At 39.3% G+C, this 95,474-nt stretch carries 107 protein-coding genes and 1 tRNA gene; 96 read left to right on the top strand and 12 right to left on the bottom strand.

The annotated features are described in order from the left end of the window. The 39 genes from SGI74_05850 to SGI74_05660 form a co-directional block, all read left to right on the top strand. Positions 1-99: hypothetical protein (locus SGI74_05850; protein MDZ4677017.1), on the top strand; the 99-nt coding region annotated here is incomplete at its 5' end. 10 nt (positions 100-109) lie between these two features. Continuing rightward, positions 110-427, top strand: a complete 318-nt coding sequence (gene rpsJ / locus SGI74_05845) for a 30S ribosomal protein S10 (protein ID MDZ4677016.1) — start codon at positions 110-112, stop codon at positions 425-427. A gap of 52 nt (positions 428-479) precedes the next feature. Continuing rightward, positions 480-1,172 (top strand): 50S ribosomal protein L3, encoded by a 693-nt coding sequence (rplC, locus tag SGI74_05840; GenBank protein MDZ4677015.1) that lies wholly within the window; start codon positions 480-482, stop codon positions 1,170-1,172. A 14-nt stretch (positions 1,173-1,186) separates the two neighbouring features. After that, positions 1,187-1,819, top strand: coding sequence for a 50S ribosomal protein L4 (gene rplD / locus SGI74_05835; protein ID MDZ4677014.1), 633 nt, complete (start codon positions 1,187-1,189; stop codon positions 1,817-1,819). Next, on the top strand, positions 1,809-2,099 hold the full coding sequence (gene rplW, locus SGI74_05830) for a 50S ribosomal protein L23 (GenBank protein MDZ4677013.1): 291 nt from the start codon (positions 1,809-1,811) through the stop codon (positions 2,097-2,099). Before rplD ends, rplW begins: the two co-directional genes overlap by 11 nt. Before the next feature lie 2 nt (positions 2,100-2,101). Further along, positions 2,102-2,920 (top strand): 50S ribosomal protein L2, encoded by an 819-nt coding sequence (gene rplB / locus SGI74_05825; GenBank protein ID MDZ4677012.1) that lies wholly within the window; start codon positions 2,102-2,104, stop codon positions 2,918-2,920. Positions 2,921-2,932: 12 nt separating this feature from the next. Next, positions 2,933-3,229, top strand: a complete 297-nt coding sequence (rpsS, locus tag SGI74_05820; protein MDZ4677011.1) for a 30S ribosomal protein S19 — start codon at positions 2,933-2,935, stop codon at positions 3,227-3,229. A gap of 2 nt (positions 3,230-3,231) precedes the next feature. Then, on the top strand, positions 3,232-3,564 hold the full coding sequence (gene rplV, locus SGI74_05815) for a 50S ribosomal protein L22 (protein ID MDZ4677010.1): 333 nt from the start codon (positions 3,232-3,234) through the stop codon (positions 3,562-3,564). Between the two features lie 14 nt (positions 3,565-3,578). Next, on the top strand, positions 3,579-4,241 hold the full coding sequence (gene rpsC, locus SGI74_05810) for a 30S ribosomal protein S3 (protein ID MDZ4677009.1): 663 nt from the start codon (positions 3,579-3,581) through the stop codon (positions 4,239-4,241). Continuing rightward, positions 4,228-4,638, top strand: a complete 411-nt coding sequence (gene rplP / locus SGI74_05805) for a 50S ribosomal protein L16 (GenBank protein ID MDZ4677008.1) — start codon at positions 4,228-4,230, stop codon at positions 4,636-4,638. The genes rpsC and rplP overlap by 14 nt, the downstream gene beginning before the upstream one ends. Positions 4,639-4,646: 8 nt before the next feature. Then, positions 4,647-4,838 carry a 50S ribosomal protein L29 gene (rpmC, locus tag SGI74_05800; protein MDZ4677007.1) on the top strand — a complete coding sequence of 64 codons (192 nt, stop codon included), beginning with the start codon at positions 4,647-4,649 and terminating at the stop codon, positions 4,836-4,838. A 6-nt stretch (positions 4,839-4,844) separates the two neighbouring features. Next, positions 4,845-5,123, top strand: coding sequence for a 30S ribosomal protein S17 (gene rpsQ, locus SGI74_05795; protein ID MDZ4677006.1), 279 nt, complete (start codon positions 4,845-4,847; stop codon positions 5,121-5,123). 3 nt (positions 5,124-5,126) lie between these two features. Beyond that, positions 5,127-5,495 (top strand): 50S ribosomal protein L14, encoded by a 369-nt coding sequence (gene rplN / locus SGI74_05790; GenBank protein ID MDZ4677005.1) that lies wholly within the window; start codon positions 5,127-5,129, stop codon positions 5,493-5,495. Positions 5,496-5,502: 7 nt separating this feature from the next. Then, the gene (gene rplX / locus SGI74_05785; protein ID MDZ4677004.1) at positions 5,503-5,841 is read left to right on the top strand and encodes a 50S ribosomal protein L24; all 339 of its coding nucleotides are present in this window, start codon (positions 5,503-5,505) and stop codon (positions 5,839-5,841) included. Then, entirely contained in the window at positions 5,838-6,374 is a 537-nt protein-coding gene (gene rplE, locus SGI74_05780; GenBank protein ID MDZ4677003.1) for a 50S ribosomal protein L5, read from the top strand. The genes rplX and rplE overlap by 4 nt, the downstream gene beginning before the upstream one ends. 12 nt (positions 6,375-6,386) lie before the next feature. Then, entirely contained in the window at positions 6,387-6,572 is a 186-nt protein-coding gene (locus SGI74_05775) for a type Z 30S ribosomal protein S14 (GenBank protein MDZ4677002.1), read from the top strand. 33 nt (positions 6,573-6,605) lie between these two features. Next, positions 6,606-6,995 (top strand): 30S ribosomal protein S8, encoded by a 390-nt coding sequence (gene rpsH, locus SGI74_05770; GenBank protein MDZ4677001.1) that lies wholly within the window; start codon positions 6,606-6,608, stop codon positions 6,993-6,995. Between the two features lie 10 nt (positions 6,996-7,005). Next, the gene (gene rplF, locus SGI74_05765) at positions 7,006-7,548 is read left to right on the top strand and encodes a 50S ribosomal protein L6 (GenBank protein MDZ4677000.1); all 543 of its coding nucleotides are present in this window, start codon (positions 7,006-7,008) and stop codon (positions 7,546-7,548) included. A 14-nt stretch (positions 7,549-7,562) separates the two neighbouring features. Beyond that, on the top strand, positions 7,563-7,928 hold the full coding sequence (gene rplR, locus SGI74_05760; GenBank protein ID MDZ4676999.1) for a 50S ribosomal protein L18: 366 nt from the start codon (positions 7,563-7,565) through the stop codon (positions 7,926-7,928). An 18-nt stretch (positions 7,929-7,946) separates the two neighbouring features. After that, entirely contained in the window at positions 7,947-8,423 is a 477-nt protein-coding gene (gene rpsE / locus SGI74_05755) for a 30S ribosomal protein S5 (GenBank protein ID MDZ4676998.1), read from the top strand. An 11-nt stretch (positions 8,424-8,434) separates the two neighbouring features. Next, positions 8,435-8,620, top strand: coding sequence for a 50S ribosomal protein L30 (gene rpmD, locus SGI74_05750; GenBank protein MDZ4676997.1), 186 nt, complete (start codon positions 8,435-8,437; stop codon positions 8,618-8,620). A gap of 11 nt (positions 8,621-8,631) precedes the next feature. Beyond that, positions 8,632-9,063 (top strand): 50S ribosomal protein L15, encoded by a 432-nt coding sequence (rplO, locus tag SGI74_05745; protein ID MDZ4676996.1) that lies wholly within the window; start codon positions 8,632-8,634, stop codon positions 9,061-9,063. A gap of 2 nt (positions 9,064-9,065) precedes the next feature. Continuing rightward, a complete protein-coding gene (gene secY / locus SGI74_05740) occupies positions 9,066-10,385 on the top strand; it encodes a preprotein translocase subunit SecY (protein ID MDZ4676995.1) in 1,320 nt (439 codons plus the stop codon). Continuing rightward, positions 10,382-11,023 carry an adenylate kinase gene (locus tag SGI74_05735; protein ID MDZ4676994.1) on the top strand — a complete coding sequence of 214 codons (642 nt, stop codon included), beginning with the start codon at positions 10,382-10,384 and terminating at the stop codon, positions 11,021-11,023. The genes secY and SGI74_05735 overlap by 4 nt, the downstream gene beginning before the upstream one ends. Before the next feature lies 1 nt (position 11,024). Beyond that, positions 11,025-11,780 (top strand): type I methionyl aminopeptidase, encoded by a 756-nt coding sequence (gene map, locus SGI74_05730; GenBank protein MDZ4676993.1) that lies wholly within the window; start codon positions 11,025-11,027, stop codon positions 11,778-11,780. Positions 11,781-11,794: 14 nt separating this feature from the next. Then, positions 11,795-12,013 carry a translation initiation factor IF-1 gene (infA, locus tag SGI74_05725; protein MDZ4676992.1) on the top strand — a complete coding sequence of 73 codons (219 nt, stop codon included), beginning with the start codon at positions 11,795-11,797 and terminating at the stop codon, positions 12,011-12,013. Positions 12,014-12,032: 19 nt separating this feature from the next. Further along, entirely contained in the window at positions 12,033-12,146 is a 114-nt protein-coding gene (gene rpmJ, locus SGI74_05720; GenBank protein ID MDZ4676991.1) for a 50S ribosomal protein L36, read from the top strand. A gap of 7 nt (positions 12,147-12,153) precedes the next feature. Continuing rightward, positions 12,154-12,537 carry a 30S ribosomal protein S13 gene (gene rpsM / locus SGI74_05715; protein MDZ4676990.1) on the top strand — a complete coding sequence of 128 codons (384 nt, stop codon included), beginning with the start codon at positions 12,154-12,156 and terminating at the stop codon, positions 12,535-12,537. A 65-nt stretch (positions 12,538-12,602) separates the two neighbouring features. Beyond that, positions 12,603-13,010 (top strand): 30S ribosomal protein S11, encoded by a 408-nt coding sequence (gene rpsK / locus SGI74_05710; protein MDZ4676989.1) that lies wholly within the window; start codon positions 12,603-12,605, stop codon positions 13,008-13,010. Positions 13,011-13,030: 20 nt separating this feature from the next. Beyond that, on the top strand, positions 13,031-13,657 hold the full coding sequence (rpsD, locus tag SGI74_05705; GenBank protein ID MDZ4676988.1) for a 30S ribosomal protein S4: 627 nt from the start codon (positions 13,031-13,033) through the stop codon (positions 13,655-13,657). A 20-nt stretch (positions 13,658-13,677) separates the two neighbouring features. Next, complete coding sequence (locus tag SGI74_05700) at positions 13,678-14,697, top strand: DNA-directed RNA polymerase subunit alpha (protein ID MDZ4676987.1); 1,020 nt, start codon at positions 13,678-13,680, stop codon at positions 14,695-14,697. Positions 14,698-14,699: 2 nt separating this feature from the next. Continuing rightward, entirely contained in the window at positions 14,700-15,260 is a 561-nt protein-coding gene (gene rplQ / locus SGI74_05695) for a 50S ribosomal protein L17 (protein ID MDZ4676986.1), read from the top strand. A 142-nt stretch (positions 15,261-15,402) separates the two neighbouring features. Beyond that, the gene (locus tag SGI74_05690) at positions 15,403-16,026 is read left to right on the top strand and encodes a TlpA disulfide reductase family protein (protein ID MDZ4676985.1); all 624 of its coding nucleotides are present in this window, start codon (positions 15,403-15,405) and stop codon (positions 16,024-16,026) included. Further along, positions 16,023-17,162 (top strand): 5-(carboxyamino)imidazole ribonucleotide synthase, encoded by a 1,140-nt coding sequence (locus tag SGI74_05685; protein MDZ4676984.1) that lies wholly within the window; start codon positions 16,023-16,025, stop codon positions 17,160-17,162. The genes SGI74_05690 and SGI74_05685 overlap by 4 nt, the downstream gene beginning before the upstream one ends. A 133-nt stretch (positions 17,163-17,295) precedes the next feature. Continuing rightward, entirely contained in the window at positions 17,296-17,832 is a 537-nt protein-coding gene (gene purE, locus SGI74_05680; protein MDZ4676983.1) for a 5-(carboxyamino)imidazole ribonucleotide mutase, read from the top strand. Next, on the top strand, positions 17,829-18,836 hold the full coding sequence (locus SGI74_05675; protein ID MDZ4676982.1) for an L-threonylcarbamoyladenylate synthase: 1,008 nt from the start codon (positions 17,829-17,831) through the stop codon (positions 18,834-18,836). The genes purE and SGI74_05675 overlap by 4 nt, the downstream gene beginning before the upstream one ends. Then, positions 18,823-19,677 (top strand): DUF5700 domain-containing putative Zn-dependent protease, encoded by an 855-nt coding sequence (locus SGI74_05670; GenBank protein ID MDZ4676981.1) that lies wholly within the window; start codon positions 18,823-18,825, stop codon positions 19,675-19,677. Before SGI74_05675 ends, SGI74_05670 begins: the two co-directional genes overlap by 14 nt. A 52-nt stretch (positions 19,678-19,729) precedes the next feature. Beyond that, positions 19,730-20,428: a phosphatase PAP2 family protein gene (locus SGI74_05665; GenBank protein ID MDZ4676980.1), complete on the top strand. Its 699-nt coding sequence runs from the start codon at positions 19,730-19,732 to the stop codon at positions 20,426-20,428. A gap of 15 nt (positions 20,429-20,443) precedes the next feature. Further along, positions 20,444-21,079 carry a glutathione S-transferase family protein gene (locus SGI74_05660; protein MDZ4676979.1) on the top strand — a complete coding sequence of 212 codons (636 nt, stop codon included), beginning with the start codon at positions 20,444-20,446 and terminating at the stop codon, positions 21,077-21,079. On the opposite strand, the gene SGI74_05655 is transcribed toward SGI74_05660, so the two are convergent. Then, on the bottom strand, positions 21,080-23,014 hold the full coding sequence (locus tag SGI74_05655) for a hypothetical protein (protein ID MDZ4676978.1): 1,935 nt from the start codon (positions 23,012-23,014) through the stop codon (positions 21,080-21,082). It lies immediately after the preceding gene. A 252-nt stretch (positions 23,015-23,266) separates the two neighbouring features. On the opposite strand from SGI74_05655, the gene SGI74_05650 reads away from it, so the two are divergent. From SGI74_05650 to SGI74_05635, 4 genes are all read left to right on the top strand, one after another. Continuing rightward, on the top strand, positions 23,267-26,461 hold the full coding sequence (locus SGI74_05650; GenBank protein ID MDZ4676977.1) for a hypothetical protein: 3,195 nt from the start codon (positions 23,267-23,269) through the stop codon (positions 26,459-26,461). Between the two features lie 89 nt (positions 26,462-26,550). Continuing rightward, positions 26,551-26,626, top strand: a tRNA-Gly gene (locus SGI74_05645). Between the two features lie 106 nt (positions 26,627-26,732). Beyond that, the gene (locus SGI74_05640) at positions 26,733-27,359 is read left to right on the top strand and encodes a hypothetical protein (protein MDZ4676976.1); all 627 of its coding nucleotides are present in this window, start codon (positions 26,733-26,735) and stop codon (positions 27,357-27,359) included. Between the two features lie 267 nt (positions 27,360-27,626). Next, a complete protein-coding gene (locus tag SGI74_05635; protein MDZ4676975.1) occupies positions 27,627-29,231 on the top strand; it encodes a hypothetical protein in 1,605 nt (534 codons plus the stop codon). Positions 29,232-29,264: 33 nt separating this feature from the next. On the opposite strand, the gene SGI74_05630 is transcribed toward SGI74_05635, so the two are convergent. Continuing rightward, positions 29,265-30,527: a Glu/Leu/Phe/Val dehydrogenase gene (locus SGI74_05630; GenBank protein ID MDZ4676974.1), complete on the bottom strand. Its 1,263-nt coding sequence runs from the start codon at positions 30,525-30,527 to the stop codon at positions 29,265-29,267. Positions 30,528-30,636: 109 nt separating this feature from the next. Here SGI74_05630 and SGI74_05625 point away from each other — a divergent pair, with 109 nt between their 5' ends. The 12 genes from SGI74_05625 to SGI74_05570 all read left to right on the top strand — a co-directional run bounded on the left by SGI74_05625 (position 30,637) and on the right by SGI74_05570 (position 43,762). Continuing rightward, complete coding sequence (locus SGI74_05625) at positions 30,637-31,503, top strand: hypothetical protein (GenBank protein MDZ4676973.1); 867 nt, start codon at positions 30,637-30,639, stop codon at positions 31,501-31,503. A gap of 1 nt (position 31,504) precedes the next feature. Continuing rightward, entirely contained in the window at positions 31,505-32,539 is a 1,035-nt protein-coding gene (locus tag SGI74_05620; GenBank protein ID MDZ4676972.1) for a glycosyltransferase family 9 protein, read from the top strand. Then, complete coding sequence (rfaE1, locus tag SGI74_05615) at positions 32,536-33,549, top strand: D-glycero-beta-D-manno-heptose-7-phosphate kinase (protein MDZ4676971.1); 1,014 nt, start codon at positions 32,536-32,538, stop codon at positions 33,547-33,549. The genes SGI74_05620 and rfaE1 overlap by 4 nt, the downstream gene beginning before the upstream one ends. A gap of 351 nt (positions 33,550-33,900) precedes the next feature. Continuing rightward, positions 33,901-34,950: a 23S rRNA (adenine(2503)-C(2))-methyltransferase RlmN gene (gene rlmN / locus SGI74_05610; protein MDZ4676970.1), complete on the top strand. Its 1,050-nt coding sequence runs from the start codon at positions 33,901-33,903 to the stop codon at positions 34,948-34,950. 17 nt (positions 34,951-34,967) lie between these two features. Continuing rightward, positions 34,968-35,879, top strand: a complete 912-nt coding sequence (locus SGI74_05605; protein MDZ4676969.1) for a PfkB family carbohydrate kinase — start codon at positions 34,968-34,970, stop codon at positions 35,877-35,879. Positions 35,880-35,965: 86 nt separating this feature from the next. Continuing rightward, a complete protein-coding gene (locus tag SGI74_05600) occupies positions 35,966-36,874 on the top strand; it encodes a hypothetical protein (GenBank protein ID MDZ4676968.1) in 909 nt (302 codons plus the stop codon). Beyond that, on the top strand, positions 36,871-38,277 hold the full coding sequence (locus SGI74_05595) for a GGDEF domain-containing protein (protein MDZ4676967.1): 1,407 nt from the start codon (positions 36,871-36,873) through the stop codon (positions 38,275-38,277). Before SGI74_05600 ends, SGI74_05595 begins: the two co-directional genes overlap by 4 nt. Before the next feature lie 2 nt (positions 38,278-38,279). Next, complete coding sequence (locus tag SGI74_05590; protein MDZ4676966.1) at positions 38,280-39,356, top strand: metallophosphoesterase; 1,077 nt, start codon at positions 38,280-38,282, stop codon at positions 39,354-39,356. A gap of 14 nt (positions 39,357-39,370) precedes the next feature. Continuing rightward, the gene (locus SGI74_05585; protein ID MDZ4676965.1) at positions 39,371-40,522 is read left to right on the top strand and encodes an acyl-CoA dehydrogenase family protein; all 1,152 of its coding nucleotides are present in this window, start codon (positions 39,371-39,373) and stop codon (positions 40,520-40,522) included. 6 nt (positions 40,523-40,528) lie between these two features. Next, positions 40,529-41,794, top strand: coding sequence for a hypothetical protein (locus SGI74_05580; protein MDZ4676964.1), 1,266 nt, complete (start codon positions 40,529-40,531; stop codon positions 41,792-41,794). Positions 41,795-41,814: 20 nt separating this feature from the next. After that, entirely contained in the window at positions 41,815-42,732 is a 918-nt protein-coding gene (locus tag SGI74_05575; protein ID MDZ4676963.1) for a diguanylate cyclase, read from the top strand. Continuing rightward, entirely contained in the window at positions 42,716-43,762 is a 1,047-nt protein-coding gene (locus tag SGI74_05570) for a small ribosomal subunit Rsm22 family protein (protein ID MDZ4676962.1), read from the top strand. The genes SGI74_05575 and SGI74_05570 overlap by 17 nt, the downstream gene beginning before the upstream one ends. Position 43,763: 1 nt before the next feature. On the opposite strand, the gene SGI74_05565 is transcribed toward SGI74_05570, so the two are convergent. Together SGI74_05565 and SGI74_05560 are read right to left on the bottom strand one after the other, a co-directional pair. Next, positions 43,764-44,486 carry a class I SAM-dependent methyltransferase gene (locus SGI74_05565; protein MDZ4676961.1) on the bottom strand — a complete coding sequence of 241 codons (723 nt, stop codon included), beginning with the start codon at positions 44,484-44,486 and terminating at the stop codon, positions 43,764-43,766. Next, positions 44,486-44,878 (bottom strand): hypothetical protein, encoded by a 393-nt coding sequence (locus tag SGI74_05560; protein MDZ4676960.1) that lies wholly within the window; start codon positions 44,876-44,878, stop codon positions 44,486-44,488. The genes SGI74_05565 and SGI74_05560 overlap by 1 nt, the downstream gene beginning before the upstream one ends. A 251-nt stretch (positions 44,879-45,129) precedes the next feature. On the opposite strand from SGI74_05560, the gene SGI74_05555 reads away from it, so the two are divergent. From SGI74_05555 to SGI74_05540, 4 genes are all read left to right on the top strand, one after another. Next, positions 45,130-45,735: a sigma-70 family RNA polymerase sigma factor gene (locus tag SGI74_05555; GenBank protein MDZ4676959.1), complete on the top strand. Its 606-nt coding sequence runs from the start codon at positions 45,130-45,132 to the stop codon at positions 45,733-45,735. Between the two features lie 3 nt (positions 45,736-45,738). Then, complete coding sequence (locus tag SGI74_05550; GenBank protein MDZ4676958.1) at positions 45,739-46,314, top strand: anti-sigma factor; 576 nt, start codon at positions 45,739-45,741, stop codon at positions 46,312-46,314. Between the two features lie 8 nt (positions 46,315-46,322). Then, positions 46,323-46,841 (top strand): hypothetical protein, encoded by a 519-nt coding sequence (locus SGI74_05545; protein ID MDZ4676957.1) that lies wholly within the window; start codon positions 46,323-46,325, stop codon positions 46,839-46,841. Between the two features lie 87 nt (positions 46,842-46,928). After that, positions 46,929-47,162 carry a hypothetical protein gene (locus SGI74_05540; GenBank protein ID MDZ4676956.1) on the top strand — a complete coding sequence of 78 codons (234 nt, stop codon included), beginning with the start codon at positions 46,929-46,931 and terminating at the stop codon, positions 47,160-47,162. 63 nt (positions 47,163-47,225) lie between these two features. On the opposite strand, the gene SGI74_05535 is transcribed toward SGI74_05540, so the two are convergent. The 3 genes from SGI74_05535 to SGI74_05525 all read right to left on the bottom strand — a co-directional run bounded on the left by SGI74_05535 (position 47,226) and on the right by SGI74_05525 (position 49,772). Further along, on the bottom strand, positions 47,226-48,290 hold the full coding sequence (locus tag SGI74_05535) for an aminopeptidase (GenBank protein ID MDZ4676955.1): 1,065 nt from the start codon (positions 48,288-48,290) through the stop codon (positions 47,226-47,228). Then, entirely contained in the window at positions 48,291-48,875 is a 585-nt protein-coding gene (locus SGI74_05530) for a hypothetical protein (GenBank protein MDZ4676954.1), read from the bottom strand. A 72-nt stretch (positions 48,876-48,947) separates the two neighbouring features. Next, the gene (locus SGI74_05525; protein MDZ4676953.1) at positions 48,948-49,772 is read right to left on the bottom strand and encodes a TonB family protein; all 825 of its coding nucleotides are present in this window, start codon (positions 49,770-49,772) and stop codon (positions 48,948-48,950) included. Between the two features lie 447 nt (positions 49,773-50,219). Between SGI74_05525 and SGI74_05520 the strand changes: the two genes are divergently transcribed. Next, positions 50,220-51,434, top strand: a complete 1,215-nt coding sequence (locus SGI74_05520; protein ID MDZ4676952.1) for a fibronectin type III domain-containing protein — start codon at positions 50,220-50,222, stop codon at positions 51,432-51,434. A gap of 4 nt (positions 51,435-51,438) precedes the next feature. Here SGI74_05520 and SGI74_05515 read toward each other — a convergent pair whose 3' ends face one another. Then, positions 51,439-52,299 (bottom strand): hypothetical protein, encoded by an 861-nt coding sequence (locus tag SGI74_05515; GenBank protein MDZ4676951.1) that lies wholly within the window; start codon positions 52,297-52,299, stop codon positions 51,439-51,441. A 259-nt stretch (positions 52,300-52,558) separates the two neighbouring features. Next, a complete protein-coding gene (locus SGI74_05510) occupies positions 52,559-53,146 on the bottom strand; it encodes a YceI family protein (GenBank protein MDZ4676950.1) in 588 nt (195 codons plus the stop codon). Between the two features lie 279 nt (positions 53,147-53,425). Here SGI74_05510 and SGI74_05505 point away from each other — a divergent pair, with 279 nt between their 5' ends. The 19 genes from SGI74_05505 (at position 53,426) to polA (ending at position 73,181) form a co-directional block, all read left to right on the top strand. Continuing rightward, positions 53,426-53,959 carry a PilZ domain-containing protein gene (locus SGI74_05505; protein ID MDZ4676949.1) on the top strand — a complete coding sequence of 178 codons (534 nt, stop codon included), beginning with the start codon at positions 53,426-53,428 and terminating at the stop codon, positions 53,957-53,959. Positions 53,960-54,062: 103 nt separating this feature from the next. Continuing rightward, positions 54,063-55,397, top strand: a complete 1,335-nt coding sequence (locus SGI74_05500) for a PhoH family protein (protein ID MDZ4676948.1) — start codon at positions 54,063-54,065, stop codon at positions 55,395-55,397. A 97-nt stretch (positions 55,398-55,494) separates the two neighbouring features. After that, complete coding sequence (locus SGI74_05495) at positions 55,495-56,820, top strand: hypothetical protein (protein ID MDZ4676947.1); 1,326 nt, start codon at positions 55,495-55,497, stop codon at positions 56,818-56,820. A 122-nt stretch (positions 56,821-56,942) separates the two neighbouring features. Further along, on the top strand, positions 56,943-57,794 hold the full coding sequence (locus tag SGI74_05490; GenBank protein MDZ4676946.1) for a hypothetical protein: 852 nt from the start codon (positions 56,943-56,945) through the stop codon (positions 57,792-57,794). 97 nt (positions 57,795-57,891) lie between these two features. Further along, positions 57,892-58,173: a hypothetical protein gene (locus tag SGI74_05485; GenBank protein ID MDZ4676945.1), complete on the top strand. Its 282-nt coding sequence runs from the start codon at positions 57,892-57,894 to the stop codon at positions 58,171-58,173. Positions 58,174-58,184: 11 nt separating this feature from the next. After that, the gene (locus tag SGI74_05480; protein ID MDZ4676944.1) at positions 58,185-58,760 is read left to right on the top strand and encodes a hypothetical protein; all 576 of its coding nucleotides are present in this window, start codon (positions 58,185-58,187) and stop codon (positions 58,758-58,760) included. A gap of 6 nt (positions 58,761-58,766) precedes the next feature. After that, positions 58,767-59,885, top strand: a complete 1,119-nt coding sequence (locus SGI74_05475; protein ID MDZ4676943.1) for a CpaF family protein — start codon at positions 58,767-58,769, stop codon at positions 59,883-59,885. A 103-nt stretch (positions 59,886-59,988) separates the two neighbouring features. Next, entirely contained in the window at positions 59,989-61,470 is a 1,482-nt protein-coding gene (locus SGI74_05470) for an ATP-binding protein (protein ID MDZ4676942.1), read from the top strand. After that, complete coding sequence (gene eno / locus SGI74_05465) at positions 61,463-62,740, top strand: phosphopyruvate hydratase (GenBank protein MDZ4676941.1); 1,278 nt, start codon at positions 61,463-61,465, stop codon at positions 62,738-62,740. The genes SGI74_05470 and eno overlap by 8 nt, the downstream gene beginning before the upstream one ends. A 360-nt stretch (positions 62,741-63,100) precedes the next feature. Continuing rightward, positions 63,101-64,300, top strand: a complete 1,200-nt coding sequence (locus SGI74_05460; GenBank protein MDZ4676940.1) for a hypothetical protein — start codon at positions 63,101-63,103, stop codon at positions 64,298-64,300. 162 nt (positions 64,301-64,462) lie between these two features. Continuing rightward, on the top strand, positions 64,463-65,242 hold the full coding sequence (locus tag SGI74_05455) for a serine protease (protein MDZ4676939.1): 780 nt from the start codon (positions 64,463-64,465) through the stop codon (positions 65,240-65,242). A 141-nt stretch (positions 65,243-65,383) separates the two neighbouring features. Then, positions 65,384-65,716: a septum formation initiator family protein gene (locus SGI74_05450; GenBank protein ID MDZ4676938.1), complete on the top strand. Its 333-nt coding sequence runs from the start codon at positions 65,384-65,386 to the stop codon at positions 65,714-65,716. A gap of 92 nt (positions 65,717-65,808) precedes the next feature. After that, entirely contained in the window at positions 65,809-66,024 is a 216-nt protein-coding gene (locus SGI74_05445) for a cold shock domain-containing protein (protein MDZ4676937.1), read from the top strand. 248 nt (positions 66,025-66,272) lie between these two features. After that, positions 66,273-66,449 (top strand): type II toxin-antitoxin system HicA family toxin, encoded by a 177-nt coding sequence (locus tag SGI74_05440; GenBank protein ID MDZ4676936.1) that lies wholly within the window; start codon positions 66,273-66,275, stop codon positions 66,447-66,449. A 9-nt stretch (positions 66,450-66,458) separates the two neighbouring features. Continuing rightward, positions 66,459-66,890 (top strand): type II toxin-antitoxin system HicB family antitoxin, encoded by a 432-nt coding sequence (locus SGI74_05435; protein ID MDZ4676935.1) that lies wholly within the window; start codon positions 66,459-66,461, stop codon positions 66,888-66,890. A gap of 268 nt (positions 66,891-67,158) precedes the next feature. Beyond that, positions 67,159-68,178, top strand: a complete 1,020-nt coding sequence (locus SGI74_05430) for a hypothetical protein (GenBank protein MDZ4676934.1) — start codon at positions 67,159-67,161, stop codon at positions 68,176-68,178. Continuing rightward, a complete protein-coding gene (locus tag SGI74_05425; GenBank protein MDZ4676933.1) occupies positions 68,175-70,202 on the top strand; it encodes a hypothetical protein in 2,028 nt (675 codons plus the stop codon). The genes SGI74_05430 and SGI74_05425 overlap by 4 nt, the downstream gene beginning before the upstream one ends. A gap of 45 nt (positions 70,203-70,247) precedes the next feature. Then, positions 70,248-70,535: a helix-turn-helix transcriptional regulator gene (locus tag SGI74_05420; GenBank protein ID MDZ4676932.1), complete on the top strand. Its 288-nt coding sequence runs from the start codon at positions 70,248-70,250 to the stop codon at positions 70,533-70,535. A gap of 30 nt (positions 70,536-70,565) precedes the next feature. Further along, complete coding sequence (gene polA / locus SGI74_05415; GenBank protein MDZ4676931.1) at positions 70,566-73,181, top strand: DNA polymerase I; 2,616 nt, start codon at positions 70,566-70,568, stop codon at positions 73,179-73,181. An 8-nt stretch (positions 73,182-73,189) separates the two neighbouring features. Here the strand turns inward: polA and SGI74_05410 are convergent, their stop codons facing one another. Beyond that, the gene (locus SGI74_05410) at positions 73,190-73,819 is read right to left on the bottom strand and encodes a hypothetical protein (protein ID MDZ4676930.1); all 630 of its coding nucleotides are present in this window, start codon (positions 73,817-73,819) and stop codon (positions 73,190-73,192) included. A gap of 118 nt (positions 73,820-73,937) precedes the next feature. Between SGI74_05410 and SGI74_05405 the strand changes: the two genes are divergently transcribed. Then, on the top strand, positions 73,938-75,191 hold the full coding sequence (locus tag SGI74_05405) for a flagellar basal body-associated FliL family protein (protein ID MDZ4676929.1): 1,254 nt from the start codon (positions 73,938-73,940) through the stop codon (positions 75,189-75,191). Here the strand turns inward: SGI74_05405 and SGI74_05400 are convergent. Beyond that, entirely contained in the window at positions 75,111-76,469 is a 1,359-nt protein-coding gene (locus SGI74_05400; protein MDZ4676928.1) for a sigma 54-interacting transcriptional regulator, read from the bottom strand. The two genes, SGI74_05405 and SGI74_05400, sit on opposite strands and share 81 nt — an antisense overlap. A gap of 159 nt (positions 76,470-76,628) precedes the next feature. On the opposite strand from SGI74_05400, the gene yihA reads away from it, so the two are divergent. From yihA to SGI74_05320, 16 genes are all read left to right on the top strand, one after another. Then, on the top strand, positions 76,629-77,210 hold the full coding sequence (gene yihA, locus SGI74_05395; protein MDZ4676927.1) for a ribosome biogenesis GTP-binding protein YihA/YsxC: 582 nt from the start codon (positions 76,629-76,631) through the stop codon (positions 77,208-77,210). Continuing rightward, positions 77,207-77,953, top strand: a complete 747-nt coding sequence (kdsB, locus tag SGI74_05390; protein MDZ4676926.1) for a 3-deoxy-manno-octulosonate cytidylyltransferase — start codon at positions 77,207-77,209, stop codon at positions 77,951-77,953. The genes yihA and kdsB overlap by 4 nt, the downstream gene beginning before the upstream one ends. 59 nt (positions 77,954-78,012) lie before the next feature. Further along, on the top strand, positions 78,013-79,749 hold the full coding sequence (locus SGI74_05385; GenBank protein ID MDZ4676925.1) for a CTP synthase: 1,737 nt from the start codon (positions 78,013-78,015) through the stop codon (positions 79,747-79,749). A gap of 1 nt (position 79,750) precedes the next feature. Then, positions 79,751-80,728: a KpsF/GutQ family sugar-phosphate isomerase gene (locus SGI74_05380; protein MDZ4676924.1), complete on the top strand. Its 978-nt coding sequence runs from the start codon at positions 79,751-79,753 to the stop codon at positions 80,726-80,728. A gap of 43 nt (positions 80,729-80,771) precedes the next feature. Next, positions 80,772-82,397: a hypothetical protein gene (locus SGI74_05375; GenBank protein MDZ4676923.1), complete on the top strand. Its 1,626-nt coding sequence runs from the start codon at positions 80,772-80,774 to the stop codon at positions 82,395-82,397. An 82-nt stretch (positions 82,398-82,479) separates the two neighbouring features. Then, the gene (locus SGI74_05370; GenBank protein MDZ4676922.1) at positions 82,480-83,025 is read left to right on the top strand and encodes an HAD hydrolase family protein; all 546 of its coding nucleotides are present in this window, start codon (positions 82,480-82,482) and stop codon (positions 83,023-83,025) included. Further along, positions 83,022-83,726, top strand: a complete 705-nt coding sequence (locus SGI74_05365) for an outer membrane beta-barrel domain-containing protein (GenBank protein MDZ4676921.1) — start codon at positions 83,022-83,024, stop codon at positions 83,724-83,726. The genes SGI74_05370 and SGI74_05365 overlap by 4 nt, the downstream gene beginning before the upstream one ends. A gap of 106 nt (positions 83,727-83,832) precedes the next feature. After that, positions 83,833-84,633 (top strand): outer membrane beta-barrel domain-containing protein, encoded by an 801-nt coding sequence (locus SGI74_05360; GenBank protein MDZ4676920.1) that lies wholly within the window; start codon positions 83,833-83,835, stop codon positions 84,631-84,633. Continuing rightward, positions 84,630-86,300 (top strand): hypothetical protein, encoded by a 1,671-nt coding sequence (locus SGI74_05355; protein ID MDZ4676919.1) that lies wholly within the window; start codon positions 84,630-84,632, stop codon positions 86,298-86,300. Before SGI74_05360 ends, SGI74_05355 begins: the two co-directional genes overlap by 4 nt. A 3-nt stretch (positions 86,301-86,303) precedes the next feature. Further along, positions 86,304-89,525: a tetratricopeptide repeat protein gene (locus SGI74_05350; protein ID MDZ4676918.1), complete on the top strand. Its 3,222-nt coding sequence runs from the start codon at positions 86,304-86,306 to the stop codon at positions 89,523-89,525. Continuing rightward, on the top strand, positions 89,522-90,418 hold the full coding sequence (locus SGI74_05345; protein ID MDZ4676917.1) for a tetratricopeptide repeat protein: 897 nt from the start codon (positions 89,522-89,524) through the stop codon (positions 90,416-90,418). Before SGI74_05350 ends, SGI74_05345 begins: the two co-directional genes overlap by 4 nt. Further along, on the top strand, positions 90,415-90,705 hold the full coding sequence (locus tag SGI74_05340) for a hypothetical protein (GenBank protein ID MDZ4676916.1): 291 nt from the start codon (positions 90,415-90,417) through the stop codon (positions 90,703-90,705). Before SGI74_05345 ends, SGI74_05340 begins: the two co-directional genes overlap by 4 nt. Beyond that, entirely contained in the window at positions 90,702-92,663 is a 1,962-nt protein-coding gene (locus SGI74_05335; GenBank protein MDZ4676915.1) for an AgmX/PglI C-terminal domain-containing protein, read from the top strand. The genes SGI74_05340 and SGI74_05335 overlap by 4 nt, the downstream gene beginning before the upstream one ends. Before the next feature lie 30 nt (positions 92,664-92,693). Beyond that, positions 92,694-93,359, top strand: a complete 666-nt coding sequence (locus SGI74_05330; GenBank protein MDZ4676914.1) for a MotA/TolQ/ExbB proton channel family protein — start codon at positions 92,694-92,696, stop codon at positions 93,357-93,359. Between the two features lie 11 nt (positions 93,360-93,370). Next, complete coding sequence (locus SGI74_05325) at positions 93,371-93,844, top strand: biopolymer transporter ExbD (protein MDZ4676913.1); 474 nt, start codon at positions 93,371-93,373, stop codon at positions 93,842-93,844. A gap of 12 nt (positions 93,845-93,856) precedes the next feature. Further along, positions 93,857-94,456 (top strand): biopolymer transporter ExbD, encoded by a 600-nt coding sequence (locus tag SGI74_05320; GenBank protein MDZ4676912.1) that lies wholly within the window; start codon positions 93,857-93,859, stop codon positions 94,454-94,456. A gap of 147 nt (positions 94,457-94,603) precedes the next feature. Here SGI74_05320 and SGI74_05315 read toward each other — a convergent pair whose 3' ends face one another. Further along, on the bottom strand, positions 94,604-95,215 hold the full coding sequence (locus SGI74_05315; GenBank protein MDZ4676911.1) for a hypothetical protein: 612 nt from the start codon (positions 95,213-95,215) through the stop codon (positions 94,604-94,606). Positions 95,216-95,474: the final 259 nt, after the last annotated feature.

Genomic DNA, 95,474 nt, shown 5'->3' with positions numbered 1-95,474 from the left:
CTGATAACACCAATAGCGATGGAAAAAGAGTTACGATTTGCGATCCGTGAGGGTGGTAAGACCGTAGGTGCTGGTGTTGTTGCTGAAATAATTGAGTAAGGAAAAAAAAATGCAAAGCCAAAAAATCCGAATTCGCCTCAAAGCTTTTGATCACAAGTTGTTAGATCAATCGACACGTGAAATTGTTGATACAGCAAAGCGCACTGGAGCCCGCGTAGCAGGTCCGATTCCGCTTCCTACAACAATTAATCGTTACACGGTTTTGCGCTCACCTCACGTAGATAAAAAATCTCGTGAACAATTTGAGATCAGAACACACAAAAGATTATTGGATATTTTGGAGCCCACTCAACAAACAGTTGATCATTTGATGAAACTGGATTTATCAGCGGGCGTTGACGTAGAAATTAAATTATCAGTTGTTTGATTTGTGCGCGCTTAATTTTAAGCGCAACATACTTTAAGAAGAGAGTTTGAAAATGTCAGAAGAAGCACAAGAGACAAAAACAGAGACGACATCAGAGCCTACAGTAAAAGGTTCCGTAATTTTACCAGATCTGATTGCCTTCAAAGTAGGGATGACTCAGGTTGTAGACGATAAAGGTGAGATGGTTCCCTGTACGGTTCTTCAGTATGAACCATGGGTCGTGTCACAGGTAAAAACAAAAGCATCCGATGGTTACGAAGCTGTGCAAATTGCTTGTCGACCACGTCGTGAGGTGCGATCTCCTAAATCACAATCTGCTCATTTGAAAAAAGCTAATTTCAAGTCAGGTGCTTATTTTGTTCGCGAAGTAAGAACTTCGTTGCCTGAAGGTGTAGCACCCGGTTCACAGGTTGCTTTGGATAGTTTTAAAAAAGGTGATTGGATTAATGCGACTGCAGTTTCTAAGGGAAAAGGTTTTCAAGGTGCGATGAAACGTTGGAACGCACATGGCGGTCCAGCAGCTCACGGATCATGCTTTCATAGACAGCCTGGTTCTGCGGGTAATAGAACTTGGCCCGGACGTATTATGAAGGGTAAACATTTTCCTGGGCACCTTGGTGATGAAACTGTAACGGTTCGTAATCTACAAGTAGTCGATATTTACCAAGACGATAATATTATTCTCATTTCAGGCTGTGTTCCTGGAGGCCGTAACGCGATTGTGCGTTTGGCCAAACATGCTTAACGAGTGGTGATGAAATGCTAAGTGTACCCGTTTTAGATTTAAATAAGAAAAAAGTTGGAGAATTAGAGGTTCCGGAGAATTTGCTGAAAGCAGAAATTCGCCCTGACCTACTTCAAACAGTTGTGCGTTGGCAACTTGCTTGTCGTCGTGCTGGTACAGTTGCTACAAAGACAAAAGGTCTTGTAAGGGGTGGTGGTAAAAAACCCTTTAAACAAAAAGGTACTGGTAATGCACGACAAGGTTCGAGTCGCTCACCTCTCATGCCTGGAGGCGGTACAGCATTTGGTCCACAACCACGTGATTACTCTTACACTTTGCCTCGTAAAGTGAAGAGCGCTGGTCTTCGCATAGCTTTAAGCTATTTGAATTCTGAAGGTCGTTTGTGGGTTGTTGATGAATTGGGTAGTGATGGTAAATCAAAAAATCTTATTTCTACATTAAAGAAATTTGGAACAGTTAAAAGTTTGATAGTTGATGATGCTGCAAATTTAAAATTGAAACGTGCAGCTCGTAATTTGACATCTTATAAGTTTGTAGCGTCGCAAGGTCTTAATGTTTTTGACCTATTGAAATATGATGGTTGTGTGATTTCAAAAGCAGCCCTCTCCCAATTAGCTGAAAGATTAGGTGAGAAAAATGCCGACTAATACATTGGCTATAATTAAAAAGCCGTTGATAACAGAAAAAAATACGATGCATTTACAGCGTAATGTTTATGCATTTGAAGTAGCTCACACTGCAGATAAGAATGACATTGCTAGAGCTGTTGAGGTTGCTTTCAAAGTAAAAGTAGTTGAAGTTCGCACAATGAATAGTCGTGGACGTCAACATCGTATGGGACGTTTTGTAAGCAAAGTGGATCATTATAAGAAGGCCTTAGTTCGTCTCGCTGACGGCCAAAAAATTAAAATTTTTGAGGGAGCCTAAAAATGGGTATCCGTACATATAGACCTACATCGCCAAGCCGTCGATTTGTTACAACCTCTGACTTTGCTGAGATCACAAAAGATTATCCAGAAAAAGCATTGATTGCTCCTTTGCGTAGAACTGGAGCTCGTAATAACTTCGGACAAATTACAACTCGTCACATCGGTGGCGGTCATAAGCGTCGTTATCGACTTGTAGATTTCAAGCGAGCGAAGCGTGATATTCCAGCTAAAGTTATAGCTATTGAATACGATCCTAATCGCACATCACGTATTGCATTGATCCAATACACAGATGGTGAAAAAGCATACATATTATGCCCGGTAGGCTTAGAAGTTGGCCAAATTATTATGGCAAGTCCCAAAGCTGATATTAAACCTGGTAATGCACTTCCTTTGTCTGCAATTCCTGTTGGAACAACAATTCACAATATTGAATTGCGTCCAGGAAAAGGTGGCCAAATTGCAAAAGGTGCGGGGGCAATGGCTCAGCTAGTTTCAAAAGAAGGCGAATACAGTCAAGTTCGTTTGCCTAGCGGTGAAACTCGATTTGTTCTTATCAATTGCTATGCAACGATCGGACAAGTTGGAAATATTGATCATGAAAACATCACAATCGGAAAAGCAGGTCGTCAGCGTTGGTTGGGAATTAGACCCACAGTGCGCGCTACTGCGATGAATCCAGTTGACCATCCAATGGGTGGTGGTGAGGGACGTGGAAAAGGTAATCATCCAATGACCCCTTGGGCTGTACCTTGTAAGGGGTATAAGACCAGACATAATAAACGCACAGAACGTTTCATCGTGAAACGACGTAAGTAAGGTGGAGGCAAAGTGGCACGTTCAGTAAAAAAAGGTCCATTTGTTGATGAGCACTTGTTAAAGAAAGTGCAAAAAGCAAAAGAGACAAACGACAAAAAAGTTATTAAGACTTGGTCGCGTAGATCAACAGTGATTCCTGAAGCCGTCGGATTAACATTCGCGGTACATAACGGCCGAAAATTTGTTCCTGTCTATGTAACAGAGAATATGATTGGTCATAAATATGGTGAGTTTGCCCCAACGCGCACTTTCCATGGCCACTCTACCGCTGAAAAGAAGGCTAAAGAAGCCACGAAAACGGAAGGTTAATCATGGAAGTAAAGGCAAGTCTCAATTTTGCAAGAATAGCCCCACGTAAAGTACGTCTTGTGGCTGATCTCGTTCGCGGTAAAGACGTTAACGAAGCTATTCAGATTTTATCATTTGTGAATAAAAAATCTGGCCCTATCTTGAAAAAACTTTTGCAATCAGCTGTTGCGAATGCTGATCAAAAGAAAACTATTGATGTGGATACCTTATTTGTAAAACACATTTCTGTTGATCAAGGCCCTACCCTCAAAAGGTACATGCCTCGCGCAATGGGACGTGCAAGTGAGATTAAGAAAAAAACAAGTCATGTTAATTTAATTCTTGAAGAAAGATGAGTGAGGATTCTTAAGTGGGACAAAAAGTTAATCCAATAGGATTTAGAGTAGGAATCAATAGAACCTGGGACTCTCGTTGGTATGCAAAAAAGGACTATGCGATTCTTTTGCACGAAGACTTCAAGCTTCGTAAATATTTGAAAAAGAAATTAAATCATGCAGGTGTTAGCAAAATTGAAATTGAGCGTGCAGCCAGCAAAATTAAAATTAATATTTTAACTGCACGTCCAGGTGTTGTAATCGGTAAAAAAGGAACAGGCATTGATGCACTTAAAGCCGAAGTACAAAAGCTGACAAAAAATGAAGTATTTCTAAATATTCAAGAAATACGTAAAGCTGAAATTGACGCTACATTGATAGCAGAGAACATCGCTTTGCAACTTGAAAAACGTATTTCGTTTCGCCGTGCTATGAAAAAAGCTCTGCAAAGTGCCATTCGTTTAGGCGTGAGAGGAGCAAAAGTAGCTGTCTCTGGTCGTCTTGATGGTGCTGATATTGCTCGTCGTGAATGGTATTGTGAGAAGAGTGTTCCTCTTCACACTTTGCGTGCTGAAATTGATTACGGTACTGCAGAAGCCCTTACCACATACGGCATCATCGGCGTTAAAGCCTGGGTATATAAGGGCGATATTTTGAATACTAAGGAAGCAACGGAGGCACAGCGTGCTAAGTCCTAAGAAAGTAAAATATAGAAAGCGTCATAAAGGGCGAATGAAGGGTTTCGCTACACGCGGGAACGATCTCGCATTTGGTGATTTCGCACTTCAAGCTATGGAACCTGGATTTATCACTTCACGTCAAATTGAAGCAGCACGTATTGCAGTTTCAAGATTTATTAAACGTGGTGGTAAAATTTGGATTCGGATGTTTCCTGATAAATCTATTACCAAAAAAGCTGCCGAGACTCGTATGGGTAGTGGTAAAGGAAACGTTGAAGAGTGGGTATTTGTTGCCAAGCCCGGTCGTGTTCTTTATGAAATGGGTGGCGTTACAAAAGATGTTGCAGATGAAGCCTTGAGACTTGCCTCTCATAAGCTTCCTGTTAAGACACGTATTATTTCACGGTTAATGTAGAGGTTATAATGAAAGCAAAAGAACTGAGAGGCTTTACTCTCGACGATTTAAAGAAGCGTTCCAAAGAATTGGCTGAAGAGTTATTTAATACTCGTTTGCTAAACATTTCTGGATCTTTGGAAAATACAGCCAAGATTAAAGATGTTCGACGTACCTTGGCGCGAGTAAAAACAATAATTACTGAAAAAGTTAGCAGGTAAGGAATTATGGAAGAAAAAAGTAAACGCCCGGTTAGAAAAGAAAAAGTAGGTATTGTCGTAAGTGATAAAATGACAAAAACCATCACAGTTGAAGTGGGTCGACGCGTGATGCATACGAAATATAAAAAGTTCTTAAACAGAACAAGCCGGTTTTATGCCCATGATGATAAAGAAGAGGCTGGAATTGGAGATAAGGTTTTGATTTATGAAACCCTTCCCATGAGTAAATCAAAGCGTTGGAAGTTAGCGCAAATATTGGAAAAAGCTGTTTTAACAGCGGAGTAAAAAATGATATTTCAACAAACAAGATTATCGGTTGCAGATAACTCTGGTGCAAAATTAGTAATGTGCATCAAAGTATTGGGTGGCAGTATGCGCCGATCTGCAAATATTGGAGATACAATTGTCGTTTCTGTTAAAACCGCTTTGCCAAATGCAAAAGTTAAAAAAGGTGAAGTGCATAAAGCAGTTATCGTACGAACAATCTCAAAAACACGCCGTGCAGACGGTAGTTATATCGCTTTTGATGATAACTCAGCTGTTTTGATTAATGCGCAGCAAGAGCCCATTGGAACTCGTATTTTTGGTCCTGTTGCTCGTGAATTGCGAGCTCGACAGTTTGTGAAAATTATTTCTTTAGCCCCAGAAGTTATTTGAGGAATTTATGAAAGAACAAGAAGTAGACGGATATCCTGCATATAAAAAGAATGATGTAGTTCAAGTTATATCAGGTAAATATAAAGGTAAAAGCGGCAAAATTCTGCGAATGATTAAAGATAAAGGCAGAATTGTTGTTGAGAAAATCAATCTCGTAAAACGCCATACAAAACCATCACAAGCAAATCCACAAGGTGGAATTATTGAAAAGGAAGCTCCTCTTCATGTGAGTAAGGTTTTGCCCGTGTCATCCAAAACAGGAAAGCCTATGCGCATTTCTAAATGGTTGAAGGAGAATTCTCGCGTAACCACCAAAGGTAAAAGCAAAGAGCGAGGTGCTAAGTGAGTTTAAAAGAACAATATAAAACTAAAGTCATCCCTACATTGATGACCCAATTTAAATACAAAAGTTCAATGCAAGTTCCACGCTTAGAAAAAATTGTATTAAACCTATCTATTGCTGAGGCAACTCAAAATGGAAAAGTATTGGATATAGCTGCTCAGGAATTAATGCAAATCGCTGGACAAAAACCTGTTATCAGACGAGCTAAAAAATCTATTTCAAACTTTAAGCTTCGTCAGGGAATGCCAATTGGTGCTTCCGTAACTTTACGTCACAGTAAAATGTATGATTTTTTGGAAAGATTTATTCACATTGGTCTACCTCGTGTTCGTGACTTTAAAGGCTTGAGTGGTAACAGCTTTGATGGACGCGGAAATTACTCATGTGGTGTTAAAGAACAGATTATTTTTCCTGAAGTGAATTATGAAAAAATCGAAAAAGTTCGTGGATTAAGCGTCACCATTTGTACTTCAGCTAAATCAGATGAAGAAAGTAAAGCTTTGCTCACGGCATTCGGAATGCCTTTTAAGAAATAGGAGTAGGAAAAAGTGGCAAGAAAAACATTGATGGCGAAAGCCAAGCGTAAACCAAAATTTTCAGCAAGGAAGTACAATCGTTGTCCTCTTTGTGGAAGGTCTAGAGCCTTTTTGAGAAAATTTGCTATGTGTCGATTGTGCTTTAGAAAAGCGGCATCAAATGGTTTGTTGCCTGGTGTAGTTAAAGCTTCCTGGTAATTAAAGCTAAGAGTTATACGGAGATAAAAATAAATGGATCCAATTGCTGATTTGTTAACAAGAATTAGAAATGCAAGTAGTGCCAAGCACGATAAGGTAGATGTACCTTATAGCGCTGTTAAAGAAGGCATTGTAAATGTTCTTAAGAGTCGTGGGCTTGTTAAGAACTTTCGTGTTGTGAAAGATAATAGACAGGGCATGATGCGTATTTATTTGAAATACGACAATGAAGGTACCCCTGTTCTGACACACTTGAAGCGTGAAAGCCGACCTGGCTTACGCAAATACATTGGTGTTGATGAAATTCCATCTGTTCGCACTGGTTTTGGTGTGGCGGTTCTTTCTACAAGCCATGGCATTATGTCTGGCGACGAAGCTAAAGAAAAACGATTCGGCGGCGAATACATCTGCTCGGTCTGGTGAGAGGTAAAATATGTCACGTATTGGAAAAATGCCGGTTAATTTCGGCAAAGAAGTTCAAATTAATATTGGCGCTGGAAACACAGTTACCGTTAAGGGTGCTAAAACTTCATTGAGCTACAAGTTAAACCCGGCAATCACCGCAAAAGTTGAAGGTGGTTTGTTGACCTTGGCGCGTGCCAATGAATCAAAAAAAGTTCGCGCATTGCATGGTTTGTATCGTGCATTGTTGAATAACGCTGTGACAGGTGTCACACAGGGATTCACAAAAATTTTAGATATTAACGGTGTAGGTTATAAGGCCAATGTTGCTGGTAAAAAACTCCAGCTTAATCTTGGATTCACACACGACATTGATTTTGATATTCCAACAGGAATCGAAATTAAGGTTGAAAAAAATACGCGTGTTATTGTTAGCGGCGCAGACCGCAATTTAGTGGGCTTGGTAGCCGCTAAAATACGTGGCTTCAAAGAACCTGAGCCATATCAAGGAAAAGGTATTAAATACGATACCGAGACGATCCGACGTAAAGCCGGTAAATCAGTAAGTAAGTGAGGTAGCTTGTGGCTATTAAATATCGTAATAAGACAGAGAAAAAAAGAGTTGGACGCTTCAAAAAGAAAATGCGAATTCGTAAGGCGATTTCAGGGACAACTGATCGTCCACGCATGACTATTTTTAAAAGCCTTAGCCATCTCTACGTTCAATTGATTGATGATACAGCTGGGCGAACTTTGGTAGCATGCTCAACTCTTGAAAAAGATTTTGGTGGAAAAAAAGATAAAGAAGCAGCCAAAAAAATGGGTGGTGTTGTTGCTAAACGTGCAAAAGAAAAAAATATTATTGCCGTCGTGTTCGATAGAAATGGTTATAGATACCACGGAAAAGTAAAAGAAGTTGCAGATTCGGCTCGCGAAGCTGGATTGAAATTTTAAGAAGAAACTGGAGAAAGTATGGCGGAGCAAAATTCCGAATTTGAAGAGCGAGTAATCTGTATCAATCGTGTTGCTAAAGTTGTTAAGGGCGGACGCAGATTCTCATTCTCAGCATTAGTAGTTATCGGGAACGGAAAAGGCACCATTGGTGTCGGATTAGGTAAAGCTAACGAAGTTCCAGAAGCTATCGGAAAAGCAAGCCGACAAGCTCGTAAAAATATGGTTCATCTTGCCATCCACGATGGTGGTATTCCTCACCAAGTTCTCGGGAGATTTGGTGCAAGCCAAGTTCTTTTGAAACCAGCAAGTGATGGTACCGGGGTTATTGCCGGTGGAGCTGTTCGGGCGGTATTAGAATCTGCAGGAGTTAAAAATATTCTGACAAAATGTATTGGTACAAGTAATCCCCATAATGTGGTGCGCGCAACGCTTTCTGGTTTGAAGCAGCTTCAAACGCGAGAAACAGTTGATAAACTTAGACAAGTAACAGTGTAAAAGAGACTTTTATGGCAAAAACATTCAAAGTAAAATTAATTAGAAGCATTATTGGTAGCACGCCTTCACAGCGCGCAACTGTCAAAGGTCTCGGACTTCGTAAGAGAAACTCCGAATCTGTAGTGAAAGATAATCCCGCTACTCGCGGAATGATTTTTCATGTGCAGCACCTTCTTGAAGTACAGAAAGGAAGCTGATCATGGCTAACATGTTATCTCAATTGGAGGTTCTGAGAGGAGCCACCAAAAAAAATAAGCGTATTGGCCGTGGACCAGGTTCAGGTCATGGTAAGACAGCGACTCGTGGACACAAGGGTAAAAAAGCTCGTTCACATGGTGTTGTACAAAGAGGATTTGAGGGCGGACAAATGCCTTTGCATCGTCGTTTACCAAAATTTGGTTTCACAAATATTTTTCGTACAGAATATAGCACTGTTAATTTAGATCAGTTGGCTCGTTTTGACGGAACTGTTACTCCTGAAATTTTAGTTAAGGCTGGAATTGCAAAGACGGGTCTTCCAATTAAAGTTTTGGGCAGAGGTCAATTAACAAAAAAATTGATCGTTAAAGCCCATAAATTTAGTGATCGAGCAGGGCAAGGTATTAAATCAGCAGGTGGAACCATCGAGGAGATTAAGTAAAAGTGGCAATCGAAGGACTAGCAAAGATTCCTGAACTCAGACGACGACTTCTATTTGTCCTGGCGATGATTGCCGTATTTCGTTTCGGCTCCCATGTACCCACACCTGGAATTAACGGTGCGGCATTAGATTCTTTTTTCCAAGCTCAGAATAATGGAATTCTTGGTATCTTTAATCTTTTTAGTGGTGGAGCTCTTCAGCGGCTTTCTATTTTTGCTTTAGGGATCATGCCTTACATTTCAAGTTCAATTATTTTTCAATTGCTCACAGCTGTTTTTCCATATCTTGAAGCCCTTAATAAAGAAGGCGAGCAAGGGCGAAAGAAAATTCAGCAATACACACGTTACGGTACGGTTGTGCTCTGTATTATTCAGGGTTTAGGAATTGCAACATATCTTGAAAACTCAACTGCACCTTCAGGGCAGCCTTTAATTTTAGGTACTTTTGTAGGAGGTATTCCCTTTAAAGTAATGACTGTAATTACACTTACTGCAGGATCTTGCTTTATCATGTGGCTCGGTGAGCAGATGACAGAAAAAGGGATTGGCAACGGAACAAGTCTGTTGATTGCGGCTGGCATCATTGCGGGATTACCTGGTGGATTTCTTAATTCTATTGAATTGATGAAATCAGGTGAAATGAGTCCAATCATTGGTCTTGGAATCTTAGCTCTAATGATTGCTGTTGTTGCGATTATAATTTTCTTAGAAGTCGGGCAACGGCGTATACCTGTTCAGTATTCCCAAAGAATATCTGGTAGAAAAGTTATGGGCGGACAAAGTACACATTTGCCTCTTAAGATAAATTTTGCGGGTGTTATTCCTCCTATTTTTGCTTCAAGTCTTCTAATGTTTCCGGCAACGTTAGCTCAATTTATTAAAGCTCCGTGGATGAATAGTATTCAAGATGCCATTCAGCCTACGGGCGTGTTGTACAATGTGCTTTATGTCGCTTTGATTGTATTTTTCTGTTTTTTCTATACCGCAATTGTATTTAAGCCCGATGACATGGCTGAAAATTTAAAAAAATACGGCGGATTTATTCCTGGAATTCGTGCTGGTAAAAGTACTGCTGACTATGTTGAGGGAGTATTAAGTCGAATTACCGTTGGTGGCGCCATCTATCTTAGTGCTGTGTGCGTCTTGCCAGGGTTACTTATTGCTCAAGCGAAAGTTCCATTTTATTTTGGTGGAACGAGTCTGTTGATTCTTGTTGGTGTGGCTCTAGATACCGTTCAGCAAATTCAATCACATCTCATTACACATCAATATGAAGGTTTCATGCGAGGAGCTAAAATCCGTGGGCGGAGGGCCTCTAATTGAACTTAGTTTTGTTTGGTCCTCCTGGTGCCGGCAAAGGGACTCAATCTCAACTAATTGCTGAAAAATTTCATCTCACACATGTTAGTACCGGCGATCTTCTTCGTGCTGCCATCAAAGCTCAAACACCACTTGGTCTTGAAGCTAAAAAATATTTAGATTCTGGAGTTCTTGTTTCCGATTCAATTGTTGTGGGGCTTATTCAAGAAGTAATGAAAGTTCAAAAGAAAGCAGGAATGCTTTTGGATGGATTTCCTCGCACTACTGCTCAAGCTGAATCATTAGATTTACTTTTAAAAAATGAAAATGCGCAGGTAAATCGTGCAATTTTTCTTGAAGTGCCTCGGGAATTACTCAAATCAAGATTAACGGGAAGACGTATTTGTTCATCATGTGGAGCAACGTTTCATACAATATTGAAACCTTCAAAAAATGCTGGCATATGTGATTTATGCCAAGGAAAACTTGAACAACGCCCCGACGATAAAGAAGAAGTAATTGATACACGTTTAGAGGTTTATGAAAAGAGTACCGCCCCTTTGAAAAGCTATTTTCAAAAAGCTCAGAAATTTGTAAATGTTGATGGGGTTGGTGAACCGAATTCTGTGTTTGACCGTATTTGCTCTGCAGTGAAATCTTAATATGTACACAGTGAAGTCAGAGCGTGAAATTTCGAAAATTAAAAAAGCTTCTCAGATCGTTGCTGAAATTCTTCAAATCCTCATTGATGAAACTACCGAAGGCATGTCACCCAATGACCTTGATAAAAGGGCGTATGATTTAACCATAAAGAAGGGTGCTCAGCCTGCATTTAAGGGTTATCACGGTTTTCCTAAAACACTTTGCATAAGTGTTAATGAAGAAGTTGTTCATGGGATTCCAGACGATCGCATTCTAAAAAGTGGTGATATTGTTGGTATTGATTTTGGCGTTGTATTCGATGGATGGTATGGAGATTCGGCAGTAACAATACCTATTGGTAAAATTAGCCCTGAAGCTCAAAAACTCATAAAAGTAACACGTGAATGCCTTTATAAGGGCATTGAGGCTGCTTATCCCGGTAACCGATTAGGAGATTTGGGATATGCCGTACAAGAACATGCAGAAAAACATGGATACGGCGTAGTACGTGAGTTTGTTGGACATGGTATCGGCAGATCACTTCATGAGGAGCCACAGGTTCCAAATTTTGGAAAAAAAGGTGTCGGAATCAAGCTTGAGCCAGGAATGGTAATCGCAATTGAACCAATGATAACTGTTGGAAGTTACAAGGTGAAAGTGCTTAAAAACAACTGGACAGCTGTAACTGTGGATGGTAGTCTCGCAGCTCATTTTGAACACACTGTGGCAATAACAGAACAAGGCCCGGTAATACTGAGTGACCGGGATATTTTATAATGTCGTCGGGAGTTATGGCAAAAGAAGAAAGCATAGAAGTTGAGGGTACGGTTTTAGAACCTCTTCCCAATGCGATGTTTCGTGTACAACTTGCCAACGGACACAAAGTTTTGGCTCATATTTCAGGAAAAATGCGCATGCACTATATTCGTATTTTACCTGGTGACAAAGTAACTGTAGAACTTTCTCCATATGATTTAACTCGAGGAAGAATTATTTTCCGCGCTCAATAAGCGCTTAGTGAGAGAAAAAATGAAAGTACGTGCGTCAGTAAAAAAGATTTGTGTGAAATGTAAATTAATTAAACGTCGTGGCGTTGTTCGCGTAATTTGTGACAACCCAAAACATAAACAACGTCAGGGGTAATTTGTAAATGGCTCGTTTAGCTGGTGTCGATCTTCCCAGAAATAAAAGAATTGTAATCGGCCTTACCTACATTTTCGGTATTGGTGTTAGTTCATCTCGCAAGATTTTGAAAGAAGCTGGCGTTGATGAAGCTAAACGTACCGATACACTTTCAGATGTTGATATTGCAAAGATCAGAGAAGTTATTGATCGCGATTTTAAACTTGAAGGTGATTTGCGTCGTGAGGTTGCATTAAATATTAAACGTTTGATGGATCTTGGTTGTTACCGTGGAATTCGTCATCGTCGTAGTTTACCAACTCGTGGTCAGCGTACTCGTACCAATGCACGCGTTCGTAAAGGCCCACGCAAAACAATTGCTGGAAAAAAACAAGCACCAACATCTAAATAATTTCAGTGCCGCTTGATGTACTGACACGTAAACAAATTTTATAGGGTTAAAGAGGTAATAAAAAAATGGCTACACAGCCCGAAGTTGTAAAAAAAGGCGTTGTTAAAAAGAAAAAAGTAAAAAGAAACGTCCAATCTGGACTCGCACATATTCAAGCATCATTTGGTAATACAATCGTCACGATCAGTGATGTGAGTGGAGCTGTAGTTGCTTGGTCGAGTTCTGGACATAAAGGTTTCAAAGGTTCTCGTAAGGGAACCCCTTTTGCTGCGCAAGTTGCAGCTGAAGACGCTGCTCGTAAAGCCGTAGAATGCGGAATGCGTACAGTGGGTGTTTTTGTAAAAGGTCCCGGAGCTGGCAGGGAGCCGGCTTTGCGTGCGTTGGCTGCTGCTGGTCTGCGCATTACCTCCATCAAAGACGTTACCCCAATCCCACATAATGGGTGTCGTCCGCCTAAGCGTAGAAGAATCTAAGACTACAGGAGGTTAGAACTTTGAGTCGTGCTATTAAACATGTATGTAGACTATGTCGCAGAGAGAACATGAAATTGTTTTTGAAGGGTGACCGCTGTTACACTGACAAGTGTAGTTTTGAGCGTCGTCCTTACCCCCCGGGACAGCATGGTCAAGCAAGAATGAAATTTTCTGAATTTGCTCTTCAACTTCGCGAGAAGCAGAAGGTAAAAAGAATTTACGGAATATTTGAAAGCCAATTTCGCCGTTACTTCAGAGATTCTGAGCAAGAAAAAGGCGTTACTGGTGAAACATTACTGCTCAAGCTTGAGCGTCGCTTAGATAATACCGTCTATCTTTTGGGTTTTGCTAGCAGCCGAAATGAGGCGAAGCATTTAGTGAAGCACAGTCATTTCATGGTGAATGGCAAAATGGTTAACATGCCAAGCTATGAACTTAAAAAAGGCGATATTATTGAAGTTCGTGAAAAGAGCCGCCAGATGGATAAAGTCATGGCTGCGATTGAAGGAGCTAAGCGAAGGGAAATTCCCAAGTGGTTGGATCCTGCACATGGTGACTTTAAAGGTACCATCAAGGATACACCTACTCGTGAGGATGTAACTTTCCCAATCGAAGAACACATGGTTGTAGAATATTATTCAAGATAAGGAGCAAGGGCGACATGGGTATGCAGGAACATTATTATAAATTTTGGAGAGATTTAATCCGCCCAAAAAGTTTTGAGATCGAAAAAGAATCTCTTACGGACACCTATGGTAAATTCACCGTGAAACCTCTTGAAAGAGGTTATGGCGTTACTATTGGTAACTCCTTACGTCGAGTACTTTTGGGTTCAATGATGGGATCTGCTGTATCTGCAGTTCGCTTTGAAAGCGTATTACATGAGTTCAGCACAATTCCCGATGTAGTTGAAGACGTTACAGATATTATTTTAAATCTGAAACTTCTTCGATTCAAACAATACACAGCAAGTCCAAAGACTCTGCGTATTGAAAAAACATCTGAAGGTCCAATTACAGGTGCCGATATTCAAACAGATGATCAAGTTGAAATCTTAAATCCTGAACAGCACATTGCTACTTTAGGTAAAGGTGGAAAATTTTCTGCTGAGATTTTGATTAAGTTGGGCCGTGGTTATGTGCCATCAGATGAACAGCAACAAGAATTGCCTGTTGGGTATATTGCCGTTGACTCTATTTTCAGTCCTATTCGTCGCGTAAACTACAACGTTACATACGCACGTGTAGGTCAACGTACTGACTATGACAAACTCACATTTGAAGTTTGGACAGACGGAAGTATTCAGCCAGAAGAAGCTGTTAGTCTTGGTAGCAAAATCATGAAAGAACAACTCCAAGTTTTTATCAATTTTGATGAGAGCATGGAGCCAGAAGCAGATGAACTTGAGAAGTCTTCACCGACTCTCAACGAACACCTCTTTCGTTCTGTTGATGACCTTGAGTTGTCAGTTCGTTCAGCAAACTGCTTAAAGAACGCCAACATTCGTTACATTGGTGAACTTGTTCAAAAAACAGAAGCGGAAATGCTTAAGACTAAAAACTTTGGTCGTAAATCTTTGAATGAAATCAAAGATATTTTAAATGAAATGGGATTGTCATTGGGAATGAAACTCGATGGGTGGCCTCCACAAAATTGGAACCCTAACGAGCCTAAGAAGGATAACTAAGTATGAGACACGCGTCTAGAACACAAAGTTTCAGCCGGCCTTACAATCAGCGTGTGTGGCTTTTAAGAAATCTCGTGATTAGTCTTGTTGAACATGAGCGTATTTCAACTACACTTGCGAAAGCAAAAGAGCTTCGCCGTTGGGCTGAGAAAGCTGTGACCTTAGGCAAACGTGGTTCATTAGCAGATAGAAGGCTTTTGTTATCTCGAATTCCTAATAAAGAGACAGTTGCAAAAGTGTTTGCGGAACTTGCGCCACGTTTTAAAGACCGTGCTGGTGGTTACACCCGTATTTACCGATTAGGTCGTCGTCCTGGTGATAATGCTGAGATGGCACTTATTGAATTTCTTGATGCACAACTTAAGAAAGTCGATAAAGAGACCACAAAGAAAGCCAAAAAAGCTGAGAAAGACTTAGCAGCGGGCGGTAAAGAGGCAAAAGCTAAAGCGCGCGATGATAAAAAAGTTGCTCGCGAAGCAAAAGCATCTACAACAGCAGCGGCTAAAGCTACAAAAGCTGCAAAAAAAGAAACCAAGGCTCCTGCTAAAAAGAAAAGCAAGTAAGGCTAGGGTCTTTTAAAATAGTAATTCAGAGCAGGCAACTTCCATAAGAAGTTGCCTGTTTTTTTTGTTTGAATGTTTGTCTTCAAATGTCACTATAAAAGTCAGTTTTAAGGATATTGAATAACACAGTTGAGTAAGACACATGACCAGAATTAATAAAATGAATTCAAGATTGAAATTGATGGTTTTAGTTCTGGTTTTTATGGGTATTGGCTCATATGGAATTAAATTATTTGTTACATCTCCTTTAGAAGTTAGTTATGCCAGTCAAATAGAACAGTTTCAAAAAACCGGAGTGCCGGATTTTAGTATACCCCGATTTGATCAAGCTTTAGTGAAAGCAGGAAAAATTGATCCGGCTAGTGTTAATTATATAAAACTTTTGGATTATCAAAATACGGTCATCATCCTTAATTTTTGGGCGAGTTGGTGTGAGCCATGTCATGTGGAGTATCCAAGCTTTGTAGAATTATCTAAGCGATATGCTGATGATCAGCGGCTTAAAATAATTGCAGTATCTATGGATGATAATTTCGAAGCAATGAATACATTTTTAACGGCTGGGCCACAACCTTCGGCTAAAAACTTTATTGCGGGCATTGATGTTTCTGGTAAACTTGCGGAAACTTATGGCACAAAGAAAATTCCTGAAACTTATATTATTGGAAAAGATAAAAAACTTGTTAGAAAAGTATTGGATCAACAGAATTGGATTTCGCCTGAGTTTATTGAATTTTTAGAAACACTAATGAAAGTGAATAAATGAGCAATGCAAAATTATTGCCTGTAAAAGTAGGAATACTTGGGGGCGGACAACTCGCTCGGATGTTGGCATTGTCGGCTTATAACCTTGGCCTAAGGCCTTATGTGTTTGTTCGCTCTATGGATGAATGTGCTGTTGAGGTAGCCGCTGAAGCTTTTATCGATGATCAATCAGTTGAAAGCTTGGCAAAGTTTTATGACAAAGTTGATGTATTGGTCATCGAAAACGAATTTGTGGATCTTGCTCTACTACAAGCTGTTCTAGGGGCAAAACCATTGTACCCTAGTCTTGATTGTCTTCAATTAGTGCAAAATAAATTAGATCAAAAAAATAATTTGAAAAAATATAAGATTCCAACGCTTGATTTTATTCCGGTGCGATCACTTGAGGATATTCATAAAGTAGAAGAAAAATTTGGGCCTTCATTTGTTCTTAAAAAAGCACAATTTGGTTATGATGGCCGCGGTACTTTTATTATTCAGGGCAAAGACAAATTTGATTATGAAACATTTAAAAAAGATTACTCCAGTTTTAATGGATATGCAGAGCCGTTGGCGAAATTTAAAAAAGAGATTGCTGTTATTGTAGCTCGTTCTATCACGGGTGAAACGAATTGTTATCCTATTATTGAAACTCATCAAGAAAATGGAATGTGTCAATGGACTATGATCCCGGCAGGTATACCTAAAAATATTGTCAAAAAAGCTCAGGATATTGCTCAGAAAGTTATCAAAAAGTTTGAGGGTATCGGCGTTTTTGGAGTCGAAATGTTTTGGCTTAATAATGGCGATGTTGTGGTCAATGAGATTGCTCCGCGTGTGCATAATTCAGGACATATAACTATGAATGCATGCACTGTAAGTCAATTTGAACAACATTGGAGAGCTGTTCTTGGATATTCTCTTGGTGATACGAACTTGGCTGTTAAAGCTGGGGCAATGATGAATATCATTGGTGCAATTCAAAAAGATCAGTCAAGAATTACATTTGATAAGGCTCATGCGCAAAGTTGGATACATTGGTATGGTAAAGCTGGCGCCACACTTGGTAGAAAATTGGGACATGTAAATGTTGTTGGGAAAAATAGTGTGCATGCCTTAGCGCTAGCAAAAAAAGTTCGCAAAGTAATTGACGTATAATAAAAATAAGTAAAGTTGTTGTTAAAAAATGAGAGAGTGAATGTGTAAAGTTGTAGTTAAGTAATGATAGCGAGATGACGATTGTAGTAAAATACAAGAATGAAAAGTGTTTGATGTGTACTGAGGAGTGTTGGTGAATAAAAGTATAAAAGTTGTTATTGTTATGGGTAGTAAGTCTGATTTGCCAGTTATGAAAACTGCTGGTGTGATTCTTGATCAGATGAAAATTAAGTATGAGACTCATATTGTTTCTGCTCATCGTACTCCTAAATTATTGCAAAAATGCATTGCTGAGTGGGAAGTGCTCGGCGTGAAAATTATTATTGCTGGAGCCGGCGGAGCAGCTCATCTTCCTGGGATGTTGGCATCATTTTCTATATTACCCGTTATTGGAGTACCCATTAAAAGCAGTGCGATGAATGGCTTAGATGCACTTTTGTCTATTGCTCAAATGCCAAGAGGTGTTCCCGTAGCAACAGTAGCTGTTGATAATTCCACAAATGCCGCATTGTTGGCTGCCCAAATTCTTGGTACAAATGATGATCCTCAGGGTCTGAGTATTCGAAAGAAAGTATCGCAGTATAAAAAAACAATGTCAGTTAAAGTTTTGAGAGATAAAAATGCCTTGAGTAGTCTTGGTGTCAATCAGTTTTTAAGAAAACAAAAATGATTATTGATGGTAAGCAGAAAAAAAATATTGATCGAGCTGTCGAATTAATTCTCAGTGGGGATGTTGTTGGATTTCCTACGGAAACGGTCTATGGTTTAGGTGCAGACGCACATAATATTTCAGCTGTTAAAAAAATATTTGAAATTAAACAACGTCCTGATTGGGATCCGCTTATTGTACATGTCGCTGGGCGCGAGCAATTAGAAACGGTTGTTGAAGAATTGCCTCCTATTGCGGTTAAACTTATTGAAAAATTTTGGCCAGGGCCACTTACCATTGTATTAAAAAAGAAAACATCATTGCCCTCAGAGGTAACGTCTGGGCTTGAGGCTGTAGCTGTGAGAATGCCTAGACATCTAATAGCCCTTGCTTTGATTAAAAATTCAAACAAAGCGATTGCTGCGCCCAGTGCAAATCAATTTCAGGGTCTAAGCCCCACCACTGCTCGAGCAGTAGAAAAAAGTTTAGGAAAAAAAGTTTCCGTTATTCTTGATGGCGGGCCTTGTCTAGTGGGTGTGGAATCTACGGTTATTTCATTACTAGATGAGCCTATTATATTGCGCCCTGGCGGTATTAGTTTAGAGGATTTAGAAATAGTCTTGGGCCATAAAATTAAAATCAACGTAAAAAGTAGTATTGTTCGGCCAGTATCACCGGGCATGCTTGATTTTCACTATGCACCACAAAAGCCATTGAGGTATTTTGATGCGAAGGGGTTGACTGAGTTTGTTAAAAAAAGAGGAATCAAAAAAAACCTCTCGACTGCGGCACTTGTTTGCTTTTCTAACAAGGAAGTAAAGAAATTTGAAAACGCAGGGTTTAAGAATATTTTCCCACTTTCGATAGTTGGAAATTATGATGAAGCTTCACGAAATTTATTTTCGACTCTTCGAGAAATAGATGAGTCTGAATTTAATATGATCTATGCATTGGCGTTTCCAGAAGAGCGTCTAGGTGTTGCAATTAATGACAGGCTTAAAAAGGCGCAACATGAAGGTCGTTAATTACTATACACCGTGTATTGAATCATTTGATAAAACCGGAAGTCTAAAAACGGCACTATCTACAAATGAGCAACTTACTGTTCTTAAAAAAATGGCAGAAGAATGGGGGATTGATCTTGAGAATGCCGAACGTTGGATGAAGGGTGATGAATATAAATCACAACGAAAATTAGCTGTTTCATTCACTACACTGGCAACAGAAGTAGTAGATAAGGTTGAGAGTATTTTTGGTAAGAAATTAGAAGGCGAAGTTAGGCTGAGTCCTAGTTTGATGCGTTTTGATGGATTTGCTCGCTATGATTCTGGTTCACATGCGGTTTGGTTTGGTATTGATCATCCTGATGCTGATGAGGGGTACCTTAAAGCCTTGATGGCTCATGAACTCTCTCATGTCTATCGTGATCATCAGCCTAAGGTTTGGAGTTTTCTTGGAAAGCCATTAACTGATGTATCTCGAAAAGAATATTTAGATGCGATGACTGCTCATGAGCATATTACCAGTGAGGGTTTAGCCACACTTTTTTCTCAGCTTGTTTATCCAGAGGTGCCATTACATTTACATCATTATTACTTTCCTGAAGAAATGCAGTGGTGCCTTGCGAATTATTCTAAAATTGATAAAGCTATTATTGATTGTTTGAAAACAGACCAAGAAATTTGGAAGTTTTATGAAGACGATATAATAGAAGAGGGCAGTCCCTCACGTACGCAATATTATTGGTCTGCCCGCAAGATTAATGAATGGCTCACCACGAACCATGTTAAATCACCATCGGATTACAAAACAGCTTTGATTCAGGCTCATGGCTGGCATGCTGGTGAATTTTTGTGTTTTCAATAATTAGGGGCAATTGAGCGTTGCATTTGTTCTATTTCAATAATAGCCTTAATTTATGACAATTCGATTCTCACTTTTAATTATTCTATTATTGATTAACGTAAGTACGCTCAATGCAGCGCCACTACATAAACATGCATCCCGTACATTTTCAGATGCATTTGACAAGACGGGGCTAATCATACTTTCTGTTGGAGCTCTAGGTACAATTATCGCTGCTGGTCAAGATCAAGCCATGCATGACACTTGGGTGAATAATCGTCCTGGTGAGCACCAAAGGATGTCCACGACTCTTACGAATTTTGGAAATTTTTGGGGAATGGGTATTTCAGAAGCTGGAATCGCTGCTGGGCAACTTATTTTTGACAGAGAAAATGGAATTGCTTCTACAGAGGGACTACTTTCAGCAACAGTTGTCGCATATACATTGAAATACTCAGTCAGGAGGGCGCGGCCTGATAGTAACACTCTAACTTCATTCCCCTCGGGGCATTCACAAGTATCATTTGCTTCAGCAACTACAATTGCAATGAGCTATGGTTGGAAATATTCAGTACCTAGTTATATTTTAGCCACAGTTACAGCGATGAGTAGGTTGGCAGACAATGCCCATTGGTTTAGTGATGTCGTCGCCGGTGCTACAATTGGTATTCTTTTTGGCAGAGCTGGGTTTGAACATCATTTTGGAGTTACTCCATTGACATACAATGACGGAAGCCGTGGTTACGGGTTGGCTTTTAATTGGGCATATTGATCTTAAGGTGATGTTATGATCGACTTTAAAAATTCGACATTGTTTATTTCAGCAAGATCTCCTTTTGCGCGACGTGTGCGTTTGGCTTTTTTGGAGCACGGTATTAAATTTGAAGAAAAATTATTAGATGTATTTAAGCCTAACCCTGAATTAACAAAAATGAATCCGCTTTCTCGAGTACCTACTTTGCAACTTAAAAGTGGTAATGTACTTATTGATTCAAATTTAATTTTGGAAGTTTTTTATCAAAAAATGAGTGATAGCCCTTTACGTGCAAAATCAGAGAAAGATCTCATTATCGCCTCAAGGTGGTCAGCAATTGCACTTGGAATTTGTGATAAGAGTATTGAATATTTTTTAGAAGCTCAACGATCTAAAGAACTTCAAGATAGCTCTGTTTTTGAGGAGTGTATCTCTGTGGTAAAAGCATCACTAGATGGTTTTGAAATCTTTATTAAGGAGCGGCCTACGATTTTAAGCGGTTCATTAAGCCAATCCGATTTAGATATGGGTTCAGCCTTAGAGTATGTCGGTTTAAGGCTACCTGCAGAATTACTAGAAAGCAATCCAGAGTCAAAACGATATTTAGCAGCACTCCAAGCGCGCCCATCGTTTCAGATGACTCAGCCCCCCCCCAGCTTGATAGTCTAATTAATTCGCAACTTGGCAAAGTAGTGCGGATTTTGAGTCAAAAATTAATAATTCTGAATTAAGACAGTTTGATTTTTTATGAGCTCGTATGAAATGTGAACATTGGGTGGGGGCTCTGATATAACCGTGAGCACCAGTAGGATTATCAATCGTATAGGTTTCAATATCAAAATCAGCAATACCTACAGGATTTAATTCCCGTTCAATACAGATATTTATTCGTGTGGTTGAATTTTTTTGGATTTCAAAAATATTTTCTATTAAATTAGGTTCTGGGAGTGCCAGGTAATTTAATACAATATTGCCGCTTTCAGAGGATACTGCTTTTTTATGTATTGCCTGCCAAATGATTCCAGCAACTCCTGTAACAACTGGGAGTCTGGGGGCGTGTGGGGCTAATGATCCATCTCTAACATTTTTAACTAAAGGATCTTGTAATAAAAGCAGTGCTGCAAACACGAAGGCAACAACAGTTTTATTTTTAAATTTATTATTATCGAAATGATCAAGCCAATAAGAAATAATCATCGCCATAGTAATGCTAATGACTAAGGGGGTGGTAATCATCATAGAATTTTTCATTAAATTCCACCAAAGATCATTGGGATTAGGCCAGCCAAAATGAGGTGTACCGTCGATGAATCTAAATAGTGAATACATGAGTAGTTGTACTCCCAGTATGGCAAATAAGATTTTAGAACTATCGTGAGTTTTAAATTTATACATAAAAAATAATAAGAAAATAAGTAAAATGCCCTCTCGACCTATAGACCATTGGTAAAGATTAAACTGTGCGCTTTCACTCATGCTTACTGGTGTGAATAAAATATTGGTAAGGATTGCTGTGAATAACATGATAGCGAAAAAAAACAATTCAGTATTCTTAAATGAATTTTGATAGCGGCAGTAGCAGTCTATGAATATTTTAACAATGAAAAATAATAAACCAAGGAGCAGCGTGGTTAGTGCAAGTATGAATACATTCCCATTTGAAAAAATATAAGTTTTTCTCAAAATATCAGGGCTAACAATTGCTAAGGCCCATAAAAGTGCTGGATTGAATATGCTTGTACTATGATGTTTTGAGATGAGTAAGACTACTAAGAGTGGCAGGGTGATAAGAGCTCCATAGTCGCCAAAAATAAATGTTGAGGCTAATAGAACGCCTGTAATAGCTTTGTTGTTTTTTGCAGCAGGGTGTGTGATCCAGAAACAAAATAAAATAGCGAATAATCCACCGATGGGTGAGGCTTTCACGTGAATAATTTTTCGATAATAAACAGTACTCATCATGAGAGTAAGTAAGAATGTTTTGTTTTTTGCTGAAATCTTAAATGGCCAATGATGTCTTGCTAACTCCCAAGCCAGATATGCGGATCTCCATATGAGTAGAGCGAAGTAGGGGGCTTGTACTGCTAGATTTTGAGTTAATGGGATTTTCTTAAACCATGAACCTAGTAGCATTGGTAATGCCATATGGGTGTCGAAGTCTTTACCCCAATCTAAAGGCCATTGATCATGGAAAAAAGAAAATTGTAATGCTCCTAAAGGGGAATCAATGGAAACGGGAGACAATAAAGCAGAAAAAAATATCGGAAGTATGAAAATAAAATCATAGATAGTAATTTTTAATATTTTAAATTGTTTTTCTTTTGTGAAATTAACACTTGTTAACGCAGATAGAAGTAGCATTAATACGGGCAAAGCGAAGTTATGTAGTGCAACAAGAAAACTTAAGAAGTAAGAAATAATAATAAACCCAAGTATAAAATTTAAACTCTCTTGTGATTTATCTGAAAGTTCAAAGGTATTTTTTTTTGCACGAAACAATTTTAAAAAAATGCTTCCAATAGATGGAGCAAAAACTATCCATATGAGTCCAGAAATGAAAAATTGTGGCAGCCACCAGTGCCACCAATTTATGTATGTCAGCATTGCAGTTCTAGAGTTTCAAGAAACCCCATTGTCGTCAACATCTGCGCTGTCATATACTTAGACATGTGTCGCGCTATTTACGGCTTTGCCAAAATTAGTCGTAAAAACTTCCGCTTTTGAAGCCCTCTGACGTTAAGCGTGTTTATCTAAGTATTCGTTATTGTTGAATTTTTCTTTGCTGCCTGAACTTGTGACATCTATGTAATTTTGGCATCGGCGTTGCTCTACTCAAGTGTATTGAAGGAGAACTGTATGCATCAATTTATACGTTTTATTGGAGTAGGTTTTTTTATTTTAATAGGTGTACTCGATTTTTCAGGTGAATCTTTTGCTCAGGCAAACACTGAAATGAAAAGTACTTTACCTGCGGGGCCTATTCAATTAGATGTAAAAATTTATTCAAGAACTATGGTTGATCCTGCGCTGGCCAAGTTACTCTTCAATACAATGTTAAATGTTGGTACAAAAGAAAGCCAAGAAGCTTTTTTGACTCAATTTGCGCAAGACACTAAAACACAGTTTATTAAATCTGTTTCAATTACACCACGGCCAGAGGTGCTTACAGCGCTGAATAAACTCTTAGTACAAGAAGGCGAGCGTTTTACTGATGAGCAAAGAATCGAAATTCGTTCAGGGTTACAATTACAAGTGCGAAATGCTACAGCCTTGTCATTTTCTGAAGGATTGACTGAAATATTGGCTGAATATGGTTTAACGCCTAATGATGTTCAAGGTGTGCTAAGGCATATTTCGCCCCAGCTTTTAGAAGCAGTTAATTCACCGCAAGTCAGTAATGAACAACTTTGGTGGAACAAAAATGTTATTTCAAAAATTAAAAAAGATTTAGAAGATACTGATCAAGAAATTAAAAAAATTGACTCAGCGATTAAACAAGCTCAGGACATCGGATTTTTGGAGCTTTATCGCTGGAGTCGAATTCAGGAGAAATTAAATAGTTGGGAAAAGTTGCGTAAACAAAGACGTGCTCTTAAGCAAAAAAAATCTAACCAAGAATATGAATTAGAACAAAGCAGTAGTTATTTAAGTAGATATATCGCGATTAAAACTGCTGAAATGAATAAACTGTTGCGCTTTAAACAACGCGTAGCTGGTGGTAATGAAGCCGCAAAATCAGAAGTCGAGAGGATAGCACTAGATATCAAGCGTGCAAAAGCTGTTTTACAAGATCAATTTAATGCAACTCAAGAAGCGTATGGGTTTTTGGCAGATGTTTCGATGAGTACAGCTGAAGTAGCTAGAACATTTTCTCAAATTAGTGAAGAAATGCAAATTGAAGGTACAAGAAAAGAATTATCCAAAGCATCAAGCCTTAAATTTCTGGCAGCACTTCAAGTAATTTCTAGAAAAACTTCAGATAGAGTGATTGCAAAAAATGTGAGCAGATACTTTGTTACAGGTAATTTAAATCCGCACACTCGTGTAGAGGATTTAGTAGTAGTTCAGCGCCCGGAAATTGGAGAGCCTGTATTGCTGGAACCTGGGCGATTAAATAAGCCCATTGCAAGTCTTGATGAAATTACAAAAATTATCTTGGGTTCTAATTATTCTGATATTGTTTTTCGTTCAATACTTCAGGCGGGTCGACAAATTGGTGGGAGTCATCAACAGGCCATTGCAATGTACAAGTACATCTTGAGTCTCAACGAATTTCATAAAAAAGAAAGTGTAGAAATTGAAGCATTAAAACGGCAGGGTAAAAAAGCCGAACAAATTGATATGAAAAAGATCGAATTATTAGATAAGCTTATTGCGAAGCATTCAAAAGAATATAAAGAATTTTATAAAAATACTCCTGGCTATGAAGATTTTGTTGAATTGGCAATTTCAAATATTATTTCTGGAATGACACATGGATTTAGAAGTCTTAGTAAAGAATCATATGAAAAATTATGGAGAGTTTTGGGAAAAGAGCCACAGTATGGTGAGAATCAAAGAACTCAATTGATAGAAGCAATCGTTCAAGTATTGGGTGGAAAGCTTGAAACAAAAGCAAAAACAGCACATGTACAGGCTCAGGCATTACCAATAGATGTTTTGCCAATACCAAGAGATGTAGTTAGAGAATCATTACAAATGACTTTTGATGTTCTAGTAACGCCGTCTAAAGAAATGAAAGATGCAATAGCTAAGTTTTCTTATGAAGCTAGAGGAAGTCAAACTCAACTTAATCAATTTCGTATCGACCTTAAAGGTCAGGAAGTATTGAAGTTGGTCGCAAATTTAGAACCAGGTCTTATCGATCGTTTTGTAAGTGGTGATAAGATAAAAAGTATCAATACTGCCATGGCAGATGATTTTCAAAAAATTGTAGATGAGTATTGGTTGGAGAAAGAAGCGACTAAAAAATCTGAAGTGTCTGTTGATATACGACGTGCAAGGGCTAGCTCTGCAAGACAAAGTGGTGATCAATCTTTTACGGGCGAAAGACGCACGACGCTTAAAACATTCATAGCTGAGTGGACAAGATATATTTTATTAAAGAAGCAAGAAATGTTTGATAAGGAAGCATACAACGCGATGATTAGACAGTCCGTTAAAGAGGGAAAACGGGTTGAATCTAATGTTGAAATTGCTGATATCAAAGATTCAGTTAGTTATGAAAATGCAACCGATATATCTAAAAAAACATTTTTACAAAATGCAAACCGTCGAGAGAATGGATATCTTGATGACGTTAGTGTGAAGCATAAAGAAGAATTTCATAGGCTTCTTGATGAAAAAATGAAAGAAATTTTTGATACATCAAAAATCAGTGCAGACCTAAAGGCTGAGCTTGGAGCAGTACTTCAATCGCGAGAGAGTGTAATGGCCCTGGCTGGTATTTCTATAGGTATTAGTGAAGCACTCATCGGGAAGAGAATGGGTCATTTGATCGGTGTTGAAAAGCCACAAATTAGACTTACTGCTCAGAATGAGCAGTTTGGTGGCGGTTTAATGCATGTGACGTTTCAAGATATTCGAGATAATAAAAAAGGTGTGAAGTATTCTGTTGTTGATGAAAATGGTGACGTAAAGACTGTGAAAGAACCAAGTCTTGCAGATCTAGAAAAAAGTAGACTTGAAAGTGAAAGAAAACGAAATCGATTGTTGCATGAGCAAAACAGAAAATCGATTGTGAATAAAGAAGCCCAAATTATAGCAAATCAATTGAAGATTGATGAATTGCAATTACAAATTAAATCACAAACAACCCCATCAATTTCGCTTGTTACTCAGTTTAATACTTTGGGAGTTCAACAAAGAAAATTGCAAGCTGAAGTAAACGCATACAAAGGAATTCAACAATTGATGAGTCCTCAACCAGAATCGCAATTTAAAAAATGTGTTGTTGGGCTGCTTGAAGTTCTTGATAAGAATATTTCTCGTATGAAAAAACGGTCAGAAGCGAAAAACATGTCGTACAAAGGAATGAGTCAGGGATATTGAAATAAGATTGTTAGTTAAATCAGTGTGGAACTGTTTGCACAAGACTCTAATTGTGGTACATGTACGCAAGTGCAAGTGCAAGTGCAAGTGCGGCAGTAGCTCAGTTGGTAGAGCATCAGCTTCCCAAGCTGAGGGTCGCGAGTTCGAGCCTCGTCTGCCGCTCCAAAGTTTATTGTCTAATACTGGCCTATCGGCTAGTTAGAAAAATTTCTTAAGCACGTTTATTAAACTTTAGTTTCGGCTTAATTCACCCGATAATCTTAATAAGATGGTGAAATATCTAACTGGATTTTTGGGTCTCACACTTGCTATCACTCTACTTTACAATGGTTGTGGTAAAGGCAGTGTTAACACAACGCAGTCTTCTAAAAAAAAACCTCTTCCTAATCGCAACCGAACAAGTACATCACCGACTCCTTCGACAACGGGCGGTGGTTGGACAACAACTGGCGGTGGGGGAACAACAACCGGCGGTGGAACCAGCGGTGGGGGAACAACAACTGGCGACAGTGGTGGACCTCCGGGACCATTACCTTGCCAAGCACCGTCGATGAATGAGTGTGGAGCTGCAGAAGGCCCTGCTGGAGTTTATGGTTGTTGCGTCGTGCAGCACTCTGATTATTTTACGAGTGCAGTTCAAAGTGCCGTTGATCAAATCCATATTGATAGACCAGATATATTCTCAGATGGTTACGTCACGAATCATGATGCCTATATGAATGGTGTAGTTCAGATTCTTCGTAACAGAGGATACTGCGCGGTCGTGGGTGGGCCTTCAGATGAAATTGGTATTAAAACTAGCAATAACATTAACGAACAATATGACATTTTAAAGGGTGAAGACATTGATGAACCCTGGGTCGGGCAAGCTGCCGTTTGCCGGCCGGCCCGTTTTTAAGTAACTCAATCCAACACTTATAGAAATTACACGAATGGGTGCACTTTCAACAGAGCACGCATGCTAAGTAGTTATAATTTCTGAAGGTTTTCAAAAAAATAATCACAACATTCAAGCACATAGCTATCTCGCATTCTTAAACTAAGTTGGCACTAGGTTTGTACTAGGTAAAATTGGGTTTTTAACGTGCAGGTACTACTGATGCGCATTTGGCAAAAAGCCATAAGGGTTACCCTAGTAATTTCCTTAGTAGTTGAGGCGGCTTTTGTGCCTCTAAATTCTGCACATGCTACTGAAATAACAGAGCCCACCTCATCTTCTAAAATCTACGGTAAACCTGATCAAGAAGCACAACTTCCAAATAATCCAAATGTTTCAGCTATTGTTTTTGAACAGTCAATTCCAGCAGATGGTTTAGCTTTAAACTCTGAAAAACTTGAACTCGTAAATGCATCAGTAATAAATGAGCAAGAAGCTAAGCAATTAGAATCACAAACACCAGATGCTATTTCGAGCGGGTTAGAATGGTCAGACAACAAAGAAGAGTTAGTAAAAGATCTGTTAGATCTCAATGTAGAAATTCACAATTTAGCTGACAAGTTAAAACGCCGCTACGGAAAAGAACGCTTAAAAGATCTTGTTAATAAAAACGAAGTTGTTATTAGGCGTAATGGATTTGGAAAAGCTGAACTCAACGCCTGTGATGGTGTGTACTTCGTTCGTGTCGTACATGATCAATCAAAAACTGCAATTTTAATTATTCCTAAAAAAACGCGCTCAAACCCATCTCAAGGTGTTGATCCTAACTCAGCACATCTTCGTCAAATCATTGCTAGACAACACATCGAAGCCAATGAAACTGGACGTAACGTTGTTAAAATGTGGTTAATTGGTGATCGCATATTAGAGACCCAATATTTACCAAAAGATGCTGCTCAGTACTGGCGTGATTACTTTTACGCAAAATGGAAAAAACCTACCACTGCTGATTTTACCATGAGTTTATTTGCAGGAGCTTTTATGCAAGGCTCACTAGCCATTGTGGCAACTGCACTTAAAGCTAATATTGATCCAGCATATGATTTTAGTTGGTACCCCGTTGTGTTGACTTCGATTTTTGGAATCGGTGTCGGAACTTTTATAAGTACATACAAAAACTGGACACGTACAGGAACTCCAACGATGCGAAAGTTTAAATCTTCAGCTGTGAGTCTCATGTTTTCTTATGCACTTGTTGTAGGTATGAATCCTCAAGGGGTGGTCGCGGGACTCGAAGGTTTTAATCCATTTCATTGGTCAGGACTTACGAAAAATCTAACTTTATTGATCAATGCGGGTGTAAGTAATCATACAAAAGATTATTGGTATCAACTTCAGCGTTTTCGAGAAGAGTTAAGAGAAAATACTAAAGATTTTAAACCAAACATTTACATTTGGAATCCAAGTAACGGGTGGCATAAAAAACAATTTGATACCGGGTGGAAACAAGCAAGCCTTGAGCATCAGATTGTCTATCTTGTTCCTTGGATGCTCAATGTATTGCAAGTCATGGGGCTTGTTGTTGGTGATGTATTTGGAATTAAAATTCCGACTTGGCATCTCATATCTGTTCCGATTGCCCAATATTTATTAGTTCGTTACTCTGACTATCTTGCTGGTAAAAAAGCGAATGACCCGCTTTCTCTCAACCGAGTAGAAGCTCGTGAGAAAGCAGATAAAATTAATAAAAAGTGGGAAGTAGGTTTATTTAAGCGAACAAAGCGTGCGGTTGGTGAATTAGGTAGTGTTGGTTCGATTAGTGAAAAATGCCACGGTTTCTTCAATGAAATAACGGGAAAGACGCAAAATGGAGTTTTGCGCCTCAACCGCTAAAATCTAATACTGCCAATGGATAAGAATATAATCTTACTGTGGATATAATCCGCGCAGTAGCATTGCTGAACTCACACGTTTCACAGCTGCGATCATTGCTGATTTTCTCATGTCTGTTTTGTGAGTAATAGATGACTCTAAAACTCCTTTAAACGTTGAGCACATGATTTCTCTGAGTCTTGAATTGATTTCTTTTTCACTCCAGAAAAAGTTCTGAAGATCTTGCACCCATTCAAAGTAGCTCACAATAACGCCCCCAGCATTTGCAAGAATATCGGGAATAACAAACACACCATTATCTGTTAATATGTGATGCGCTTCTTGAGTTACAGGGCCGTTTGCACCTTCTGCAATCATGCGTGCTTTAATTTTTTTGGCGTTTGATTCATTGATAACGCCATCAATAGCCGCAGGAACCAAAATGTCACATTTTAATTCTAATAGCGCATCATTAGAGAGATGCTCAGCATCTTTGTAGCCTTGGAGTGTTTTGTTTTTAGCGTAATATTCTTTCACAGCTGTGATGTTAAGACCTTTTTCATTATAAAGTGCGCCACTGACATCACTAACAGCCACAACACTTAAACCAAGTTCGTCGGCACAAGTTGCAGCGGCAGCGCCTACTTCTCCAAAACCTTGAACCGCTACTTTTACGTTACGATCCATTTTAATTTTAAGATGATTGCACGCCTCTTCAACGCAATAAATAACTCCACGACCGGTTGATGTATTGCGGCCTAAGCTTCCACCAATTTCAATAGGTTTACCTGTAACAACTCCGGGAACTGCATACCCTTGCTCTTGACTGTATGTATCCATGATCCAAGCCATGGTTTGAGCATCTGTTCCGATATCAGGAGCTGGAATATCTTTTTCGGGTCCGATGAAACTTGATATTTCACTTGTGTAGCGGCGAGTGAGTCTTTGTTTTTCAGAGCGTGAAAGTTTACTAGCGTTTACTCGTACGCCACCTTTTGCTCCACCAAGTGGAAGACCTGAGAGAGCGCATTTAAAAGTCATAAGCATTGCGAGAGCTGAAACTTCACTGAGATTCACACCCTCGTGATAACGGATACCACCTTTACACGGGCCAAGTGTTGAACTGTGCTGAACGCGGTAGCCTTCAAATACTTTTACAGTACCATCGTCCATACGAGTTGGAACGCTGACCATGATTGCTCTTTTGGGCTTTTTTAATCGTTCCAAAATATTGGGGTCTAGTTTCATGAGTTGAGCTGCATCTATAAGTTGAGACAATGTGTTCTTGTAAAGGTGACCTTCGAGAATTGCGTCCATTTATGACTCCTGGCTAATGATACTGAACCTATGGTTTTAACGTGAGTTCCATTCTGGTTTCTGCAAATTCACATTGCAAGGTTTTTCTCCTGCGATTTAAAGTAAGGATATGGGATTTACATATAATCAGATTGATAATGCCAACTGCCAGTTTGAAGCTGTGCCAGCTGGAGATGACAGTGGTGATTTTTTGCTCTGCATTCAAAAAGCTTTGCAGGCAGTTTGTCTTAATATAATAGTCGATGTTAGCACCAGGCCAGCGGCTCTGGGTGCGGTTCTCCCGCATATGATGAAACTTCAAAAAGTGCTCATTGGTCAAAGTAAAGCTGTGACAATTAAAGGTTTGCCTGTGGCAATTGAAAATGATTTTTTAAAACAGCTCACAGATTTAGGTTTTAAGATCATACCAACTTCCAACAGTAATGGGGCTCCTTCTACTGTGGTTACCCAAGATCTTGTGGCGCAAAGCGTTATAGATGCGAGTGCTAGAAGTGCTCCGTCAGTGCCTGCGAGTCTACCTTCTGCGAGTGAAATGGAAAGTCGATTGCGAGATATCCGCGGTCGATTGGCTGAAATGCTCAGGCGTAAACGCTTTTTGGATAATGAGAAAAAGACGTATACAGAACGATTGAAATCAATTTCTAAAGGACTTGATATAGATGAGATGAGTAAAGATAGTGTTCAGCAAATTTCTCAAATGGAAGCTTTATTAGTTAAAATGAAAGAAGAAAAAACGCTTTTACTTAAGCGCGTTGATGAAACGGCATTAGAAAAAAAGAATGCTGAAGAGAAAAATAAAAAAGAAATGGTTGATATGCAAGCGGCTCATAAAAAAAAGAAAGAGACCTCAGAAAAGAAATTGGCTGAAGTTTTAAAGAAAAAAGAAAAAATTCAAAGTGATAATAAGAGAAAAGCAGAACTACGTACGCAACAAATTGCAGCTCTCAAAAAACAATTAAACCCACCGGGTACTTAAATTGTCAAAAATCTGTATAGCACGAGTTGATCGCATTGGTGATCTCATCTTAACGCTGCCTTGCCAAACTGTTTGGCAAACGAGTCGGCCAGAAGACAAGATCATTTGGCTCGTAAATGAAAATCTAAAATTTGTTATGACGCAAGTTTCACCCTCTGTTAATGCACTTTATGTAACAACACCCCGTGGATTCATTGCTCGAGTAATAAATGGGTTAAAGCTCTTAAGGCAATTACGAGAAGAAAATATTGATGAAGTTATCGCGGTGCATGTTCCGTGGTGGATTGCGTTTGCCTTTTATTTTGCAGGTATCAAGCGACGAACGGGAGTCGCATCGCAGTGGTATTCGTGGATATTTTTTAATCGGAGATTGCGCCAAAAAAGAAGCCAAGCTGTAAAACATGAATCCCAATATAATTTAGATTTAATTAAATTTGCCCTGGGTAATTCAGACACTCAAGTTTTGCCTGCAACAATATTGCATCCATTAGAAAAATATGTCCAAAAATGGACAGAAAAATTTATCTCAAGTGGTCTTGATCTAAAGCGTATGGTGGTCATTCATCCCGGTATGGCTGGTAGTGCGCGCAATTGGCCTGCAATCCGATACAGAGAATTAACGGCAATGTTTTTAGCGCAAAAAGTGAGTGTTGTTGTAACTGGAGGCTTGGTCGATAAAGTTTTTTTGAAGCAAACAGACATTGAAAATCTTCGAGGTGTTTATAGTGTTGTGGGTAAAACTGATGGCCATGATCTTTTAGCCATTTTGAGTTTAGCTCGTTGTGTAGTTGCTCCGAGTACGGGTGTTGCTCATTTAGCAGCGTCTGTTGGAGTGCCAGTTGCGGGTATTTATAGCCCGGTGAAGGTTCAAGCTCCAATTCGTTGGGCCCCTAGAGGGCGACAAGTAGAAATATTTGTACCCCAAGTAAACTGCCCAGGCGTAAGAGCTTGCTTGGGCCCGGTTTGTAAATACTATGATTGTATGTCTGAAATTCCGGTAGACTCTGTTGCAACCTATGTTATGGATAAATTATGACAGCCAATATTGAAAAACTCACAGGTCTTGTTGATCAACTTAAAAATCGTAAAATTCTCATCATCGGTGATGTTGGCCTTGATGAATACGTCATCGGCACGGTGAGGCGTATTAGCCCGGAAGCTCCTGTACCTATCGTTGAAGTTCAAGAAGAAGATAAGAGATTGGGTTTATCAGGCAACGTCGCCGCAAATGTTGCAAGCTTAGGTGGTAACCCATTACTTTTAGGAATTGTTGGAGATGACGGAGCGGCTGAAATATTTAGGCAGCAATTAAAACGTGATAAATGTTCTAGTGATTATTTAGTGGTCGACGAGAGTCGTCCGACTACACGCAAATTAAGAGTGATGGCTGGTCAGCATCATGTGGTACGCGTTGATTTCGAACGTAAAAAGTTTTTATCACCTGAAATGGAAGAAAAACTTTTATCCCAAGTAAAAAAACTCATTCCTCAATGTGATGGCGTAATATTAGAAGATTATGCCAAGGGCATGCTGACAGCGCGTGTGATTCAAGAAGTGATTAAGATCGCTCATGAACATAAAAAAATTGTCACACTTGACCCCCATCACACAACTCCTATTGATCTCTACAAGGGTGTTGATTACATGACACCTAATACAAGCGAAGCTTTAGCCCTTTCAGAACTCAAAATAGATGATTTACGAAGCCCGTCAGATACTTTACATGAGGTCGGTGAGGCTTTACTCAAGCGCACTCAGGCGCGTGCAGTAGTTGTGACTCGTGGAAAAGATGGGATGAGTATTTTTTCAAAACTTGGTCCAGCTCAAGGGCAACATATTCCCACATTTGCGCAATCAGTTTTTGATGTTACAGGTGCAGGGGATACAGTTATTGCCACACTCACATTGGCATTAACAGCAGGTATTGGTCTTGAAGATGCGTGTTTACTTTCAAACTATGCCGCGGGTGTTGTTGTCGGAAAGATCGGCTGTGTATCGGCTGAGCCTACTGAACTCAAAACTTATATTCGTGAGCATAAAATCTAGACAAATTTTATATTAACTTGGCGAAGTGAAAGTGAAATGTCGTTTTTTGCTAATGGCTTTGTTTTTTGAGACTTAAAATATAAACAACCACGGCCCGCCTGTCTTCTTCTGGAAGTTGTCTCCAAGAAGGCATGGGCGTGTCTTTGATCCATGGCCGAAATGACCAAAAACCTGGCGACATCATAGAAAATGCACAGACGCCAAATCTTCATGAAAAGAAAATAGCGGCCTAAGCCATACAAATTAACGCTAGAGGCTCTCAGGTGCCATTTAAATTGTTTTAAGGGCGGCATAACGCCTTGAAACCACTCGCTGTTTGCTAGGTTTTGTGGTAGTTTGTGCGTTCATTTTATGAAGAATTTTTATGATCATACACAATCAGAATTAGAATCTTATTTGACCGGGAACGGCAAAGAGAAGTTTCGTGCTCAACAACTTTTTCGTTGGATTTATCAACGTAAAACTACTGACCCCGAACAGATGACAAATCTTGCCAAAGATTTTCGCAGTGATCTCAAAAATCTATTTGAATTCAAACTTCCAATCGTTCGCCATCAAGCTGATAGCGTTGACGGCACACGAAAATTTTTGATGGAAGTTGAAGGCGGCAAAAATATTGAAGCCGTATTGATTCCAGGCAATGCTGATCGCCTCACACTTTGTGTTTCGAGTGAAGTGGGTTGTGCAATGGGATGTAAATTTTGTTTCACCTCTAAAATGGGACTCATGCGCAGACTAACAGTTTCTGAAATCGTCGGCCAATTTGTCATCGCAGCGAATAGTCTTACAGATGGTCGTCGTATCACCAATATTGTTTTTATGGGAATGGGTGAGCCCCTTGATAACGTTGATAACGTTTCAAAAGCCATTGAAGTTCTTCATAATCAACACGGTATCGGTTTTGCTTTAAGAAAAATTACTATCTCAACAAGTGGGCTTGCGCCACTGATCAAGCGGGTGGCTCAATCTGGTGTGCGTTTGGCGATTAGTCTTAATGCAACAACAAATGAAATTCGTGATCGCATTATGCCAATTAATAAAAAGTATCCATTAGAAGAACTCTTAGCTGCTTGCAAAGAATACACTGATGATACAAATGAAATGATTACCTTTGAATATGTTTTGCTCAAAGGTGTGAATGACACACGTGATGATGCTCATCGAATTGCAAAACTCACAAAAAATATTCCAAGTAAAATCAATCTCATCCCGTTTAATGAACATCCTGACTCCGGTTTCTTGCGCCCTGTCAGTAATGATGTAGCTGAGTTTCAAAAAATATTGATGAAGTTGGGTAAACATGTTCTTGTACGTCGAACCATGGGGCGCGATATTTACGCGGCCTGTGGGCAATTACGTTCTGAGATGGAAAAACATCCAGAACAAATGGCAATAAACTAACATTTTTTGGAGGCATCTTGGGTCGCATTCTGGTCGTTGGTAGTCTTGCGTATGACAGTGTTAAAACTCCTACAGGTAAAGTTGACGGAGCCCTTGGTGGAAGTGCCAATTATTTTGGGCTGAGTGCATCTTTATTTGCTCCTGTGAATGTTGTTGGGGTTGTTGGCGAAGATTACAAAGAATCAGATGCAAAACTTCTCACAAGTCGAGGTGTTGACATTCAGGGCATTGAGCGTGTTCCTGGAAAAACATTTCATTGGGCTGGTGAATATAGCGGTGATCTTAATGAAGCTAAAACTTTAAAAACCGAATTAAATGTTTTTGAACATTTTCATCCAAAACTTCCAAAACAATACCAAGATTGCGAATATGTTTTTTTGGCAAACATTGATCCTGTGCTTCAAGCTGAAGTGCTTGAGCAAGTAAAATCTCCAAAAGTAGTTGCTGCAGACACAATGAATTTTTGGATCCAAAGTAAACTTTCAGATCTTAAAAAAATATTACAACGATTAGATGTACTACTGATCAATGAAGGCGAAGCTAAACAATTAACAGGTGCCTCAAACGCAGTGTCTGCAGCTGAAAAGATCGTCGATTTAGGCCCTAAGACAGTTGTGATTAAACGTGGTGAATACGGATTTTTACTTTACGTTCAAGGTCAGTACTACGCACTTCCCGCATTTCCCATTAAACAAGTTGTTGACCCGACAGGTGCTGGAGATACTTTTGCTGGTGGTTTTATGGGATACTTAGCAAAAAATGATTTCGCAGCTGATGCGTTTGCAGTTAAAAAAGCTGCAATGTATGGAACTCTTTTAGCGAGTTTTACCGTACAAGATTTCAGTGTTGGAGCCCTTAAAGACTTGACCATGGACCAGGTAGAGAAGCGCCACCTTCAATATCGTGAGATTGTTTCAATAAACGCATAAGACTTTTGTCGCAATTTGCATGCAAAAACTTTGAAAAACCTCAATCCTCTACAACCCTTACCGTAATTTCCCGATAAGCATACTGAATGAGTTCAACTAAAAAGACTGACCTCGCTCAAGAGCTTGTAGAATTCTTGCTCAAAGAGGGTGGAGAAAATCCGAAGGAAACGCCGATCGTAGAGGATAAAACTGTACGGTCACCGGCGGAGTTTTCTTTAAATTTAGTTGATGGCGATACACCTGCCGGGGCTCATCAGACAAGTCCAACTCCAAAAGACACGCCCCAAACTATTCGGCCCAGTTCTAGTGGTAAAACAGATTATAAATTTAGTGATACAAATCTTCAACCTCCCGGATCATCAGGCCCGGATCGTGCTCAAGCAATTTTAAATGAAGTGAGTGCCCTTGTTGGTGGTGCTGAGGCCATCCGCGTAGCACAAGCTCGAATATTAATTCTTGAAAGAGAACGCGATAATCTTCGTGATGAAACTGAAAAATTACTTTCATCAAGCGAATCACTTCAGCGCCGCGTTGCTGAAATGAAAGCGCAACAAGAGATAAATGAGCGCAAACACAAAGAGCGAATTGAAATTTTAGAAGAAGAAAAAATAGTATTTAAGGGCCGTCTTTCTGCGCGTGAGTCAGAACTTGGCGATTATAAAAGACAAGTTGATGAGCTTCAGGTGCGATTCCAAAATGATTTACGCAAAGTTCGTGTGAGAGAAAGAGAATTAGAGAATCGTCAAGAACTTCTCAAAGCAGAAAGTGTTACATTGCTACAGTCAAAAGATGAAATGATTCTTCATATGAAGCGTCAGCTTGAGCAATTGCATTTTGAGCTGGATAATTTTAGAGCTAAATCAGCTGATATGAATGCGAAGCTTAATGAATTCTATGATCGCAATCATCGTACTGTAAAAGCGATTCGTATAGCGTTAAGTGTTTTAGAGACTGGGGATGCGGTAGAGGATAAGAAAAAAGCGGTGGGCTCATGACAAAAGGGCGAATTCTCTTTTTCGATGATGAACCGCAGACAAGTCGCAGACTCAAAGCTGTATTAGAAAAAGCTGGGTATGTTATTTGTTCACCCAAAACGCCCGAAGAAGCCTTTCACGAGATTAATATCAACAATGCCGAATTACTTATCCACACTGCACATCGCACAAAAACATTTTGGGATGTTTGTAATGCCATCTATGCAAAAGATCCAGATTTTCCAAGTGTGCATTTTGCAACGGGTGCAGAGTCAGAAGATTTTCATGACAATCATAAAGGCCCTTTTCATGCAAAGATGATGCATCTTGTGCCTGAAAAACAATTTCTAAGACGTGTAGGTAAATTGTTATTTATGAGCCGCCTCCATCGTGAGAACATTGCGCTCAAAAAATCACTTCTGATTCATAAAAATCTGGATGTACTTTTTGATTCATTAGACCCTGCACATTTGCAGCATCAAGTTGTAAAGTTTTTTGCTACTGAATTTAAATCAAAAAATGCATTCTTTTTACAGCCCGGGAGTTATGGTTTTTATCTTCAAGAAATGTGGAAGGTATCATCTTTATCTAGCTCTGAAGATGATCGTCAAGTAACCAAACATAAAGTTATTTCTTCTGAACCTTGTACTGATCAAGAATTTAGTACACTTTTAAATCAAATGACCCCTTTCTTGCCTTCAGGTTGGGAGTTGCGAAAAACCCGCACATACTTGGAGGGTCAGGGTGATGTAAAACCATTTTGTCTCATTCCATTAACGGGGCATCGCTCAAATAGAATACTGGGTTATATATTAATGCTTGAGCCTGCAAATTATGGTGAAACGGCATTAGAAACAACAATGCCTCACGTGATGCATGTTCTTGGAAGGCATTTCGAGCACGTCATGAATTTTGCTGATGCAAAAAGTATGAGCTATATTGACGATCTCACAGATCTTTATAATCAACGTTATCTTAAGATGGTGCTTGATAAAGAAATTCAACGTTGCAAGCGTACAAATAATTGTTTCTCTGTTTTATTTATGGATATCGATCATTTCAAACGCGTAAATGATACACGAGGGCATCTTATTGGTAGCAGTGTCTTAGTAGAGTTATCGAAAATAATTCATAACAACATACGAACAGTTGATTATGGATTTCGCTATGGTGGAGATGAGTTCATGACAATACTCATTGGTACCAATAGTGAACAAGCACTCATTGTTGCTGAAAGAATCAGAAAAGACGTGGAAACTCATACCTTTGATGTAAATGGTGTGCAGGTACAAGTGACACTGAGTATCGGTATAGCGACATACCCTGATCACGCTCAAACTAAAGAACAAATCATTGAAATCGCAGATAGAGCAATGTATCGCGGTAAAAATAAATCACGAAACGTAGTCTTCGTCGCAAGTTAGCTATGAGAAAAATAAAACTAGTTGTCAGCGATTTTCATCTTGGCAAAGGGCACATCATGCCAGATGGCTCGCTCAATATTCTTGAAGAATTTTATTACGATGATAAATTCGCAGAATTTCTCGATTACCATTCTACTGGTGAATTTTCTGAAGATGATGTTGAGATTATCATCAACGGCGACTTTTTAAATCTTATACAAACTGATTATAAAGGTCATCATACTACAGTCATCACTGAGTCAATTGATCTGTATAAAGTGAAATCCATCGTTGAAGGTCATAGAAGCGTTTTTGAATCACTCAAGCGGTTTGCATCCAGAACACATAAACGTATTACCTATGTAGTGGGGAACCATGATCAAGGTATGTTGTGGCAAAAAACTCGTGATTATCTTGATGAGGCTTGTGGCACGCGTATTAATTTTAAAAACATCGTATATTTTTTTGATGGAGTTCATATTGAGCACGGACATCAACATGAGGCCGCTAATCGTATAAATCCTAAAAAGTTTTTCTTAAAGCGCGATTTACCTGAACCAATTTTAAATCTTCCATGGGCTTCTTATTTTTTCATTAACTTTGTTTTAAAAGTGAAGCAAGAAATGCCCCATGTAGATAAAGTACGTCCCTTTCATACGTTCATCCGCTGGGGGATTATTAACGAATTTACTTTTACGGTACGTACTGTAGTTAGATTAATCTGGCATCTTATTACAACTGGGCTTGGCAGAAATCGTAAGCGTGAATTTTCCCTTAAAACTCATCTGCAAATTGCTAAGGAAAGTGCAGTTTATCCGGATCTAGAAATGTCTGCTCGAAAAATACTCATTGATGATCGTGTTCACACGGTTATTTTTGGACACACCCATGTATATATGTACCGCCAGTGGGGGAGCAATAAGGAGTATCTAAATACAGGCACATGGACGGAATTAACAAGTTTAGACATCGCAAGCCTTGGAAAAATAACAAAATTGACATATGTCCTTATTGAATATCCTATTGAGGGTGGACGGCCCCGAGCGCGGTTAAAAGAGTGGCGGGGCCACTACCGTGTTGAAGTAGACGTCGCTATTTAATGGAGTCATGAGAGATGTGGTTTAATAATGAGCATGAAATGCTGGCAGAGACTGTACGCGCATTTGCTTTAAAAGAAATTGCGCCAGGAGCAGCTGATCGTGATGAAAATGAAACTTTTGATCGAAGTCTTTTTAATAAACTTGGCGAACTTGGTGTTTTGGGTATCACAGTCGGCGATCAATATGGTGGTGCAGCAATGGACACTGTTGCTGCAACAATTGTGATAGAAGAGATTGGAGCTGTATGTGCTTCAACAGCACTTTCGTATTTAGCTCACTCAATACTTGCAGTTCACAATCTTCATGCAAATGGAAACGATCTACAAAAAAAGAAATACCTACCTAAACTTTGCAGTGGCGAGTGGATCGGTGGAATGGGTATGAGTGAACCGGGCGCGGGGAGTGATGCACTTGGTATGCAAACTAAAGCCGAACGCAAAGGTGATAAATATATTTTGAATGGTACCAAAATGTGGATCACTAATGGTTCTATAGGTGATTTCTTTTTGATTTACGCTAAAACGGGTCCACAAAAACGCGACATTAGTACTTTTCTTATTGAAAAAACATTTAAGGGTTTCAGCGTTGGAAAAAAGCTTCATAAGTTAGGCATGCGCGGTAGCCCAACTACAGAATTAGTATTTCAAAATTGTGAAGTGCCTGTTGAGAATCTTGTTGGAGAAGTTGGCGGCAGTGTTAAGCATATGATGCGTAACTTAAATATAGAGCGTGTCACTATTGCAGGTATTAGTAATGGTTGTGCGCGCGCAGCAATGGAGTATTCAAATAAATACGCCACTGAGAGAAAACAATTTGACGCGCCGATCGGTAGTTTTCAAATGATCCAAAAAATGATTGCTGATAATTTTTCGAATTACCGCGCCAGTCGCGCCTTGACATTTGAATGTGCAAAACTTATCGATGATGGCAAGGATACCGGTCGCATGGCTGCAGCTTGCAAAGTATTTGCTGCTGAAATGGCAACGACTGTTGGAATGAATGCGATTCAAATATTAGGTGGGTATGGTTATACCAAAGAGTATCCTGTTGAGCGTTATATGCGCGATGCAAAGTTAATGGAAATTGGCGCTGGAAGCAGTGAGATCATGAGGCTTATCATTGCTCGAGAATTACTTAAAGACATTGACCCTAACCACGAGTGGTAGTGAAAAATGAGTGCACCCTATATCTGGCTTGAAAGTTCATTAGAAACCCCAAGAACAACTGATTTTTTGTTAGAAAAAGTTGAACAGGTTTTAAAAAAATCTGACCTTAAAGAGACTTCTATGGGTTGGGTACGCTTACCAGAAGAAAAGAAAATCTTAAGAGAAGTTCAAACTTGGTATAAAAAAGTTAAAAAAAATCAAACTACTCTTTGTGTTCTAGGAATCGGAGGCAGTTGTTTAGGTGCAAAAGCTGTTTATGATTTTTTACAACCTAAGAAAACAGTACTTTTTTTCGATAATATTGATGGTTATTCGTTTGAACATCGACTGGGGCAATTAGATTTAAAGAAAACACATTTTTTAGCTATTTCTAAAAGTGGAGAAACTTCAGAAACTCTATTTCAACTTGCACATATTCTTGAAATGATAGCTGCGAAAAAAATAAAAATTAAAGATCACATTACTGTTATTACCGAAGATAAACCCAGCACTCTTAAAATGATTGCCGCTGATCTTAATTTGCCAAGTCTATCAGTCCCACTTGATGTGGGCGGCCGCTTTTCAGTTTTATCTGCTGTGGGTTTAGCTCCACTTCTATGGGCTGGAGTCGATGTTAAAAAAATGCTTAAAGGGGCGAGTTGGGTAAAGGGTGAGAAATTATTAATTGCTCGATTGTGTGATTTTTATCTCAGTTCGTTTCGGCGTGAAGAATGGATTAGTATTTTTTGGTCATATGTCGACGGACTCAAAACATTTGGTCTTTGGCTCGAGCAATTATGGGCCGAAAGTCTTGCTAAAGCAAAAACACGCGACGGTGGAGTTGCCCCTAGAGCAAGTACTCCGCTCACTTGTATTGGTGCAACTGACCAACATTCACTTTTACAACAATTTACAGAAGGGGCTCGCGATAAGAGCTTTATGTTTTTGCGCTGCAAAGAAAGTGAAACTTCTCGTAAAATTAAAAAAATCATCAGTTCAAAACTATTTTTGGCAAAAAACAAAAGTGTTGGTGAACTTTTGGGTATCGAAGCTACGGCGACGCAAAAAATTCTCAATGACCTTAATCTCTCAACGATACGTCTAGTTTTTAAAAAGCATGATGCCAAGACTATGGGCGCACTTATTTTTATATTTGAACTGCTGGTTGCGACACTGGGCGAATGTCTCAATGTAAATGCACATGATCAACCCGGCGTTGAGGCTGTGAAACGTGTTACATTGGGAACACTTGGTGATACGCGTTACAAAGACCAAAGCTTGAATAAGAGTTAATGCACATCTATACTTAAATTATGTCAGACGAGAACAGACTTGATAAAACAAATGTCGTTGATGGCGATACTCTCAAAGTACGTCTTGACGAAGCAAGAAATGCACCTCCTGCATTGATTTTACTCATGGGCCCAACTGGTGTGATGGGAAAACAATGGCCCCTTGGAAAAAGTGAAATCATCATCGGGCGTGAACCCACATGTGACATTCATCTTGATGAAAAAAGCATGAGTAAAAAACATGCAAAGATCACAATCGACGGTGAGCAAGTTAATATTATCGATTTGCAATCAACCAACGGAACAGAAGTGGATAGCAACAAACTTGTTCCACATATCCCAACACTTTTAAAAAATAACGATACAATTAAACTTGGTAACGTTATTTTTAAATTTTTAAGCCAAGGTCAAATTGAAGCCATGACCCACGCAACGAGTTATGATCGTGGCACAACTGACGGGCTCACAAGAATTTTCAATAAGGCCGCAACACTTGCGCATCTGGAAGAAAGTTTTAAAAAAGCAAAACTAACTGATACAAATTTATCGCTGATTGTATTTGATTTAGATCATTTCAAAAAAGTAAACGATACATATGGGCATCAAGGCGGTGACTATGTATTGCGCGAAGTTGCAAGTGTTGTCAAAAATCAATTGATTCGTTCAGGTGATATTTTTGGTAGGTATGGTGGTGAAGAGTTTGTAGTTGTACTCTATGGAAGTCCATTACGACGTGCATGTGATGTTGCTGAGAGAATTCGTTCCACTATCGAAAAACAGCAGTTTTTATTTGGCGACAAACAAATTCCCGTGACCGTTTCACTGGGCGTGTGTTGTATGGATGCCACAATTCCAACTCCTGAAGTACTCTTTGCAAAAGCAGATCAAGCTTTGTATAAGAGCAAGGGTTCGGGACGTAACCGTGTCTCCACTCTTTGAGCTCCCACCAAATTTTGAAACAATTTTAGAAAAAAGACTGCAAGCTCTTAATCATTCACTCTATGATCCTAAAAAATTAGCCGACAGTGTTCGTAAACTTTCAAATCTCTTTATCAAAGGAATAGCCTCTGAAAAGTATTGGGATAACAAAGATTTTCGAGCCGCATACATTGGTTATTTTGCTGTTTTGAATTTTTTAAGAGCACGTTCAGTTTTTCGTGAAGCTCAACACAGGCGTTTTTTAAAAGATGCTAAAAATGTCGTTGATTGGGGATGTGGGGCTGGGTCTGCCACATGGGGGCTCTATGCTGAATTTCCTGAAGCTAAAGAATTACATTTTTCAGGCATTGATCAGTCAGCAGCTGCATTAGATGAATATAAAAATTGGCTAGATTTTTTTGAACTAAATGCCAAGACATTTCATCAACCACTATCAAAATTTGAAGCCGTTAAAGGTGACACCATTATATTTAGTTATGTGCTCAATGAAGTGAGAGTTTGGCCTCAAATTCCTGAGTATGTAAAACGCATAATCGTGATTGAACCCAGTACTCATCAAGCAGGTCGTGAATTGCTTTGGTGGAGAGATCAACAAATTGAACAAGGTTGGCATGCTTGGGCACCCTGTACTCATGAAAAACCTTGTCCTTTGATTGCCCATTCTGGAAAAGATTGGTGCCATCATCGTATTCACTGGATCAAGCCCCATTGGTTTTTGGAGCTTGAGAAACATCTCCCAATGAAAAATGACACATTAACATTAAGTTATTTACTCCTTGCTCGCGAGCCAGCACCAAAAAATTTAATGGGCATGACTCGTGTTGTCGGTGATGAGCAAGAGGAAAAGGGTAAAACTAGGCAGTTGATATGCCGAGGTGCTTCGAGAGAATTTTTAAGTTGGCTTCATCGGGATCAAATTTCTCTTAAACTTAAGCGCGGAGATCTTTTGCGAGTTGGTGATGTTGAGCCTCGAGGGAGTAATGAATTGCGGGTTATTATTCCTGAGGTAATTGAGAAAATTAAAGAATAGATTAAGTCTTTCGCATTCGTACGAATATATTAAATCCCGTAGGTAGCTTTGTGCGGTAATCCCAATTTTCTAAAGGTGCAGTTAGGGTTGAAATGCGCTGAGTGATTTTTTCTGGTAATCCCATGGCACATTGTACAAAAGCTAAGCTCCAAAAAACGGGTGTTCCACACTTATGCACATATTCAAATTCGAATTTACTAAAATATTTTTTTAAATCTGCCTCTGAGTAATGGCGATGTTTGGGGTGATCAAGGAGAGGCTTGTTTTTAATATATTTACGTACGAAATTTCTTGGTCCACGGGTGAGTTCATCGTGATCTAAAAAATTTAAAAAATCATGGGGAACAGATAAAATGAGAATTCCACTAGGTTTTAAAACTCGAAAAATCTCATCGGCTGTTTTTTGTTCGTCATTTACATGTTCAAATGTATCAAGACACAAAACTTTATCAAAAGTGCTGTCAGCAAAAGGAAGATTCTCAGCTGCTGCAACTTGAAATACACTCTTGCCAAAAATTTCAGAACTCCAGTGAGATGCTTTTTCTACTGCTGTGGCATTCATATCAATGCCGTTAAATGATTCTACTTTTCCTAAAAGATAGTGAAGCTCTAATCCGCCATCAAAGCAGCCGATATTAAGAACTCGATCGCTAGCCTTAGGCTTTAAAAGTTTCACTGCAAAAGGGGCGCGTCCTACGGGTTTAGGAATTGAACTTTCATTCATTAAGGAGTTCCGCTTTCAGGAATTACATTGGCCGGTGGTGCTGCATTGCTTAAAGGTTGTAATCGAATTAATTGGGCGTGATCGCATTTTCCAAATTCTTCAAATGTACCAAATTCAGGAAATCCGCGAAACTCAATGACGTCTCCAGCTTTTACTCCAGCAAACCCTGTGTCTTCAGCGCGGCAAACAGAACCGTCGTCACATACGATTGAAAATTTTTGAGCTTGCCCAGGCGCTACACTAATCATTCCTTTGAGAAAGGGCTCGACTCTCATCACTTTACATTCTTTGCGGTAACTTAAAATTAATGATGCGCCACGGGGGTAACCTAAAAATAATGTTAATGTGCTAATTACGAACAGCGCTAAAATTAGTAAAATTTTGGTTTTCAATTTTACTCCAGTTTTACTGGGAGTTGAGGTTTCCATATGGTCCTTTCAAGTGAATATATTGACCTTACTCTATGGCTTATTAAGAAAAAATCCAGGTCAAAAGTCTAGGGTATAGATATTAATGCAACATGTTAATAACACTGGATTTTTTTATCATTTTTCATGTAAAATAGTGGTTGCTCTTAGGCCCATGGCGAATTTTGATTAACCGATTTAATGAGCCCATGTGTCAGACCTAAGGCTAGGGGAGTATGAAGGCTGATATAGACCTGGTCAAAGAAGTTAAAGCGGGGGACAAGGCCGCGTATGCCGAGTTGGTGAAGCGCCATCAAAAGGCTCTCTACCGTTTGGCTTTACGGTTCACTAGAGACCACGGCTCCGCTGAAGATGTTGTGCAAGACAGTCTTGTGAAGGCTTATCAGAAGCTGCACACGTTTGAAGAGCGAAGTAGTTTTAAGAGTTGGCTTTTTCGAATAGCCATTAACACGAGTAAAAATAAACTTCGCGCTCAGTCGAACACGGATTTAGATATTGAGAATGTAATTGTGAGTGTAGATTCGAAAGTTGAAGCAGATTTTGAATACAAAGAAGTACAAGGGTTTATCAACGAGGAAGTACAAAAATTGCCAGACCGACAAAGGATGGCGTTAACTTTAAGAGTTTTTGAAGATATGAGTTTTCAAGAGATTGCACAAATTATGGATTGTCCTTACGACACAGCGAAAGCAAATTATCGCCACGCCGTGTTGAAGTTAAAGAAGGTTCTCACTGCCAAGGGCGGTGACGATGCGAGTCGTTGGTTGATGCCAGAAGAAAATATAAACTCGACCATAAATACTGAACCGAATCGGGAGTGAGCTGTGTCTACAGATCGTATGGAAAATTTAATTTGCAAAGTAGATGAAGAATTATGGCTTGATTATGTCGAGGGTGAACTTGACCAGACTCTTCGTGCTGATTTAACACTGCACGTTGAAGATTGCGGCCATTGTCGTAAAACTTTACAGGCACTTCAGCTAGTACGAAAAAATATTAAGCCTCACAAGATACAACTTCCCGATGATCTTGCTTTCAAAAGATTAGAAAACAAAATCATGGCTGAAATTAATAAGACATACATTGAATCGCCTGCTTATTCATGGAAAAGCCAAACTCAGAAAATGGCATTTACTGCAGCCGCGGTTTTCATAGTTGTATTTGGCACGCTCTTCGTTAATCCTTTTCGTGGAAATAAATTACAAACATCACAGTTCCAGATTGAGTTGGGTGCTGAAGAGCAGTTTTTTGCTCAAACAGCGGCAAACGATCCAAAGTTTTTTAACAGCGTAATTATGAGTCACCAGGATTCGGATGACATGGTTATGGAAGCAGCAGCTCAAAGACTGAGCGCAATGTCCGACGTAGAAGCACGTGCATTGCTTGAAGAATTGAACTAGGAGAACCAATGTTACAACTGAGATCTGTGCATCTGCTGATTGTCTCAGCCACTGTGGTTGTTTGTGCGGGGTTTCCGATTTTTGCTCAAAATTCAAAAGACGATAAAGCTGATAAAATGCGTCAACGTCTTGAGCAGCTTTTTGTATGGCGCGTGTCTGATCGATTGCAACTTACTCCTACAGAAGAAATAAAATTTAATAGTGAATTTAAAAAAATCAGTGATAAAAAGACTCAGGTGAGTAATCGCTTGGAGTCTTTGCTTGATCAATTAGAAAAGAAAAAGTCTGATACCGCGACCTCGACTAAACTGTTGAAAGAGTATCAAGAGGTATTGAAACAGCACAATGCCCTTCAATCAAATGAAATGGAAGTTATGGGCAAGATGTTTGGCCATAAAAAACTTGTAGAATACGTCCTGCTCAAAAAAGAAATGACTCAAAAATTTAAAGACGTTTTAACTCACGGCCAAACTAAAGCCGTAGAGAATAAAACATTCAAAGATCCAGAAGTGATTCAAGAAAAATAATACATTAACCCTTTATTGTCCCACTCCTGTCATACATATGTAGGTTGTGTAGTGGGGCAGCCAAAACGTGAACTAAAGGGGTTATTAATGAGTAAATTAATATTGATGGCGGCAGTGGTACTTGGTTTTGGAGTTACAGCACTGGCTGAAACAGCTCATGCCGATACACGCACACCAGCAGAAGCAAAAATCGAAGATCAAGTTTTCTCAGCTAATTATTTAGAACAGGTAGATACAGAACAGCAGTTTATGAATTCACAAAGAGAAGCTGATCAAAAACGTCATCAAAAATTCTTGAATCAGATAAATAAGGTTCGATAAGTTTTTACTCAGCAAGAATTTTAAAAATATAATTTAGAAAAACCCGCAAGTTCATTGCGGGTTTTATTTTGGTGTCATGTTGAATTCTTTAAGATTTTTCCAGGGGTCTTCTAATTTTTTAATCGAATCAAAAAATTTCATAAAGGCATTCCAGTCTCCACCCACTTTTTGGTAAGCTTTCTCAAATGCATCAAGATCTTGATAGTAAGTTTTATACCCAATGAGCACCGCATTGTTTAGTTTTTGTTGAGAAAAATATTTATAACTATCGGTTTTAAGTTTGGGTTTACAGCCTTGTTCAAAGTTATTTTTGATTTTACTAAATTGTTGCTCGCGGTCTTGTAGCAGTGTTGGTGAGTTTTTATTTTTGGCGTAAAAGTCTTCAAGCGCTTTCACTTCTTGGCCAATAAACTGGCTAAAAGTATTTGAATCTTCAGCCACTTGTTTTGCTTTTAAAATAGCTGGTGATGAAGCTCCTTGTTTTTGAAAATAAAACTGCTCCATTCCTTTGTTTCCTACAAACGTTGCGAGCTGTTCGTTAAAATCTGCGTTGCTTTTGATATAGACTGCTACGTGGGTGAGCTCGTGAATGATGGTTTCTACCAACCAATCGTCTTCATTAGATGTCATGCTTGATAAAAGCGGATCAGAAAACCATCCTAGCGTTGAGTAAGCACTTACCCCTCTTTGCATGACATCAAGGTTTTGCTTTTCAAGTTCTAGTTTTTCTTCTTCTGCTCCTGATTTTTTAAAATAGCCTTTATATGGAACTTTCCCCACGATTGGAAAACTCCAGAGATACGGCTCAAGACGATCTTTATAGCTCGCAGTAACTGCATAAACCACATAGCGATCATCGAGTAAAACGAAGCTGTCATAGTTGCGTGTTTTAGGCATGGCCATTTTTTCTTCAGTGAATTTCTTCACCTCTTGAACAAGTCTTATTTTACGTTTTGTATTTTCATCGATGCGCGGGTCAACAAGGGCTCGCTCAAAATTTTTCTTTTTAATGAGTAGTCCCATTTGGTGATAACCTGATTGCACAATATAGCCCATCTGACAGCCGCAAAGTACAAACGCGCTCAAAACTGTAAGAACATATCTAAAAATAATTCCTGCACTTTTCATCTAAAACATGAAGCTAACACCGCCATTGAGGGCGAAGTCATAGGTGGTGGGTTCGTTACTGTCTTTTCGTAATGGGCTAGTTGAGACATCGACTCCTGCTTTGAGCGCAAATTGTTGACCAATCATTAGTTTAAATCCTAAACCCGCAGTGGGGGAGAGTCCAAAACTTTGTACAGTCAATGTGTTGTATATTATCGGACTCGAACCGGGTACCGGAATAAATGTGCGAAGATCTTTGGCTGTGTAGGCAACACCTGCTTTAATGTAAGGCTTTAAAATACTTTCTCGATTTGCCACCGTGATTAATATATCAACTCCATAAGCTTCAAACGTCTGATAGGCTGTGTACTGTGGTTGCACTTGGCTAGCAGCACCACGTGTGTAACTCATTTGAAGTGCACTGAGCTCCCAAAAATAATAAGCAATGGCTCCGGTAAGACTCTCCATTGCGGTACTATTTGTGGCATCAAAATTTGTTTTTCGATAAGAGCCTGTAGTACTGATTTCAAACACACCGGCTTGGCTAATTGGAGACCAAATTAGAAGACTACAAAGTGTGAATGCCAACGTCCATGTCCGCATCATTTATTAAGATTAGCAGGGTTTATACTTTACGTTCAGACCAGTTGTTGAGGGTGTAGACTATTGTCGGGTTTATTATCTGTCTGTATGTAGAGCAACTTTATACATGAGATGAATTTTACCATCTTCTTTAAGCATTTTTTGAGGGGGGTTTGGATAATACTTATTTTCTAAAAAAGCTTGAGCTGCATCATTATCAAGTTCTGCGGAGCCAGAGCTGTTTAAAATAATAACATCTTCTACGTAACCCTTTGAATCTAAAATCACCTCAACCTGTGTTACCCAACGCTGTTGATTTATGAGCTGGCGCTGTTCTGCATCCGATTTGCGTGCAATTGTGTTTTGAAAATTGCGCTGCCACGTGGGCATAAATCTTTCTTCGATGCGATTAAAAAAACTAGAGTATACAAAACGCTCTGTATTGAGAGCTGTTACTGGACCAGTTTCTGTGTCGGGCAAATATTGTGTGTAAGAGGGTCCATCTGAAAAAAGTGTTTGGCCTAATTTTCCAAGCTTCGATGATTGACGGTTTTTTTGGGCTGATAACCCTTCTTTTGATTCTTCAACGATATTTGTTCCACCAATTTGTGCCTTTGAAATTTTATTTCGGTCTTGCCCATAGTTGGGGGCTACTGTCTCTTTTTTCACGCGCTGATCACGATGACCTTGATAAGTAGCAACACTTGAATCAAGGGGCTTGAGCATTTCTAATGGAGGCAAAAGATCTTTAACGGTTCTATTAAATTTGGTTTTTGGCGCTAGGGTTTGTTCTTCTACTATGCTCACTTCGATGGGTTGGCGTTCAAGCAAAGCGAGTGGATCATAGGGGCGTACAAATGTAGTCCACACTGTAAGATGGATTAATAAGCTGGTACCAAAGAAAATAAGCCAAATTCTCATCGCGGTTATTATATGCGTCAAGACTAAAGTCTGCAAGTTAAGACAGATTAAAAATAAAACTAAAGTTTTTAGTGAAAGCTGCCGAATACGAGTACAGGCTGGGGTCTATACTATGAGTATCTAGGCTTAGTACGATTAAGGAATTTTGATGATTAGGCAGTCATTATCAAAAATTATTTATTTATTCGTATTTACGGTTATTTTTGTTTCGTTTCGTTTCAAAACTGCGGGCGACCCAAAGGTATTAACTCACCCTCGTCATTTGGCAGTGCTACACCAACATATAGTCAAATTAACAAATTCATTTTACAACCTAAATGCAGTAGCTGTCATAGTGCGGGTATTTCTCCCAATCTCAGTTCATATGCAACTCTGATTCAAAGTGGTAGTGTTAAGCCTTTTGATGCAAATGCAAGTGCGCTCTATTCTCAAATTTCTAGAGGTCTTATGCCCAAAGGAGGGCCAATACTTAATTCTTCTGATGTGAAGGCCATATTTGATTGGATTCAAGCCGGAGCACTCAATGACACGATCGACACCAACGCGCAAGCTATTGCACCGTCATCTCTCGCAGCTTCAGGAATCACCAATACACAAATTACACTTAACTGGATTGATAACGCAAATAATGAAAGCGGCTTTAAAGTTGAACGTGCCACAAATATAAACGGGCCCTTCACACAAATTGCAAATATTGCAGCAAATACTACAGGTACAATTGATTTCAACCTCACGGCATCAACTACTTACTTCTATAGGGTTCGTGCCTTTAATGCTTTGGGTGATTCTCTAACTTCAAACACAGTTACTGCTGTCACATTAGCCGCTCCAACGACAGCGCCGATAGCTCCTACTAATCTATTAACCTCAGCTGTGTCATCTTCTGGAATAAATTTAACTTGGTCTGATAATTCAAATAATGAAACCACTTTTAATATTGAAAGAGCACTCGTAAGTAATGGTCCATTTACATTTATTAATTCAGTGAGTTCTAATATCAGTAATTTTTCTGATACAGGATTAACCGCATCTACAAATTATTTTTACCGTGTGCAAGCTGTAAATAGTATTGGTGGATCTGGTTTTTCAAATATCTCTAATACCTTTACAAACGCTGCGGCAATCACGGCTCCTGCAGCACCTTCTGGGCTTTCAAGTGTGGCTTTTTCAGCTACACAGATTAATCTGACCTGGGTTGATGGGTCTAATAATGAAACTGGATTCACAATTGAGAGTGCCAGCAGTTCAGGTGGCACTTTCACTGTAGTGACAACAACCGCGGCTGGGGCGACGTCATTTTCAAACACCGGCATCGCAGCAGGTACTACCCGGTTTTATAAAGTTAAAGCGGTAAATTCAGCGGGTAGTTCGAGTTATACTGCGACTTCAAATGCTACGACTTTTGGAACATTCAGTTTAATCTCGAGTACGATTTTACAACCCAAATGCAATAGTTGTCATGGAGGTTCAAATCCTTCAGGTGGGTACACTACAAATACTTTTGCAGGCACTATCACCCGTGTCGTTAACTTTGATCCAAATAACAGTAAATTATACCAAAGAACTTTGTCGGGTTCAATGCCCGTAGGCAGTGGTGCTCTGACACAGGCGCAGCTCGAACTCATAAGAACGTGGATCCAAAGTGGTGCGCCAAATAATTAATATTTTATAAGTAGAAATGTATGTAGAGACCTAAAATATCAGTAGGGTTTGATGTATCAAGTGCAGTTATTTTTTTCTGCAAATAAACCTGAAATTCAAAATGTGGCCTCGGAAAAAATTGTATACCTGCGCCATAAATATCAGATCTTGTAATATTATTTTTAATATCTGATTGCAAAAATTCTTGTGTTAGAAAAATGTGAAACCCTTGGAATATTTCATAACCAAGTTTTTGATAATCTAAATAACCATATTGCGCTTCTGTTGAAGTGTACGGAAAACTTCTCATCATATCAAACTGTGAAAGTAGATAAAAACTCTCTGTAAAACCTAGTATTGCAAATGGACCCACATAATGATGCGTTATGGGATCGCTCTCACCATAATAATAACTTGCCCCTACTTTGCTTGTATCGTTTATTTGATATGCGTATGAGAGAGCTGTACCTTTTTCTCGATAAAGCTGATTAAGGTCAGGCCGCCCCGCAATAGCTGTAAGATAAATATTATGCTTCTCACCCAGTACTGCGACTTCAAGATTATATGATTCCATACCCTGATCCCAGCCAAGTCCCCTGCGTATGACTGAAGTATGTTCGGGAATATTAATACCAAAAGCCGGATAAAACCTGCCAGCTCTTACAGAGACTTCATCATTAATATGGTAGGTCAGGTAATGTCGTCTACTAAACCAGTTATTAGTTTCTGGAGATACAGGGTCGCGATATCCGAATGTTCCGTTGAGTTCAAATTTCTTCTTCAGCTTGATACCGATTTCAAGATCACGTTGCATTGGAATTGTAATATCAGTTTTAGTTCGAGGGGTAGTTTTGGTAATTTGGAGTGTACGATAGTCACCTCCAATATTTAAATACTTAGGACTTTTAATAAAATAAAGAAATCTTTCTTCACCACTAAACCCCCCCCCACGTACTTAAGAGCTCTTTTGATAATGCCCTACCGTATTGTGTGAGTACGCCGCCTCCTGTTGGGCTTGAGTGACAGCTTATACAATTCGAATAACCATGACGTACTAGTTCAGCAAACGCCCAAGAATCCGACGGACTCAGTAGTTGAAGCATTAATAATGTAAATAAATAAATCAGGGTTTTTTTCACGAAATATTATTTCACAGTTGTGCTGGGTGCGGTAAAGACTGCTTCAATATTGACATTATCAGCCATGGTGATCCCAGCAAATGAAGGTGTTTTAATATTGAAATCTATTACTTTTATAGTGAATCCAGCTTCTACTGAAATAGTATTACCTTCTCTCTCGATTTTTGTTTTTCCAACTACCGGTTTAGTAACTCCATGAACTGTGAGTTTGCCTTGAAAAGATAAATTATCTAAAGAAAAATCTCCTTTAGGTATCGGACCCGGAAACTTTACCTCTGTAATCTCTAGTCTTGCTTCTGGGTATTTGTCGATTTCAAGATATTTTTTCTTAGTGTGCTCATTGCGAAGTTTAATTTTTGTATCAAGGGTATCGAGTAAAAAAATGATTGTTCCATAAACCTTGTTTTCTTCAACAATAATTTGACCCGTTGGTTTGCCACCAACTCCGTGAATTTTAAGAGAACTTGGGTTACCTATTGCATGAAAATCAACATGGCCATCACCCTTACCAAGCTCAACAATTGTTTTTGGATTCGCAAATAAAGTCAGAGTCCAAAAACAAATCAAAACCACCACGCTTAGAACTTTAATCATTACCGCCTCCAGCAATGTTGATATATGCCACTCAAAAAATATTCTAGTGCTATGACGTAAGCAAGCATAGAAAGCTCCCCCTTCACTTACCGCGCGTCGCATTATTTGTCCTATAATAAGTATATGAATTTATTGTGTAACATTTGATTCCACCTAGGTTTCCCTCGAGGTCTAGTTTTTCTAGTCAAAAGATTAATAGTGTCTAAAGTTTCTACAAAATCTTCCGAATAATTAATCACAAGGCAGTTGTTACAGTACAAATCCAGGGGAGGGTTTTTTATGACAGTTAAATCCAATGTAATAGACTTCAATAAGCATAAAAATTCACATAAAGTTAAAGCGACTCATAATGACATCGAAAAGATCGAGCATGAGCCATCTCCTATTATTGATATGACAAAGCGTCGTGATCAGCTTGCAGATCAAGATCGCCGTGAAGTAACCCGTACTGTATTTTCTCAATTTATTGGTGTGTTCATTGTATTGCCTAAACTCGGTCTACAGCCTGTTTCAATCTATGATATTTCAGCTGGTGGTTTGGCCTTTGACTTACCCTCAGAACTTGGCCAATTCAACATTGGTGAAGCTGTCACCATGCGTATTTATTTAAGTCATGACACTTACTTTAGTTATTCAGCAAAAATCGCCAATGTCCGTGCAGTTGATCATGGCGCAGTTTTACGTCATGGAACAATTTTGCAAAAAGATGATGAGTCTTACGAGACACTCACGCATTTCATGCATTTTCTCCAAGCCGTTGCTCGAGTTGCTAAAAAAGATAATGGCGATCGTCAAATGGGCCGAGTTGACTGATAGTATTTGACCTCTCGCGTCTATATTTCTCTACTCTCATTTAAAACTTGAATTATGTTCCAAGTCCGGGACTAATTAAGAAGTCAGTCGAGAGGGAGGATTATTGAGCAAAACAGCCGCTGCCCGAAAACGTTTCGTCATTGATACCAACGTTATACTGTTTGATCCCCAAGCAATTTTCAAATTTGTAAACGCTGATATCATCATTCCCATTTCAGTAATTGAAGAAATGGATCGTTTCAAAAAAGATCTAGGAGAAAACGGTCGTAATGCGCGCCAGTTTTCTAGATTTGTAGACGTACTTCGATCAAAGGGTGCATTAAGTAAAGGTGTGCTACTTGAAAAAAGTCACAGCTACTTTTTTGTAAATTTAGATAACGATTCAGATATTTTACCTGAACAATTAGAGCGAAACAAAGTTGATAATCGAATTTTAGCTTTGGCAATGAGACTCCAGCGTGAAAAACCTCCACGCCCAGTTGTGCTCATAACAAAAGATACAAATCTTCGTATTAAGGCCGATGTGTTTGGCATTCAGGCTGAAGATTACGAACCACAAAAAGTCGATATCGATGATCTATTTAGTGGTGTAACAGAGTATGAAGTAGCCGCTGACGCTATCGATAGTTTTTATGCTGAAAAGCAAATGCCTATCAGCGACCCAGCAATTACTCCTAATCAATATATTATTTTTAAAGACATCACGAATCCGAATCACAGTGCCATCGCAAGATACAATGGTTTAACAAAAGCTGCGGTGCCGCTCATTAAGCCAAGCGATAATGTTTGGGGAATTTTCCCCCGTAACGTTGAGCAAAGTTTTGCGCTCGATTGTCTGCTCAATGATGACATCAAGCTTGTCTCACTTGTGGGAAAAGCTGGTACGGGAAAAACATTATTAGCTCTAGCTGCAGGTCTCTCAAAAACTTTAGATGAAGGAAAATATCACAGACTTCTAGTGAGTCGTCCAATTTTCCCGATGGGCCGAGATATTGGTTATTTGCCAGGTGACGTTGAAGAAAAACTTAATCCCTGGATGCAACCTGTTTTTGACAACATCGAATATCTTTTAGGTTCGGGTACGAGTCAAAAGCGAGCTGCTGGTCGTTGTCAAGAGTTGATCAGTCAAGGAATGCTCAACATTGAACCGCTTACGTACATTCGCGGTCGCAGTATTCCTAATCAATATTTGATTGTTGATGAAGCTCAAAATCTCACACCACATGAAATCAAAACTATTATTACGCGAGCGGGATCCGGAACCAAAGTAGTTCTCACAGGTGATTGTTATCAAATCGATAACCCCTATGTTGACTCTGCAAACAACGGACTTGCCTATGTGGTTGAGCGTTTTAAAAACGAAGCCATCGCAGCTCATGTGACCCTATCTAAGGGTGAGCGCTCAGAACTTGCTGAGCTCGCAGCCAATCTTTTGTAGTATGCAAAAGACATATTGGGTAATTGCACTATTGGTGGGGGCCATCTTCACCATTTTGTGTCTTGCTCCCATTATGACAAATGATTTGTTTATCTACTTGTCAATTGCGCGTGAGTATTTTGCTACGGGCATGTGGCCAACGATTGATCCTTTTTTATTTTCAATTCCACAATACCATTGGGACATTTTGCATGAATGGCTTACATTTTTAATTTTTTATGCGATCTACATGGCGGGCGGTTACCCACTTATAATTATTTTTAAAACTCTATGTATTCTCGCATTGATGGTGATCACGTTAAAGTTTGCACGTCTTAAAAAATATCACTCACCCTTGGTGTTTGTATTATTGTTGTTAGCGATTTTTAGTTCAGCCTCAAGACTTCATGAAAAAGCCTCACTGTTTTCAAATATACTGACTTCACTTGTTTTGATTATCACATTTTTGAATCAGTCTCGTTTTTCAAAAACAACATTTGCTTTGCCTCTGGTTTTTTTAATCTGGGTGAATTTACATCCAGGTTTTTTGGTGGGTTTAGCCATATGTGGTTTTTCACTGCTGTTCATTCGACACAGGTATTATTTGTATAGTGTGGTTGGTTCATTTTTTGCCTGTTTGATAAACCCAAAAGGTATTTATGGAATCACGTGGCCAATAGAGTTTATGCAAAATGATGGAGGCCTTTTTAAAAAACATATTTTTGAATATTTCTCTCTCTGGCATCCGGTTTGGATCACAAATCGAGAAACATTTTTCTTTTTAACCCTCGTTAGTTTTTGTTTTTATCTTTTAATGAGAACACCTCGAAAATTATATTCATATGAGACTGGGCTTTTTATTTTATTTACGTTCTTAGGCGTGTGGGCTGTTCGTTTTCTTGAGTCGTCATCATTTTTACTTTGTCTGTTGTGTGTGAATTTAGCATCGGAAAAAGAATTGCAAATGCAATGGAGTAAAAGTGCTCAAACAGTTTTACTTTATGGATGTTTGGCAGTTTTAGGTTTACTCGCAACTCAAGGTTACAGGCGTGTGCCACCGCTTGATCAAATCTATTTAGGCATCAATGAAAGTTATTATCCAAGTGTCACATTAGATGCCATTGAAAAACTAAATATTAAGGGAAACATATTTAATTCTCACGGTATTGGGTCGTATTTAGCCTGGAAATGGAATCATAAAAGAAATGTTTTTATTCATGAAGCAGTGACGGACTATGAGTTTTTTAGAGACAATTTCTATTACGTCAGCCGCTCGCTTGAAGATTTTAACCGAATTATGAATGGCTTTAAAATCGAAGCGATTTTGTTGACCAAAAATTATGGTACTCCTCCGTTAAGCCGTGTTTTAGAAAAAATGCCAGAATGGCGATTTATTGTTGAAGATGATGGTTCTATGCTTTTTGTGCACGAGAGAAATTTGTAAGAGCTTTGATAGACGAAAATCCAGCTCTAATTCCAGACTTTCGGATTGAAGTTTATGTAAGTGGATAAGCGAAAGTTCTACATAAGCGAAAGTTCTACTCCTAAAAATCCGAAAAGACGTGCATGAGAACCCGTGTACATTTGGCAATGGGCCAAAGTATTTTATTGGTTATTTTAATAGCACTAAATGCTTCGGTGTTCTTTTATGCCAACCATGCTGATGCAAAAACATCAGGCAAACCTCGTGACCCACAAGATTTTACAACAGCGTGGCTTAAACGCACTTTGAGAAAAGTAATCACATGGAAAGAAAATTGTCTTAAAAAGAAAAATTGTGAAAACCCCAAGGTCTTAAAAGATGTTGAAGATGTTCTTAAGGCCTTTGATCAAATGAAAGATAAAGCTATAGGCCTTGGAGAAGAAAATCGAGGGCTTAAAAATCAGCTGCGTATCAGCCAACAAACAAACATGTTGGCTTCAAGAACGGTTTGCAATAAGCGCACACTTAAACGGGAATTACTTCTTGATGAAGGTATTGCTGAAAACGGAAGTATTTTGTTTCCCAAGAACGTTGTCGGCGGCACGGGTGGAACTTGTTGGTCAAATTCTCGTAGAAAAAAAGATGCGACAATTGTTTTATGCGAATGGCCACTGGCAATTAATATTTTAACAAAAGGTGAAATCGATAACATGCCTGTTATTCGTCAGCGCGAATATTTATTTGATCCTAATGAATGCCTTCAGGCAGTACGAGTGACTGATGAAAATAACAAAGGCAAAAAAATCACTGAGCTTAATTACAAAGAATGTGAAAAAGAGTGGAGTGCTAAATCATTTACCGACTTAGATCCAGATCAAGAGATAAGAAAGGTAGACATCATCGGCGCATGCTTTCGCTATTATCTTCTTCCCCCACGTGACTCCAAAACCGGCCGCGTTAATCCAGAAACCTCGACTCCACAAAAGGCTAATTGATTCTTTTTCCAAAGGACTAGTTTAGGCCCAACTCCTTTAACTCCTTAGATAATCTTCCGAAAGGAAGGTGAAGAAGAACTGACTAGGGAGATTTGTCATGGATTTCATTTCTGGAGATTTAGATCGCGTTTTCACAGTCTTGTATGAAATGGGACGAGTTGAGCCAATTCTCAAACGTGATTGGAAAGTTCTTTACAAACAAACTCAAGAACAATGGTCTGACGTGAGTGTTGCAATCAAAAAACTCAATGAACTCCAAAGTCTTATTGAAATTAGAAATTACATTGCAGGATTACCTGCTGAAGTTGTGGATGCATTGGTTGTTGAAGTAGCAAGAGAGCTTGCAAATTACCAACAGCGTTCAGAAGCAATACATTGAGAGGGATTAATATGGTTTGGCAAAATTTTTGTCTACTCATAGTGCTGGTTCTCTTACCAACTCAAGCATCTGCTTGGGATGTTGATTTTTCTAGACGTGGAAATAAATCAGCGCCTACGGAAGAATCGGTAAGTCGATATCCCAGTTCTCGCCCTGTTGAAATGCCTCAATCAAATAATTCATCTTACACTTTAGAAACAACACACACAGGTGAAGTTAAAAAAGAAAAACGTTTAGACACACTTGTACAAAGAGTTGTGAACCCCAGTTTTTTTGATCGTCAAGAACTTGTAATTTTAAATACCACCAGAGGTTTTGTTCCTAAAAATATTAGACTTCGCAAAGGTCTTCACTACACAGCACACGTTGTTAATGTGAATGAAGATAAGAAAAACGTAAGTTTTATTCTTGATGGATTTGCCCAGCACCATGCTACTTATTTTGGACAAATTAAAACTTTTAATATCGATCCTCAGCAAGAGGGTGTGTTTGAATTTATTTGTCCTGAGACTTCTTCAAAGGGCGAGTTTGTCATTTTTGGTGGAACTCCATCAGCACCCGTTGTTCGTACTCCCGCAGCAGAGTGAGGTAATATGTCAGGCGATACTGCTCTGAGCGTATTTGAAGCTGCCATTCAAAGTTTTTTAGGCCCCATCTTGCCCTATCTCAAAGACGAAACCGTTACCGAAGTCATGATCAATGGTCCAAAAGAAATTTTCATTGAACGAAAAGGTAAGATCATAAAAGTTGAAGCTGCATTTAACGATGAAGATTCTCTTCAGGCTGCTGTGCATAATATCGCACAAAGTGTCGGGCGCCGAATTAATGATGAAAAGCCAACACTCGATGCGCGATTACCTGACGGGTCACGTATCCATGCCGTATTTCCTCCATGCGCTCGTAACGGCACAACTGTGAGCATTCGTAAATTTTCAAAAACAAAAATGACATTTCCTGATTACATAAAATTTGGGGCAATCACCATTGATAGCGCTCAATTTTTAGATATCTGCATGTTTTTAGGTAAAAACATAATCGTCAGCGGCGGTACGGGTTCGGGTAAAACAACATTACTTGGACTTCTTTCAAGCCGTGTACCCCCGGGGCAGCGTGTAATCGTCATCGAAGACGCAAGTGAGCTCATGCTTGAATACGAGCATGTCGTACATTTTGAGACGCGTATGGCGGATGAACAGGGTAAAGGCATTGTTTCAATGAGTGATCTGCTTAAAAGTAGTTTAAGGCTCAGACCAGATCGCATTATCGTGGGTGAGGTTCGTGGAGCAGAAGCAATTGAACTGATAAATGCCATGAACACAGGCCACAAGGGTTGCTTGGGAACAGTTCATGCGAATAATCCATCAGATTCAATGGTGAGACTTGAAACCCTTGCTATGAGCGGTGACGCCCGTGTGAGTGAGCTTGCAATCCGTAGTCAGCTTGCTTCAGCTGTTCAAATTGTCGTTCAGATTTCTAGATTTTCAGACGGGGGTCGTCGCATATCTCATATTTCTGAAGTACGCGGCTTAAATTCAGATAAAACCTATAACGTTGTTGATATTTACCATATGAGCCCCATGAAGCGAGAAGCCGATGGGCGCTTAACGGGAGGGCTTTTGCCAACTGGCGAAGTGCCCACCTTTGTAGATGAGATCGAAAACAACCGTATTCCTTTTAACAAAGACAAATTTAACCGTCCACGAGCTGCCTAAAAACGTTGCTCTCTTGAGCGAATGACGTATAAATACCTCAAAGTTTAAGCCTTCGGGGTAATTATTGGTCACACAGGTTAGCTGCAAAATAACAAATTCTCTTTTGATTCATTTTGAGCGCATTGGTGTGTCTCAGGAGCCTCTTTTTGATATTTTTGACGGACCAGAAGAATTTCTGCGTGACCCTCATTTTTGGCTAAGTATTCCCCAAGTTGAAAAACTTTTTGAAAAAGCTTCGCGCATTTTTTCTGATCCAAATATTGCTCAAACTGTCGCATCACATGCTGTTGAATATCAAACTTGGGGAGCCTTAGACAGCGTTTTCAAAATGATGTCAGCGCCTGAAGATTATTATTCAAATCTTGGAAGATTTTTTTCTTATTTCGTAGCCCCCTTAGAAGATTTTAAAGAGACCGAGCGGGGCGATTCTTTTGTACGTTTTCAATTTCCAGTCGATCGCGATGTTGCGCCTCATATTTTTAATTTTTTAAGAACGGTTTTAGAAAATCTTCCGCGCTATACGGGGCACCCGCCAGTTATTTCAGACTGGAGCGAAATGAAAAAAGAAATGTGGATCAGCTGGGATACCGCCCAACCAAGTCTTTTTGATGTTGAGCCTGGGCAAGTTTTAAACCCAAGACTTATTCAACATCTTACTTCAACTTTAGAATCTAACGAGCGTCAACTCGAAGCAAAAAATCGCATCATCATGCAACAACAATTCGAGCTTGAAAGACTTCGCACCGAACTTCAAACCCAAGTGCGTGAAAAAATATATGCAGAAAAAATGACGGGCCTTGCGCAATTAGCAGCGGGTGTGGCACACGAAATTAATAATCCACTTTCATTTGTTATGAGTAATTTGGGCCGCTTTGATGATTATTTTCACCGACTTCAAACTTACTTTTTAGAACTCGAAAGAAAACTTCTGTTAGGAGACGTAACAGCACCTGATTGGCTCCATGAAATTAAAGAACGACTAGATATTGATTTTGTCATAACAGAAACGCCCAGTATGTTGACCGAGGCAAGTGAAGGGCTTAACCGCGTAAAAGAAATTGTAAAAGATCTTTCAAGCCTTGCTCATCCTAAAACGGGGCGCGAAGAAAAAAAGATCGCTACCGACATCAATAGTATTATTGAAAGCGCGATAAAGGTTTTTAGTGATGAGTTTGGTCAACGCATTAAAATTGAAAAACAATTGTCTTTAGCCGTACACGTTAAAGTGTTTCCAGTGCGCATCAGCCAAGTTTTTATGAATTTACTCAGTAACGCAATTCATGCAATTTTGCAAAATGGTGTGATTGAAGTGAAGACTATGCATAAAGACAATCTTGCGGTTATAGAAATTGCCGATAACGGCGTAGGTATGGATGACACGGTGATGGGGCGAATCTTCACACCCTTTTTCACAACAAAAGAAGTTGGTAAAGGCACTGGTTTAGGATTGAGTATTGCTCAAAGCATTGTTGAAATGCATAAAGGTCGCATTGACGTAAAAAGTGAAAAGGGAAGAGGTAGTCGGTTCATCGTTACACTTCCAATTAATGATTTACACATCGAAGGAGGATCACAACATGTCTAAGATTTCAAAAATTTGGGCGAGAGAAATTTTGGATTCCCGCGGGAACCCCACCGTTGAAGTAGACGTTATACTTCATGACGGATCAATGGGTAGAGCAGCTGTACCCTCGGGTGCTTCCACCGGAGCCTTTGAAGCGTTAGAACTAAGAGATGGTGATAAAACTCGTTATTTTGGAAAAGGTGTTCGTAAAGCCGTAATGAATGTTAATGAAAAAATCACGCCCATACTTTTAGGTCAAGAGGCGACTGAGCAACAAAAAATCGATGAACTGATGCTTAAGCTTGATGGAACCGAAAATAAAGACAACCTTGGTGCAAATTCAATTTTAGGTGTGAGCCTTGCTGTGGCAAAAGCACAAGCCAATTCGCTTAAAGTTCCTTTGTATAAATATTTAGGCGGCAATAATAAGACCTTTAAACTTCCAGTGCCATTAATGAATATTATTAACGGCGGTGCACATGCCGATAATGGCCTTGATGTTCAAGAATTCATGATCGCCCCCGTATTTGGCGGAAGTTTTTCTGAATCTTTACGAGTAGGTACTGAAATATTTCATACTTTAAAAGGTAATCTTAAAAAGCAAGGACTTGTAACTGCAGTTGGTGATGAAGGTGGTTTTGCTCCGAAATTAAAATCAAATTTACATGCACTGGAGCTTGTTGCAGAAGCTGTTGAAATGGCTGGTTACAAATTAGGTACAGATGTATTTTTAGCGCTCGATGTTGCAGCAACAGAATTTTTTGATGGTGAAAAGAAAACCTATCGCTGGGAAAATCGAACAATTGATAGCGTAGAGATGATTAAGATTTATAATTCTTGGTCACAAAATTTCCCCCTAGTCAGTATCGAAGATGGTTTAGCTGAAGATGATTGGGATGGTTGGAAGAATTTGACTTCCCAATTAGGTTCGCGCGTTCAACTTGTCGGTGATGATTTGTTTGTCACAAATCCAAAACGTTTAAAAAAAGGTATCGAGACAAATACAGCTAACGCCATTTTAGTGAAAGTAAATCAGATTGGTTCACTGACTGAAACTTTAGATGCTATTAATATGGCTCACAAAGCAAAGTATCGAACAATTATGTCACATCGTAGTGGTGAAACTGAAGACTCAACCATCGCAGATCTCGCAGTAGCAACGGGTTCTCAGCAAATAAAAACAGGCTCGCTTTGTCGAGGTGAGCGCACAGCAAAATATAATCAGCTACTTCGTATTGAAGAAGATTTAGGTCAAAAGGCTCAGTACTGGGGTAAAAACGCTTTTGCATAACTTCTAGGCGCTAGCTGACAATTTGCGGTATGCATCTATATAGTATGTGTGCAGTTCAACATTCACTTTCTTTGAGTTCATCGAACCAATTGATGTTTTCTAGTAATCTTAATGACTTGTAGGTAACTGTCTTGATTAGTGCCACTCCGGCTCTTTTTACATGGTAATCGGTGCAGGTATGGCTCTAGTTTTGACTTTTTTATGTGTGTTTGAATTCATAACTGTATGTAACGATACGAGATTTTTCTTTTAGACATTTTTACCCGAGTCTGGCATATCCATTGCTCTCCTATACTAAGTCGAAATGGATGTGTGAGGATTTGCACGTAATTAGCGGATTGATCCGCGGAGGAATAGTAAATGAAAAACGCTGTTGTTATAGCAGTTGCCCTGGCCGTAGTGGTTGTAGGACAGGTTGGAGATACAGCTCCAAAGACAACTCGAAAAGTCATTGTTGCACTCAATGACAGTACAACCAATGTTACCGTAACAAACGAAAGTGGTACAGCTCCGGCTCGTTCCACACGTAAAGCAAAAGCACCTGTTCGGGTTGCTCAAAATCAAAAAGCTTCTGGCAAAATTTTAAAGCCAAAAGCTACTGAGAACATTCCAGTTCCCAGCACTACAGAAGCCAGTGAGCAACAATCACCAACAGCTCCAACAAGCAAAACTGGTGTTTTAGCTCCTACTCAGACAGTTAAAACTTCAGCAGGTGAAGTTAAAAAGACTGTTAAGAAAAGCCCCTTCGGTTTTAGATACCGCAGTTACAACGCTATGAACTTAGATTACATCGAAGGTCAAAATCCAAACGGTGACGGCGAAGTTCGCGCTTGGGATCGTTTCGGTTTGACATACTCGTTTACAGATAACGTATCACTCACACTTCAACCTGAAGTGAATCACACATGGTTTGGTGATCGCGATCGTGGACAAGACGATGCAGGTACTGAGCAACCGTATTCAGGTTACATGGGTAATACTAATTTGATTTTAGGACACTCTCAAATCGCTCGTTTAAAAGGTGATATCATTCTTGACGGATCACTCCGTTACGATATTCCCACAAGTGAAATTTCTCAGCGTAACGGTCAACTTGGTGAGACACGCGTAACTGTAGGTCTTGGTCGTGAGTTCGGTAAATTCGAAGTAAAAGCTATGTTGATTGGCCGTAGTTACCTCAATCAATATAATACTTCAGAACTACAAACAAAGAGTTGTGGTGACAGCAAATTGAAATCATGCGGAAAACTCAATAAAGAATTCCGTTTGTATCAATTGGTTGATTTAACCTACAACTTTACAAAACGACTTGGTTTCACATTAGAAACTGGTTTTCAAAATACAACTGTCCATGGTGATGAAGCTACAAACCGAGCCCCTAGCCGCGTAGATCAAATCATTATGAACCCTGAGCTCAGCTACGCAATTAGCGACAACTTTGCTCTTGCAGTTGGTTTATATGAAGAACCCAACATGACAAAATTACCTGACGATGGGTATGTTCCTTTGTCAGTTGCTAACGGTGGCGAAGCTTATTTGCAAACCACAGTTAAGTTCTAATCGTTATTTAGTGATGTAGTTAATGACGGGATCCAGAAATGGATCCCGTTTTTTATTGCGGTCTCTAGTCTTAAGGCTAGAAATTCCAAATCTACTTTTTAATTTTTTGAGTAAGCGCAATACTTACGACGGGGATTTAAAAGTAAATTTAAGGGGGGCTCAATGAAGCATTTAATTACACTTATACTTTCTATGGTTGTAGTTTTTCAAGCTCATGCGAACCAGTCAGTAAAAACAACGAAGAATCCAAAAATAGTAGGTGGTGAGGAAGCGCGACCGGGTGAATTTCCGTTTATGGTCTCGCTCCATGCTGGAAGTCATTTTTGTGGTGGATCTCTCATTAAAAAGGATTGGGTATTAACAGCTGCACACTGTGCGAAGGGTGCAACAATAAAAAAAATCTATATTGGTCTACATAGTCAAACAAGATTGACTGAAGGTCAGGCTTTCACTCCAGTTAGGGTTATTGTTCATCCAAAATTCAACAGCAGCACATTAGATTATGATTTTGCGTTAGTGCAATTAAACGCTCCTTCAAGTGCTAGGCCTATTGATTTAAACATCGAAGAACTCCTTATTCCTGATAATCCAGGTTCTCAGCTTGCAGTGGTTACTTCAGGTTGGGGTTATACAAAAGAAGGTGCATGGCAGCTTGCGGATAAACTGCAAAAAGTCACCATACCTTTAGTTTCTGCAGCTAAATGCAATAAAAGTTATACGGGAAAAATCACAGATCGTATGGTTTGTGCCGGTCTTGATGCTGGTGGAAAAGATTCTTGCCAAGGTGATAGTGGCGGACCACTTTTCGTACGTCATAACAGTGGCAGAGATGTATTGGTGGGTGTTGTGAGTTGGGGAACAGGTTGCGCGCGGCCCATGAAATTTGGAATTTACAGCAAAGTAAATTCAGCAATTGCTTGGATCAATCAACAAGTACGCTAATTAAGAATATTTTTGAAAAGTGAAACCCCAAACCAGTAGTTTATTACTAACTTGGTTTGGGGTTTTTTTTAGTTAATTGAATCGCAGAGTGAATGATCCTGGTCTTTTCTGACGCACTTATTCCATGTCATTATAGTTCTTATGAAGAGTACTATGCGTTGGTTTCAAAATCTATTTGAGCATCCTATTAAAATAGGTACTTTTGCTTTAATCATAGCGTTTGCTAGCCTTTTGGCTGAGGGAACTTTGATTGATCTGTGGAGTTTGAAAAGAGAAAAATTAAAACTCCAGAAACGATACACTGAGCTAAAAGAGCGAAGCCTTGATTTACGAGTAAGACTTGAGCAAGCAAAGAACTCTGACGGCTTTATAGGTCGACAAGCACGGGATAAATTAGATCTCGTGAAAGAAGATGAACTGGTTTTCATCTTCGAGAATGATACTATTTTAGAGACACCTACTGCGTCGCGTTAGGTTAACAAGAATTAAGAAAAATCTTCCTTGACCCTCCCAGTCAGTTCGTCTACCTTGGACTTCAGGTTAATTTTTTAGGAGGGGTAATTAGTATGGCAGCAGGTAAAGTTAAATGGTTCAACGACAGCAAAGGCTTCGGTTTTATTGAGCGTGAAGGCGGTAAAGATGTATTCGTACATTATACAGCCATCAATGGTGAAGGATTCAAAACCCTTCCTGAGGGAGCTCAAGTAGAATTCGAATTGCTCGAGACAGAGCGTGGCCCACAAGCCGCTAATGTTGTAGTGGTTAAAGGCCAGCCAGTTTAAGTTTTTCTTAATAAGAAAATTGAAAAAGGCTCCCATGATGGGAGCCTTTTTTATTGTTGTCACAAAATGCTGCTTGTTTTGGATTACGTGGATGTCGGCGAGTGTCCGTCATCTCGGACATTTTCATTTAAGCCTCTGTTAATTAGCAACGAACAGTTTGGCCTGCCTGCATAAATAACTTTTATGAGAAACAAGATATTGCAAATACCAACTATAGTTGGTATTATAGTTTTTAGAGAACATCTCGCATGCCGATGAGTGGGAAAGAGATGTTAAAGCTTTTTGTAAATCATGGGTGGATAATTATCCGTCAAAAAGGCAGTCATATATTTTTAGGTAAAGAAAATGAACGCGAGACTATACCTATGCATAGAGAACTCAAAAAAGGTTTAGAGAAAAAACTATTAAAGAGACTTCGATCTTAGGAGTAGTGCATGAAATACCACTTTAAAACCCATAAAGAGGGCAAAGGCTATTGGGCAGAATGTCTTGAATTAAGTGGCTGCATGACACAGGCTCATTCAATTGAAGAGCTTAAAAAAAATATGGAAGAAGCACTTAATTTATATTTAGACGAACCTGCTGATTCAAAGCTTCTACTGCCACTTCCAAAAAGAAATTTGCGTGGTCAAAATATTACATCTATTGCAGTCAACCCACAAATTGCCTTTGCTTTTTATCTAAGGCATCTTCGATTAAGCCACAAGATGACACAAAAAGAAGTTGCCAACAAAATGGGGTTTAAAAACCTTTATAGTTATCAACGACTAGAAATTTCGGACACAGCAAATCCACAACTATCTACCTTAGTGCTTATAAAAAAAGTTTTTCCGGAATTCGATATTGAAGAAATTTTGTCTGCATAATTTTACTTATGACCGTTGTGGGAATTGCCCCACTACGACCATAATTCCTGTCCCCAATGAGATTATGTCGTAAATACCTAAAATAGGTTTTTTGACAAGAATTTGGTCAGGCTAAAACTTATAGTGTTAGGTTTTGTAGCTCCTCAAACGTGCGTTCAAATGATAGTAAGTTACTTATAATATTAGCATTTATAAAATAGCCAATAAACCCGTAAGAATGCTCGTGAAAATGGTTTTTGTGGCATCGTAGTTGCTTTGCAGAAACTATATGATGAACTCAATTGCTTTGCTTATTATTGTAGTCAGTTCCATCGCATCAACCTCTTACGTCTTTGCGGCTAAGAAGGTTAAACAAGTTACCGAACAAAAACTAATTATCTATGTTGCTTCTGATTTTGACGGAAATCTATTCGAAGATCGTTGGAAAAAAAATGGGGCAATGCCAGGTCGTCGTGTTTTGTTTCGTCTCAAAGATCGTCCAAGTATGATGGTGAAGCATCAATTACTTCCTGACTCAGTCATTGTAACGAACGTTGATTTAGAGCGCATTAAAAATGATCTTGCTCTCGATGCAGAAACACCAGGTGCTGTAAATTTAGAAGTTACTCTTGAAGACGGATCAAAAATACTTCCAGGTAGGTACTATCTCCGAGACCCAGATTCTTACTTGAATTTTCGCCCCTCGATGCGTGGGGAAAACGTTTTACTTGATGATTTTAAAGAGGGCGAAAAGCGAGTTAAAAAAGAATCCAAAGTCATGCAAGGTCCTTTTTGGGATTACATGATTCATATGCTGGCTAATGAAGAGACAGCAAAAAGATTTCTACTTGTGACAATGCGTTGGCATACAAAACGTGAATGGCTTGAATTTTTTCAATATTTACAAACAAAAAAGTACATTAAAAATCTTCCTGATATGGATAATATTTTCTGCCTTGGTGATCCAAAGTATGACTATCTAGGAAAAACACCTGTTGAAAAAAAAGCAAAACTTCTTGAGCTCATAGCTATCGATATCAATAATAAACCTCCTGGCCCTGATAAACAGGTTTTAGTTTATGCCGATGACAACCAAGAGATGATCAAGGCAGCTGAAGTATTATTAAAGAATCTGGTACTCAGTCACAATGCTCCACGCGTTGCTATTTTTAATTCAGGTCATGATACAGAAGTTAAGACCACTCAAAAGCCTCAATTCTATGAACTCCTCAACAATGGGACATACGGAAATTTTGATATCATGAGTTGCGAGATTAACCTCGGGAAACTTGGTGGGAGATCTCGATGAAAACTTTATTAATTGCTCTTAGCTTATCTTTTGCACTTTCTGTTCAAGCGGGTGTTGTTAAAAAAGATAAATCTGGTTTAAGCACATCGTGTAAAACAACATTGGCAGAGGTTTCTTCAACGGAAGGGCAAAAATACGACGCCAAACATGCTGATGCCTTATCTTTTGCAGAAGAAATAAAAGATATAAAAGAACGATACGCCTGGATTAACGTAAAAGATTATTCTTCAACTGCAAAAGAAGTGCTTCGCAATCACATTATTTTTGAATACGCAAAGCTTTGTAAAAGAATTGGCGTCGAAGCAAAGTTTGAAGATTTAGCTTCTTCAATGGAAGTACCTGAAAACATACTGAGCAGCCTTGTAAAGTCAGGTCGACTTTTTGAAAATTTTGAAGAACTCAAAAAAGACTCTCGTGAGTCTAAACCGTCATCATTTATTCGTGTTATGTCTGATATGTTTCGCTCTAAAGAAAGACGTGACAAGCTACAAAAAGCACTAAAGACACGTACCCGATTTATTGTAGTGTCTGTTGCTGCTGGGGCACCGGTTAACAAATCATTTTTTGATGCACTCTTAAGATATTCAAAAGAAAATGATGCTGAGATTTTAATTTTACCAGTTACCATGATCACCGAAGGCTTGGATCCGCTTTTACTTGATACTCCAGGTGTACATATCGTTACTAATTCTATCGATTTAAGCCCAGAGCTTAGAATTAATAACATTCCCCTTATGGCAAAATTGCGTAATCCACTTATGGGGCTTGATATTTTAGCAGAACGCGGGCAATCACAGATTGTTGGTGCTCCTATCTTGATGAGAAAATTTATCCACACTGCGGATAACGATATTAATCCACATTCGATTAACACGACTGGTTCTTTGACAATGCCCTACTACCGAGGGGATCATCCCATTGGTCAACGTACTGCCTGGCTCACGGAAAATGATCATTTTTTTGGAGCATTAATTGTAGAAAAAACAAATGGTGCAGGTGCAATTTTAAAAGGGCAAAAATTTGCTAAGTTTCACATTAGAAATGTCAGTTACTCAGAGGCTGGCAAAGGTTTTTCTGATGGACGTATGTTTTATACGGCTGAAGGCTCACGGCGTTTAATCATAAAAGCAATTGAATTAGGTGATACTCACGTTGGTATGCATGATGCGATTTATGCGCAGTATCTTGGAGAGCTCATTAGTAAATTTGATCCCGAGATGGTTTTAACCAATGATTTTTTAGATATGCATTCTATCAGTCATCACGAACAAAAAAGCATTACAACAAGAGCTGAGAGATTTAAAAAAGGTGAACTTGATTTAGCAAAAGAATTTCGTGCTGGTGCAACAGAAATAAATGCAATCCATAGTCTGTCAAGCAGAGTTGTTGTGGGTATGAAAAAATCTAATCACAACAATGAGTGGATTCATCGATGGCTCAGTGAAGCTCGATATGTAACTGATCCTATTAATTATGCATTGGGTGTTGAGCTTGCTGCAGCAGCATTGCGTGGTGAAGATCCAGTTGAATATGGTTTGAAAAAATTTGGACTTGAATATCCAAAACGTGTTGTTTTCTTACCTGAAAATTTCAAAATTGGTCCTCGTGGAAGTGCTGTTCAAGCTGGAGCCCATGGTCATGAGGGAGCTGGCGGAAGTAAAAGTGTATCTCCAAAAGCACTTCGTGCAATATTTGGAAAATCCACATCCGGTCACACACATACAGTTAACGTCATAAATGACACGGCAGTTGTTGGAACTTCTACCAAAAAACGAATAGGTTATAACACAGCCCCTAGTAATTGGGTTCAAGGTTTAGGTGTTATCGATGAGTTTGGAAAAGTGCAAGTCTTGGTGTTCGCGGACAATGAAAGCATTTCTGAAGGAAACGTACGTAGCCGCAGTATTGTTTTTAAGGAAAATTATCCTAATATCGTTGAGAATCAACCCATTACTTCTGGTGCCAATAGTTATGACCAACATTCAAGTTACACAGAACGTCTGAACAAGGGTCGACGTAAATAGTTTTTGGTGTTGCAAAATATTGTCGATTAAAATCACAATATACTCATGACCTGGAACAAAGACTCAGTACGAGAACTTAGGCTTAAACTTAAACTCACACAAATAGAGTTTGCCCAAGCACTTGGGTGTCGTCAGCAGACTATTAGTGAATGGGAGCAGGGGATTTATGTTCCTGCTAATGCCTACAGCAAATTACTCAATCAATTAAATCAGCAAGTCGAGATGTCACGACCCCTATTGCATCAAAAACGGGTTGAGATTAAGCCTGAGGCAAAGATTTTTCATGGAGAAGAAGAGCCGACCCTCCGCGCATTTGATCCAACTATTGATTAAGTTCTCACACACTGCTATCTAAACCCTGAAATGAAGAAACTCTATCTAATCGATGTTAGCTCGCTTTTTTTTAGGGCCTATTATGCCATTCGGCAGCTCAATAACTCTAAAGGTGTGCCTACTAATGCACTTTATGGTTTTTTGGCCGCCATCGCTAAAATTCTAAAAGAACATAAGCCCGATGGAATTGCATTTTGTCTTGATCGCCCGGAATCAGGGTTTAGAGAAGAGATTTATCCTGAGTACAAAGCCAATCGTGATGAAGCGCCTGCTGATTTAATTAAACAATTTCCTTATATTCATAAACTAGCTGATGCCCTTTCAATTCCAGCTTTTGAAAAAGCTGGTTTTGAAGCAGATGACATAATTGGTACTCTCACTAAAAAAAGTATGGGTAAAGGAATTGAAGTAACTATTGTCAGTGGGGATAAAGATTTCTCTCAACTCATTGAGCCTGGTGTCAGACTTTTTGATCCATCAAAAGATGCGTTTTTAGATTCAGCGGGTGTGCGAGCAAAAATGGGTGTGGATCCAAATCAAGTTATTGATTATTTGGCCTTGATAGGTGATGCCTCAGATAATGTTCCGGGTGTAAAAGGTATTGGCCCAAAGGGTGCACAAAAACTACTTAATGAATATAAAACACTAGACGGAATTTTTGAGCATGTTGATGAAATTAAAAATGATCGTATTCGCGAAATGCTCAAAACACAGAAAAAAGAAGCCTATCTTTCACAAAAACTTTGTACCATTCACTGCGAAACAGAACTAAATCGTGACCCCAATGATTTAAAAATAAAATCTGTTAATCGTGATTTACTTATTCCGCTCTTAGAAGAATTAGAGTTCAAAGCGCTACTATCAAAATTGTTAGGCGAAAATGCAGAAACTTTAATTTCGGCAAAAAATACTTCAGCCCCTAAGCCAGATGTGAAAGATACATTAGATGATTTGCCTCTTGGAAAGGTGGTACGACCTGCTTCAAATGTAATTGTGACTTCAAAAGTAAAAGAACTTGATGAGTATTTAAAAAAAGAAAATGCAAAAGAAGTTTGGCTTGATGTCACAACTAGAGGTACAGCCCTTCAATGGGGTGGTAATGTATTTCGCTTTGAGGGAGCTACTGAAGATATTAAGAATTGGCTTGATGAGCATTTAAGGGCTAAGAGTTTTAAACTCTCTGGGTTTGATATTAAATCTGCAGCCCATCAATTACGTTTAACTCAAACCTACTTCACTCACATTAATCATGATGTTTTACTTCAGGCATATTGTGTTGGCGAAGGAGGGCCTTTTGAGTTTCAAGACTTACTTAAGAAATATCTTAAACTAGATCTCCCCGAATTTGCACTTCCTGAAGAGCGACTAGATTATGCACAAAGACTTAGTTTGATATTAGAAACCCGATTGGCTGATTCGCCCATGCAAAAGGTATTAGCTGATATCGAGTACCCATTAGTGCCTATTCTCTATTGTATGGAAAAATCGGGGATCATGCTCGACGTAGGACGACTTACTGAATCTTCTGCAGAACTGCTCAAAGAAGCGCAAAGTCTTGAAAAAGAAATTTGTGAAGCAGCAGGATATGATTTTAATGTAGGAAGCCCTAAGCAATTGGGTCAAGTTTTATTTGATCGGCTAAAACTTCCAGTTATTCGTAAAACAAAAACAGGTTACTCAACTGATTCTGATGTGCTAGATGCGCTAGTCGCACATCATCCAATAGCTGAAAAAATTCTTGAATGGCGAGAGATTACAAAATTGCGTTCAACCTATGTTGATGCGCTCCCACGGTTGGTTGATCCTAAAACTGACCGAGTTCATACAAGCTATAATCAAGCACTCACAACTACGGGGCGCTTGAGTTCAAATAATCCAAATTTACAAAATATTCCCATTCGAAGTGAAAGGGGGCAAAAAATTCGCGAAAGTTTTATTGCTCCTCAAGGATGTGTTTTAATTTCTGCAGATTATAGTCAGATTGAACTTCGCATCTTAGCGCATATCACAAAAGATCAGGCCCTTATTAAAGCATTTGAAGAAGATCTTGATATTCATACAGCAACTGCCAGTGAAGTTTTTGGTGTGAAGCTTGATGAAGTTACGTTAGATCATCGGAGAACAGCTAAAGCCATTAATTTTGGTATTGCTTATGGTATGAGTGATTTTGGTTTAGCTGAACGATTAAAGGTTGAGAGAAAGGTTGCCACTGATTTTATAGAAAGATATTTCAAGCGCTTTCCAGGAGTGCAGCGTTACATGCATGAGATTGTAGAGCAGGGAAAACAAAAAGGTTACGTTGAAACAATGTTTGGAAGGCGAAGATATTATCCAGAGTTACAATCTTCAAATGGTCGATTAAGGCAAATGGGCGAACGTGCTGCGATTAATATGCCCATTCAGGGTGCGGCAGCTGACATTATTAAAATCGCGATGATTCAAGTACAAGAAAAACTTCTGAGTATGAAAAAGACTTCTGCTAAGATGCTTTTACAAGTACATGACGAGCTTGTTTTTGAAGTGCAAAAAACTGAAGCTGATGAAATTCAATTACTCATCAAAGAGGTTATGGAACACGCTACAAAAATTAATGTGCCATTAAAAGTATCAATCGGGCAGGGGCTAACTTGGGGCAGCGCTCATTAAGGAAAAAATCAGTACCGTTGCCAACCTACAACTTTACCACTTTCAAAAATCACCACACGTTCTTCACGTTGATAACCTTCTGGTGTTGAAATATATTCCGTGAATTTCCAACGTTCGTTACCATAAAGTTGGCTTCCTGCAACTTCAACAGCCTCGGGTTCTCCCCAACTTTCAATAACCGCTTCTTTAGTCATGCCTAATATAATGTCGCTTTTTGAAACAGCTTCTTTTACGGCGGGAGCAAATTTATTAGTTCTGAAATATATACCGCGCTGCATTGCGTATCGATCGCGTGCATCAGTACTTGGTAGACTCAAAAAAGCCATACGTTCTTCATCGCTGTCGAGATACGGGCGAAAATTATAATATTGTTCTCTTTCTTTTGCAGAGACCAGGCTTCGCTCAAGGCGTTTTAGTTTCATGCGTTTTTCTAGAGCGTCACGTTCATCACCTGAAAGGCTTTTTGAAGGAGAAAGGCCTAGTTCATCTAAGGCATCTAATGTGCCATTTTTTTGCGCGGCATAAGTCGAGTAATCATCGTCACCAGACATTGCAGGTTGATCTGTTTCCAATAATGCGCAGCTTGAAATCAAAAGACTAGACGTTAATGTTCCAAGTACTGCCCAAATTCGAATCATATCAAATCTCCTTATGCGCATATAAACTGTGAAATGCGCTATTCACTCATTATTTTTTTCGGAAAGGTTTGCGAAAAACTGAATAACTTTCTTACACTAAAGAAGAAGGAAATACTTCGTGGCAAGCGACAATACTGATGAGAAAGATAATGAATCGGCTAAAGCGAAGCTCAAGGAGCTTGAACGCACACTGGCCAAAGAACTAGATCAACAAGTAAAACTTGCTGAGCCTACAGATGCACGTCTTGATGGTACTGTTGCGTTGAATCCGACCTTTGACATTGGTCAGATTAAGCCGAAAAAAAATGAATCATCTCCTGGGACTTCTGTTGTAACTGAAAAGGTTGGTGCTGCGACGCAAACTGGAGATAAAAAAGTCGAGGATATCAGCCTTCAAGATGTAGATGATCTTCTTAATCAACTGGATTCGACTTTTCAATCAAGCCTTGCAGACATTAAAAGTGAAATTAGTAAAATCGATGCTCCTCTGAACTTGGAATCAATTTCAATCAGTGCTGATTACCTCAAGGGTGATAAAGATGATGCTTCAGACGATGAAGATGACGAGCTCAGTGCTAGCATTGTAGATGCCTTAAGTGAAGCCGAAGTGGAAGTTGATGTTGATGTTGAGTCAAAAAGTACTCCCACTGGTAAATCTTTTTTTAATGTTTTTATGGGCTTTCTCAGAGCATCTCTAGCCTTGCCCTTAATTTTGGGGCGTCAACTCATTAAAGAACTGCTTTTAATGAAGACGATCCCACCTAAGAATGTACTGCTGGCAATTCCAGGTGCATTATCGCCATTTATTTATAAATGGATTGAAGCGCTTAGGGAATTTATTGAGAAACTTCGCAGTTATTCTTTAACGGCCTATTTAAAGTTCGTAGTATTTTTAGTTTTGATTAGTGCGTTTTGTTTTCTCGTTAGTGACATTATTGTAAACACAAGATCTGACGAAGTAAAAGATCCGTTCTTAAGAAGTTTCTCAGAGGTGGCTCAAGAAATTCAACTTCTTCCGGAAGATGATTCCGGGGAAGATCTTGAGAGTCCGCTCAAGCACCCTGAGTATACCGTGCTTCTCCCTCGAATCATGGCGAATTTAAAACCGCCCTCACCTCGCTATTCACCAATGATTGTTTTTGAACTTTATCTTGAGGCTTCAAATCAAGATTGCGCCATAGAAATTCATGATCGCGAAGTAGAGATAAAAGATCTTATCGAACGTATTGTTGAGCAAATTACTTTTGAAGAAATAGAAAGTGCTCAAGGAAAATTAAGACTAAAAGTACGATTACGTGCTGGGCTTAATCGAATCTTGAATAAAGGCCGTGTTCGGCGTATCTTTTTTAAAAGCCTCAATATTCAAAAGTGACCTCACATCAATCTCATAATGCCTGATACGATCATGGAGAGTGCTCTTGGGGAGTCCTAATTCTTGAGCGGTCTTTCTTTGATTTCCGTGATTAGCAATGAGTCTTGCTTTGATCACTTCACATTCAATTTCTTTTAGCATCGGCATCCCCGAAGCTTTTTGTGAAACTCCTTTAAATAATTTTTTAGGTTCAATTGAGGTAATCGGAACATCTACAAGGTTGCGTATATGTTCTTCTTCTACAAAACTTTGTGGGTACAATGCTTGAGCTCGATTAACTGAATTTTTAAGTTCTCGAATATTTCCGGGCCAAGAATGTTTTTTTAATTTTTCAATAGCGTTAACTGAAAAACGTACTCGACGCTCTTTGCAAAAAGAGTAAAGTAAATCTTCGAAATCTTCCATGCGATCTTTTAATGCGGGAATACTGAGTCTGATGACATGAATTCTAAAATATAAATCTGCACGAAAAAGATTTTCAGAAACCATTTGTTCTAGGTTTTTATGAGTTGCCGTGATGATCCGCACATCAGTTTTAAGCACGCGATCACTGCCCACAGGTTTAACTTCACTATTCTCTAATGCTCTTAAAAGTTTTGGCTGTAAAGAAAGTGGAAGATCACCGATTTCATCTAAGAACAAGGTTCCGCCCCGTGCGGCCTCAAAGGCCCCCTTACGATCACCTGTAGCGCCGGTGAAACTTCCTTTAACATGCCCAAAAAGTTCGCTTTCAACGAGACTTTCTGTGAGGGCACTGCAGTTTACACTAATGAAGGGTTCATCTTTTCGCTCGCTATAATTATGAATCAGATTGGCTAATACTTCTTTGCCTGTACCGCTTTCGCCTTGAAGAAAAACGGGGAGTCCGGTTTTTGAGATTTGTTGGAGTGACTGTAACTTAGCTGACCACTCGGAGTTTTTTGAATGAAAGGGAGAATTGTTTGATACAGGTTTTTTGGTTTGAAATATAAATTCACTAGCCCCTAGGGTAATACGCGCGCCATCAAGTAGTTGGCCTTCGATGATACGGATTCCGTTCACATGTACCCCATTTCGACTTTTAAGGTCTCGGATATAAAAGCCGTAAGGGCGTTTTTCAATTTGGCAGTGCTTTGAGCTAATGTGTGGGTCATTGATTTGATAATCCACTTCAGAATCGCGGCCAATAACGATAATTCCATCAATTAATATAGGGGCCCCTTGGGGAGTGGGTGTCAGATACGCTTGAGTTGAGGTTTGGGGAAATAAATCAGAAATATTGATAGTTTGGTGTTCCATAGTGGTCTTGTCTCCATACAGCTAGAAATTGATTGTTCATTTGCCTATTACAGGAACCATGCCTGCTTGAGATGGCTTTAAATCCATTTAAAACTAGTTACCCGGGCAAGGCTTCTTGCGGTTGTAACAAAATATTTCTCGTAGTAATGTTCAGTGGTTATGCCATTAGCTCAGTATTTAAAAAGTGCAGTTTTGCCGGAGGATTATCCGGTCGGAGACCGTCCAGAGATCGCTTTGGTCGGACGTTCCAATGCGGGCAAAAGTAGTCTCCTCAATGCAATGTGCGGTGGTCATAAGGTAGCTAAAATCAGTAAGACTCCTGGAAAAACAAGGCTCATTAATTTTTTTGATGTGGGAGAACGCTACCGATTGGTGGATTTACCGGGGTATGGGTACGCCGCCCGAGATCTGACCGAACGTAAGATGTGGGCGAAGATGATCCAAGATTTTTTTGATGTCCGGACAAACCTCATAGGGTTGCTACTTATTTGCGATATGCGCCGTGATTGGCAAGAAGACGAATCGAAAGTTTTTGAGTTAGCAAATAAACGTAATCTTCATATGCTCACTGTACTTACTAAGTTAGATAAATTGGGTCATGGCGAATCAAAAAAACTCTATCAACAATGGATCAATACCTCAAAACAAGACAAAAGCTTTTTTTACCCCGTTTCTGCTTTAAAAAATGATGGTGTTCGTGAACTCGAAGACTTTATTTTTAAGAACTGGATCAAAGAATGAAAATCATAGGCGTGATTCCCGCACGCTACGGTTCTACACGTTTAGAGGGTAAGCCCTTAAAACCCATTTTAGGAAAACCTTTACTTGAATGGGTTATTGACGGAGCAAAAAAATCACTGAAAATAAATGAGCTTTTAGTTGCAACAGATGATGAGCGCATAGCCAAACTTTCAGAAAAATGTGGCGTAAAAGCTGTGATGACCGATTCAAGTCTTCCTACAGGTAGCGATCGCATTTGGGCTGCCATTAAAAGTGTAGATTGTGATGTGGTTATTAATATTCAAGGAGATGAGCCCCTTTTAACGGGTCTTGAGTTAGATGCACTCGCGGGTGCTTTTACAGATAAATCTATTGAAATGGCAACTTTAGCTAGACCCCTTAAAAATGACGAGGAGCTTAATAATCCCACCGTGGCAAAGATAGTTCTTGGGCAAAATAATAACGCGCTTTATTTTAGCCGATTTCCTATACCTCATTCGCGAATACCAGGAAATCTCGATGCTTATGCTTGCCTAAAACATATTGGTTTTTATGGTTATACAAAAGAATTTTTAGGAAGATTTTGTAAACAAAAACCGGTAGCGTTAGAGTTGGCTGAAGGGCTTGAGCAATTACGAGCGCTGTGGCTGGGGGCTACAATCAGAGTCATATTAACGCAATACGACTCTTGGGGTGTAGATACGCCGGAAGATGTGATACGCGTAGAAGAAATTCTTAAAACTCGCAAAGGGAGCACTCGGTGAGCAAAACACCTAAGAAAAAGAAATCAAACCGAAGTGAACATTCAACTAAACGCGCTCGCATGGTGCAAAAATATATTTTTGTTACTGGCGGCGTTGTTTCTTCTATCGGCAAAGGTCTTTGTGCTGCAAGTCTTGGTGCTCTTTTAGAAGCGCGCGGACTTAAACTTTCCATGATGAAATTTGATCCCTATATTAACGTTGATCCCGGTACCATGTCGCCACTTCAACATGGCGAAGTGTTTGTCACCGATGATGGCGCTGAGACAGATCTAGATTTGGGCCATTATGAACGCTTCACCCATGTGAAAGTGACGCGCGCAAATAATTATACCACCGGGCAAATTTATGATTCCGTAATTAGTAAAGAGCGTCGTGGGGATTATTTGGGTGGAACAGTTCAAGTTATTCCACATGTTACTGATGAAATTAAACAATACATTTATGAAACATCACAAGGTGCCGAGGTTTCTATTGTTGAAATCGGTGGAACCATTGGTGATATCGAAAGTCTTCCGTTCTTAGAAGCGATAAGACAGATGCGTGTTGATTGTGGATTTGAAAATGTTATTTTTTTACACGTAACACTTGTGCCTTTCATTGCGGCGGCTGGAGAACTAAAAAGTAAACCGACTCAGCATTCTGTAAAAGAAATGCGTAGCATTGGTATTCAGCCAGATTTTCTTATATGTCGAAGTGAAAAACCAATTCCTTCAGAATTAAAATCAAAGATTGGACTTTTTTGTAACGTAAAACCTGAAGCCGTTATTTCGGCTGCAGATGCTGCAACTATTTATGAAGTGCCACTAATGCTTCATGCGCAAAAATTAGATGAACTTGTAATTAAACGACTTCAATTACCGCTTGAGCCTATTAATCTCGGGTCATGGGAAAAAATGGTTAAAATCATTAAAAACCCAGCCCATATTGTTCGTATAGGTATTGTTGGTAAATACGTTGATCTTAAAGAGAGTTATAAATCACTTAATGAAGCATTGATTCATGGTGGTATTGCCAATAATTCAAAAATTGAACTTGTGTATGTTGATTCAGAAAATCTCACTGAGCAATCGGTAAAAGAAGTTTTGTCTCAAGTGCACGGTGTTTTGGTACCCGGTGGATTTGGTGAACGTGGTGCTGAAGGAAAAATTCTTGCCATTCAATTTGCGCGTGAGAATAATATTCCATTTTTTGGTATTTGTTTTGGAATGCAACTTGCTGTCATAGAATATGCCCGACATATTGCTGGCATCGTCGATGCTACTAGTCGTGAATTTGTTACTGGTGGTAAAGGTTCACGTAATTGTGTCATTGACATTATGAACGAGCAACGCAAGGTGACGCAAAAAGGTGGCACCATGCGATTAGGCAGTTATGCATGTCATTTGGGTGCGGGGACATTGGCTAAAAAAGTCTATGGTAATGAAGTGATTCACGAGCGTCATCGCCATCGCTATGAATTTAATAATCGTTATCGTGAAATTTTAAAGAAATTTGGTATGCAACTTTCTGGTATTTGCCAAGAGCGAGATCTTGTTGAAATTATTGAACTCAAAGATCATCCATGGTTTGTAGGTTGTCAGTTTCATCCGGAGTTTAAATCAAAGCCCATGACACCTCATCCGCTATTTACACATTTTGTTGAAGCCGCACTTAACCAAAGTCTTAATAAGAGGCGTTCACCTAAAGTGGCAACAAAGGTTTCAGTGGTAAAAACTCAGAAAAAAGTTAAAGCAGATAAAGATTCTTCCACAAAGAAAAAAGCTCGAGAGTTTTATTCAGCACGAATGAGGAATTAAAATGTCGTTGATTGGTGAAGCTAAGCGCGTATTTGATATTGAAGCTCAAGCCATCTTAGATCTCAAAAATAAATTAGATAATAAATTCGATGAAGCTGTTGGCATGCTCATAGATTGCAACGGGAAAGTCGTCGTCACTGGGATGGGTAAATCAGGGCAAATCGCACGTAAGATCGCATCGACTTTATCATCAACCGGTACACCCGCCATATTTGTTCATCCTGCTGAAACTTCTCATGGAGATCTTGGAGTCGTATCTCAAAATGATGTTGTGTTGGCATTATCATATGGTGGTGAAACAGATGAAATGCATGACCTCATTGAATTTGCAAAGCGTAAGGGTTTGCGTCTCATTTCGTTAACGGGAAACAAAAAATCTACACTCGCTTTAGCTAGTGATATTTCTCTTGATGTATCGGTTAAAGAAGAAGCATGCCCCTTGGGTTTAGCTCCCACGGCCAGCACAACGGCAACCCTTGCTATGGGTGATGCCCTTGCGGTTGCTGTTTTGACTAAACGTGGATTTAAAAAAGAAGACTTTGCACAGTTTCACCCGGGGGGAAGTTTAGGGCGAAGGTTACTCACCCGTGTGAGTGATTTGATGCACTCTGGAGAAGCTGTTTCTGTGGTGACTCCTGATACTAAAATGAAAGAAGTAATTTCAAAAATGACAGCAAAAGAAGTGCGCGGAGTTTGCGGCGTTGTTGATAGTGACGGAGCTTTGATTGGTACAATCACTGACGGAGATTTACGCCGCCGTCTTGATAAAAGTATTAATCCGCTAAATGAGATGGCTCAAGATATCATGGGTAAAAATCCTAAAATTGTTGATGCTAACGAAATGGCAGAGCGCGCTTTATTTTTAATGGAACAATTTGCAATTCAAACGTTATTTGTAATTGATAAATCAAAAAATCAAGGCAATAAGCCCGTTGGGCTTCTGCATCTTCAAGATATTCTCAAAGCTCGGGTTCGTTAAATACAATATGGGGCCAAACCAAAGAAGGTCTTGGTTTGAATTCTTGAGACAGTATCAAGATGGTGTGTTTCTTTATGTGCTATTTTTAGTTACCACCATTACATATATCCAAGTTTTTAATGTTGGTTGGTTTAACTATGATGATCTTGAACTTATTACGAATAATGAAATTTTAAAGTTTTCTTTCTATGAGATGCTGACAACAGTTTTCACCCAGAATTATTACAGAGACTATCTACCCTTAACATTAATGTCTCTTTGGTTTGATGTGAAGTTTTTTGGTATAAACCCAGTTGCCACTCACTCTATTAATTTTATTTTACATCTATTGAACATCTACTTGGTGTTTTATTTTTTAAAGCAACTTTCTTTGCTTCGAAGCTGGCGCTATATTATTTGTTTTGTATTTGCAGTTCACCCTGTGCAAACAGAAGTGTTGATGTGGGCAAGCAATAGGAACTCACTTTTGGCTGGAGTGTTTATTTGGTTAGCCCTTGTTTTTCATGCAAAATATTTACTTAACTTTGAGGTAAAAAATAAAAATTTAATCCTCTCGGGGTTATTTTATTTGGTTTCATTGTTATGCAAATCTGTTGGAATTTTACTGCCTTTTTATTTCATGCTTATTGAATGCTTGACGCAAAAAACTACGATCAATGAACTTATAAAAAAGTACAGCGGGTTCATAATAATTTCCGTCTTGTTTTTTATCGTTCGTATTCGTGCATTTGATCAAATAACTTTATCAAAACTATTTGATGGTGAACGCCTCTTACATTTGCCTGTGGTGGTTTTAAATCTCATTGGCCTGTATGTGAAGGCACTACTTTACCCGATTGGGTATTCCATTATTTATCCGCCATACACATTTAATTTTCTCTCTGTTTTTACGGTACTTCTAGTTATTTTGCTTTTGGGTTGTGTGTATTATGTATGGCGTAAAACTCGAGATAAAACTTATTTAATTTTTATAGGCTTTGTAAGTTGTTTTTTACTACCTGTCTTACAATTATTACCTCGCTCAAATTACATCAACGATAGGTATCTTTATATTCCCATTGTGGGCTTTACTGTTTTATTCTTAATGCTCATCAGAGACATAGCTCCTCGATGGAAATATGGCCTAGCGACTGCACGTTGTGTGGGGATTGTTTTTTTATTGAGCCTTCCATTTTTTAGTTATTCTTATAGTCGCATATGGAAATCAGATATGACGTTATGGGAACGTGTAGTCGAGGTTTATCCTTTAAGTCGTCAAGCGCGAAATAATTTGGCAAATGCATATATAGATGAATTGAGATTTGACGAAGCAGTTGAGCATTTAAAAATCGCGATGACCTTAAACGACTCACCTATAGTCGTTCAAAACACCTTTGGCATTTTAGCAAATGTGCATTCAGTTACTCAATCGGGCGGTTATTATAATCCAAAACTAGGTATTAAGTATCTTTATGAGGGATTGAGGCTTTCTAGTAATTTAGAACATACATTTATTTTTCGGCACAATTTAGCGCTCCTGTATCTTAAGCTAGGTGACACATTTACGGCTTATGAGCTTCTCACAAGATTGCATTCTGATATTAAAAAACATGTCATTATTGATAAAAGTAAACTCAAGCTACTTTGGCAAACTGAGGGGTTATTGATCGAATCTCAACCTCGTAACTAGACCTCGACGTCTGTCGAGAACTCGCGAGAAGTTTGTGGGATTACTAGTATTTATCGTCTATCTTTGACACAATATTATTTGTATGCGCCACCTTCAACAGAGACTTAAAAAAGTCCGGATGCTCATTTGTGATGTAGATGGTGTTCTCACCGATGGGCGTTTATGGATAAGTGATGATGGTAAATGGCGCCGATTTTTTCATGTCAAGGACGGCGTGGGAATGAAACTACTCATGGATGCGGGCTACGAAGTGGGCGTTATTTCTGGTGGTAAATCTGATGACGTCATCCAGCGGATGAGCTTTCTCAATATTAAACATTTTTATTTAGAGTTCGCAGATAAAACTGGCCCTTTCAAAGAGATACTTCAAAATACTGGATTTAAAAAAGAAGAGATTGCTTATATCGGCGATGAAATTTTTGACATACCAATACTTGAACAAGTTGGCTTTGCGGCAACGGTTCCTAATGCCGTGGCAAAAGTAAAAAAAGCAGCTCACTATGTGACTAAAATTGAAGGTGGCTACGGCGCTGTAAGAGAAATTGTAGATCTTATTTTAGATTTCGGTGCACTTTCAAAAGTCACACCTATTAAAAAAACAACAGCTAAAACAAGGAGCCGCAAATGAAGCTGATCCTTGCTGTTGTTTTCGCTATGAATATCATCTCTATTGTTGCAAGGTCTGAGGTCATCGAATTTCCAGAAGAAGAGTTGGCGCGTGAGAGTGTTACGCCAATCTTTGACCAACCAGAGGCTGTGAAAAAGCGTCTATCGCCCATGAAATCTCGTTTTGAATTAGGTGGTTTTAGTGGAGCGACACTCAATGACCCTTGGTTTAACAGTTATCCGCTTGGTGTGACATTAAATTATCATTTTAGCGAAATGCATGGCATCGGTCTTTTAGGCGCATACTTTATTTCTGGACGCACAAATTATGTTGGCCAATTACAATCTACCGTTTCTGCGGGCAACGAAATTCCATTTGAGCGTGCGCCAGCGCCAAAATTCTTGGGTCTTTTGGAATATGAATTTACTCCCTATTACGGAAAAATCAGCATTACAAAACAACGAGTCATGAATCTCACCATCGCTGGTCTTGCAGGAGTGGGGCTCATGGGAGTTGCTTCAAATGTACAATCTGATAGCAGTGTAAGTTTCTCGTTGGGATTAAGCCAAAGATTTTTCTTCACGCGTAATTTTGGTATTAAAGCAGATATAAGAACATTGTTTTATCAACAAGAAGACGTAGTATTACGAACAGTGCAAAAAACAAATTTTGTGAACGTTCTATTAACAGTTGGAGCGGTTTACTTTTTACCGTCTCTTTAAGTATGTGCGCATAAGTACAGAGCATTTTTAGCCAAGGATGGTTAAAGTGATAAAGGTATTATCAAGAGAGTTTATTTTTTCACTCGTGCTAGTGAGCGCACTCAGTATGAGTGCGTGGGCGCAAGAAATTCCTTTTGATCCAAGTGTTCCAGTAAACCCAAATCCTTCTTGGTCACCTGCTCCTAATTCACTTGAGCCAGCACCTCCAGATGAATCAGAAATTAAATCAGAGCTAGATGCAATGCCTGCGGCAACACCAATACCTGTAACACCTGCGACAAATCAACCACGCAAGCGTGCTGAACTTTCGGGGCTTGGTACATTGGCTCCGTTTAGTGATATTGCGGTTATTAATAAAAGGTTTTTGCCAAAAACAAAGCGTTTTGAATTTTTTCCAAATTTTGGTCTTGTAATGAACGATGCTTTTTTTAACAACATTGTTTTCGGTGGAAGATTTGGTTATCACTTCAATGAGCATTACGGTGTTGAAGCCCTTGCGACTGGTTTTAGTACTACTTCAAAAACAGTTACAAGCGAACTTAACAGTGAACGATTTGTTGGTACGGCAGCTCTTGCAACGCCTACTTCTTATTATGGTTTAGATTTCAAGTGGTCACCTATATACGGAAAAGTTGGATTCACAAATACAAAGATTGTTCCCTTTGATCTCTACTTTTTATTAGGTGGAGGTGTAACTGGAACAAATCAAGGTACACAACCTCCAACGTTGCATTTAGGTGCTGGCCAGCTTTTTGCCATTACTCAGTGGCTTGCTTTTAGATGGGATATCAGTTGGTTTGCATACAAATCAGATACATCAGTAACAAGTAGGCCAAGTGGCACATTCACAAACCTTCATGGAACGATAGGCATGAGTTTCTTCTTTCCAGGAGCGAAATATCGATGAAGCGCCTTAAAAAAACTTTTACGAAAAAATGGTTTTTGTTAACTCTGATCTGTTGCATGGCTTCTGGCGGTGTTGGGTATGCTCAGAAAAAGAAAAAATTTATTCCAGATAATCGCGTTCGCCAAACAAATAAACCTAGGCCTTCAAATGTTGCGCCCAAATCAGCTCAGGTTTCTGAAACGCCCTCACTATCAGCACAAGCAGAGCAAGAACTTAAAAATGCCTTGGCATTAACAAAGCTTGATCCTCCAGATTATGCCACTGCTAGTAGTCGCCTTTTTAAAATGACTCGTGACCCTCGTTTTGTATCACAAAGAATGCGCATCAAATATGTTTTGGGTCTCATGCTCTACGAAATGGGAATGTACCAGGTTGCCGCTTTTCAATTTGTTGACGTGATTCGAAATGCAGATAGTCGTTATATGAAACAATCATTGCAAAAACTTTCTCTTGCTGCTGACGCACTTAACGATGACACATTATTGAACTATGCAATTAGCAAAGTAAATATCGATGAATTTCCAGTTGCCAGTCAAGACATGCTGCGTTTTAGGTTTGGTGAATATTATCAACGCAAAAATCAATGGGATAAAGCAGCGGATAATTTTTCGCGCGTTCCTGCAAGCTCAGCTTTTTATCCAAAAGCAAAGTATCTAGAAGGGCTTTCATACGTTAAGCAAAATGATTTAAATGGTGCATTAAAATCGTTTTCTAATTTAGTAGCTAATCGCGCGGACAAAGGCATCACTGATACTGATCGTGTTGCCGGGCTAATGGGTATGGCGCGCATTTATTATCAATCTCATAAATGGGATCAAGCTATTGATATATACCGAAAAATTCCCCGTGACACTGTCTTGTGGCATGATGCACTTTTTGAATCTAGTTGGGCACATATGCGTGCGGCACAATTTAGATCAGTATTAAGTAATCTTCATTCACTGCACTCACCTTTTTATGAAGACTACTATTTACCTGAATCAATTTTGTTACGTGGAATCGTTTATCTCTATATCTGTCGATATGATGAAATGGAAAAAACCTTAGGCCTGTTTGAAAAAATCTACCAACCTGTACAAAATGGCTTGGAAGATTTCACGCAAGGAAATACTGATCCAATAAGTTATTTCAATGAAGTAGAGCGTGTGATTAAGAATTTTGATCAACTAAAAGGTGACCCTGCTGCTCGTAAGGCATTGAAGGTTCCATTCTTGGTTTCACGAGATATCGTACGCGAAGGTGATTTTAAACATATCTATGCCTACATTGTAAAAATAAGAGCAGAACAAGACATCGCAAATAAGATGCCTGTTAGCTGGAGACGTTCTGCTGTTGGAATTTATGCAAACGAACTTCTAAAAGGTCGCATAAATACAAGTGTGAAACTAGCTGGCGAGATCGCAAGGTCACATATGGTTTCTATGCGACAGGAATTGTCAGATCTTTTTGAGCAATATAATTTTGCACGATACGAAATGATTAATGGCAAAAAAGAACAATTAAAAAAGAAAATCCAAGGCAAAGGTCTTGTGAGTAGCCAAGTAGATGATAACAAGGATCGCGATTTTTATATTCAAAATGGTTATGAGTATTGGCCATTTCGTGGTGAGTACTGGCTCGATGAAATTGGGAATTATCACTTTCTAGGAACGCAAGGTTGTGAGTAAGAAATGAAATCCACTTTTCTAAAATTACTAGTTTTAACAGCAGTGCTCACAGCGTCTCCCTCGCTGTTTGCAAAAGTTAATAAATCAAAGAAGTCAGTTGGTAAAGCCGCAAAGGTTACAAAATCTTTACCAGCAAAGAAAAAAACTGTTGGGGATATGCTAGAAGATATTGATACAAAAAGTCGAGGTGCACAAAATCTCAGTATCAAAAAACAAACCTTAGCTTTGCCTGATGTGCAAAAAACAAATACTTCAAATATGCCACTATTTGAAGTCAAGCCTCCAAAAAGTAGTGAGCTCTTTAAAGAAGCCGGAAGTGACGATGAGCGTTTAGAACAAATTACTGATCAAGGTATAAACGAGCTGTATAAGCTCACGCGAAAATACGCTAAAAGTAAAAACCGCGGTGAACTCTGGTTAAGGCTTGCCGAGTTATACGTCGAGAAAGCTAAATACATCGAATATCGTATTCAAAAGACCTATGATGAACAACTCAATGCCTATTTAGCAAAAAAGATTAGTAAACCACGACTGAATTTAACTCCTTCACGAGATTACAATTTAAAGGCAATTAAACTTTACGAATGGTTTTTAAGAGATTTCCCCAATGATCCAAAGGTTGACCAGGCTTTATTTTTCTTGGGCTACAATCACATGGAAATGGATCAAATTAAAAAAGGCGTTGGCTTTTATCAACGACTTACAAAAGAATATCCAAATTCTTCCTACGTAAGTGAGGCCTATTTTGCTCTGGGTGAATACTATTTTGATAATGACAAATGGGCTGATGCATTAAAATCTTACACTGATCTTTTAAAAAATCCACGAGCCAGGTTATACACATTTGCAAATTATAAAATCGCTTGGTGTCAATACCGTATGGGCCGTGTCGGGCAAGGTTTAAAGACTCTTGAGCAAGTTATCAAGCAAAGCCGAGCGCCTACTGATCTAGAGAAAGTTGAAGGGCGTCGTGCCGTAAGTAAAATTCGACTTGGTAGTGAAGCGCTAAAAGACGCGGTACTATTTTATGTCGATGTAGGAAATTATCAGAGTTCAAGGCAGTATTTTTATCAACTCGGTGGAGAAAAAGCTGTTTGGATCATGCTTGAAAAATTAGCTTATCTTTACAGTGATACGGGTCGTAAAGAACAAGCTCAATTTGTATTCAAACAACTTCTAGAACATAATCCTATTGCTCCTAAAGCATTTGATTATCAATATCAAATCGTCACAAACTTTGCGACGAGCAAGAACCAAAAAGTCTATCGTGATGAACTTTATAACTGGGTAGATCGATATAGTGTCGATAGTACTTGGGGGCGTGCAAACGCAAACAATCCAAAGTTGATTGAAGATTCAAATATTCTTCGTGAAATGGCTTTAAGAAATTACACACTTCAATTGCACCGAAATGCGCAAAATAGCCAGCGTAAACAAGACATGCACTTGGTTAAAGAAGCTTATCAATTATATTTAAATAAGTTTACTGAAGGAGTAAAAAGCACTGAAATGCATTTCTTCTATGCAGAATTACTTTTTGCATTGGGTGATTTTGATAATGCTGGAAAACAATACCGCATTGTTGCAGAAAAAGATCCACGGGGGAAATATTTCCAACCAGCCGTACTTAACTCACTCCTTTCTCTTGAAAAAAGTTTGAAGTCTGATGAACAAGTGAAGCAAATCGTTGGGAACTCACTTGAGTCTGTACCTTTTGGAGAAATAGAAAATGCATTTGTTAGTGCTGCCGAATATTACATAACGACTTTTCCTAAGGGTGACAAGGTTGTCGATGTTAAGTTTAAAGTGGGTAGATTGCATTATTCTTATAATCATCTCGACGATGCATTGAAAAACTTTAAGTTGGTTGTTGCTCAACATCCTCGAACACCATTTGCTGTTTATTCTGCAAATCTCATTTTAGATATTTATAATTTACGCAAAGATTATGACGGTTTAGCGCGAGAGGGGAATCAGCTCATTCGTAATAAAGATCTCGCGCAACAAGGTTTTACTGCTGATGTTAAAGATGTTGTAGAAAAAGTTAGTTTCAAAAAAGCACAAGATCTTGAAGTTGCAAAGAACTACGAGGCAAGTGCTAACTCGTTTGCAGAGTTTGCTCGTAATAATCCTAAGAGCTCCTTGGCGTTCTCTGCGATATTTAACGCCGGTGTAAACTATGAACGAGCGCATAAAATTCCTCAAGCTATTGGTTTTTATTCCCGTGCGGGTCGAACTCCGTCAAAGGGGAATGAAAAACTTTATCAAAAAAGTATTTTACTCTTGGGGAAACTTTATGAACAAACAGCTCAATATGAAAAAGCTGCGGTTCAGTATGAAAAATACGCCAAGGAAAACCCCAATGATAAAGTGACGCCTGATCTCTACCACAACTCTGCTATTTTCTGGGAAGGTCAGAAAGAATTTGGTCGTGCTATTGTTAACTATGAAAAATATTATGAAAAAAGTCGACGACGTGATCGCACTTTAGCACTTTTTACTATTGCTAGTATTAATGAAAAATTAAATCGCCTAAAGCTAGCTCAAGCGGGTTATGAGCGCTATCTTAAAGAAGGCGGAAATGACCCTGAAAAAGTTGTTGAAGCAAATTTTAAAATTGCTGATATCAATTTTAAATTAAATAAAATTCCAGAAGCTGAAAAAGGCTATCAACGTACTGTCGCTGTGGGGCATGCACTTTCAGAGAAAAGTAAGGGTGCAGGTCAAGTTTGGGCAGCTGAAGCAAAGTTTAGGCTTACAGAGCGTGTCTATAACGACTTTGTTTCAATTCGAATTCCGGCTAATCCGCAAAAACAGGGTCAGGCCATTAAAGAAAAACTAGGACTCCTTACAAAACTCAGCACACATTTAGCTGAAGTTATTAAGTACGATGAGGGCAATATGGTAATCGCCTCACTTACTCGTCTTGGTCAAGCCTATGAGCACATGAGTAAAGCTGTTTGGAATACAGCAATTCCAGCGGGCCTTAATAAAGAAGAAGAAGGCGCGTACAAAAAAGGTATTGATGGTGTTGCTGAGCCGTTAAAACAAAAGGCTGTTGAGAATTATACAGCTGCCATCAATAAAAGTTTTGAAATAAATTTTTATAATAAATGGACTAAACTGTCATTGAGCAAGATGGGAGAATACCAGCCTGATCGGTATTCAGCGCCAAAAGAAATCATGTTTCATGGCAACAAGTCAGATGACATGGGGATTATGTGATAAAATACTTAGTGATTCTTCTCTCATGCGCGCTCACTCTTTCTCTGTTCGGCTGTTCAAGTGGCGCAAAAAAAGAAACTGATACATCAAAATCTGTGGCAAATCAAAGTGGTGATGAAGATGACGAAGATGATGCCCCTTCATCTCCAGAATTGAGCGAAAATTCTGAAAAAGCTCCGGTGCCCCAAAGCACAATGGCTGAATATTACAAAAAATTTAATGATGCGAGGCTCTCTAAAAATTATCGCGTAGCTCAAGAAGTGGCGGCAGAAATTCTGGCAATTAATCCCAATGATCTAAAAGTAATCAATGCTCTTGGCATTATGGCCATTGAACAAGGGCGTTACGATTTAGCGCGGCTACTTTTTAATAAGGTTTTAGCGAAAGATCCTAATAACACTTCGGTATTAAACAATTTGGGGCTTGTTGAATTTCGCACAGACAATTTGCGTTCTGCATTGAGTCGATTTAAGCGAGCTGTTGAAATCGACGGAACCAACCGCGCTGCTCATGCAAATCTGGGTAACATCTATTTGCAAAATAGAAATTATCCAAATGCAGCAATAGAACTTCAAGCTGCAGTTGATAACGGCGACAAAAGTCTAGATACACTTAATAACTTGGGCATCGCCCTCACCCATACTGGAAAATTTGAACAAGCCATCGACACCTATGAAAGAGCGGTGGCTAAAGATGAAAACAATTCAACAGTCCTACTCAATTATTCAGTGCTATTGGTCGAGCATATGAATCGCCCAAAGAAAGCTTTGAAATTTTTGAACAAAATACGTTTAGCTTCTAATGACTCTGCTATACTGGACAAGGTAAATCAGCTGGCCAAGAAGGCCGAAACTGCTTCGAAGAGCAGTACGGAAAAGGAGTCTTCCGATTGAAGAGTCTTGCAATCAAGACATTTCACTGGTTGTTAGCAATTACGTTCGGTCTCACTTTACTTGTGTGGCAGGCAGAACTTGCTTTGGCTCAAAACTCTCCAGCTCAAAAACAAAAACGCACAAACGTAGATTTCGAAGATCAGCTCGTGCAAGGCGAAGTGAAAAAACCAGAGCTCTTTTATCTGCTACAGAAGAAACAATTTAATTTTGGCAAACTCATAAAGCTCAGAGAGAATTTCGTACCTGAAATGAGCAAAACAGCGGAAGATATTGAGAAAGCGAAATGACAGACATCAAGCAACCACTTCTTATTCGCATTTTCAAAAATGGCAAACTCGTTGAAGTGAAGCAATTCACAAATCAACAAGTTGTAATTGGGCGAGAAGGTGATATTAATCTCGCAATCAATGATGCCAGTATTTCACCCATTCACGCCATGCTCGAAGAGCGTGAATCCGGCAAATACCATCTCTGTGATCTCGGAAGTCAATCCGGAACCTTCATTAACGGCCAACGTATCGTCGATACATATATTGAAAGTGGTTCTGAATTTCAAATTGGTGATTTCACTTTAGAGTTTCATGTTGGTGTACCTAAACCTAAAAAAACTTCTTCAGCTTCGTCGCCTGCCTACGAGGCAAATAAATCACAACCTATCTTTACAAAGCCAAGTGAACTTCCCAAAGAACTACCAAAACATCAGCCAACAAGACCAGCTCCACGGCCAGCTGCAAGCCCTGGCATGGCAACTATTGGTTCAACAACTGTGCGCCAACCTCCTAAGGGAACATTCGCTCCACCGTCAAATGCGCGCATTAATGAAACAACCAAATCTAGTAGTGGTAATGTTGTCGAAGTTGTTCTTGCATGGAAAGACCGTGTCATCGACACCTATCATTTTGATAAAAAACAAATTGTTCAAATTGGATCACATCCAAAAAATAATATCGTTCTTCCCATTTTTGGCTCAGTAAGACTTTCTCATCCCATATTAAAAATTGAGGGAAGTGCTACGGTAATTCTTACTGCCGATATGACCGGTGAGGTCTCTAAAGATAATTCAACAAAAACATTTGATGAGTTACGCCGCGGTGGCTCTATGGCAAGTGCCGGAACTGGTTACACATACACGCTTCAACAAGGTGAGGTGATCAAAATCAGTTTTGGCGAAGGTGTGCAACTTATTATTCGTTATGTTGGTAGTGCGCCCCTTTCTAGAATTGCTCCGCTTATAGATATCAGTGTGAATCAGCTCACGGGCCTCGTTGTTGGGCTCATGGGCATGGCACTTTTTATTTTTTACGCATTCATTTACGCACCAGCACTTCCAGAAAAAGAAGAGGAAGAAACGATTCCTCCACGCAAAGCCCAATTTTTCTATAAGCGCCCAGTGTCTGATTTGTCTGAAATAACAGAGCCATCAGCAAAAACAGCTCAAGAAGCAATCAAAGATAAAGAAGTAGCCACAGAGCGTGGAGAAGAGGGCGCATCACAAGATGCAAAACCCAATAAGAGTCAAAGTACCAAAAAAATTCCTACCACTGACAAAGCAGGAAAAAGCAAAGGCATACAAAAAATCCAAGCCGGAAAAAGTGCTGACACGGGTGCAAAATCAGCAGCTAAAGATGTAAGTAAAACTGGTGTACTCAGCGTGTTTGGAACAAAGGGTGTGCAAGATCAATTAAGTAAAGCATTTCAAGGTTCAGGAAATGTCGCGGGTCTTAGTAAATCAGCAACTGGTGAAGGAGCTGAAGCGGCGGGAGCAGGTATTACACCCGGAGCGGGTTTAAGAGAAACCGGAGCAGGTGGGCAAGGTACAGCAACTGTCGGTATTTCAGGAGTGAATACAAAAGGCCGAGGTGGAGGCGTTTCAGGTTACGGTACTGGAAATTTAGGTGCGAAGAAAAACGCAACAGTATTACCTGGCGGTGATGAAGCAACATTCTCACCCGGCATTGATAAAGAAGCTATCAGACGAGTTGTAAAGGCAAACTTAAAACAAATTCAAGCTTGTTATGAAAAAGGTTTGAACAAGGAACCAAGTCTCTACGGAAAAATTACGATCCGTTGGTCGATTGGTCCCGGTGGCAATGTTTTAGAAGCGGGTATTAAGGCCACCACAATGAATTCATCAGAAGTAGAAAATTGCGCAGTGGCGCGTTTAAGAACTTGGAAATTTCCTGAGCCTCCAGCCAATCAGATAGCTGATGTTAGTTATCCGTTTGTTTTTCAGGCTCAAGAGTAGAACAATTTAGAACCATCAGGGGGAAGCATCATGCAGCCTACACCAACAGCAGAAGCAGGAAACGTACTCATACAGGCCTTCCAGGGCGGAGGTTGGGGAATGATCCCGATCGCTATCGTCATGGTGTTTGTAATATTCATTGTGCTCGAGCGCTTTATGGCGTTGAGCCGATTAGCAGTAGACAAGGAAGACTTTAATGAAAAACTTTTTGGGATGATTCTCAGAGGGGATATCAGACAAGCCATTACTTTCTGCGACTCTCGCAAAGCTCCGTTAACCAACGTGCTCAAAGCGGGTTTGGTTCAAGTACTTAACAAACGGCCCGACGAAGAAGTTCAAGTGGCAATGGATGGAGCAGCACTCAAAGAAAATCCAGCACTTGATGGATGGACGTCTTTCTTAGCTCTGTTTTCTAACGTAGCAACTTTGCTCGGTCTCCTTGGTACGATCTCAGGTTTGATCACATCATTTAGAGCTGTAAGTAACGCAGATCCAGCACAAAAAGCAGCGCTACTGTCTTCAGGTATCGCTGAAGCAATGAACTGTACAGCTTTTGGTTTGATCGTCGCAATTCCTGCACTCTTGTTTTACGGATACTTTCAAAAGCGCACAGAGCGAATCATCAATGACATGAACGAAAGCAGCATGAACATGATGAATTTGGTCGTCGCAAATCGTGACAAGATTAAAGACTAAAAGGAAAACTCATGTACTCAGATGGACCACGAAAAGGTAATAAACGTCAAACGAACATGGAGTTAAACCTTGTTCCGTTCATAGATCTTATGAGCACGGCTATTTGCTTTTTGCTGATCTCCGCAGTTTGGACTCAAGTAAGTATGATCCAAATCGGAAGTTCAATCTACGCCAAGAAAAATGACACTGGCCAAGTCGAGCAACCCCCTCGAGAGCAAGTGCAACTCAAAATCGATGTCACAGAATCCGGTTACATCGTGAGCGTTGGTAAACAGTCATTAAGAATACCAAAAGTTGGCGTGGATTGGGATCAAGCCGCCCTTGTTACTCAACTCAAGAGTATTAAGGGAAAATACCCTGATAAAACTGACGGCATTATCAGTCTACTTGATGACATTAAGTACAATGAACTTATTCGCGGCATGGATGCATTCATGATCGCGGGTTTCCCTGAGATCGCAATTTCGACTCAAGGTGTGAAATAAGGAAAAACGACAATGCCAATTCAAGTACCAGGACTTCGAGATCGCAGAGGAAGATATAATTCACAAGGTGCTAAGCGCAATGTCATGGTTGAGCTTAGTCTCACATCGATGGTGGATATCTTCACCATTTTAGTTATCTTTTTATTGCAGCATTACAGCAGTACAGGTGAAATTATTTATATTCCTAAAGAAGTTAAACTTCCAAAGGCTGAGCAGATCAAAGAACTAAAACCCGCACACGTTGTTACGCTTACTGATAAAGAAGTGGTTCTAGATAAAACTGTTGTGGCAACTTTAGACGAAGTTAAAAATTCATCAGAGTGGATGATTCCCGTTTTAAGAGAAAAATTAGCGGCACTTTTGAAACAAGATGAGGCTGATGCAAAGAAAAATTTTGGCACGAATTTCAAACAAGCTATGCCCGGCGCTGGAAAACCAGCTGCAAATACTGCTTTAGAGAGCTTTAAAAAAGTAACTGTTCAAGCCGATCGTGAGATGGATTTCTTAACAATCAAAAAACTCATGTTCACCATCACCGAAGCCGGCGCTTCTGAAATTAACTTTGCAGTAATGAAAAAAGAAGATCCCCTCGCCAAAGCTGAAGGCGGCTAAACATTAATCCCCAGGCTGACACTTTGTAAGTCGCTGTAAAATACCGAGACATTGTAAATAGAGTTCAGAGGTCTGAGATGTTGTAAAATCTAAGCCGTCGATAAAATGTCTGAGGCGTTGTAAAATCTAAGCCGTCGATTAGTACAGCTAAGCTGTGGACTCCGCGGATTTAAATCTATGCTGTCTTGGTTGATAGGCAATAAAACCCAAAGCCTCCAGAGTGTTTTGCAAAAGATAGTTACTCACCGTTTTAAATTCACGTCCCCATTCAATAATGCGAGTGAAGGGCCGTTTGTCCCAGAATCCAGTAGAATTTCCTTCTGATCGACCTCCTGAACTTACTTTGGAAATTCCAAACATGTGACTACTTCTCTTTTTTCCAAATAAAGGACGGCCGCGTTGTGTGTCCAGTGCAGCTCGTGCGATAAGCCCTGAAATAGCTCTTACAAAGCCAATAAAGGCCTGCCGTGAACGAGGCAATATTATCAAGTGAAGATGATTGCCTCCGTTAGCTTGACGATACACCTTCACACCAAAAGCTTTGCCTTGAGTGTTGATGATGTTCTGAATCTCTCGGTTTTTTTTGAGAAGAGAGTAGGGGCCTTTGGCGTAAGAAGAGCGCATTACAAGATGCATACACCTTTTGGTGGAGAGTGGCCTAGCTGACTTTGGATTTGAGTTTTTTAGATATGCTCCGCCAAAGTGTTTGATATTGCGGTCAGCTAAAAACTCAAAGCCTAATTGTTTTTGACTCTTCATTATCATGTATTTATTTAAAAATAGTAGCGATGTCAATTAATAATGACAAAATTTAAATCTAAAAGAGACTGGATCATTACGCAGCTCAATTTGGAAGTATAATGGTAAGAGTTGGCGAATGGTATTTCACCAGGGGACACAGGTGATGAATTAATATCACAAAGTAATGTGCTGGTATATTTCTCAGATTGCGAAAAGTAATGTGCTGGTATATTTCTCAGATTGCGAAAAGTAATGTGCTGGTATATTTCTCAGATTG

This window comes from Oligoflexia bacterium (genome assembly GCA_034439615.1).
Lineage (GTDB): Bacteria > Bdellovibrionota > Bdellovibrionia > JABDDW01 > JABDDW01 > JAWXAT01.
Note: the sequence above shows the minus strand (reverse complement) of the source record. Positions and strands in the feature narration are given on the sequence as shown.

Bases quoted from the DNA above. Each gene is read 5' to 3' on its own strand.
- rpsJ (MDZ4677016.1), top strand. From the start codon at position 110: ATGCAAAGCCAAAAAATCCGAATTCGCCTCAAAGCTTTTGATCACAAG.
- rplC (MDZ4677015.1), top strand. From the start codon at position 480: ATGTCAGAAGAAGCACAAGAGACAAAAACAGAGACGACATCAGAGCCT.
- rplD (MDZ4677014.1), top strand. From the start codon at position 1,187: ATGCTAAGTGTACCCGTTTTAGATTTAAATAAGAAAAAAGTTGGAGAA.
- rplW (MDZ4677013.1), top strand. From the start codon at position 1,809: ATGCCGACTAATACATTGGCTATAATTAAAAAGCCGTTGATAACAGAA.
- rplB (MDZ4677012.1), top strand. From the start codon at position 2,102: ATGGGTATCCGTACATATAGACCTACATCGCCAAGCCGTCGATTTGTT.
- rplV (MDZ4677010.1), top strand. From the start codon at position 3,232: ATGGAAGTAAAGGCAAGTCTCAATTTTGCAAGAATAGCCCCACGTAAA.
- rpmC (MDZ4677007.1), top strand. From the start codon at position 4,647: ATGAAAGCAAAAGAACTGAGAGGCTTTACTCTCGACGATTTAAAGAAG.
- rpsQ (MDZ4677006.1), top strand. From the start codon at position 4,845: ATGGAAGAAAAAAGTAAACGCCCGGTTAGAAAAGAAAAAGTAGGTATT.
- rplN (MDZ4677005.1), top strand. From the start codon at position 5,127: ATGATATTTCAACAAACAAGATTATCGGTTGCAGATAACTCTGGTGCA.
- rplX (MDZ4677004.1), top strand. From the start codon at position 5,503: ATGAAAGAACAAGAAGTAGACGGATATCCTGCATATAAAAAGAATGAT.
- rpsH (MDZ4677001.1), top strand. From the start codon at position 6,606: ATGGATCCAATTGCTGATTTGTTAACAAGAATTAGAAATGCAAGTAGT.
- rplF (MDZ4677000.1), top strand. From the start codon at position 7,006: ATGTCACGTATTGGAAAAATGCCGGTTAATTTCGGCAAAGAAGTTCAA.
- rpsE (MDZ4676998.1), top strand. From the start codon at position 7,947: ATGGCGGAGCAAAATTCCGAATTTGAAGAGCGAGTAATCTGTATCAAT.
- rpmD (MDZ4676997.1), top strand. From the start codon at position 8,435: ATGGCAAAAACATTCAAAGTAAAATTAATTAGAAGCATTATTGGTAGC.
- rplO (MDZ4676996.1), top strand. From the start codon at position 8,632: ATGTTATCTCAATTGGAGGTTCTGAGAGGAGCCACCAAAAAAAATAAG.
- map (MDZ4676993.1), top strand. From the start codon at position 11,025: ATGTACACAGTGAAGTCAGAGCGTGAAATTTCGAAAATTAAAAAAGCT.
- infA (MDZ4676992.1), top strand. From the start codon at position 11,795: ATGGCAAAAGAAGAAAGCATAGAAGTTGAGGGTACGGTTTTAGAACCT.
- rpmJ (MDZ4676991.1), top strand. From the start codon at position 12,033: ATGAAAGTACGTGCGTCAGTAAAAAAGATTTGTGTGAAATGTAAATTA.
- rpsM (MDZ4676990.1), top strand. From the start codon at position 12,154: ATGGCTCGTTTAGCTGGTGTCGATCTTCCCAGAAATAAAAGAATTGTA.
- rpsK (MDZ4676989.1), top strand. From the start codon at position 12,603: ATGGCTACACAGCCCGAAGTTGTAAAAAAAGGCGTTGTTAAAAAGAAA.
- SGI74_05700 (MDZ4676987.1), top strand. From the start codon at position 13,678: ATGCAGGAACATTATTATAAATTTTGGAGAGATTTAATCCGCCCAAAA.
- rplQ (MDZ4676986.1), top strand. From the start codon at position 14,700: ATGAGACACGCGTCTAGAACACAAAGTTTCAGCCGGCCTTACAATCAG.
- SGI74_05690 (MDZ4676985.1), top strand. From the start codon at position 15,403: ATGACCAGAATTAATAAAATGAATTCAAGATTGAAATTGATGGTTTTA.
- SGI74_05685 (MDZ4676984.1), top strand. From the start codon at position 16,023: ATGAGCAATGCAAAATTATTGCCTGTAAAAGTAGGAATACTTGGGGGC.
- SGI74_05675 (MDZ4676982.1), top strand. From the start codon at position 17,829: ATGATTATTGATGGTAAGCAGAAAAAAAATATTGATCGAGCTGTCGAA.
- SGI74_05670 (MDZ4676981.1), top strand. From the start codon at position 18,823: ATGAAGGTCGTTAATTACTATACACCGTGTATTGAATCATTTGATAAA.
- SGI74_05665 (MDZ4676980.1), top strand. From the start codon at position 19,730: ATGACAATTCGATTCTCACTTTTAATTATTCTATTATTGATTAACGTA.
- SGI74_05660 (MDZ4676979.1), top strand. From the start codon at position 20,444: ATGATCGACTTTAAAAATTCGACATTGTTTATTTCAGCAAGATCTCCT.
- SGI74_05655 (MDZ4676978.1), bottom strand. From the start codon at position 23,014: ATGCTGACATACATAAATTGGTGGCACTGGTGGCTGCCACAATTTTTC.
- SGI74_05650 (MDZ4676977.1), top strand. From the start codon at position 23,267: ATGCATCAATTTATACGTTTTATTGGAGTAGGTTTTTTTATTTTAATA.
- SGI74_05630 (MDZ4676974.1), bottom strand. From the start codon at position 30,527: ATGGACGCAATTCTCGAAGGTCACCTTTACAAGAACACATTGTCTCAA.
- SGI74_05625 (MDZ4676973.1), top strand. From the start codon at position 30,637: ATGGGATTTACATATAATCAGATTGATAATGCCAACTGCCAGTTTGAA.
- rfaE1 (MDZ4676971.1), top strand. From the start codon at position 32,536: ATGACAGCCAATATTGAAAAACTCACAGGTCTTGTTGATCAACTTAAA.
- rlmN (MDZ4676970.1), top strand. From the start codon at position 33,901: ATGAAGAATTTTTATGATCATACACAATCAGAATTAGAATCTTATTTG.
- SGI74_05600 (MDZ4676968.1), top strand. From the start codon at position 35,966: ATGAGTTCAACTAAAAAGACTGACCTCGCTCAAGAGCTTGTAGAATTC.
- SGI74_05595 (MDZ4676967.1), top strand. From the start codon at position 36,871: ATGACAAAAGGGCGAATTCTCTTTTTCGATGATGAACCGCAGACAAGT.
- SGI74_05590 (MDZ4676966.1), top strand. From the start codon at position 38,280: ATGAGAAAAATAAAACTAGTTGTCAGCGATTTTCATCTTGGCAAAGGG.
- SGI74_05585 (MDZ4676965.1), top strand. From the start codon at position 39,371: ATGTGGTTTAATAATGAGCATGAAATGCTGGCAGAGACTGTACGCGCA.
- SGI74_05580 (MDZ4676964.1), top strand. From the start codon at position 40,529: ATGAGTGCACCCTATATCTGGCTTGAAAGTTCATTAGAAACCCCAAGA.
- SGI74_05575 (MDZ4676963.1), top strand. From the start codon at position 41,815: ATGTCAGACGAGAACAGACTTGATAAAACAAATGTCGTTGATGGCGAT.
- SGI74_05565 (MDZ4676961.1), bottom strand. From the start codon at position 44,486: ATGAATGAAAGTTCAATTCCTAAACCCGTAGGACGCGCCCCTTTTGCA.
- SGI74_05555 (MDZ4676959.1), top strand. From the start codon at position 45,130: ATGAAGGCTGATATAGACCTGGTCAAAGAAGTTAAAGCGGGGGACAAG.
- SGI74_05545 (MDZ4676957.1), top strand. From the start codon at position 46,323: ATGTTACAACTGAGATCTGTGCATCTGCTGATTGTCTCAGCCACTGTG.
- SGI74_05540 (MDZ4676956.1), top strand. From the start codon at position 46,929: ATGAGTAAATTAATATTGATGGCGGCAGTGGTACTTGGTTTTGGAGTT.
- SGI74_05535 (MDZ4676955.1), bottom strand. From the start codon at position 48,290: ATGAAAAGTGCAGGAATTATTTTTAGATATGTTCTTACAGTTTTGAGC.
- SGI74_05530 (MDZ4676954.1), bottom strand. From the start codon at position 48,875: ATGATGCGGACATGGACGTTGGCATTCACACTTTGTAGTCTTCTAATT.
- SGI74_05525 (MDZ4676953.1), bottom strand. From the start codon at position 49,772: ATGAGAATTTGGCTTATTTTCTTTGGTACCAGCTTATTAATCCATCTT.
- SGI74_05520 (MDZ4676952.1), top strand. From the start codon at position 50,220: ATGCCCAAAGGAGGGCCAATACTTAATTCTTCTGATGTGAAGGCCATA.
- SGI74_05510 (MDZ4676950.1), bottom strand. From the start codon at position 53,146: ATGATTAAAGTTCTAAGCGTGGTGGTTTTGATTTGTTTTTGGACTCTG.
- SGI74_05505 (MDZ4676949.1), top strand. From the start codon at position 53,426: ATGACAGTTAAATCCAATGTAATAGACTTCAATAAGCATAAAAATTCA.
- SGI74_05490 (MDZ4676946.1), top strand. From the start codon at position 56,943: ATGAGAACCCGTGTACATTTGGCAATGGGCCAAAGTATTTTATTGGTT.
- SGI74_05485 (MDZ4676945.1), top strand. From the start codon at position 57,892: ATGGATTTCATTTCTGGAGATTTAGATCGCGTTTTCACAGTCTTGTAT.
- SGI74_05480 (MDZ4676944.1), top strand. From the start codon at position 58,185: ATGGTTTGGCAAAATTTTTGTCTACTCATAGTGCTGGTTCTCTTACCA.
- SGI74_05475 (MDZ4676943.1), top strand. From the start codon at position 58,767: ATGTCAGGCGATACTGCTCTGAGCGTATTTGAAGCTGCCATTCAAAGT.
- eno (MDZ4676941.1), top strand. From the start codon at position 61,463: ATGTCTAAGATTTCAAAAATTTGGGCGAGAGAAATTTTGGATTCCCGC.
- SGI74_05460 (MDZ4676940.1), top strand. From the start codon at position 63,101: ATGAAAAACGCTGTTGTTATAGCAGTTGCCCTGGCCGTAGTGGTTGTA.
- SGI74_05455 (MDZ4676939.1), top strand. From the start codon at position 64,463: ATGAAGCATTTAATTACACTTATACTTTCTATGGTTGTAGTTTTTCAA.
- SGI74_05450 (MDZ4676938.1), top strand. From the start codon at position 65,384: ATGAAGAGTACTATGCGTTGGTTTCAAAATCTATTTGAGCATCCTATT.
- SGI74_05445 (MDZ4676937.1), top strand. From the start codon at position 65,809: ATGGCAGCAGGTAAAGTTAAATGGTTCAACGACAGCAAAGGCTTCGGT.
- SGI74_05440 (MDZ4676936.1), top strand. From the start codon at position 66,273: ATGCCGATGAGTGGGAAAGAGATGTTAAAGCTTTTTGTAAATCATGGG.
- SGI74_05435 (MDZ4676935.1), top strand. From the start codon at position 66,459: ATGAAATACCACTTTAAAACCCATAAAGAGGGCAAAGGCTATTGGGCA.
- SGI74_05430 (MDZ4676934.1), top strand. From the start codon at position 67,159: ATGATGAACTCAATTGCTTTGCTTATTATTGTAGTCAGTTCCATCGCA.
- SGI74_05425 (MDZ4676933.1), top strand. From the start codon at position 68,175: ATGAAAACTTTATTAATTGCTCTTAGCTTATCTTTTGCACTTTCTGTT.
- SGI74_05420 (MDZ4676932.1), top strand. From the start codon at position 70,248: ATGACCTGGAACAAAGACTCAGTACGAGAACTTAGGCTTAAACTTAAA.
- polA (MDZ4676931.1), top strand. From the start codon at position 70,566: ATGAAGAAACTCTATCTAATCGATGTTAGCTCGCTTTTTTTTAGGGCC.
- SGI74_05410 (MDZ4676930.1), bottom strand. From the start codon at position 73,819: ATGATTCGAATTTGGGCAGTACTTGGAACATTAACGTCTAGTCTTTTG.
- SGI74_05400 (MDZ4676928.1), bottom strand. From the start codon at position 76,469: ATGGAACACCAAACTATCAATATTTCTGATTTATTTCCCCAAACCTCA.
- yihA (MDZ4676927.1), top strand. From the start codon at position 76,629: ATGCCATTAGCTCAGTATTTAAAAAGTGCAGTTTTGCCGGAGGATTAT.
- kdsB (MDZ4676926.1), top strand. From the start codon at position 77,207: ATGAAAATCATAGGCGTGATTCCCGCACGCTACGGTTCTACACGTTTA.
- SGI74_05385 (MDZ4676925.1), top strand. From the start codon at position 78,013: ATGGTGCAAAAATATATTTTTGTTACTGGCGGCGTTGTTTCTTCTATC.
- SGI74_05380 (MDZ4676924.1), top strand. From the start codon at position 79,751: ATGTCGTTGATTGGTGAAGCTAAGCGCGTATTTGATATTGAAGCTCAA.
- SGI74_05370 (MDZ4676922.1), top strand. From the start codon at position 82,480: ATGCGCCACCTTCAACAGAGACTTAAAAAAGTCCGGATGCTCATTTGT.
- SGI74_05365 (MDZ4676921.1), top strand. From the start codon at position 83,022: ATGAAGCTGATCCTTGCTGTTGTTTTCGCTATGAATATCATCTCTATT.
- SGI74_05360 (MDZ4676920.1), top strand. From the start codon at position 83,833: ATGAGTGCGTGGGCGCAAGAAATTCCTTTTGATCCAAGTGTTCCAGTA.
- SGI74_05355 (MDZ4676919.1), top strand. From the start codon at position 84,630: ATGAAGCGCCTTAAAAAAACTTTTACGAAAAAATGGTTTTTGTTAACT.
- SGI74_05350 (MDZ4676918.1), top strand. From the start codon at position 86,304: ATGAAATCCACTTTTCTAAAATTACTAGTTTTAACAGCAGTGCTCACA.
- SGI74_05335 (MDZ4676915.1), top strand. From the start codon at position 90,702: ATGACAGACATCAAGCAACCACTTCTTATTCGCATTTTCAAAAATGGC.
- SGI74_05330 (MDZ4676914.1), top strand. From the start codon at position 92,694: ATGCAGCCTACACCAACAGCAGAAGCAGGAAACGTACTCATACAGGCC.
- SGI74_05325 (MDZ4676913.1), top strand. From the start codon at position 93,371: ATGTACTCAGATGGACCACGAAAAGGTAATAAACGTCAAACGAACATG.
- SGI74_05320 (MDZ4676912.1), top strand. From the start codon at position 93,857: ATGCCAATTCAAGTACCAGGACTTCGAGATCGCAGAGGAAGATATAAT.
- SGI74_05315 (MDZ4676911.1), bottom strand. From the start codon at position 95,215: ATGAAGAGTCAAAAACAATTAGGCTTTGAGTTTTTAGCTGACCGCAAT.